This is a genomic window from Exiguobacterium sp. UBA6282 (genome assembly GCF_002440475.1).
Lineage (GTDB): Bacteria > Bacillota > Bacilli > Exiguobacteriales > Exiguobacteriaceae > Exiguobacterium_A.
The window spans coordinates 1-82,518 of record NZ_DJUM01000005.1 but is presented as its reverse complement, the minus strand read 5'-3'; the positions used below and the strand labels follow the sequence as shown (position 1 = coordinate 82,518).

General features: G+C 46.3%; 76 protein-coding genes and 1 other annotated feature. Of the genes, 57 read left to right on the top strand and 19 right to left on the bottom strand.

Annotated features, from left to right (window positions below):
- Window positions 1-2,401: transglycosylase domain-containing protein (locus B2751_RS01060; protein ID WP_290772143.1), on the bottom strand; the 2,401-nt coding region annotated here is incomplete at its 3' end.
- Window positions 2,402-2,549: 148 nt separating this feature from the next.
- Window positions 2,550-2,757: a binding site (T-box leader), on the top strand.
- 55 nt (window positions 2,758-2,812) lie between these two features.
- Here B2751_RS01060 and tyrS point away from each other — a divergent pair.
- Entirely contained in the window at window positions 2,813-4,060 is a 1,248-nt protein-coding gene (gene tyrS, locus B2751_RS01055; RefSeq protein ID WP_035406219.1) for a tyrosine--tRNA ligase, read from the top strand.
- A 44-nt stretch (window positions 4,061-4,104) separates the two neighbouring features.
- Here the strand turns inward: tyrS and B2751_RS01050 are convergent, their stop codons facing one another.
- The 3 genes from B2751_RS01050 to B2751_RS01040 all read right to left on the bottom strand — a co-directional run bounded on the left by B2751_RS01050 (window position 4,105) and on the right by B2751_RS01040 (window position 6,104).
- Window positions 4,105-4,632, bottom strand: coding sequence for a biotin transporter BioY (locus tag B2751_RS01050; protein ID WP_290752056.1), 528 nt, complete (start codon window positions 4,630-4,632; stop codon window positions 4,105-4,107).
- 153 nt (window positions 4,633-4,785) lie between these two features.
- Complete coding sequence (gene rpsD / locus B2751_RS01045) at window positions 4,786-5,385, bottom strand: 30S ribosomal protein S4 (RefSeq protein WP_035406229.1); 600 nt, start codon at window positions 5,383-5,385, stop codon at window positions 4,786-4,788.
- A 233-nt stretch (window positions 5,386-5,618) separates the two neighbouring features.
- Window positions 5,619-6,104 carry a GAF domain-containing protein gene (locus B2751_RS01040; RefSeq protein WP_023469058.1) on the bottom strand — a complete coding sequence of 162 codons (486 nt, stop codon included), beginning with the start codon at window positions 6,102-6,104 and terminating at the stop codon, window positions 5,619-5,621.
- Between the two features lie 222 nt (window positions 6,105-6,326).
- Between B2751_RS01040 and ezrA the strand changes: the two genes are divergently transcribed.
- Window positions 6,327-8,033, top strand: a complete 1,707-nt coding sequence (ezrA, locus tag B2751_RS01035) for a septation ring formation regulator EzrA (RefSeq protein WP_290752050.1) — start codon at window positions 6,327-6,329, stop codon at window positions 8,031-8,033.
- Window positions 8,034-8,100: 67 nt separating this feature from the next.
- The gene (locus tag B2751_RS01030) at window positions 8,101-9,660 is read left to right on the top strand and encodes an amidohydrolase (protein ID WP_290772140.1); all 1,560 of its coding nucleotides are present in this window, start codon (window positions 8,101-8,103) and stop codon (window positions 9,658-9,660) included.
- Here B2751_RS01030 and B2751_RS01025 read toward each other — a convergent pair.
- Both B2751_RS01025 and B2751_RS01020 read right to left on the bottom strand, forming a co-directional pair.
- Complete coding sequence (locus B2751_RS01025) at window positions 9,652-10,422, bottom strand: MerR family transcriptional regulator (protein ID WP_290772137.1); 771 nt, start codon at window positions 10,420-10,422, stop codon at window positions 9,652-9,654. The genes B2751_RS01030 and B2751_RS01025 overlap by 9 nt on opposite strands.
- A gap of 90 nt (window positions 10,423-10,512) precedes the next feature.
- On the bottom strand, window positions 10,513-11,328 hold the full coding sequence (locus B2751_RS01020) for an NAD kinase (RefSeq protein ID WP_023469054.1): 816 nt from the start codon (window positions 11,326-11,328) through the stop codon (window positions 10,513-10,515).
- Window positions 11,329-11,493: 165 nt separating this feature from the next.
- Here B2751_RS01020 and tpx point away from each other — a divergent pair, with 165 nt between their 5' ends.
- The 4 genes from tpx to B2751_RS01000 all read left to right on the top strand — a co-directional run bounded on the left by tpx (window position 11,494) and on the right by B2751_RS01000 (window position 15,241).
- Window positions 11,494-11,991, top strand: coding sequence for a thiol peroxidase (tpx, locus tag B2751_RS01015; RefSeq protein WP_155960139.1), 498 nt, complete (start codon window positions 11,494-11,496; stop codon window positions 11,989-11,991).
- A gap of 100 nt (window positions 11,992-12,091) precedes the next feature.
- A complete protein-coding gene (locus B2751_RS01010) occupies window positions 12,092-13,000 on the top strand; it encodes a class I SAM-dependent methyltransferase (protein ID WP_290772134.1) in 909 nt (302 codons plus the stop codon).
- 120 nt (window positions 13,001-13,120) lie between these two features.
- Window positions 13,121-14,332, top strand: a complete 1,212-nt coding sequence (locus B2751_RS01005) for an acetate kinase (protein ID WP_035406240.1) — start codon at window positions 13,121-13,123, stop codon at window positions 14,330-14,332.
- A gap of 303 nt (window positions 14,333-14,635) precedes the next feature.
- Window positions 14,636-15,241, top strand: coding sequence for a 3D domain-containing protein (locus B2751_RS01000; RefSeq protein ID WP_035406242.1), 606 nt, complete (start codon window positions 14,636-14,638; stop codon window positions 15,239-15,241).
- 111 nt (window positions 15,242-15,352) lie between these two features.
- Here B2751_RS01000 and B2751_RS00995 read toward each other — a convergent pair whose 3' ends face one another.
- Entirely contained in the window at window positions 15,353-15,790 is a 438-nt protein-coding gene (locus tag B2751_RS00995; RefSeq protein WP_029342342.1) for a universal stress protein, read from the bottom strand.
- 154 nt (window positions 15,791-15,944) lie between these two features.
- Here B2751_RS00995 and B2751_RS00990 point away from each other — a divergent pair, with 154 nt between their 5' ends.
- Entirely contained in the window at window positions 15,945-16,670 is a 726-nt protein-coding gene (locus B2751_RS00990; protein ID WP_290772130.1) for an SDR family oxidoreductase, read from the top strand.
- Window positions 16,671-16,716: 46 nt separating this feature from the next.
- Here B2751_RS00990 and B2751_RS00985 read toward each other — a convergent pair whose 3' ends face one another.
- Window positions 16,717-17,820, bottom strand: coding sequence for a M24 family metallopeptidase (locus B2751_RS00985; protein WP_290772128.1), 1,104 nt, complete (start codon window positions 17,818-17,820; stop codon window positions 16,717-16,719).
- A 155-nt stretch (window positions 17,821-17,975) separates the two neighbouring features.
- Between B2751_RS00985 and B2751_RS00980 the strand changes: the two genes are divergently transcribed.
- The gene (locus tag B2751_RS00980) at window positions 17,976-19,286 is read left to right on the top strand and encodes a DRTGG domain-containing protein (RefSeq protein WP_023469046.1); all 1,311 of its coding nucleotides are present in this window, start codon (window positions 17,976-17,978) and stop codon (window positions 19,284-19,286) included.
- Between the two features lie 52 nt (window positions 19,287-19,338).
- Here the strand turns inward: B2751_RS00980 and B2751_RS00975 are convergent, their stop codons facing one another.
- Window positions 19,339-19,647 (bottom strand): YtpI family protein, encoded by a 309-nt coding sequence (locus B2751_RS00975; RefSeq protein ID WP_035406252.1) that lies wholly within the window; start codon window positions 19,645-19,647, stop codon window positions 19,339-19,341.
- A gap of 63 nt (window positions 19,648-19,710) precedes the next feature.
- Here B2751_RS00975 and B2751_RS00970 point away from each other — a divergent pair, with 63 nt between their 5' ends.
- On the top strand, window positions 19,711-20,646 hold the full coding sequence (locus tag B2751_RS00970) for a DHH family phosphoesterase (RefSeq protein ID WP_290772125.1): 936 nt from the start codon (window positions 19,711-19,713) through the stop codon (window positions 20,644-20,646).
- Between the two features lie 65 nt (window positions 20,647-20,711).
- Here B2751_RS00970 and B2751_RS00965 read toward each other — a convergent pair whose 3' ends face one another.
- Entirely contained in the window at window positions 20,712-20,906 is a 195-nt protein-coding gene (locus B2751_RS00965) for a hypothetical protein (RefSeq protein ID WP_035406258.1), read from the bottom strand.
- Between the two features lie 145 nt (window positions 20,907-21,051).
- On the opposite strand from B2751_RS00965, the gene dnaE reads away from it, so the two are divergent.
- The 11 genes from dnaE to B2751_RS00910 all read left to right on the top strand — a co-directional run bounded on the left by dnaE (window position 21,052) and on the right by B2751_RS00910 (window position 35,200).
- A complete protein-coding gene (dnaE, locus tag B2751_RS00960) occupies window positions 21,052-24,213 on the top strand; it encodes a DNA polymerase III subunit alpha (RefSeq protein ID WP_290772122.1) in 3,162 nt (1,053 codons plus the stop codon).
- 102 nt (window positions 24,214-24,315) lie between these two features.
- Window positions 24,316-24,834 (top strand): FadR/GntR family transcriptional regulator, encoded by a 519-nt coding sequence (locus tag B2751_RS00955; RefSeq protein WP_035406263.1) that lies wholly within the window; start codon window positions 24,316-24,318, stop codon window positions 24,832-24,834.
- Between the two features lie 20 nt (window positions 24,835-24,854).
- Window positions 24,855-25,715 (top strand): acetyl-CoA carboxylase, carboxyltransferase subunit beta, encoded by an 861-nt coding sequence (accD, locus tag B2751_RS00950; protein WP_056062672.1) that lies wholly within the window; start codon window positions 24,855-24,857, stop codon window positions 25,713-25,715.
- A complete protein-coding gene (accA, locus tag B2751_RS00945) occupies window positions 25,702-26,637 on the top strand; it encodes an acetyl-CoA carboxylase carboxyl transferase subunit alpha (RefSeq protein ID WP_035406271.1) in 936 nt (311 codons plus the stop codon). The genes accD and accA overlap by 14 nt, the downstream gene beginning before the upstream one ends.
- A 147-nt stretch (window positions 26,638-26,784) precedes the next feature.
- Window positions 26,785-27,753, top strand: coding sequence for a 6-phosphofructokinase (pfkA, locus tag B2751_RS00940; protein WP_035406276.1), 969 nt, complete (start codon window positions 26,785-26,787; stop codon window positions 27,751-27,753).
- A 65-nt stretch (window positions 27,754-27,818) separates the two neighbouring features.
- Window positions 27,819-29,567, top strand: a complete 1,749-nt coding sequence (gene pyk / locus B2751_RS00935) for a pyruvate kinase (protein ID WP_035406280.1) — start codon at window positions 27,819-27,821, stop codon at window positions 29,565-29,567.
- A gap of 58 nt (window positions 29,568-29,625) precedes the next feature.
- The gene (locus B2751_RS00930; protein WP_035406282.1) at window positions 29,626-30,096 is read left to right on the top strand and encodes a DUF441 domain-containing protein; all 471 of its coding nucleotides are present in this window, start codon (window positions 29,626-29,628) and stop codon (window positions 30,094-30,096) included.
- Between the two features lie 218 nt (window positions 30,097-30,314).
- Window positions 30,315-31,427, top strand: a complete 1,113-nt coding sequence (citZ, locus tag B2751_RS00925) for a citrate synthase (RefSeq protein ID WP_035406285.1) — start codon at window positions 30,315-30,317, stop codon at window positions 31,425-31,427.
- A 71-nt stretch (window positions 31,428-31,498) separates the two neighbouring features.
- Complete coding sequence (gene icd / locus B2751_RS00920; RefSeq protein WP_035406288.1) at window positions 31,499-32,773, top strand: NADP-dependent isocitrate dehydrogenase; 1,275 nt, start codon at window positions 31,499-31,501, stop codon at window positions 32,771-32,773.
- Window positions 32,774-32,795: 22 nt separating this feature from the next.
- Window positions 32,796-33,734, top strand: a complete 939-nt coding sequence (gene mdh / locus B2751_RS00915; protein ID WP_056062660.1) for a malate dehydrogenase — start codon at window positions 32,796-32,798, stop codon at window positions 33,732-33,734.
- Window positions 33,735-34,060: 326 nt separating this feature from the next.
- Complete coding sequence (locus B2751_RS00910) at window positions 34,061-35,200, top strand: zinc-dependent alcohol dehydrogenase (RefSeq protein ID WP_035406295.1); 1,140 nt, start codon at window positions 34,061-34,063, stop codon at window positions 35,198-35,200.
- 49 nt (window positions 35,201-35,249) lie between these two features.
- Here the strand turns inward: B2751_RS00910 and B2751_RS00905 are convergent, their stop codons facing one another.
- Entirely contained in the window at window positions 35,250-35,675 is a 426-nt protein-coding gene (locus B2751_RS00905) for a divergent PAP2 family protein (RefSeq protein WP_035406299.1), read from the bottom strand.
- Window positions 35,676-35,886: 211 nt separating this feature from the next.
- Here B2751_RS00905 and B2751_RS00900 point away from each other — a divergent pair, with 211 nt between their 5' ends.
- The 13 genes from B2751_RS00900 (at window position 35,887) to B2751_RS00840 (ending at window position 51,422) form a co-directional block, all read left to right on the top strand.
- Window positions 35,887-36,606, top strand: coding sequence for a response regulator (locus B2751_RS00900; protein WP_369792024.1), 720 nt, complete (start codon window positions 35,887-35,889; stop codon window positions 36,604-36,606).
- Entirely contained in the window at window positions 36,603-38,336 is a 1,734-nt protein-coding gene (gene pnpS / locus B2751_RS00895; protein WP_035406301.1) for a two-component system histidine kinase PnpS, read from the top strand. The genes B2751_RS00900 and pnpS overlap by 4 nt, the downstream gene beginning before the upstream one ends.
- A gap of 212 nt (window positions 38,337-38,548) precedes the next feature.
- Complete coding sequence (gene polA, locus B2751_RS00890) at window positions 38,549-41,146, top strand: DNA polymerase I (protein WP_035406304.1); 2,598 nt, start codon at window positions 38,549-38,551, stop codon at window positions 41,144-41,146.
- Window positions 41,147-41,162: 16 nt separating this feature from the next.
- The gene (gene mutM, locus B2751_RS00885) at window positions 41,163-41,993 is read left to right on the top strand and encodes a DNA-formamidopyrimidine glycosylase (protein ID WP_035406306.1); all 831 of its coding nucleotides are present in this window, start codon (window positions 41,163-41,165) and stop codon (window positions 41,991-41,993) included.
- The gene (gene coaE, locus B2751_RS00880; RefSeq protein WP_214852872.1) at window positions 41,990-42,574 is read left to right on the top strand and encodes a dephospho-CoA kinase; all 585 of its coding nucleotides are present in this window, start codon (window positions 41,990-41,992) and stop codon (window positions 42,572-42,574) included. The genes mutM and coaE overlap by 4 nt, the downstream gene beginning before the upstream one ends.
- Before the next feature lie 154 nt (window positions 42,575-42,728).
- The gene (locus B2751_RS00875) at window positions 42,729-43,772 is read left to right on the top strand and encodes a glyceraldehyde-3-phosphate dehydrogenase (RefSeq protein ID WP_035406310.1); all 1,044 of its coding nucleotides are present in this window, start codon (window positions 42,729-42,731) and stop codon (window positions 43,770-43,772) included.
- Window positions 43,773-44,030: 258 nt separating this feature from the next.
- Window positions 44,031-44,417: an adenosylmethionine decarboxylase gene (speD, locus tag B2751_RS00870; RefSeq protein WP_023469024.1), complete on the top strand. Its 387-nt coding sequence runs from the start codon at window positions 44,031-44,033 to the stop codon at window positions 44,415-44,417.
- A 107-nt stretch (window positions 44,418-44,524) separates the two neighbouring features.
- Window positions 44,525-44,893, top strand: coding sequence for a hypothetical protein (locus B2751_RS00865; protein WP_035406312.1), 369 nt, complete (start codon window positions 44,525-44,527; stop codon window positions 44,891-44,893).
- Between the two features lie 13 nt (window positions 44,894-44,906).
- Complete coding sequence (nrdR, locus tag B2751_RS00860; RefSeq protein WP_035406313.1) at window positions 44,907-45,383, top strand: transcriptional regulator NrdR; 477 nt, start codon at window positions 44,907-44,909, stop codon at window positions 45,381-45,383.
- A gap of 72 nt (window positions 45,384-45,455) precedes the next feature.
- Window positions 45,456-46,817 (top strand): replication initiation and membrane attachment family protein, encoded by a 1,362-nt coding sequence (locus B2751_RS00855; protein ID WP_056062648.1) that lies wholly within the window; start codon window positions 45,456-45,458, stop codon window positions 46,815-46,817.
- A 12-nt stretch (window positions 46,818-46,829) separates the two neighbouring features.
- Window positions 46,830-47,747, top strand: a complete 918-nt coding sequence (gene dnaI, locus B2751_RS00850; RefSeq protein WP_035406319.1) for a primosomal protein DnaI — start codon at window positions 46,830-46,832, stop codon at window positions 47,745-47,747.
- 311 nt (window positions 47,748-48,058) lie between these two features.
- Entirely contained in the window at window positions 48,059-49,999 is a 1,941-nt protein-coding gene (gene thrS / locus B2751_RS00845) for a threonine--tRNA ligase (RefSeq protein WP_035406322.1), read from the top strand.
- Window positions 50,000-50,216: 217 nt separating this feature from the next.
- Window positions 50,217-51,422, top strand: coding sequence for a right-handed parallel beta-helix repeat-containing protein (locus B2751_RS00840; protein ID WP_290772117.1), 1,206 nt, complete (start codon window positions 50,217-50,219; stop codon window positions 51,420-51,422).
- A 47-nt stretch (window positions 51,423-51,469) separates the two neighbouring features.
- On the opposite strand, the gene B2751_RS00835 is transcribed toward B2751_RS00840, so the two are convergent.
- Window positions 51,470-52,939, bottom strand: coding sequence for a catalase (locus B2751_RS00835; RefSeq protein ID WP_035406325.1), 1,470 nt, complete (start codon window positions 52,937-52,939; stop codon window positions 51,470-51,472).
- A gap of 435 nt (window positions 52,940-53,374) precedes the next feature.
- Here B2751_RS00835 and infC point away from each other — a divergent pair, with 435 nt between their 5' ends.
- From infC to pheT, 8 genes are all read left to right on the top strand, one after another.
- Window positions 53,375-53,905 (top strand): translation initiation factor IF-3, encoded by a 531-nt coding sequence (gene infC / locus B2751_RS00830; protein ID WP_035406328.1) that lies wholly within the window; start codon window positions 53,375-53,377, stop codon window positions 53,903-53,905.
- A gap of 27 nt (window positions 53,906-53,932) precedes the next feature.
- The gene (gene rpmI / locus B2751_RS00825) at window positions 53,933-54,127 is read left to right on the top strand and encodes a 50S ribosomal protein L35 (RefSeq protein ID WP_023469015.1); all 195 of its coding nucleotides are present in this window, start codon (window positions 53,933-53,935) and stop codon (window positions 54,125-54,127) included.
- A 37-nt stretch (window positions 54,128-54,164) separates the two neighbouring features.
- Window positions 54,165-54,524, top strand: a complete 360-nt coding sequence (gene rplT / locus B2751_RS00820; RefSeq protein ID WP_012371057.1) for a 50S ribosomal protein L20 — start codon at window positions 54,165-54,167, stop codon at window positions 54,522-54,524.
- Window positions 54,525-54,642: 118 nt separating this feature from the next.
- Entirely contained in the window at window positions 54,643-55,125 is a 483-nt protein-coding gene (locus B2751_RS00815; protein ID WP_035406331.1) for a dUTP diphosphatase, read from the top strand.
- A gap of 12 nt (window positions 55,126-55,137) precedes the next feature.
- Window positions 55,138-56,220 carry a M42 family metallopeptidase gene (locus B2751_RS00810; RefSeq protein WP_029342316.1) on the top strand — a complete coding sequence of 361 codons (1,083 nt, stop codon included), beginning with the start codon at window positions 55,138-55,140 and terminating at the stop codon, window positions 56,218-56,220.
- A 7-nt stretch (window positions 56,221-56,227) separates the two neighbouring features.
- Window positions 56,228-56,980 carry a TrmH family RNA methyltransferase gene (locus B2751_RS00805; RefSeq protein WP_050677644.1) on the top strand — a complete coding sequence of 251 codons (753 nt, stop codon included), beginning with the start codon at window positions 56,228-56,230 and terminating at the stop codon, window positions 56,978-56,980.
- A gap of 308 nt (window positions 56,981-57,288) precedes the next feature.
- Window positions 57,289-58,311 carry a phenylalanine--tRNA ligase subunit alpha gene (gene pheS, locus B2751_RS00800; protein ID WP_290772114.1) on the top strand — a complete coding sequence of 341 codons (1,023 nt, stop codon included), beginning with the start codon at window positions 57,289-57,291 and terminating at the stop codon, window positions 58,309-58,311.
- A gap of 12 nt (window positions 58,312-58,323) precedes the next feature.
- Complete coding sequence (pheT, locus tag B2751_RS00795; protein WP_290772111.1) at window positions 58,324-60,720, top strand: phenylalanine--tRNA ligase subunit beta; 2,397 nt, start codon at window positions 58,324-58,326, stop codon at window positions 60,718-60,720.
- Between the two features lie 67 nt (window positions 60,721-60,787).
- On the opposite strand, the gene B2751_RS00790 is transcribed toward pheT, so the two are convergent.
- Window positions 60,788-61,975 (bottom strand): MFS transporter, encoded by a 1,188-nt coding sequence (locus B2751_RS00790; protein ID WP_035406338.1) that lies wholly within the window; start codon window positions 61,973-61,975, stop codon window positions 60,788-60,790.
- Entirely contained in the window at window positions 61,972-62,400 is a 429-nt protein-coding gene (locus tag B2751_RS00785; protein ID WP_035406341.1) for a MarR family winged helix-turn-helix transcriptional regulator, read from the bottom strand. The genes B2751_RS00790 and B2751_RS00785 overlap by 4 nt, the downstream gene beginning before the upstream one ends.
- Window positions 62,401-62,648: 248 nt before the next feature.
- Between B2751_RS00785 and B2751_RS00780 the strand changes: the two genes are divergently transcribed.
- Window positions 62,649-64,115: a UDP-N-acetylmuramoyl-L-alanyl-D-glutamate--2,6-diaminopimelate ligase gene (locus tag B2751_RS00780; RefSeq protein ID WP_290772108.1), complete on the top strand. Its 1,467-nt coding sequence runs from the start codon at window positions 62,649-62,651 to the stop codon at window positions 64,113-64,115.
- 21 nt (window positions 64,116-64,136) lie between these two features.
- Here the strand turns inward: B2751_RS00780 and rnhC are convergent, their stop codons facing one another.
- The gene (gene rnhC, locus B2751_RS00775; protein WP_290772105.1) at window positions 64,137-65,057 is read right to left on the bottom strand and encodes a ribonuclease HIII; all 921 of its coding nucleotides are present in this window, start codon (window positions 65,055-65,057) and stop codon (window positions 64,137-64,139) included.
- A gap of 120 nt (window positions 65,058-65,177) precedes the next feature.
- Here rnhC and zapA point away from each other — a divergent pair, with 120 nt between their 5' ends.
- From zapA to trxA, 11 genes are all read left to right on the top strand, one after another.
- A complete protein-coding gene (gene zapA / locus B2751_RS00770; RefSeq protein WP_029342308.1) occupies window positions 65,178-65,414 on the top strand; it encodes a cell division protein ZapA in 237 nt (78 codons plus the stop codon).
- Between the two features lie 3 nt (window positions 65,415-65,417).
- Window positions 65,418-65,966, top strand: coding sequence for a CvpA family protein (locus tag B2751_RS00765; protein ID WP_035406349.1), 549 nt, complete (start codon window positions 65,418-65,420; stop codon window positions 65,964-65,966).
- A 45-nt stretch (window positions 65,967-66,011) separates the two neighbouring features.
- Entirely contained in the window at window positions 66,012-67,727 is a 1,716-nt protein-coding gene (polX, locus tag B2751_RS00760; RefSeq protein WP_290772102.1) for a DNA polymerase/3'-5' exonuclease PolX, read from the top strand.
- The gene (locus tag B2751_RS00755; protein WP_290772099.1) at window positions 67,728-70,094 is read left to right on the top strand and encodes an endonuclease MutS2; all 2,367 of its coding nucleotides are present in this window, start codon (window positions 67,728-67,730) and stop codon (window positions 70,092-70,094) included.
- A gap of 10 nt (window positions 70,095-70,104) precedes the next feature.
- A complete protein-coding gene (locus B2751_RS00750) occupies window positions 70,105-70,512 on the top strand; it encodes a DUF350 domain-containing protein (RefSeq protein ID WP_023469001.1) in 408 nt (135 codons plus the stop codon).
- Between the two features lie 183 nt (window positions 70,513-70,695).
- The gene (locus B2751_RS00745; protein ID WP_035406360.1) at window positions 70,696-71,592 is read left to right on the top strand and encodes a YitT family protein; all 897 of its coding nucleotides are present in this window, start codon (window positions 70,696-70,698) and stop codon (window positions 71,590-71,592) included.
- 197 nt (window positions 71,593-71,789) lie between these two features.
- Entirely contained in the window at window positions 71,790-73,463 is a 1,674-nt protein-coding gene (locus tag B2751_RS00740) for an AMP-binding protein (protein ID WP_056062630.1), read from the top strand.
- Between the two features lie 71 nt (window positions 73,464-73,534).
- Window positions 73,535-74,113 (top strand): TetR/AcrR family transcriptional regulator, encoded by a 579-nt coding sequence (locus tag B2751_RS00735; protein WP_052018985.1) that lies wholly within the window; start codon window positions 73,535-73,537, stop codon window positions 74,111-74,113.
- A 74-nt stretch (window positions 74,114-74,187) separates the two neighbouring features.
- Window positions 74,188-74,961: an electron transfer flavoprotein subunit beta/FixA family protein gene (locus tag B2751_RS00730; protein WP_035406369.1), complete on the top strand. Its 774-nt coding sequence runs from the start codon at window positions 74,188-74,190 to the stop codon at window positions 74,959-74,961.
- A gap of 13 nt (window positions 74,962-74,974) precedes the next feature.
- The gene (locus tag B2751_RS00725) at window positions 74,975-75,940 is read left to right on the top strand and encodes an electron transfer flavoprotein subunit alpha/FixB family protein (RefSeq protein ID WP_035406372.1); all 966 of its coding nucleotides are present in this window, start codon (window positions 74,975-74,977) and stop codon (window positions 75,938-75,940) included.
- Window positions 75,941-76,102: 162 nt separating this feature from the next.
- On the top strand, window positions 76,103-76,414 hold the full coding sequence (gene trxA, locus B2751_RS00720; protein ID WP_023468994.1) for a thioredoxin: 312 nt from the start codon (window positions 76,103-76,105) through the stop codon (window positions 76,412-76,414).
- Window positions 76,415-76,474: 60 nt separating this feature from the next.
- Here the strand turns inward: trxA and B2751_RS00715 are convergent, their stop codons facing one another.
- Window positions 76,475-76,855 (bottom strand): VOC family protein, encoded by a 381-nt coding sequence (locus B2751_RS00715; protein WP_035406375.1) that lies wholly within the window; start codon window positions 76,853-76,855, stop codon window positions 76,475-76,477.
- A gap of 11 nt (window positions 76,856-76,866) precedes the next feature.
- Entirely contained in the window at window positions 76,867-78,189 is a 1,323-nt protein-coding gene (locus B2751_RS00710) for a dihydrolipoyl dehydrogenase family protein (RefSeq protein WP_290772092.1), read from the bottom strand.
- Window positions 78,190-78,271: 82 nt separating this feature from the next.
- Here B2751_RS00710 and uvrC point away from each other — a divergent pair, with 82 nt between their 5' ends.
- A complete protein-coding gene (gene uvrC, locus B2751_RS00705; protein WP_056062620.1) occupies window positions 78,272-80,056 on the top strand; it encodes an excinuclease ABC subunit UvrC in 1,785 nt (594 codons plus the stop codon).
- Window positions 80,057-80,098: 42 nt separating this feature from the next.
- Here the strand turns inward: uvrC and B2751_RS00700 are convergent, their stop codons facing one another.
- Both B2751_RS00700 and B2751_RS00695 read right to left on the bottom strand, forming a co-directional pair.
- Window positions 80,099-80,713 (bottom strand): PH domain-containing protein, encoded by a 615-nt coding sequence (locus tag B2751_RS00700; RefSeq protein ID WP_023468990.1) that lies wholly within the window; start codon window positions 80,711-80,713, stop codon window positions 80,099-80,101.
- Window positions 80,714-80,812: 99 nt separating this feature from the next.
- The gene (locus B2751_RS00695) at window positions 80,813-81,250 is read right to left on the bottom strand and encodes a YslB family protein (protein WP_035406382.1); all 438 of its coding nucleotides are present in this window, start codon (window positions 81,248-81,250) and stop codon (window positions 80,813-80,815) included.
- Window positions 81,251-81,463: 213 nt separating this feature from the next.
- On the opposite strand from B2751_RS00695, the gene B2751_RS00690 reads away from it, so the two are divergent.
- Window positions 81,464-82,081 carry a succinate dehydrogenase cytochrome b558 subunit gene (locus B2751_RS00690; RefSeq protein ID WP_035406385.1) on the top strand — a complete coding sequence of 206 codons (618 nt, stop codon included), beginning with the start codon at window positions 81,464-81,466 and terminating at the stop codon, window positions 82,079-82,081.
- Window positions 82,082-82,100: 19 nt separating this feature from the next.
- A partial coding sequence (locus B2751_RS00685) for an FAD-binding protein (protein ID WP_290772089.1) occupies window positions 82,101-82,518 on the top strand: 418 nt, incomplete at its 3' end.

The window sequence follows — 82,518 nt, the reverse complement described above, 5'->3', positions numbered from 1 at the left end:
CATCAGCTTCAGCTTTTGCATCGGCAGCACGTTTTGCGTCATCTGCTGCTTTTTTCTTTGCCTCAGCATCTGCTTTTTCTTTAGCTTGATCTTGTTGTTTTTGTTGATCTTCTTTCTTCTGTGCGTCTGCCTCTTTTTTCTTTTCTTCTACTTCTTTCTGTTTCTTCGCTTCGGCTTTTTTCTTTGCTTCTTCGGCTTTTTTCTTCTTATCTTCTTCTTTGAAGCGACCACTGTTTTGGAAGTCATTTGCTGTTACAGAAGATGGTTGCGTGAAGCGGGCGCCAGATTTGAAGTAACTGCTGTTCGCACCATACGATGCATTCGCCATCTGTGACCAGAGCGTCTGCGTACGTTGGTAGTACGTTGACGGACCGATGAGTGAGTTGTTCTGGTCGTGTCCTGTCCAGACGGCAAGGGTTACACCAGGAGTAGAACCAACAAGATAAGAGTCTTTGACATCGTTGGTCGTACCCGTCTTACCGGCCCAATCTCCCGGTACGTTCAATCTAGCTTTAGCGAACGTCGCTGTACCTTTCGTGAAGACACCACGCATCATATCAAGTGTCAGGTAAGCTGTTCGTGGTTCATAGATCCGTTTTTTCTTCGGTTTTGCTTTATAGATATCTTTTCCGTCTTTCGTGATTTTCGAGATGATGTACGGTTGGACGAATTCACCATAGTTGGCAAGTGTCGCGTAAGCACCTGCGAGTTCGACAGGTGTGATTTCCATCGTTCCGAGTGCCGCAGAAGGGGCATAACGGATCGCATCAGGTACTTCAACTCCCATATCGACGAGTTTTTGAATCGAATTCGACATGTTCATCTTCTCGTAAATCTTAACGGCCGGTACGTTCAATGATAGTTCTAATGCCGTACGAACCGTTACATTACCACGGTAACGTCCACCTTCGTTCTTGATCGGACGGTCGCCAGGTTGACGTGGTACAGTCTGGTAGTAGTACTCTTCATCATTAACGGTAGACCCTGGTGTGATCAAGCGATTTTCAATCCCGTTCGAGTAAACGAGGATTGGTTTTGCCGTTGACCCGATTTGACGTTTGGCTTGGAATGCCCGGTTGAAATCGTCAGCTTTTCCATCCATATACCGTCCGCCGACGAATCCGAGGATACGTCCCGTTTCATTTTGAACCATGACTGCTGCTGTTTCTTCTGGATCCTGTTTCGAAACGCTTTTTTTCGTTTTTGGATCGACGACTTGTTTGTATTGCATGCTTCCTGGGAAGTTCGCACTGTTCTTCGCAGGTTGTTGCATCGCTTCATGAATTTTTTTATCAAGTGTCAAGTGAACTTTGTAGCCGCCTTGGCGCAGTGCAACAAGTGCTTGATCTTGATAGTTGGCACGCACTTCTGCCAGTTCAGACGGTTTCACTTCATCTTCTTTCACGCCATCTTGTTTCATCAGATACTTCGTCATGATTTTCGTCGCTTCACGTTCGGCTAAATCGTAGACATACGGATACGTATCACGAGAACGTTTTGATTGTTTCGCGAAATCTTTCGTAATATCATGCTTGATTGCTTTTTCGTACTGTTCCTTCGTGATGTTTTTCGCGACATACATCCGCTTCAATACTGTTTTCATCCGGTTGACGCTTGGCGTCAAGTCCTTTTTGACGACGCCACCTTGAAGGTAAGGGGTGTAGTAATAAGGGTTTTTAGGAATCCCAGCGAGAAAAGCTGCTTGTGGTAACGTCAGTTTTTTCGCGGATTTGTTGAAAACTCCTTGTGATGCAGCCTCGATCCCCGCGATATTACGACCGAGTGAATTGCGACCGAATGAGACGACATTCAAATACGCTTGTAAAATTTCATCTTTTGACATCGCGTTTTCAAGGCGCAATGCTAAAAGAATTTCTTTCGCTTTCCGTTCGAATGATACTTCGTTCGTCAAGATTTGGTTTTTGATTAATTGTTGTGTTAGCGTACTTCCGCCTGTGCGCGACGCAGAATTCGTTAGTTCTTGTAGAACTGCTCGTAATGTCGCTTTTGGAACGACACCATCGTGTTGATAGAAGTCTACATCTTCCGTTGATAAAAGCGCATCGATCAAGTAAGGAGAAATCTTCTTGATATCGACAGGCTGACGTTCTTCATCTGTTGAGATGTTCGTCAGCTTTTCACCACTTCCCCAATAAATTTGGCTTGTGACGGCATAGCTGTTGACTTGTTGTTTCATCTCAGTCAATGGTGGTGCTTTTGTGTCCTTGACGAGCGAAGCGAAATAGCCGCCCGCTGCACCAACAGAAAAACTACCGACGAGTAAGACAGCTATGATGAGGAACAAAATGATGTTCCATGAAACATCATATGTGATATTTGACCAGTGCCGAACGGCTTTCGTCCGGGGATGATTCCAAAACTTGAACCAGTTCTCGCGCATAAATGATCTCCTTTGCATCTTAAACTTAGGTGTAAATTAATATTAAATCACAGATAGACGTATTATACCATAAATCTACTAATGAAATCGGACTTGACAGCGGATTCGCCTTCGACGTATCATGAAACCATCTTATTTTCGTATATTGCGCTAAACCATGATCGGAATATAGTAGTAAGTCACTCCCTGTGACAGAGACCTAGTGGTGCTGCGAACTAGGACACAGTGAACTTATGAATTACGCTTCCAGGAGTTTCTTGAGAAATCAAGCGGTCCGTCCCGTTATCGACGAACCAAGTGGTCCTTTTACACAAAAGGACAATTAGGGTGGTACCACGGAATATTCCGTCCCTTCGTTTTAGACGAAGGGACGGTTTTTTTTGTTAATAGTGAACTTTAGGAGGAGAAACAATGACGTTATTAGAGGATTTAGAATTTCGCGGGTTAATTAACCAAATGACAGATGAAGAAGGGCTGAAAACATTACTCGAGAATCCGACGACGCTTTACACAGGCTTCGATCCAACAGCAGATTCACTTCACATCGGACACTTGTTGCCGATTTTAGTCTTAAAAAGATTCCAACAAGCGGGTCACCATGTCGTAGGTCTCGTTGGAGGGGCAACTGGGATGATTGGGGATCCGAGTGGTCGTGCAACGGAACGGTCATTGAACACATCGGATATCGTCGAAGAGTTCGCGAATCGGATTAAAGATCAACTGTCACGTTTCTTACCACTTGAAGGTGAAAATCCGGTCACGATCGCCAATAACTTAGACTGGACGAAAGATTTGACAATCATCGATTTCTTACGTGATATCGGAAAACACTTCCCGGTCAGCTACATGCTTGCGAAGGACTCTGTTGATTCACGTCTTCAAAACGGTATCTCATTCACTGAGTTCTCATACATGTTACTTCAATCGTTTGACTTCTTGAAACTTTACGAAGACAAAGGATGCCGTCTTCAAGTAGGAGGTAGTGATCAGTGGGGGAACATCACAGCAGGAATGGAGCTGATTCGTCGTGCTGGTCATGAAGAAAAAGCATTTGGATTGACAGTACCGCTCGTTACGAAAGCGGATGGTCAGAAATTCGGTAAGACAGCTGGCGGTGCGGTCTGGTTAGATGCTGATAAAACGTCACCGTACGAGTTCTACCAGTTCTGGTTCAATGTAGACGATCTCGACGTCATCAAGTTCTTGAAATACTTCACGTTCTTGACGCACGAAGAACTCGATGCACTTGCAGAAGAAGTCAAGGCAGCACCAGAGAAGCGCGTCGCACAACGTCGTCTTGCAGAAGAAATGACGGTTCTCGTTCACGGTGAAGAAGGTCTGACACAAGCACAACGTATTACGACGGCACTCTTTAGCGGAGATATTAAATCGTTGCAAGTCGAAGATATCGAAGATGCCTTCAAAGGCATGCCACGCTTTACACTCGGCGAATCAAACAACCTCGTCGACGTGCTCGTTGAGGCGAAGATTAGTCCGTCAAAACGTCAGGCACGTGAAGACGTCACGAACGGTGCGATCTACCTCAACGGAGAACGCGAGCAAGACTTAACGAAAGAAATCACTGAATCAGATGCAATCGGTCGCTTTACGATCGTACGTCGCGGAAAGAAAAAATACTTCGTCGTCGAGCATGCTTGATGATAAACGAAACGCTCCCTGCACATAGATGCAGAGAGCGTTTTTTAAGCTGTCCGGAATAAGCGAAGTGGCAACAAGCGAACGGCGATCGTCGTGGCAATGACGGCTTTGATCGTATCCCATAAGACGAAAGGATAGTTGATCGCAAAAGCATCTTTGAACGACAGATCGAGTACAGCCATCAGACCGAATGTTCCGAGCAAGTAGACTAAACCAAGTCCGAAGACGATCATCCCGATGAAGAGGGGGACGAAACGACGTGTTTTTTCAGCGATGAGACCGATGAAGAATCCGGCAATCGGAAAGGCGATCAAATACCCAACAGTTGGTCCGACGAATGGAGCAAGTCCACCTTTTCCGCCGAGAACAGGGAGACCAGCAGCTGCGAGCAATAAGAAAATCAAGACAGCAAGTCCACCGCGTTTTCCACCGAGAATGGCACTGACCGTCATGATTGCGAGCATCTGAAGTGTGATCGGAACGGCGCCGACCAGTTGGATCTGCGGCAAAGAGCTAACGGCTGCGATGATGGCAGCACCAAGGGCGATGAACGTTAAATCTCTTGTTTTCATGAATAAAGTCCTCTTTTCTATTTGCGTTAACTATTTATATTTATAGGTTAACACAAATAAATAATTGGCGTCACTCTTTTTTTAAGACCAGGTATACATTTTCATGATATGTACAAAAAAAGCACCCACCGAAGTGAGTGCTGGAACAATCGATTAACGTGAGTAGTACTCGACGACGAGTTGTTCTTGGATTTGATCGTTCAATTCAGAACGCTCAGGAAGACGGACGAACGTTCCTTCGAGCTTCTCAGCATCGAAAGTAACGAAGTCTTTAGTTGCTGGAGCAACTTCGAGTGCTTCTTTGATAACGACAAAGTTCTTCGATTTTTCGCGAACTGAGATCGTTTGACCTGGTTTCACGCGGAACGACGGGATGTCGACGCGAGCGCCATCAACTTGGATGTGACCGTGGTTGACGAGCTGACGAGCAGCACGACGTGTACGAGCCATACCCATACGGTAAACGACGTTATCAAGACGTGTTTCAAGTAAGAACATGAAGTTCTCACCGTGAATACCAGGCATTTTGCCAGCATCGTTGAACATACGGTTGAATTGGCGTTCGTTTACTCCGTACATGTGACGAAGCGTTTGCTTCGCTTGAAGTTGAAGACCGTACTCAGACATTTTACGACGGCTGTTACCGTGTTGTCCTGGAGCGTACGGACGTTTTGCGATTTCTTTTCCTGTTTCAGTAAGTGAGATACCGAGACGACGTGAAAGTTTCCAAGCTGGACCTGTATAGCGAGCCATAATAAGACTCCTCCTTAGTGTTCGTTATTATTTGCATAAAAATAATAACGCCATCAAACCCACGTTACGCCCATTTCATGATGTGGCACCCTCGCTTGATAGCAAAGTTACACGATGCCCCTCCGGTTATTCACCGAGTCATGAAATGTGATACGTAAGCGATTTGACCGCTATCGTTATCATTTCTGCACTTTTACAAGTATACGGTGTGGACAATCGACTGTCAATCAGAATTACAAATGACGAAGTAGTGTCGTACAGAATGCTTCTAAACCAGCTTGGTCGACTTCATCGAAACGGTTGAATTCTGGGCTGTCGATATCGAGGACGCCGATCGTTTGTCCGTCTTTGACGAGTGGAATGACGATTTCAGAATTCGATGCCGCGTCACATGCGATATGACCTGGGAATTGATGAACGTCTTCGATCCGTTGTGTCGTTTGTTCTGCTGCGGACGTTCCGCAAACACCACGACCGAATGGAATACGGACGCATGCTGGAAGTCCTTGGAATGGTCCGAGGACGAGTTGGTTTTGCTCGGTATCCGTCAAATAGAAGCCGACCCAGTTGATACGGTCGAGGAATTGGTTGAGTAACGCGCTCGCATTCGATAAGTTCGCGACTTGATTGTCTTCTCCCATTAATAACGCATCGAGTTGTTTTGACAGCATGTCATATTGTTTCGTCCGGTCACCTTCATATGTCTTTGTTTCGAACATAATAAAATTCCTCCCGTGAAAAGCGTATTTTTTTTAGTTTAACGAGTTTTCGTGTAGCTGACAAACAATTGATTTTTGGACAAAGGATTCAAAACAGCGGAAGAAATCAGGAAAAGCCTCTGTAAATCTATGCAAAACGGTTGCGCTATACTATTATAAGGATAAGATTATTGCGATTTAGAGAAAATCTAAAGTCGTACGACAGAGTGGAGGTCGTGACAAATGTGGGCATGGGTGATCGGAGTCATCGTCATCGTATTACTCGTCATGCTATTCAGCATGATCAGTCGAAAAAAATACTACACGAAAATCGATGAACTTGATATGCGCAAACAAGGCATCGTCAGTGCATCGATTCCAAAGGAGTTGCAGGACTTAAAGCAACTACCGATGGCGGGTGAGACGGAGACGAAGTTCAGCTCCTGGCATCAAGCGTGGGAAGAGTTGTTAACGGTCCACGTCGCCCAAATCGATGAAACCCTTTACCGAGCGGAAGAAGCGCTCGATAAATACCGGTTCATCGCCGTCAAGAATGACCTTGAAGTAACGGAACAATTGATTGCGGAACTCGAAGGATTGATCGATGAGATGCTCGTCGAGATGTCGACGTTCAAAACGAATCAATCGGTTCTAGCAGAGTTGAAAGCGCAAGGGGAAGCTGATTCTGGGCAAGTTCGGAAATCGTTATTGATCCAAGCGAACTCATTCGGTCCGGCGCTCGCGCGTCTGGAAGAACGAAGTGAACAAATCAACGCGCACTGGAATGAGATGTGTCAATACGAAGCTTCGGGTGAAGTGACGAAGGCGTACGAAACAAGCTTGTTGCTTGAGCAAGAAGTAGCGACGACGCGTCAGCTTGTTGAACTCGTGCCGAAACAATGGAAGATTCTCGCACATGAATTGCGTCAACGGATTGATCAGCTCGGAGCGGGTTATAAGGAAATGTCGTTAGATGGGTATCCGCTTGAACCACTCGGTCTTCAATCCGAGATCAAACGGTTCGAGGAACAACGTCTGAGCCTTTCTGAAAAAATCGAGATGCTTGAAGTCGATGGTTTAGAAGAAGCGATTCAACAGTTATCAGCCGACGTTGATCAAATGTATGATACGTTCCGTCGTGAAGTTGATGCACGTCATCAAGTGAAAAAAGAAAATCAATCCTTGAAACAAAAAGCATTACGGATGCGCGAACGGATTCATCAATTGGCACAAGAGTTCAGTATCTTACGTGAAAAGTATGAAATCTCAGCAGATCTTGGAATTCACTACGAAACGATCCAGCGTGACGAAGAGCTACTATTTGAAGCGGCAAAAGATCTCGATGAGTCGATTGCTGGGAAAATCATTCCGTTCAGTATGCTCGAAGATCAAATGCGCGATGCGATTCGCTTAGAGGAACAGTTGATGATTCAGTACGAACGCTTTACGGTCGAACTTCAAGCGCTTCGAAAAGAAGAGACAGAAGTGCGCGAAAGGATCGTCGAATGGCGTCATCAGCTCTCGCAAACACGTCTTCGTCTGAAACGACTTGGATTACCGAACTTACCAACGGAAGTTGAAGAAGCACTACGTAATGCGAATCGTTCGCTACAGACGCTTGAGACACGGCTCGAAGAGTTACCGTTTAATGTCCGATCGATCGTTGCACAAAGCCAAGACGTCCAAGAAACGTTTAAACATGTGCAAGAACGGTTAGATACATTAGTGTTCGAAGTCACGTATGCCGAACGGCTCGTCCAGTATGCGAACCGATACCGTCGCCACGACAATGAGATACATATGTCGCTGACGATCGCGGAAACGAAGTTCTTAGCGGGAGACTATGAACGTACGATCGTCTTAGCGGAACGTGTCCTAAATGAATACGATCCGGACGCGATCGAACGCATTAAACGATCGTGTGCACCAGAGGAAACGTTGCACGTTTAAATCAGGATCGACAATTCAGGGTGACCGTCATGGTCACCCTATTTTTGTAAAAAGAGGAGTGAGTAGAATGGGAACACTATACGTAAACGGATTGATTCGAACGATGGCACATGAAGAGGACGTCCATTCAGCGATGTTCGTCGAGAAGACGCGGATCATCGCAATGGGAGAGGAAGGAAAACTACGTCGACGTTTCGGTAGACGTATTGATCAGATTCAAGACTTGAACGGAAAAGCTGTTTATCCAGCCTTCACAGACGCACATATTCATCTGATTGGCTACGGGGAAGCGATCAACCGTGTCGATGCCTCGCGTTATACGACGCTTGAAGCATTAGGACAAGCTTTCCTCAAGGCAGAACCAATCAATGGGATTCACGTGGCGGAAGGATATGACGAAACGAAACTTGACCGTGCGCCGACAAAAGCATGGCTGAATCAGTTGTTCCCGGACGCTCCTGCCTTATTAAAACGGACAGACCGGCATACCGCACTTGTCAACGATGTTTTATTCCAACAGCTCGGCTATAAAGCATCGACTGTCATCGATGGTGGAAAGATCGGCTTATCGGATAACGGCGAAGCTGACGGATTTTTGTACGATGCGGCGCTTGAACCTTTGTATGCGTTACAAGCTGGAAACTTAGAGCGAAACAAATCGTCACTCCGATCAGCAATCAAGAGTTTGTATCAATACGGCATCATTGCGGCACACACAGAAGATTTATCGTATCACGGAGATGTCGCGGAAATCCTCCAAGCATATAAAGAAGTGACAGAAGAGACAGGCTTCCATACACATCTACTCGTTCATCATCTTGTCATCGATGAGTTCGTGCAACAGCAACCAATTTTGCCATCAACGATGTCAATTGGTGCGATGAAACTATTCGTCGACGGCGCACTCGGAGGACGGACAGCTCTTCTCGGTCGTGGTTATTCGGATGATCCGACGACACGTGGTATCGAAGTGCATACACCAGAACAACTCGAACAACTCGTCAAGCGTGCACGTAGTTACGGGTTTACAGTTGCGGCACATGTCATCGGTGATTTAGCGATTGAACGATTCGTACAGGTGCTCGAGAAATATCCAGCACCAAAAGGCAAGCGGGATCGGATCATTCATGCGACGGTCGTTCGACCAGAAACGCTTGCACGAATTCGGAAGTTACCGGTCTTGATTGACGTTCAACCGGTCTTTTTACTGGATGACGCAGACTTTATCGTCGATCGACTCGGATTGAACCGCTTAGACTGGAGTTATCGTTTACGTTCGTTAGCTGAGACCGGCGCATTATTATGCGGTGGGGCAGATGCGCCGATCTCTGACCCCGATGTCCGGCGTTCCCTGTATGCAGCGACGGAAGGAACAGCGGGACGTGTCAATAAGGCGAATGAGACGTTATCGATGTACGAAGCCTTGTTACTCTTTACGAAAAATCCACATCTCGCGACCGAGACACATGGACGCAAAGGATTACTCTTACCAGGATACGATGCCGATTTCGTCATCTTTGAAGAAGACTTCTATCGCTTACGTGGTGAAGCCATCTTGAATAACCGTTTAGTGGAGACTGTCCAAGCTGGTAAAATCGTCTATCAGGCAGAAGCAGCCTTAGTTTGATGTTGCTTCTGCATAGTGCGAAATAGCTTCTGAATAAAAAGAAGATAGTCCAGGTGCATACGTATCGTAATAAGCGCGAAACCGTTCGTCGGACACGTACATCTGACCGAGTGACTCAAAAATAGATAACTCACATGGGTAATAGTACGTATCGATGAAGTCATGTTGTTCCTTAACGACCTGTTGAACGTCCGGGTCAGATGCCGCACGTCCGTCGCGGTAAAGGATCGTCAAGCGTTGATCGAGTTGTTTGTGCATGGCGCTAAGTCTTTCTTTCTCATTTGGGGTACGTTGTTTTTGTCTTTTTGCACTGATTCGATATGCGTCGGTGTCACCGTAGTGTTCCTCGACTTCCTCTGCATGTTGTTTTTCGTGCATGACGATCTCTTCGTGACGTAAACCGCGGAATAATTGTTCATCTTTCATGGGGAGTCCTCCTATTAAAGTGAGTAATGTTTGTTCAGCGAGTTGAGCGAGCATCTGATAATGCGAAGCTTTTTCTTGAAGTAGTACAATTTGTTTTTTCAATATCGTGTGATGACTGGAGTCAGATTGTGTAAGTAATCTTTGGATTTCTGACAGCGGAAAATCAAGAGAGCGATAGAGAAGGATTTGTTGTAAACGTAAAAGATCCTCACTGCTATAATATCGGTGACCGGCATCGTTGCGCTTTGGCACAAGGAGACCGAACGTCTCATAATGATAAAGCGTTCGTTTTGTGACGCCGGTAAGTTTGGCGATTTCCTGAGTGGAATACATCATCTGTATACCTCCTTTGATTGGAGTATAAGGGGTGACGTAACGGAAGATGCAACAAAAAAATCTGCCCCGAGGAGGCAGATTTTTTTGTTGTCATAAGAATGAGCGTTGAATCTTATGCCAAAATGTATTGTTCGTCAATTTGACGGTTTTAAGTTCTTTTTCAGAGAGCTGGATATCGACTGAATCCGTTCGTGTCAGGCTGAGTGCTTCGTTATCCATCCCGATGATCGGATAATCGTTTCCGTCCTCAATGATGCGTAACGAGAGTTTCCGTCCGCGGTTCAATAGGAAAGCAGAACCGAGTGTCCGGTACCGGTTATTGTTAACGGAAGCGATCTCGCTGACTTGAAGACAGTGGATCAATGGATCGACGATCGCACCAGAAAGTGACTTGTTATAAGCCGTAGATCCCGTCGGTGTTGAGATGACCATTCCATCCCCGCGGAATGTCTCAAACAGGAAGTCATCGATATAGACTTCGATTGCGAGTGATTTGATGATGCTCGACTTTACGGAACATTCGTTCAGACAGAGCATCGGTGGTCCACCGTTGATGGATGCTTCAAGTAGTGGATAACGACGTACTTCGATTTCGCCATCCGAGACACGATTGCCCGTCTCTTTAAAGATTGCTTCGACCGCAGAAAGATCATTGATATCAAAGTCACAGTAGAACGAGTTTGGTCCTTCAGCGAATCCGACATAGATCGCATCATCACGGAAACCTGTGAAGCGTGCCGCTTGCAAGAAAGCCCCATCTCCACCAATCGAGACGATGATGTTTGCTTGTCGATGATCTTGGACGACATTCAGTCCGTATCGTGTACCGACATCAATCAACTTTCGCACCTGCGTCTCGTGTCTTTGTGTATTTCGGTAGTACAGGTAGACATTATTTCGAGCCATGGTCAATTCCCCCTTGAAAGCGTTTCATGAACTCTTTTATTATACCTGTTTTTTAGAAAGACGGGTACTGAAGTCCATCAATTATGGCAGAATACTTGCCATCTTCGCAGATCATTCCTATAGTTAAATAGAAAATACAGTATATCCAATCAGGGGAAAAGGGGAATTCATATGGCAACGTTTAAAGGAAATCCAATCACACTTCAAGGTACAGCGGTTCAAGTCGGACAAACAGCACCGGACTTTCAAGTGTTAGCTAACGACTTATCGCCCGTAACACGTGATACATACCAAGGTGTTCGAATCATCAGTGTCGTCCCATCAATCGATACAGGGGTATGCGATGCGCAGACTCGTAAATTTAACGAAGAAGCAGCTAAAATCGAAGGTGTGACGGTCATGACGATCTCAAACGACCTTCCGTTCGCGCAACGTCGTTGGTGTGCGTCAAGTGGTCTTGATCAAGTCGTGACATTGTCTGATCACCGTGATCTTTCATTCGGTACACAGTACGGCGTGGCAATCGAAGAATTACGTCTGCTTGCTCGCTCTGTCTTCGTCTTAGATTCGAACAACGAAATCACGTATGTCGAATACCTCGAAGAATCAACGGATGAGGTAAATTTCGAAGCAGCACTCGCTGCAGCACGTGAAGCGAAGTAAGAATGGTTTACAAACGACGCTGAAGCGTTACAATGGAACTAATGATAGAAACGGCTCCCGCTCTACGGGGGGCCGTTTCGTTTTGGAGAGGATGACGTACATGGAGCCGTTAGAAAAGTTATATAAGGAATTAACACGTCAAACAAAACAAATCGAACGTGATCTTGATATGCCTTACCTAGAAGCGTTGACGACTGTGATTGACCGGTTGAACGATCGCCATACTGAAAATGTAGACAAAGAGGTCATTCGAAAGGCAGTATCGCTTGCTATTTTAGAAGGGATGAAACAAGCGCAACCTAACCATTTGCCGACGCCAGACAGCGTCGCTTTGTTTGCTGGTTATCTAATCGGGAAATTGGTAGGTAAGGAGGGCATCCGACTACTTGAATTAGGAAGTGGAACAGGTGGTATGTTACACGCTGTCTTGAGTCAGCTTTCGACGGGCACATCTGCTGAAGCAGTTGAGGTAGATGAGACGTTAATTCGTTTATCGGCAGCGGTAACGGAATTACTCGACTACCCTGTTACGTATACGCATCAAGATGCGTTACGACCTTTGTTGCTAGATCCAGTTGATCTTGCGATGGCTGATCTCCCAGTCGGTTATTATCCGGATGAAGAGGCTGCTGCTTCTTACATCTTGAAACGAGATGAGGGTATGAGTTATAGTCATTTCTTATTGATCGAACAAGCGATGCAATACGTCAAACCAGGTGGGTTCGGTGTTTTTGTCATTCCGAACGGTTTGTTCCAGCATGATACGGAAGGCAAGTTGAAACAGTACTTTGAATCAAAAGCGCACGTCATCGGCATTTTACAATTGCCGTTAACCATGTTCAAACAAGAACAGGCAGCAAAAAGTTATTTGATCGTCCGTAATCATTTAGCCGGTATGAAGATGCCAAAACAAGCGTTACTTGCTGAACTACCATCTTTCACTGATGCCCGTGCGTTTGGTGGTATGGTGAAACAGATTGATGAATGGATTAACACAGAATTAAAATGAATTACGCAAAGTGATTGAAATCTGTCGTTAATTTGACTATTCTAGTTGTAGAACAGAAATAGAAGAAAACCTAAACAGATGTGAATGTTCATTGGATTCAAATGGAAAAGGGGAAAAATCATGGCAAAAATTATGGCGGTAAACGCAGGTAGTTCGTCTTTGAAGTTCCAATTGCTCGAAATGCCGAACGAAACGATGATTGCAGTCGGACTCGTTGAACGTGTCGGTAAAGACGATGCAATCTTTACGATTAAATATGGTGAAGGACAAAAGTATACAGATGTCCTCCCGCTTGCAACACATAAAGAAGCAGTCGAGTTATCCCTCGAAAAATTAATGGAGTTCGGAATCATCTCGTCTTACGATGAGATTAAAGGTGTCGGACATCGTGTTCTTCATGGTAAAGAAAAATATGCAGACTCTGTATTGATCACGGATGAAGTCATGCAAGATATCGAGTCGTATACAGAACTCGGACCACTTCACATTCCACCAAACTTGATCGGAATCCGGGCATTCCAAGCATTGCTTCCGGAAGTGCCGCAAGTGGCGGTCTTCGATACGGCGTTCCATCAAACGATGCCAGAAGAAAACTTCCTTTACAGCTTACCGTATGATTACTACACAGAATACGGTATCCGTAAATATGGTTTCCACGGTACGAGCCACAAATATGTTACAGAACGTGCATCTGAATTACTCGGTCGTCCATTAAAAGACCTTCGTTTGATCTCATGTCACTTAGGTAGCGGAGCATCAATCGCAGCAGTTTCGGGTGGCGAATCAATCGATACGACGATGGGCTTCACACCGCTTGAAGGAATCACGATGGGAACACGTTCTGGTTCACTCGACCCAGCTTTGATTCCATTCTTGATGGAGAAAACAGGGAAAACAGCGGAAGAAGTCTTGAACGTCATGAACAAAGAGTCTGGAATCTACGGACTCTCAGGTCTTTCAAGTGACTTGCGTGACGTCCAAACGGCTGCGAAGGAAGGAAACCACCGTTCAGAGATGGCACTCCGTATCTTCGCGAACCGTATCCACGGATACATCGGGCAATATGCTGCTGAGATGAATGGTGTTGACGCCATTATCTTCACAGCTGGTGTTGGGGAAAACTCAGATTCAATCCGTGAGCGTGTCCTACGTGGTCTCGAATTCATGGGCGTTTACTGGGATCCATCACTCAACAATGGAGCTCATGGAGAAGAACTCTTCATTAACTACCCACACTCACCAGTCAAAGTCATTATCATTCCAACGAATGAAGAATTGATGATCGCACGCGATACAGTTCGTGTTGGTGGATTGGTTGCTCAAAACGCATAATTTTTAAAAAGGACTGAATCGTTAATACAACGATTTAGTCCTTTTTTTGATGAAATCCCAGAAAAGTGATACGCGAACGTATGATCTATTGTTACGACGTTTGTCATACAACGAAAAAAGAAGCGTCATCATCGTAAAAATAAACCTAAAAAAGGGTCATTTCTTAAAAAAATGAGTCTTTTGTAACATAACGGTAATAGTACAGACATATTTTTGTGGTCTATATGTAACGGCACTACTTGCTTTTGTCATGTATATTAATCTCAGTTAACAAACACGAAACAATGATGGAGGAGAAAATACATGATGAAACGAATGCTCGCAAGTGTTTTAACGGTCGTGTTAGCACTCAGTTCGTTCGCAGGTCTTCAAGCAGAGGCTGCAACTAAGAAAAGCGTCAAGTCAACAGTCGATAGCCTAGTCATTCGTCAAAAAGCTACTACTTCTTCGAAGAAACTCGGTCTTCTATATAAGAACCAAACGTTATCGTACAAAGCAAAAACAGGGAACTGGTACAAAGTAAGCTACAAAGGTAAGACGGCTTATCTTAGCGCGAGCTACTCGAAGGTCGTGACGTCAAGCGGATCAAAAAAACAATCTACGGGCGGTTGGAAAACAGTCACGAACGTGAGTGCGACAGCTTATACACCGTATGATCCAGGCAGTGGCAACCTGACAGCAATCGGTTGGAACATCAAAAGCTCGAAAAAGAAAGTCGTAGCTGTTGATCCACGTGTCATTCCACTTCGTTCGACAGTCAAAGTGTATTACAAAGGGAAGTTGAAAGGGACATATACAGCTGCTGATACTGGCGGTGCCATCAAAGGTAAGAAGATGGATATCCTTTACTACTCTCGTTCAGAAGCATTCAACTGGGGTCGTCGTACCGTTACAGTAAAATACAAATGATTTCAAACCATCGGACATTGGTTCGATGGTTTTTTGTTTAAGCAGGTCGTCAAAAAGCCTCTCTTCCTTTGAGATGAAGGGAGAGAGGCTTTTGTTTGATAGAAGAGTGGTTCATAAACGAACGATCAAGACGTCACATTTTGCGTAACGCGTAATGCTTTCAGAGACACTACCGATGAAGAAACGCTCAACAGCGTTTAAGCCGGTCGCGCCACAGATGATTAAATCAGCATCGTGATTAGGAGCAAGTTTTTTGGCAATCGTGACTTTTGGAGAACCGTATTCAATTGCAACTTCGACTTCCTGTACACCGCGATCTTGAGCGGTCTTGACATATTCGTCTAGCAATTCCTTCGCGTAAGATTCAGCACGTTCCGTGATGGTACGGTCATATGCTTCTACTGTTGCGAACGTCCGTGTATCAATGACGTGTGCGATGATCAATTTTGCATCATTTCGCAATGAAACATCGATTGCCGTCTCGAAGGCACGTTCTGCCTCTTTTGAGCCATCTACTGCTACAAGTACATTATGATAGACGATTGCCATGATGAATCCATCCCTTCGTAATCGATATGATGAGTACACCCTAATTATACCATTCTCTTACTGGAAGCGGACGAAACATTCAACGAGTTCTAAAAATTGTCCTACCTTTCCATTCCATCGTAAGATGGAGTCAGTGAAAGGGGGCGATGCCAAGATGAGGCACGCGTTAATTACAGCAGGTACAAAAGGATTGGGAGAACGAGTAACACGCCAGTTATTGGAAGAAGGATGGAAAGTAACGGCGTTCCATCGTTCCGAACCCGAGTTTACACATCCGAATCTTGTGACGATTCAAGCAGACGTGACGAACCAAGAAGAAGTGGAACACGCAGCTCAACAAGCAATTAACGAGCAAGGTCGGATTGATGCGTTGATACTTAATGCAGGACCATATATATTCGAGCGGAAAGCATTAGTAGATTATAGCGATCGAGAATGGAATGAAGTCATTACCGGGAATCTGACCGCTAGTTTCTGGTTGTTACGTCAAGTATTACCCATCATGCGTAAGCAAGCCTATGGTCGAATCATCACGTATGGTTTTCCAGAAAGTGCGACAGCGCCAGGATGGGTGTGCCGGGCGGCGTTCGCTGCTGCAAAAAGCGGGATGGTGAGTTTGACGAAGAGTGTGGCGCTTGAAGAGGCAGAGCACGGCATTACGGTCAACATGGTCAATCCGGGGAACATCGTCGGTGATAACAAGACGAAACGGATTTCCGAAGCAGAGCAAGATGAAGAAACACCAGTCGGAAGAACGGGTGTCGGGGAAGATATCGCTCGCGCCATCTCCTTCTTACTCGCAGAAGAATCAAGTATGATCACAGGTGCGATTCTTGATGTGACAGGGGGCGTCAATGTCGTCCATCAATCCCGTAAGTAAATAAAAAACACCTAATCCATCGCTTGGATTAGGTGTTTTTACTGATTTAAGATGATGGAATCGATTGAAGGTGTTTTGGTGTGCGAGTTAACGCAACCGGACCTTCCGCAGTAAGATGGATATCATCTTCGATCCGGACGCCGCCGACTCCGGGAACATAGATACCTGGTTCGAGCGTGTAGACGATACCAGCTTCAGCCGTCAGTAAGTTGTTCGAAGCGAGGGACGGGAATTCGTGAACCTCGATTCCGAGTCCGTGACCGACGCGATGTGTGAAGTACTGCCCGTAACCAGCCTCTGTGATGACGTCGCGGGCTGCTTTATCCAATGAACCGAGTGTCGTACCGATCTGACTCGCTTTTGTCGCGGCTTCAAGTGCTTGGCGGACCGTTTCATAGATTTTAGTTTGTTCTTTGCTTGCCTGACCATAAATGAAGGTCCGTGTAATGTCTGAACAGTAGCCTTTCCAAATGACACCGAGATCGAATAGGACGAAATCGCCTTCTTGGATGACGCGGTCACCTGGGACACCGTGTGGATCAGCACTGTTTGCACCAAATAGGACAAGCGTATCGAACGACATCTCGCGGACGCCTTTTTTCTTCATTTCATATTCGATTTCCGCAATGACTTCGATTTCCGTGATACCTGGACGGATCGCTTGTTTACCGATTTCGATCGCTTCATCCGCAAGTGCTGCTGCTTCTTGAAGGATAGCAATTTCTTCCGGTGTTTTCTTCAAGCGAAGCGCTTGTAAGGACTCACCAATATCAAGAATGGCTGCATTTTCAAGATGTGAGCTCAGTTCTTGATATCGACTAAACGTCATATGTTCACCTTCAATACCGATCCGATTGTTTGAATGTTCAAATGTCTTGAATAATTCAGCTAAACGATCGAATGGATTTTCATGATCCTCATACGTGACGACGTCTCCTTCCCAAGGACTCGCTGCAACGATACTTGCTTCGAGTGCCGGGCAGAATAATACATGTTTGCCGGTTACATCAACGAGGACTGCCATGACACGTTCGTGAGGTTCTGCGTAGACTCCTGAAAAGTAAAAGACATTCGCCTTTGAAGTAATGACGGCTAAATCGATTCCTTGTTCTTTCAAGAAAGCACTAATGTAATTCGTACGTTCGCTCATATGTGATTCCACCTCTCTGCTCATTTTCTACATAAGTATACCATCGTCCGATTCGAAAAACATTTATCGTAAATCAGACTAGTACACGTTTTCATCTTTAGAGTAGTACAGTATAATGACAGGAGAGTAGAAAAAAGGAAAAGAAGGGATACAGTATGCCTACGAAACACGAACAGATCATTCGACATATCGAAGATCTTGATGTCGGAACGAAGATTTCCGTCCGACAAATCGCGAAGGACTTGACCGTATCCGAAGGAACGGCCTATCGCGCCATCAAGGAAGCGGAGAATCTTGGGTTCGTCTCGACGATCGAACGAGTCGGAACGATTCGAATCAAAAAGAAACAAAAAGAAAATATTGAGAAGCTGACATTCGCGGAGGTCGTGAATATTGTCGATGGTCAAGTTCTCGGTGGAAGAAATGGATTACACAAGACATTGACGAAATTCGTCATTGGCGCAATGAAGCTTGAAGCGATGATGCGTTACATCGATGTCGACAGTCTCGTCATAATCGGGAACCGTGAAAAAGCACACGAACTCGTGCTTGAAGCAGGGGCCGCTGTATTGATCACCGGTGGATTTGATACAACGGAGGATGCAAAACGATTGGCGGATGAGATGGAGTTGCCCATCATTTCGACGTCATACGATACATTTACGGTCGCAACGATGATCAACCGAGCGATTTATGATCGATTGATCAAAAAAGAAATCTTACTCGTCTCGGATATCTTGATTCCTTTACATGATACGTTCTATTTACAGACGACGGATCCAATTTCACGTTGGCACGAGTTGAACGAACAGACGAAACACAATCGTTATCCTGTCATCGATGAACAAATGAAGGTCGTCGGTGTCGTGACGGCGAAGGACATCATTGACCGTCCACATGACTGGGCTGTTGAAAAAGTCATGACGCGGCATCCAATTACGGTCGGCATTCGAACGAGTGTCACGAATTCTGCGCATCAGATGGTATGGGAAGGAATCGAAATGTTACCGGTCATTGACCAGTATGGGCGATTGCTTGGGATCATTAGCCGTCAAGATGTCCTCAAGGCGTTGCAACTAGCGAATCGCCAGCCGCAGGTCGGGGAGACATTCGATGATCTGATCACAGGGCAGATTAAAGCGGCAGAGGACGAACGGGGACCGTACTTATCACTTGAGGTTTCTCCACAAATGACGAATTTCATGGGGACTGCTTCAAGTGGTGTATTGACGACGCTTCTCGTCGAAGGGGCGACGCGAATGTTGCGTCACATGAAGAAAGGTGACCTTGTCATTGAAAACGTCAGCATCTATTTCATTAAACCTGTTCAGATTGAGAGCACGGTAACGATCCGGGCCAATGTCTTTGACGTTGGTCGGAAATTCGGGAAAGTCGATGTCGAAATGTATCAAGGTACACAAATCGTTGCGAAAGCACTCGTGACTTCGCAACTCATCGATCGTTAAGTGAATACAAAAAGAACCGAAGTCGATTGACTTCGGTTCCTCTGAATCTCGCTCAGGATTGCTCCATCTCACGGACGACATATGGATAAATCTTTTTGTAACGGATGAATCCAGCGATGAATGAAGCAACACCGACGACGATTAAAATAGAACAGACCACTTTTCCGACGAGTGTCGTTAATCCGTTCCCGGAAACGAACTGGTTGACGGCGAATAGGATGACGAACAGACTCAACCAAATGCTCGCTTGTGTATTGAACAAGTATTTTCGGTTCGTGCTTTTCGTATGGAACGCGCGGCGTTTTGCTAACAAATACCCACCAAGCGAGAAAACGATGAGGGCGATGAGGATGAATTGCATGTTAAAAGGACCTCCTTTTTGTCTTCATCTAGTATCATATCAAGATTAGAGGAGCTGTGCACAGTGAAAGAGCAAATCAAACAAATGATTGAAGCTGCAAATACGATCATCATTCATCGTCACGAACGACCAGACCCCGATGCACTTGGTAGTCAGTTCGGCTTACAATTGACATTGCAACACCAGTTTCCTGAAAAAACAGTCTTGTCGGCAGGTGAGATGGCGACATCATTGTCATTTATGGGGAAGCTCGATCGGGTAGAAGACGAGTTATACAAAGAGGCGTTAGTCGTGATTCTGGATACGGCGAATCAAGCACGGATTGACGGGAAGGTCGCGATGACAGGAAAAGACGTCATTAAAATCGACCATCATCCCGATGAGGATCCATACGCGTCAGTGCAACTCGTCGATACGACGATGAGTTCGACATCGGAACTGCTCGTTCATCTATTGAATGAATGGGGATACGACATTCCGGCATCAGCTGCTATTCAATTCTATGCGGGAATCGTCGGTGACACGGGACGTTTTCAATTCCGTGGTACGACGAAACGAACGTTTGAAGTCGCGGCGCAATTGATTGATGTAGGGATTGATACAGATTGGTTGTATCGTAATATGTACCAAACAGAACTGGCGGCGCTTCATCTACAAGGATATGTTCTTCAACATCTCCAATTGACGGATCAAGGCGTCGGTTATGTCGTTTTGACACAGGATACATTGAAGCAATTTGGAGCAACGGTCGAACAAGCATCGTTACTCGTCAATAGTTTTGCCGGTTTACAAGGAATGAAGTGCTGGGCGCTGTTCCTCGAAACGGATATGGAAGTTCGCGTCCGAATTCGCTCGAAGGGTCCAGTCATCAATGAAGTAGCAAAAGAATTCAATGGCGGTGGACATCCAATGGCGTCTGGTGCGACGATTGAACAGTTAAGTGAAGTCGAACGTGTCGTTAATCGTCTGAATGAGGTCGCTGCGAACTTCCAGTTTTAAATGGAAAAAAGGCTGCTCGGTCTCATTCCTCTCATGAGGAAGCGGAGCGAACAGCCTTTTTATGCTTATTTCGTTTTTGTTTCTTCTTGCGGAATGAACCATACGCCACGATCGGTGTGGTCTTCAATGACATTCAGTTGAAGTTCAGCGACCGACTTGCGAATCTTCTCAGCGATTTCTTCCGTTTCAGTAAAAGCAGTAACACCTAACTTTAGTTGTTCAACCTTTTCACGTGCGATTTGACTACGATTCAAAATCATGAGAAATGCTCCTTCCGTACCCGTCATGATATTTCTATACTTATTGTAGCGAATAATAAATCAGATGGCGAGTACTTGAGTTAGTTAGATATGAATGTTCTGAAAACTTTTTAAGCTTTCATCAGAAGAGAGAGGAGAATAGAAGATGCACTTAAATGTCCGGACACAATATAGTCCCTTACAAAGTTTGATTCGAATCGAGACGTACCTCGATGAGCTTGTTCATCGTCAGCTTGGACGAGCGATCATCTGTGAAACGACATTAACCGGAGTTCCGGCATTCATCGAGGCGTGTCAGCGTCGACAGTTACAACCGGTCATTGGCTGGGAACAGCGAATCGAGGAAGAAGACTGTTGTATCTTGTGGTTTGCTTTTTCTTCTGATGGCTTACGGCAATTGTACCGATTAGCTAGTGAACAACCGGTTATTGAAGCCTCATCGCTCATTGCGGTGCTCGTTCCGCTTCGTCAGGCATCGGAAGATATGACACGTCTACGTCGTTCCGTCGTGCAGTGGATGGGACACGTTCAAGGGGCGCGTACATATATGGGAGTGACTTCGAGTCGCTCGACGGTCGAGCGAGAGAGTCGCATGCGTTATCGGGAAGTAGCCGCATCACTCGGTGTAGAGACAATCCCGGTCGATCCTGTCCGTTATCTTCATCGAGCTGAAGCCCCAGCTTATCAAGCAATACGTGCGATCCGTGAAGCAACGACGTTCCAAGATCAAAAAACAGATCGTTTGATGCATTTAAAGACTCGAGAAGAGTTACTCGAAGACTTTACGGAGCGAGAAATCACGATGGCTGAGCAATTTGCCGCGACATCTGAACGCTTAGAGTTACCGTTCCAGCAACGTCCATTACCGCGCGTCGCAGAAGATTCGAATGCGATGCTACGGACGCATGCTGAAGAAGGATTACTGGCACACGGTCATGAAAGTAAAGAAGCGGCGGAACGTCTCGCCTATGAACTGTCCGTCATCGAACAAACCGGATTTGCTGATTATTTTTTGATCGTCGAGGAACTTATCCGACGAGCAAAGGCGAAAGGCATTCATGTTGGACCTGGTCGTGGGTCGGCAGCAGGCTCTCTCGTTAGTTATGCGCTTGGAATCACGACGGTTGATCCGTTGAAATATGGATTACTCTTTGAGCGGTTTTTGAATCCAGAGCGGATTTCGATGCCGGATATCGATATCGATATCGAAGATGAACGACGCGAAGAGGTATTAGAAGATCTCGTGATGCGTTACGGAAAAGACCATGTCGCTCAAATCGGAACATTATCAACGCTTGGTGCCAAAGCCGCTCTGCGAGACGTCGGACGAACACTGGAGTTTTCAAAAGATGAACTGGATGCTGCAGTCAAACAACTTGGGAAATCGACGACGTTACAAGGAATCGAACAAAATAAACAGACGTATCGCTGGTTCTCTGGAAGTGAAAAACGTCGACAACTCTTACAGCTAGCGCAAGCAGTCGAAGGTCTCCCGCGACAACGTTCGGTTCACGCAGCCGGCGTCGTCATCGGGTCAGAGAATCTCGTCGAGACGACACCCTTAGAGACAGGACCGAACGAGCGATACGTGACGCAGTTCCTGATGCAAGCATTAGAACGTCAAGGATTACTGAAGATTGACTTGCTGGGGCTGCGCAATCTTAGTCGTTTGCGTCGGATGGAAGAATTGATTCGAAGAGAACACCCCTCTTTTACGCTCTCGCAAATTCCAGAAGAAGATCGTGCGACGTTCCAAGTCTTTGCCCGCGCTGAGACGGATGATATCTTCCAATTCGAATCACCAGGCATGAAACAAACATTGCGAGAAGTGAAACCGAATCGATTTGAAGATTTGGTCGCCACGATGTCGCTCTATCGTCCAGGACCGATGAAATTCATTGATCTGTACGCAAAACGAAAAGCCGGTCAACCTTATCAGATGGTACATCCTGTATTAGAAGAGGTGCTGGCGTCGACATATGGCATCATCGTCTACCAAGAGCAAGTCATGGAAATCACACGGCGAGTGGCTGGTTTTACGCTTGCTCAAGCAGATATATTACGACGTGCGATTTCCAAGAAGAGTACGGATTCGCTCGAACAGGAACGTCTCCATTTTTTAGAAGGTGCACGAACGAATGGATTCGATGATACAGTAGCACATTCACTTTATGAACAAATCGAACGTTTTGCCGGATATGGATTTAACCGAAGTCATGCAGTCGCCTACTCAAAGATTAGTTATGCCCTTGGGTATATCAAAGCGCATTTCCCGCAAATTTTCTTTCTCGTTTCGGTGGAACAACCGGAACGCCTCGTCCGGTTGATGCGCGAACGACGTCTCCCTGTCCTATCACCGGACGTCTGGATTTCCGATTATCGTTCTTCACTAGAGGGAAAGGGGATTCGACTTGGAATCCATGTGATTAAAGGTATTTCCGAGCGAGAGTTCGAACGGTTAAAAGAAGCGTCGAAGCACACGGCGACGATCGCCGATCTATTGACTCATGTCGGATGGGGTAAAAAGGAACGAGCAAAAATCGAATTACTACTTTATAGTGGCGCATTAGACCGAGCGACGCACGGCGATCGTGGACTCGCTGAACAAGAGGTGCTCGAGTACTTCACGGAATCATCGAATACCTTATTACCGGACGAACTGGCAATCCTCGGGAAACGCCGGACACAGAAGTCATCGAAACGAAGCGATTCCGACTGGGCACGCCTGGAACGAGATGCACTCGGATTCTGGTTAACGTATTCTCCTTTGACGACAGCGATGAAAGCACCGGTCGAATCTGCTTATTTTCATGATCTTAGTGTCGGAGCAGACACGCATTATTTAATCTGCTATATTGATCAAATCCGAGAATTCAAGACGAAACGCGGTCAAGAGATGGCGGTCATTCAAGCGGTTGATGGGTATTCAAATGAAGAAGTCGTCGTATTCCCAAGTCAGTATGAGCGGTTCCGTCGTTCTCTTTATTTAGGGAATGTCTTATTGATCGAATTGAAGGTTCAAGATCGTGAAGGGGAGCGCCAATTCATTTTGGAACGGCTCCGGCCACTCGGACAAGATGTATTGTTCGTCAAGCTAACATCAAAAAATGAGCTAGCCACACTCGAACAATTGTTAGAAGCTGCGCCAGGCGATATTCCAGTCGTCGTTCGCTACGCTGATTCACGCGAGACGAAATCGTTACCGCCACTTTATGCGGTTCGGCATGATGAGGAATTATTAGCTCGTCTACGTATGCAGTTTGGTGAGGATCATGTCGTCCTGAAAAATGTGCCTCGCTCAAACTAGTAGTAGGTAATAAGATTTGTTATAATAAAGGGTAATTGGTCTGACCAATGCCACCGATTAAAGCAACCGACTGAAGGGTCAGAAAGGTGGTGCCGTATCGATATGGAGAAGAAACGAAATGCGTTTGAAGCCAATATCGCGGCGATTAAATTGATGATCGAACAAGATGGATTAGTTCCAGGAGACCGAATCCCATCGGAACGGGAACTGGCAGAACGACTATCCATCAGCCGACCGTCCGTACGAGAAGCATTACGGACGCTCGCTTATTTAGGCATCGTCGAGACACGACATGGAGGCGGAAGCTTTCTGTTGAACCGTGACGATCATACCTATATTCAAATCATCGCTCAATTCTTAGTGACTGGCGATTCGAAGTTCGAAGACTTGGCAGGAACGCTCCGCTTGCTTGAGCAAGCAGCGCTCGCGCAGCTGGATGACCTTTCGGTGCTTGCACCAGTCGTTGCATCCGATGCAGCGTTTCGTGAGACATTGATTCAGACGGTCGATAACGATCTGTTTGAACGAATCTGGCGACAAGTCAATGCCTTCCATAAAAGCTTCGGTCAAGGGGAACTCTATACGCAAGTGGAACGGGAACAACTCTTGAACCGCCCATAGATGACAAGGGGGAACTGAACGTGCAAGCATTTTTTCGAAAACCTAAAAAGTTCGTCACGTTGACTTCAAAGGAGCAACGTGTCGATGTGCCTGTTGGCTTAATGACAAAATGTCCGAAATGTAAATTGATCCAATATACGAAACAACTAGAAGCGAACCTACGCGTCTGTTCATGTGGATATCATCATCCATTGACTGCACAAGAACGTTTTACGCAATTATTTGATGAAGGTTCGGTAACATATTTTGATCTGCCAGCAGTTCAAGCGGATCCCCTCGGATTTGAGGACTATCCGGAAAAATTAAAAGGAGATCAAGTCAGAACGGGTCTTAAGGAAGCGATCGTCTGTGGCGTCGGGAATGTGAATGGTCACCCACTCGTCGCTTGTGTCATGGATGCGCGATTCCGGATGGGCTCGATGGGAGCTGCCGTTGGTGCTGCAATTTCTGAAGCTGTTCGTTACGCGACGAAACATCGTCTACCTGTCACGATATTCTCTGCTTCAGGTGGGGCACGGATGCAAGAAGGAATGGTCAGTCTCATGCAGATGGCGAAATCGAGTCTCTTTTTAAAACAGCATTCAGATGCAGGGTTACTCTATATTTCTTGTATGACCCATCCGACAACCGGTGGTGTATCAGCAAGTTTTGCGATGCTAGGTGATTTCAACATTGCTGAACCGGGTGCGTTGATTGGATTTGCGGGTCGCCGGATCATCGAACAGACGATTCGTGAAAAACTACCGGAAGATTTCCAAACAGCAGAATTCTTATTGCAAGCAGGTCAACTGGACGATGTCGTATCACGACACGATCTGAAGACGTACTATACGCGAATCTTAAAGCTACATGCGGAGGGAACGAACCATGCAACCATTTGACCAACCAGTCATCGCGTTACGCGAAAAAATTCTTGAACTTCATGACATGGCGGAAACGCAAGGACTTGACTTCAAGGAAGAACTGCAACTTCTTGAAGAACGCCTTCATCGGTTAGAACTCGATATTTACGGGAATATGAAAGCGTGGAATCGTGTTCAGTTGGCACGTCATCCAGAACGTCCAACGACACTCGATTACATTGAATCGATTTGTGAAGATTTCATCGAACTGCACGGTGATCGTCATGGGTATGATGATGCAGCAATCGTCGGTGGAATCGGAACGCTAAATGGTCGTCCCGTGACGATCATCGGTCATCAACGCGGAAAAGATACAAAAGAGAACATTCGTCGTAACTTCGGGATGCCACATCCAGAAGGGTACCGGAAAGCACTGCGTCTCATGCAACAAGCGGAAAAATTCAACCGACCGATCATTACGTTCATTGACACGAAAGGAGCATATCCAGGACGTGCGGCAGAAGAACGCGGTCAAAGTGAAGCCATCGCGAAAAACTTGTTTGAGATGGCTGGGATGACTGTGCCAATCATCTCGATTGTCATTGGTGAAGGCGGTTCAGGTGGTGCTTTAGGAATCGGCGTTTGTGATCAACTCTTGATGCTTGAGAACTCGACGTATTCCGTTATCTCTCCTGAAGGTGCTGCAGCATTATTGTGGAAAGATGCGAGTCTTGCGGAAAAGGCTGCAGAATCGATGAAAATCACAGCACCTGATTTGTTACGCCTTGGAATCGCGGATGCCATCATTCCTGAAGTCATCGGAGGAGCACATCTTGATGTGTCATTACAGGCGGATAAATTAAAATCTGTCTTGGTACAGAAGCTCGAAACTTTGGTTCATCTGACCAAGGAAGAGCTCCTCGATCAACGGACCGAAAAATATCACCAAATTGGCACATAAGCACCATGTAATCGCTATCATGATTGATATTCCTCATTTCCGGAATTGATGATGAAAAAGATAGTGAAAGTTTATGCAATCTGCCCTGTTGTAAAACAAGAAAACAACGTGCTATTTTAGATTCAGATTAATGGAGAGGTGATTAACGTGAGTTTAAAACGGATTGCTGTCTTAACGAGTGGCGGCGATGCACCAGGTATGAACGCCGCGGTGCGTGCTGTCACGCGTAAAGCGATTTTTCATGGCTTAGAAGTATTCGGTGTCTACAACGGGTATCAAGGATTAATCAACGGGGACATCGTCCAGTTGAACCTTGGATCAGTCGGTGACATCATTCAACGAGGTGGAACGTTCCTACGTTCAGCACGTTGCCCTGAGTTCCGTACAGAAGAAGGACGAGCAAAAGCGGTCGTCAATCTTAAGAAATTTGAAATTGATGCACTCGTCGTCGTAGGCGGAGACGGGTCGTATCGTGGTGCCCAAAAATTGACTGGACTTGGCTTCCCGACAATCGGACTTCCAGGTACGATCGATAACGATATTCCTGGAACGGACTATACGATCGGTTTTGATACAGCGCTCAATACTGCGCTTGAAGCGATCGACAAAATCCGTGATACAGCATCGTCGCATGAGCGGACGTATGTCATTGAAGTCATGGGACGCGATGCGGGTGATATCGCATTATATGCAGGACTTGCTGGTGGAGCAGAATCGATTCTTGTTCCAGAGCGTCCTGAAGATTTAAAAGAAGTGCTCGATCGCATTCAAAGTGGTGTCAACCGCGGTAAGAAACACTCGATCGTCATCGTCGCTGAAGGTGCAGGTCGTGCTCAGGACGTGGGAGACGCTATCGCAAAAGAAACAGGTCTCGATACACGCGTCACGGTTCTTGGTCACGTTCAACGTGGTGGAGCACCGACGGCAGCGGACCGTGTACTTGCAAGTCGGATGGGGGCACATGCCATCGAAATCCTACTTCAAGGAAAACAAGGACGTGTCGTAGGTGTACGTGGTGGCAAGATGATTGATCTCGATATCGATGAGGCACTCGACGCAAACAAACATGAGCTGGATCTTGAAATCCTTGAGCTTTCAAAACAGCTTTCGATTTAACGAACATCGATAGGATTGGAATGGGCAAGAGAACTTGGCCAAACACCGTAGGAGGTTTATGGAATATGCGCAGAACTAAAATTGTATGTACGATCGGACCGGCGTCAGAAAAACGTCTCCCAGAAATGATCGAAGCAGGTATGAACGTCGCTCGTTTGAACTTCTCACACGGCGATTATGAAGAACATGGTGCACGAATCACAGATATCCGTCGTGCAGCAAAAGAAGCAAACAAAATCGTTACGATTCTTCTTGATACGAAAGGTCCAGAAATCCGGACTCATACGTTCGAAGATGGAAAAGCACTTCTCGTACGTGGACAAGAAGTCATCGTCGTCAGTGGTGACGCAAACGAAATCGTCGGAACAAAAGATAAGTTCTCTGTTACTTATGAAGGACTTTATGATGACGTCGAAGTTGGTTCGATGATCATGCTTGATGATGGTCTCATCGGTCTTCGTGTCGTTGAAAAACTTCCAAACCGTGAACTTCGTTGCTCTATCGAAAACGAAGGTGTCATCAAAACGAAAAAAGGTGTCAACTTGCCAAACGTGAAGGTTAACCTTCCTGCTTTGACAGATAAAGACGTAGCTGATATCGAATTCGGAATCAAGAGCGATGTCGACTTAATCGCACCATCATTCGTACGCCGTGCGTCTGACGTCGTTGCGATTCGCCAATTGCTTGAGAAAAACAATGCGACTCACATCAAAATCTTCCCGAAAATCGAGAACCAAGAAGGCGTCGATAACATCGAAGAAATTCTCGCGATTTCAGACGGTTTGATGGTAGCGCGTGGCGACCTCGGTATCGAGATCCCAACAGAGGACGTAACACCAACTCAAAAAGACTTGATCAAGCTTTGTAATGACTTTGGTAAACCGGTCATCACAGCAACACAAATGCTTGATTCAATGCAACGTTTCCCACGTCCAACACGTGCTGAAGCATCAGACGTTGCGAACGCGATTCTTGATGGTACGGATGCAATCATGCTTTCAGGTGAGACAGCAGCAGGGGACTACCCGATTGAATCTGTCAAAATGATGCACTCGATCGCAAAACGTACAGAAAAAATGCTCGACTACAAACTCTTGTTGAAAGATCGTCAAACTCGCAGTGAGCACACAGTAACGGATGCGATCGCTCAAGCCGTTACGCACACAGCAATCAACTTGGATGCAAAAGCAATCTTGACACCGACACAATCGGGCTACACAGCATCACGTATCTCGAAATACCGTCCGGAGCCGAACATCGTCGCTGTTACACCAAGCGCACGTGTCGCACGTCAGTTAAACATCGTATGGGGTGTGTATCCAATCGTCGTCGATCATCTCTCAGACAACACGGATGATATGTTGACACTTGCTGCAGATACAGCGAAAGATGCTGGTTTTGTTACAGACGGTGACCTCGTCGTCATCTCGGCTGGTATCCCTGCTTTGACTGCTGGTACAACGAACATGCTAAAAGTTCACATCGTTGGTAAAGAGATCGCAAACGGTCGCGGAATCGGCGAACGTGGTGTTGTTGGTGAAGTCGTCATTGCAAACAATGCTGAAGAAGCAAATGCGAAAGCGAAACCAGGCATGATCCTCGTTACGAACTCAACAGATCGTGACATGATGCCTGCAATCGAATTGGCTGCAGCAATGATCACAGTAGATGGTGGATTGACTAGCCATGCTGGTATCGTTGGACCATCACTCGGTAAACCGGTCATCGTTGGTGTTGAAAATGCATTGACAGTCTTCAAAGACGGTCAAATGATCTCAATCGATCCATTGACAGGTAAACTGTATAACGCATAATTCATTCATGACGGACGTGACTTAGGTCATGTCCGTCTTTTTTTCATGAGGAGGACGTATGGAAGCTTATCTATTTTTGATTGCCCTCGTCTTCATCGGGGTCATCGCACAAAATAAATCATTGATCATCGCTGCTGCTTTCCTGTTGATCGTCAAGGCGATCGGACTAGATGGTCGATTATTTCCATCCTTGCAGGCAAAAGGAATCACGTGGGGTGTCACATTGATTACGGCTGCGATTCTTGTACCGATCGCAGCAGGGGATATCGGATTTAAGGAACTTATTCAAAGTATTCGGGGGCATATCGGCATCATCTCATTTTTATCAGGAATCTTCGTTGCGATCGTAGCGGCACATGGTGTTGGTCTGATGAAAGAAGACCCACTTGTCACGACGGCATTGCTTGCAGGAACGATTCTCGCAGTTGGACTCTTTCGGGGAGTACCCGTTGGTCCGCTAATTGGTGCTGGGATCGCTGCGCTTGTCATCGGAATGTGGGATATCATCGCAAAAACGTTCACGGGATGAGCAGGATCAGCAAAGAATACGAATTAATTTTTTGATAATAGTATGCAAGTTCATTCACTTTTTGGGTAATTTTGTTTATACTAAGAACAGAAACAAGATGGTCTATTCAAGAGTACAGCGGTACAAGCATGGGGAACGACTCTTGAGTGGACGTCTTTTTTTCAATACGGAAATGAAAGCGTTTTAAATTTCTGGGGAAAAAAAGGGGGATTATTGTCATGACGCAAACTAAAGGTTTAGAAGGAATCGTCGCGACGACATCGAAAATCAGTTCGATCATCGATGGTCAATTGACGTACGGCGGTTATACAATTGATGATTTGGCGGAGCACGCCTCATTTGAGGAAGTCGTCTTCTTATTATGGAACGACCGTCTACCAAAAGAAGAGGAATTAAAGCAACTGTCGGAAGCACTCATTTCCGAAGCACCAGTTGCGACTGCCGTTCTCGAGACGATGAAGGCAGCACCAAAGTCGGCGAATGCGATGGCAATGATTCGAACAGCGCTCTCTCAACTCGCGCTTTACGATGAAACATCAGAAGATATGTCGACAGAGGCGAATTACGCTAAAGCCATCAAATTACAAGCGCAAATCGCAACACTTGTTACGGCTTACGCGCGTATCAAAAAAGGCCAGGAACCAATCGCACCTAAAACAGGTCTTTCTTACGCTGCAAACTTCCTGTTCATGTTGACAGGTGAAGAGCCGACAGAAGTGGCTGAAAAAGCGTTCAACCAAGCGCTTGTTCTTCATGCAGACCATGAGTTGAACGCTTCGACATTTACGGCACGTGTTTGTGTTGCGACACTCTCTGACGTCTACTCAGGTGTGACAGCAGCGATGGGTGCATTAAAAGGACCTCTTCACGGTGGAGCGAATGAAGCCGTCATGAAGATGCTGCTTGAAATTGATTCGGTTGAAAAGGTTGACGAGTATGTTCATAATAAACTTGAGAACAAGCAAAAAATCATGGGCTTCGGTCACCGTGTCTACAAGGACGGCGATCCACGTGCGAAGCACCTTCAGGAAATGAGTCGTCAGCTGACTGCTCAAATCGGGGAACCGAAATGGTATGAGATGTCAGTTAAGATTGACGAGATCGTCCAGTCGGAAAAAGGATTGAAACCAAACGTTGATTTCTATTCCGCTTCTACGTACCATGCACTTGGACTTGATACAGAACTTTTCACTCCAATCTTTGCGGTAAGTCGAATGTCAGGTTGGTTGGCGCACATTTTAGAGCAGTATAGCGATAACCGTCTGATTCGTCCACGTGCAGACTACACGGGTGAAACGCACCGGACATATGTGTCCATCGAAGAACGTTAAAAGGACGGAGAGGAGTAATCCTCTCCTGATTTTTGATGTAGATTACAATTACTTAAGGGGGATTTTTAGACATGGCTACACTTCAAGGCGAAAACATCACAGTAACGAACGGTACACTTCAAGTTCCAAATGCTCCAATCATTCCATTCATCATTGGTGACGGAACAGGACCTGACATCTGGAATGCTGCGGTACGCGTATTTGATGCAGCAGTTGAAAAAGCCTATAACGGTGAGAAGAAGATTGAATGGAAAGAAGTCTATGCTGGCGAAAAAGCATTCAACAAAACAGGTAACTGGTTACCAGAAGAGACACTCGATCTCATCCGTGAGCACATCATCGCAATCAAAGGACCACTTACGACACCAGTCGGCGGCGGTATTCGCTCATTGAACGTTGCATTACGTCAAGAGCTTGATTTGTACACATGCCTTCGCCCAGTTCGTTACTTCACAGGTGTTCCTTCACCGGTTAAACGCCCAGAAGATACAGATATGGTCATCTTCCGTGAAAATACTGAAGACATCTACGCAGGAATCGAATATGCAGAAGGTAGCGAAGGCGTTGCAAAACTGCTTGAATTCCTTCAAAACGAAATGGGTGTCAACAAAATTCGCTTCCCTGAGACATCTGGTCTTGGAATCAAACCGATTTCAAAAGAGGGAACAGAACGCCTCGTTCGTGCAGCAATCGAATACGCACTTGAGCACAAGCGCGCTTCGTTGACACTCGTTCACAAAGGAAACATTATGAAGTTCACTGAAGGAGCTTTCAAAAACTGGGGTTATGAGCTTGCTGAGCGTGAATACGCAGAGCACGTCTTCACTTGGAACCAGTACGATCGTATCAAAGAAGAAGAGGGAACTGAGGCTGCGAACAAAGCACAAGCAGACGCTGAAGCTGCTGGTAAGTTAATCGTAAAAGACTCAATCGCTGATATCTTCTTACAACAAATCTTGACTCGTCCAAAAGAGTTCGATGTCGTTGCGACAATGAACTTGAACGGTGACTACATCTCGGATGCACTTGCTGCACAAGTGGGTGGTATCGGAATCGCACCTGGAGCAAACATCAACTACATGACTGGTCACGCGATTTTTGAAGCAACTCACGGTACAGCACCAAAATACGCTGGACTTGATAAAGTAAACCCATCATCTGTCATCTTGTCAGGCGAAATGATGTTCCGTCACCTCGGTTGGAACGAAGCAGCAGATCTCATCATCAAATCGATGGAAACATCGATCGAAGCAAAAGTCGTCACATACGACTTCGCACGTCTCATGGATGGTGCGACTGAAGTGAAGTGTTCTGAATTCGCGGACGAACTCATCAAAAACATGTAATCCGATCAGGAGGAATGAGTCGATGAACAGACGGAAGAAGATCGCAGTCATAGGAAGTGGCTTTACGGGCGCGACGACGGCACTTTACCTTGCCCAGCAAGAGTTAGGTGATATCGTCCTCGTCGACCGACCAGAGCAAGAAAATCCGACGAAAGGAAAGGCGCTTGATATGCAAGAAGCAGCGCCGATCCTCGGATTTGATGTTTCGGTAAAAGGGACATCGGATTATGCAGATATCAAGGACGCAGATATCGTCGTCATCACTGCCGGCATTGCTCGAAAGCCGGGCATGAGCCGCGAAGACCTTGTCAGTACGAATGCTGCCGTCATGACAGCTGTGACGAAGGAAATCGTCGCGCATGCACCAGAATCGATCATCATCGTTTTGACGAACCCGGTCGATGCGATGACGTATACGGTCTATCAAGCATCTGGTTTTCCGAAGGAACGTGTCATCGGTCAGTCCGGAGTCCTCGACACGGCGCGTTTCCGGACATTTCTAGCAGAAGAACTCAATGTTTCTGTGAAGGACGTATCAGGGTTCGTGCTCGGTGGACACGGAGATGATATGGTACCGCTACTGCGCTATTCTCAGGCAGGAGGAATTCCGATTGAGAAGCTCATATCGAAAGAACGACTCGATGCGATCGTTGACCGGACCCGTAAAGGGGGCGGTGAAATCGTTCAGTTACTCGGAAACGGTTCCGCTTATTACGCGCCAGCAGCGGCAATTGCTCAGATGGTCGAAGCGATTTTGAAGGATCAGCGACGTATTCTTCCGGCAATCGCTTATCTCGAAGGCGAATACGGATACAACGATATGTACTTTGGTGTACCGGTCATTCTTGGTGGGAACGGTGTCGAGCACGTCTACGAACTCGAGCTGACTGTCGATGAACAAGAAGCATTGAACCGCTCTGCGTCTACCGTCCGTTCGGTACTCGACTTATTAAAATCCTGAATCTAAAAAAAGACGAACCTGTCACTTTCGACAGGTTCGTCTTTTTCGTCTCGTTACAGTAGGTATTGCGAGTTTTGACAATGCGGACAGGTCAGCCGATCACATCAAACGATAGATTGTTCGAGAAGACCATTTTTGAGACAAACGGTGCATCGGGCCATGATATAAGCTTCTTTTACATATAAATGTGTAAAGTAAAATGGTTAGTTCACACCATATGATCCATGTAGTATAAAAGTTCCAATTTTAAAAAACATGTAGAATAAATGCTTGTATTAGGGTAAGGACAAAGGTACGTCATTTTATTCCACTAAGGGGGATTTTACATGCGCGCCGTAACGTACCAAGGAACAAAAGATGTTCAAGTCAAACAAGTACAGGATCCATCGATTGATAAAAACGATGATATCATCGTAAAGATCACCTCGACTGCAATTTGTGGTTCGGATCTACACATTTATCAAGGGAATATGCCGGCTCACAAAGACTATGTCATTGGTCATGAACCGATGGGCATCGTTGAAGAAGTTGGACCAGGAGTGACGAAGGTCAAACGGGGAGACCGCGTCGTGTTACCGTTTAACGTTGCTTGCGGTCACTGTTTCTTTTGCGAACATGATATGGAAAGTCAATGTGATAACTCAAACGGAAATCCGCATGTCGATACAGGTGGATATTTTGGTTTTACAGAAGAGTTTGGTGGACATCCCGGTGGTCAGGCGGAATATTTAAAAGTACCATTTGGAAATTTCATGCCGCTCGTAATTCCTGAATCGTGTGAACTAGAAGATGAAGCGTTGTTGTTCTTATCTGACGTTTTACCTACAGCATATTGGAGTGTCCTGCATGCTGGTGTGAAAAAAGGGGACACGGTCGTCGTACTCGGATCGGGACCTGTCGGACTGATGACACAAAAATTCGCATGGATGCAAGGTGCGAAACGGGTCATTGCGGTGGATGATCAAGTCTATCGATTAAATCACGCCAAAGTGACGAATAAAGTCGAGACCGTGAATTTTTCAGATCATGCAGAAAGTGGTGCCTACATCAAAGAATTGACGCAAGGTGGGGCAGATGTCGTGATTGATTGCGTCGGTCTTGATGGGAAGATGTCACCTGTTGAAAAAATCGAACAAAAGATTGGTTTGCAAGGGGGAACGTTGAGTGCCATTGATATTGCGAAGGATGCTGTCCGGAAGTTTGGTACCGTACAGTTGACGGGTGTCTATGCGAAAAAATATAATCAATTTCCACTCGGCGACTTTTTCACTCGGAATATCACACTGAAAATGGGACAAGCACCCGTCGTCCATTTGATGCCGGAACTGTTCCAGAAAATCATCAATAAGGAATTTGATCCGACGGACATCGTGACGCATCGAGTGGCACTCGATGATGCTGCTGCAGCCTATCAAACCTTCAATGATCGAACAGATGGATGCATCAAGGTCGTTCTAAAACCATAAGTCACTTCACATGCAAACAACCCATCCAAAATCGGATGGGTTGTTTGCATTAAAAGAAGAAAACTGGCCACAAGATACCGACAGCTAAACCGAGTAAGAGACCAACGAATACTTGAAACTCAGTGTGACCGACGAGTTCATTCAGAAGAGGGGTCTCATGACGAATTCCCTTAAAATAATCATTGAGTAATTTTGCCTGAACACCAACAGCTTGTCTGACACCCGTCGCATCATACATGATGATTGTGGCAAATATGGCAGCTAGTGCGAAGAGCGAAGATGAGAAGCCTTCCTGAAAACCGATGACCACGGCTAACGCGACGACAGTCGAACTATGTGAACTAGGCATACCACCGGAAGCAAACATGATCTCCAGGTCGAACTTTCGGGTCCGTACCAAACTCGTAACAAGCTTCGCTGCTTGAGCGATGAACCATGCCGTGATGGCTGCAAAAAGGGGATGATTCCATTCCATACATTCTACCTCCTACGATTGACGATATGTATTGATTCCCCGTTTTTATCGCTTTTACACGAATGATCAAGAGGGATTCATCGTCTCCTTTAAAGATTATGTAAAGAAACAGCAGAAAGATTTGTGATTTTCCAGTAAAAGTCGGTAAGATGAAGACAGACGAAGCGGATTCCACGGAATTCCTCATTCGAAAGAACGAAACTTGAGGGGGATGCAAGGTTTGAAAGATAAAATTATCGTGGTAGATGATGAATTGTCGATTGCAACACTATTGAAGTTTAATTTAGAGCAGGCTGGTTTTGTCGTCGAAACGGCACATGATGGAATGTCAGGTTTGAAATTAGCGGAAAAACAAGATGCCGCACTGATCGTACTGGATCTTATGTTGCCGGAACTTGATGGTCTGGAAGTATGTAAACGACTACGTCAACAGAAAATCAATACACCGATCTTGATGCTGACGGCAAAGGATGATGAGTTTGATAAGGTGCTCGGTCTAGAACTCGGTGCGGACGATTACCTGACAAAACCGTTTAGCCCACGCGAAGTCGTTGCCCGTGTAAAAGCGATTTTACGACGGATGAGTCATCAGACAGCATCCCCGGATGAGGTCACGGACGGAACGATTCTGATTGGTGACGTCAAAATCGTTCCGGATAACTACGAAGCTTTCAAAGCAGAAGAACGTCTTGAACTTACTCCTAAGGAATTCGAATTGCTCGTATATCTCGCTAAAAATAAAGGACGTGTCTTGACACGAGATCAACTGTTATCCGCGATTTGGAATTACGATTTCGTCGGCGATACGCGTATCGTGGATGTGCATATCAGTCACGTCCGTGAAAAAATCGAACCGAATACGAAAAAACCGATTTATATCAAAACGATTCGCGGTCTCGGGTATAAGATGGAGGAGCCGAAACCAGAATGAGTAAGTATCGGAAACGGTTCATCTTTAAAATGATTTCTTTCATTAGTTTGGTGCTTGTTGCACTCGGTTTTCTACTTGGACAATCATTTAAGGAATTCTATGTTCAAAATGAAAAAGAAAAACTGATGGATGAAACCTCGCTTGTCGAGACGATCCTACAAGGGCGCGAAGTTTCTGATATGGCACAGTACGTGAATCAATTGTATGCCGAATCCAATTTTGACATGATCTTATTTAACGGACGTGGGGAAATCATCGCAGGTACCCCTGTTGATGTCACGAAACTGAAAGTAGCAACGCTCAATTTCTCAGCGATTCCCAAAGATGGCACGTTTGAATCGAAGACGGATGACAGTGTCGTCCAGTTCACGAAGCCTGTTCCAACAGCAGATGGTGGAGAAGTGTACGTCAGTTTCATTCGTTATGCTAAAGATTTGAATATTATCTATTCACGGATTTGGACGGTCATTTTCTTCTCACTCCTTGCTTCGCTCGTAATCATCTTTTTGACAATCTATCGTTCAACGAAACGGTTCCTACGACCAATCGCGGAGGCGACCGATGTGTTGCACGAACTGTCACATGGGAATTACAAGTCACGCGTCTACGAGTTAGCGGCACCAGATGAATCACGTGATTTAGGACGCTCGATCAATCTCCTCGCACGAAATCTAGAGAATGCATCATCCGGTGAAGCGATGCAACGGGCACGACTCGAATCTTTGATCGAATACATGGGAGCCGGTCTCATGCTGATTGATGAAAAGGGTTATGTACTACTTGTTAACCGTACCTATCGGGAGATGTTCCATATTCACGAACCATCTAGTGGAAAATTATATTACCGCGTACTTCCGAACGAAAAGATGAGTCAGGTGATTGAAGATGTCTACCTGACAGAAAAACCGAATCGCAAACAATCGAGTGTCCGTTTCGGCATCAACAGTCGGACGTTTATGGTCAGTGCCGCACCGATTTTTGATAAGAACGGTCGCGTGCAAGGAACGACCGTTGTCTTCAACGATATTACGGAAATTAAAAAGCTGGAACAGATGCGCAAAGACTTCGTTGCGAATGTCAGCCACGAATTAAAAACACCACTGACGTCCATCAAGGGGTTTGCAGAAACGTTACTCGATGGTGCGCAAGATGTTCCGGAAATCCGGGAACAATTTTTGCGGATCATTCATGATGAATCAGAACGAATGCAGACATTGGTCGAAGATTTGCTCGAACTATCGCGACTGGAACAAGACAACTATCAGCTTGAGACAGCAATCGTTGATGTGACGAGTCTCGTTCGCGAAACCGCTGAGCTGTTGCATCGACGAGCAGCGGAAAAAGAGATGATGATTCATATCGAAACGGAAGAGGAAGTCTTCATCCGGGCAGATTTGAATCGGTTGAAACAAGTCGTAGTCAACTTAGTTGCGAATGCGTTGAACTACACACCGAACGGTGGTAACGTCTGGATTCAACTCGAGGATGGAGAAGAGTCTGTCCAACTCATCATCAAAGATGATGGGATTGGTATTCATCCGAAGGAGACGCAGCGTATCTTCGAACGGTTCTATCGTGTCGATAAGGCGCGAAGCCGTAATTCAGGTGGAACGGGTCTCGGGCTGGCCATTGTTAAACACATCGTTGATCTTCACCATGGAGAAATTGATGTCGAATCGGCGGAGCAACAAGGAACGACGTTTACGATTCGTTTACCAAAACATGGCTGAATTTCACAGTGGATTCACAATTCCTTAATAGATGTATCTTATGATGAAAGTACCTTCTTCATCATCTGTATGGCGACTGGATCAGCTCCCATGTCGTCATGCCCTTGGCGGTTGACTCTCCTTGAGTCAATCGTCTTTTTTTGGTCATTTTTAGCGAACAAATGTGTGCAGAGTGATACAATAGGGACAGAAAATCGATTAAAGGGGCGTAGATGATGGAAAATAAATTGTTATTGATTGATGGGAACTCATTGACTTATCGGGCATTTTTCGCTTTACCACCAATGACGGACGCGCAAGGACGAAATACGAACGCAGCCTATGGCTTTACGATGATGTTATTGAAGTTGCTTGAAGAAGAGCAACCGACACATATGCTCGTTGCCTTTGATGCTTCGAGTGAAACATTCCGTCACGATGTCTATCAGGAGTATAAAGGAAGTCGGGAAAAAACACCGTCCGAACTACGAGAACAATTCCCGATCGTCCGAGACATCTGTGAAGCACTCGGTATTCAAATGATGGAACTCCATCGCTATGAGGCAGATGATTTGATCGGTACGCTCGCACGGACAATGCCAACGGATCGGACGCGGATTGTCACAGGAGACAAAGATTTACTTCAACTTGTCACGGATAAGGTCGAAGTCTTGATCACGAAGCGTGGGATCACGGACGTCCAGTGCATGACAGAGGAACTGTTTGCTGAGACGTATGGTGGTCTAAAGCCGATTCAAATGATTGATTTGAAGGGGTTGATGGGTGATAAATCGGATAATATTCCAGGGATTCCTGGGATTGGTGAAAAGACGGCTGTTAAATTGATTTCGGCATACGGTTCTGTTGAAGGACTGTACGAACATGTCGAGGATTTAAAAGGGAAGCAGAAAGAAAAAGTCATCGCGAACGAAGAGCTCGCACGACTGTCGAAAGAACTCGCGACAATCAAGGTGGATGTCCCGCTCGAGACGACGCTAGATGATTTGCAAATTCGCAATGTCGATACCCAAGTTCCTTATTCATTGTTCCAGTCACTTGGCTTCAAGTCATTGACGAATCGATTCGCCCCTGTCGTCAAAGAAGAGGATAAAGAACAATTAAACGTCGTGACGATCACTTCACTTCCTAAAGACGTCACGGATGCCGTATTGATTGCAGAACAGCTTCGAGAAGATTACATGGAAGAAGACATCATTGGATTTGCGATAGCAACGCCTGACACGATCTATGTTGCTGCTCCGACGCTCGTCGAGGATCCAGCATTCCGTCAATGGATCGAGTCGGAACATCAAAAGATTTGTCTCGATGCGAAACAAGTCGCATTTGCATTGCGTAAACACGGTTTGACATTGAACGGGTACGAAGATCTGTTATTAGCAGGCTATTTGTTAAACTTAAGTGGCGGTACAACACTCGCTTCGATCGCTGGTCATTATGCATTAATGGCGCCGAATGAGGAAGCAGTACTCGGTAAGGGGGCGAAACGTCTCGCGCCAGAAGATGAAGCTCTTCATCCTTATTTAGCTGAGAAAGCACGGATGGTTGAATTGCTGTTCCCAAAAGTCCGAGAAGAACTGAAGGCGAATCAACAATACGAGTTATATGAAACGTTAGAGCGTCCACTATCAGGTGTCCTCGCTGAGATGGAATGGACTGGGATTCGCGTAGACGTCGCGACGCTCCAAGAGATGCAAGCGGATCTTGCTGGGCGTTTAACAGAACTTGAGACATTGGTCTTTGAAGCAGCAGGTGAGTCGTTCAATATTAATTCTCCGAAACAACTCGGTGTAATTTTGTTTGAAAAACTCGAACTCCCTGCCTTTAAGAAAACAAAGACGGGCTACTCGACTGCCGCAGATGTCCTTGAAAAACTGCGTCCGCTGCACCCAGTCATCGATCACATCATGCTTTACCGAGAACTGCAAAAGTTGCAGTCGACGTATGTTGAAGGATTGCAAAAAGTCATCAAGGAAGATGGAAAAATCCATACTCGTTTTGCTCAGACAATCGCTCAAACAGGTCGTTTAAGTTCGGTCAATCCGAACCTTCAGAATATCCCGATCCGGATTGAAGAAGGACGGAAGATTCGAAAAGCCTTCGTTCCGAGTCAAACAGGCTGGTCATTGTACGCTGCTGATTATTCACAAATCGAATTACGTGTCATGGCCGATATGTCGCAGGATCAGACGCTTGTCGATGCGTTCCTCCATGATGAGGATATTCATACTCAAACGGCAAGTAGTGTCTTCGGTGTCGAACCGGAAGATGTCACAGGAAACATGCGGCGTCAGGCGAAAGCCGTCAACTTTGGAATCATTTACGGAATCAGCGATTATGGATTGTCTCAAAACTTGAACATCACACGCAAAGAAGCGCAATCATTCATCGATCGTTATTTCGAGTTGTTCCCGCAAATCAAACAGTTCATGGATACAGCAATCGAGACGGCACGAGCAAATGGATTCGTCGAAACGTTGATGAACCGTCGCCGCAATATTCCGGATATCAATTCGAAAAACTTTAACTTACGTGGTTTTGCTGAACGTACTGCGATCAATACACCGATTCAAGGTTCGGCTGCAGATATCATTAAAAAAGCAATGCTTGATGTTCATGCTGCTTTGAAAGCATCTAATCTGAAGGCACGCTTGTTATTACAAGTACACGATGAATTGATTTTTGAAGCACCAGACGAAGAACTCGACGCTTTACAAGCACTTGTCAAACAAGCGATGGAGCAGACCGTCGAACTATCCGTACCGCTACGCGTCGATGGGGGCGCAGGGCATACGTGGTACGAAACGAAGTAAGCAAGGAGGAATAGATGTGCCTGAATTACCTGAAGTCGAGACCGTTCGCCGCAGTTTAGAACGTTCGGTCTCTGGAAAGACAGTCTCTTCCGTCAAAGTCTACCATCCGAAAATGATTCGGGGGATGGAAGTGGCGCCATTTGCAGATGCCTTACATCAAGAAAGGATCGAACGCGTCGAACGTCGCGGAAAGTTCCTGCTCTTTGATTTTGATCGTTTTTATCTCGTCAGCCATTTGCGGATGGAAGGAAAGTACTTCCCATATCCACAACCGGTTGAACGGGATAAACATACGCATGTCGTCTTCCGTTTCACGGATGGTTCGGAACTTCACTATAATGATGTTCGGAAGTTCGGAACGATGGAATTACGTGATAAGCAAACAGCGATGCAGACTGCTCCACTGGCACAACTGGAGCGTGAACCATTTGATCCGGAATTTACAGCAGAAGTGTTAGCGGAGAATTTAATTCGTAAAAAGAGAAGTCCAATCAAAACGGCACTGCTCGACCAGTCCATCTTCCTTGGTCTCGGTAACATCTATGTCGATGAGACCCTTCATGCTGCACGCGTCCACCCGTTGACGAAAGCCGGCGCCTTGACACTCGACGATATCTCACGCATTCATCAAGCCGGTGTCAACGTTTTACGACAAGCGGTGGAAGCAGGAGGAAGTACGATCCGGAGTTATGTCTCGCCGTCAGGAAAAGGTGAATTCCAGCTTCAACTTGCGGTATATGGTCAAAAAGGGGAACCGTGTCCTCGTTGTGGTACAGCCATCGAAAAAATCAAAGTCGGTGGACGGGGAACACATTTCTGTCCGACGTGCCAACAGGTTGCCTTATGAGAGTCGGTCTGACAGGGAGTATCGCAACCGGTAAAAGTACGGTTTCTAGCTATTTAAAACAAAAAGGAATAGCGGTCATCGATGCGGATCTCATTGCGCGAGAAGTCGTTGAGCCGGGAGGGCGAGCATATGATGCAGTCCAACTGGCATTCCCAGAGGCGTTTGAAAAAGGACGTCTTGTCCGTCCAAAGCTCGGACAAATCATTTTTCAAGATAGTGAAAAACGACAACAATTGAATCAGTTGATGCACCCGAGTATTCGACAACAGATGCTCGAAGCAGCAGATGCCTATGAACGTTCAGGACATTCTCTCGTCGTATTTGATATTCCGTTACTGCTAGAAGGGGATTGGCGAAACCTGTTCGAACGCGTCGTTGTCGTCTATTGCCCAGAAGATATGCAGTTAAGAAGATTGATGCAACGTAATGATTTATCAGAAGCAGAAGCGTATGCACGTATCCATGCGCAACTCGGCATCGAACAGAAAAAAGAGCTTGCAGATGATGTATTCTTCAATGACGGCAGTATTGATTCGTTATACCAACAAATCGATGAGTGGTTAAGTCGGTATGGTGATTGATGCAAATGATGACAAGTTATGAAAAACATGAAGTGAGAGAAGTTTCCATCTTCTCTCACTTTTTTTAGAGAACATAATGAAATCGCTTACATTTCATGATATAGTTCTATCTGTAAACGGAGCTACATCCGTCACATTGAAGGGGGATCCGCACATGGGAGTCAAGGTGGCAGTCAATGGTTTTGGTCGAATTGGTCGAATGGTCTTTCGACGTCTGATCGCTGAGGGGAAAAGCGAAGTCGTAGCAATTAATGCGAGTTATCCAGTCGAAACACTCGCGCATTTAATCAAGTATGATACGGTACACGGAAAATTCAATTATCCGGTCGACATCATCGATGGGGCGTTGATGGTTGACGGAAAAGAGATTCAAATCGTCAGTGAACGCAATCCTGAGCTATTGCCGTGGGGGGAACTCGGCATCGATATCGTCGTCGAAGCAACAGGGAAGTTCAATTCGGATACGGGCGCTGCGAAGCATTTAGTGGCAGGAGCAAAAAAGGTCGTCATCACGGCACCTGCTAAAGGGGATGTTCGGACGATTGTCATGGGTGTCAATGATGACATGTATGATCATGAAACGGATGATATCGTTTCGAACGCATCGTGTACGACGAACTGTCTCGCACCTGTCGTACAAGTCATCGACCGTGCATTCGGAATCGAATCTGGTCTCGTCACGACGGTTCATGCGTTTACGAACGATCAAAATAACATTGATAACCCGCATAAGGATTTACGGCGCGCCCGGGCATGCGGCTCATCGATCATTCCGACGTCGACAGGCGCGGCAAAGGCGATTGCGCTCGTCTTGCCACATTTGGAAGGGAAATTAAATGGACTCGCGCTTCGTGTTCCGACACCGAACGTATCACTCGTCGATCTCGTCGTCGAAGTCAGTCGAGATACGACGGTCGCTGAAGTGAACGAAGCCTTCACGAAAGCAGCGGACGGTGCGCTTGATGGCATTCTCGGAATGACGATGGAACCGCTCGTCTCAATCGACTTTAACGGAGAAGAACGTTCGACGGTCGTCGACGGGCTCTCGACGATGGTCATGGGTGGTCGTCAGGTGAAGGTCCTCGCTTGGTACGATAATGAGTGGGGTTACTCATGCCGCGTCGTCGATCTCGTACACCTCGTCTCGGCACACTTAGAGGCGATGGGAACCGTTGAAAAAGAACTTGAATTGAATTAATTATAACGGGCAGATCCCAGCAATGACGGGGGCTGTCCCGTTTTTTTTCTTAAAATATATTAATTTTTGAAATTTATCCTTGTGTATCTTTTTGATACTCGCTATAATTCAAATCGTGAACTTCAATCGGTCTGGCAATCGCAGCTTAAAGGGTTAGGACCTCTCTGGACTAACTTTCCCCCGTGGGTGCGAACGACTCAGGCGCAAAGTAAGTGATCAACTACTTTGAAGACCATTGAATGTAGGGGGGATCCACAAATGGATACTATGGGAAGACACATTATTGCAGAACTTTGGGATTGTAATCCTGAAAAATTGAACGACATGGAATTCGTTGAACGACTTTTCGTTGACGCAGCACTTCAAGCAGGTGCAGAAGTACGAGAAGTAGCATTCCACAAGTTTGCACCACACGGCGTCAGTGGCGTCGTCATTATCTCTGAATCGCACTTAACGATTCACAGTTTCCCAGAGCACGGGTATGCATCGGTTGATGTCTTTACTTGTGGGGATCGGATCGATCCAGCCATCGCAGCGAACTACATTGCTGAAAAGCTCGATGCGAAAATCCGTGAAAATGTCGAAATTCCACGTGGTATGGGACCTGTTCAAGTTCCAGCGGCTACTGTCCAGCACGTCAACTGACAATACACACGAATTCGTCAAGCCCTCGTCGTTCAGACGAGGGCTTTTTAATATGTCTGACGTCTGTTATTCTTAATAGTAGAAGAAACAAAGAAAAGAGGATGACCATGGGACTGAAGGAACGTTTGCAAAAACAGCTAGAGACATCCGATACACATAAAAACGAAAACCTACGCACACACTACTACGCAGCAACTGTGGAAATGTTATTTGCTGGTTTAGAAAATATCTTAAAGCAAGATGGCGGAACGGTTCGTCGTGTTGACGCGGAACGTGGAGAACTCGCTTTTACCTTAAAAGAAGTCGATGGACTTGCGACAGTCATCATGGTGGCAGGCGGACGTACTGCCGTCGATCTCTTCTTACACCGTGAAAGTCTTCTCGGACCTGATCTCGAGAAACAAATTGAGCGAATCTATGCATCACTTGATGCAGGGTATCGATTAAAGATGATTGGAACAAAAGAAATCACGTGAACGGAGGTACGGCATGCGCTGTCCAGCCTGTAATTTTAACGGAACAAAAGTACTGGATTCAAGACCAGTCCAGGATTTCGGTTCGATTCGAAGAAGACGTGAATGTGAGTCTTGTGGCTATCGTTTTACGACATTCGAAATGGTCGAGCAGACCCCTTTAATCATCGTAAAGAAAGACGGAACGCGTGACGAGTTCAATCGCGAGAAAATTCTACGCGGATTAGTGCGTGCCTGTGAAAAACGACCGATTTCGATTGAACAGCTAGAAACAGTCGTCAGTCGGGTCGAAAAGGCATTACGAGCGACAGCTCAGCATGAGATTCCAAGTGAGCAGGTCGGACGTCTCGTATTAAATGAACTAGCATCCGTTGACGAAGTGGCATATGTCCGCTTTGCGAGTGTTTATAAACAATTTAAGGACATCAATGTCTTTTTCCAAGAGCTCTCTGAACTGATGGAGCGACATCAGGAAAATGACCGTGAGAATTGAACGTGATATAAGAGAGGTCGTCTGTCCGGTCAGCGCACCTCTCTTTTTCTCCCTAAGGAAAGGACGAGTCAGATGGTAGAACGTGAACTTTCCGGTACCGACCTTTGCTTAGTGATGAGCAATGGTGTCGTCGACCGTGAAGCTTATCAATCTTTATATTATTTATACCAGCCGATTATCGGTGTTAAAGCGCTTGGGCTCTATCAAACGTTTTGGAGTGAGATGATCCCAGGGAAAACGAAATCCCAGTATATTTCCCATGCGGAACTCGGAACACTACTCGGGTTTTCCGTCGATGAGTTCAAGGAAGAGTTATTTAAGCTAGAAGGGATCGGGTTGATTCGAACGTTCGAAGCGCGCCAAGCCGCTTATCGTTACATTTATCAAATCCGGGTTCCGCTCGCGCCGAACACCTTCTTGAATGACGGGGTGTTATCGAGTCTGCTGTTCTATCGCGTCGGTGAAATCCGGTTCCGGTCGTTACAGCATCGTTTTCGGACGGAGCCGCTTCCGAAGAACATCGTTGATCGGACGGTTCGATTTGATCAAGTGTTCGACGTAAAAGCTGGTCTTGCTTCCGCTCATCAGCCGAAAGCTTATGCGAAACAGGAACGTGCGGTATATGAATTCGACTATTCGTTTGATCTAGAAGAGATGAAGCGACAGACCGATCGTTTCCTGCCACGAACATTTTACTCAAAGGCAATCGATCATCTGCTCGTGAAGCTTGCTTACGTCACGCAGTCGAATGAAGCATTGATGGCGGAACTGTTGAATGCCCGTTTCCGTCACGAAGCGTACTTGCCGATGACCGATGCTGAGAAGCAAGAACGCTGCAAACAGATGATGTTGTCAGCGAAACAAAAACTCAGCCGGGAGAAAAAAGCGAAGGTCGCCTCACTAGACACGATCGAGGTCGGAGACATCGAAGCGACGGAGACGATGGAAAGCACCCATCCGAAGCATTATGTAGCGAAGTTGCGAAAGGTCAAAGCGTTGTCTGAACGGGATGAAGAATTGATCCAACAATTGATCATCGATTATGAGATGTCGTCTGGGATCGTCAATGCTGCGTACTACTATGCGCTCGTCATCAAAAAAGATAATCGCTTCAGCAAGAACTTCCTCTTATCGATCGTTGATGATTGGAAACAGAAGGGATACGTGACGGCATCCGAGGCACTAGCGAAGACGCAGGAGCAGGATGAGTTGATTTCAAAAAAGCAGGAGCAAAAACAAGAACGTGCGCGTCAAACCGTTGGTGGTCGCCGGGGACGGACAAGCAACACGAATGGCGGTCCGAATCCGAAGTGGTTGCAAGAAGAGAAAGCAAAACAGCAGCAGTACGAAGCCTCTAAAAAAGCGAGTTTCGAAGCAGATGTTCCAGATGATGAAGAAATGGAACGAATCTTACGAGAACTGAAGGGGAACTAAAGGAGTCGAGACATGGAACATATCCAATCATCTATCGAAAAAATATTAAGTCGACCGGACGTCGCAGAATCGGTTCGAGCGATTCAACAACGAGTGTTGTCTCATCCAGGTGTCGTCATGTTCTTGCGGACACATCCGGAGATCGATCAACGGATGATCGAGCGGGGCATGCTCAAATTGAATGAATATGCGGAACAGATGGACGGAAATCGACTGATTGAAAGTAAGGCAGTCATCGAAGGGTACCAGCCGATCCTGCACGTCGAAAAAGGACAGATCGTCGTCTCGTATGAGAAGTCGCAAGCGTTAAAAGACCGAGAGGATGAACGTGCGCTTGAGAAGAAATTTAAGAGCCTGTTCCTGCCGGATGAAGTCCGCGATGCGAACTTCAGTGATTTTGACTTGTCGACGACGGACCGTAAGCTTGCCTTACGTGCGGCGTCTCAGTTCCTCAATCATCTCCGCTCGAAGGAGACGGTAAAGGGATTGTACCTTCATGGTAGCTTTGGTGTCGGGAAAACATACCTTTTGGCTGCGATCGGGAATGCTTTGAAAAAAGAACGGATTGCAACGATTCTTGTTCATGCCCCTGGGTTTGTCGCTGAAGCGAAACGGCGGATTCGGTCTGACTCGTTTGATACATTCCTCGAAGGATTTCAAACGATTCCAGTCTTGTTGATTGACGATATCGGTGCTGAATCGATCAGTCCGTGGGTACGGGATGAATTGTTCGGGATCATTTTGCAGTATCGCATGATGCATCGTCTGCCGACATTATTCAGCTCGAACTTATCTTATGATGAACTCGAGCTCCATTTCGGGATCACGAACGATCAAGGCGATAAATTAAAGGCTGCACGACTGATGGAACGAATCCGGACGACGACGCAACCAATCGAGTTCCTTGGTGAAAATCGACGTCGCTACTAATTTTCCTTGTCAAGGAAGTAACGGATTCGTTATACTAATGACACGTCAATAGACGATGCAACGATTGAGGATATGAAGTATGAAATGAACCAAACTAGCGAGAGAAGAACGGTGGAAGCTTCTCATGGCATCATTCATGTCTTTACTCCCTCATAGCACGAACGGGGCTAATCCGTTTGCGCCTCACGCCCGTTAACGCGTGTTCGAGCCGAACCAGTGCATGGTCCGGGAACGAGGGTGGTACCACGAGATTAAGACTCGTCCCTTTTTAGGGATGAGTCTTTTTTATTTTGTAAAAGGGGGAAACAGTCATGTCAAACATCGCACTTACATTTCCAGACGGCGCCGTAAAGGAATTTGCAGCCGGTACGACAGCTGAAGAAGTGGCAGCTTCGATCAGCCCAGGTCTTCGTAAAAAAGCCTTTGCTGCTAAACTGAACGGGCACGCCATCGATTACCGTCGTCCAATCGAAGAGGACGGTACAATTGAATTGATCATGCCGGATTCAGAAGAAGGGCTCGACTTGATTCGTCACTCTTCAGCTCATTTGATGGCACAAGCCATCAAACGTCTGTATCCGGATGAAACGATTCATCTTGGAATTGGACCGACAATCGAGAATGGTTTTTACTATGACATCGATATGGAACGTCGTCTGACAGAAGAGGACCTTCCAGAAATCGAGAAGATGATGAATAAAATCGCCGGTGAAAACTTGCCGATCGAACGAGAAGTCGTCTCGCGTGACGAGGCACTCGCCATCTATAAAGAACTCAATGATCCGTTGAAGATTGAATTGATCGAGTCGATTCCTGCTGATCAGGATTTGACGATTTACCGTCAAGGCGAATTCTTCGATCTCTGCCGTGGACCACACGTTCCGGCGACAGCGAAGCTACAAGTCTTCAAATTGATGAGCATTGCTGGTGCTTACTGGCGTGGTGATTCGAAAAACAAGATGTTACAACGGATTTACGGTACAGCATGGGCAACAAAAGATCAGTTGAAACAACACCTCCACTTCCTCGCTGAAGCAAAAGAACGGGATCACCGGAAACTCGGGAAGGAACTTGGTTTATTCTTCACTTCTCAAGAAGTCGGTCAAGGACTTCCGATGTGGTTACCAAAAGGAGCAGCCATCCGTCGGACAGTCGAGCGTTATATCGTCGATAAAGAACTCGAACTTGGGTATGAGCACGTCTATACACCGGTCCTCGGTTCAGTCGATCTATACAAGACATCGGGGCACTGGGATCACTATCAAGATGACATGTTCCCGAAAATGGAGATGGACAATGAAGAACTTGTTCTTCGCCCGATGAACTGTCCACACCATATGATGGTCTATAAGAACGAACCACGTTCGTACCGTGATTTACCACTTCGTGTCGCGGAGCTTGGTGGCATGCACCGTTACGAAATGTCTGGTGCCTTGACTGGTCTTCAACGTGTTCGTTACATGGTTCTTAACGATGGACATACGTTCGTCCGTCCTGACCAAATGAAAGATGAGTTTAAAGCCATCGTTCATCTCATTCAAGAAGTCTATGCTGATTTTGGGATCACAGATTACAAGTTCCGTCTTTCATACCGTGACCCAGCGGACAAAGAGAAGTACTTCGACAACGATGCGATCTGGGAAATGGCGCAACGTGAGTTGAAAGAAACAATGGATGAGCTCGAACTCGAATACTTCGAAGCAGAAGGCGAAGCCGCATTCTACGGACCAAAGCTTGACGTTCAAGTTCGGACAGCGCTTGGTAAAGATGAGACGCTCTCAACAGTCCAACTCGACTTCCTCTTACCAGAGCGATTCGAATTGACATACAAAGGGAACGACGGACAAGATCACCGTCCAGTCGTCTTACACCGAGGTGTCGTATCAACGATGGAACGATTCGTTGCTTACTTGATCGAAGAATACAAAGGCGCATTCCCAACATGGCTCGCACCCGTTCAGGTGAAATTGATTCCGGTTTCTGGTGTTCATGAAGACTATGCTCGTGAAATCAAAGCGATCCTGTTGAAAAAGGGAATCCGCGTCGAAACAGATTTCCGTGACGAGAAACTCGGTTATCGTATTCGTGAAGCACAAGTCAATAAAGTACCGGTCATGCTCGTTTTAGGTGACAAAGAAGTTGAATCACGCGAAGTCAACATTCGTCGTTACGGTTCAAAAGACTCGAGTAATGCATCACTCGAACAATTCATTGCAGATTTAGAGCAAGAAATCGCAAATCGTTCAAAATAATTCATGTATACAAAAACAATCCGCCCTGCTGATGTAGGGCGGATTGTTTTTGTGATGGGATGCTTGAAAGAAACCAATTTCATACCGATGAAACAGGTAGAACATCCAACTGAATCTATCTAAAATGACCGAATGTCATTTTTCCTTTAATTGGATAAATGCTATAATAAACCTTCATTGGATGAAATGTTTTGAAGAATGGGAAGGAAGTTACAGATTGAAGAAAACAACCCTCGCTGTATTCATCGCTTCTTCACTTTTAATCGGTATTCATCCGAGCGAAGCGAAGGCGACAACGATTAAAAAAACATACCGGATTACACCAAAAACAGAAGCGATTGACCCAGCAATCCGTAAATATACGACCTATAATGCAAAGACACGCAATCATTATACGATGCGTTCTTATTTGGAACGACTTGAAAAAGAAGGGGGAGGCACCCTCGTTCTAACAAAGGGAACGTATCTGTCCCCGTTACGTGTTGGTATTCCGTCCAATACGACGGTGATCCTAGAGGATGGTGTCATCATCAAAAAGACGACAGAGACAGGGACGACAAAGATTAGTTCGACGACGAGTGTCTTTGATTTCGTTGCGCCATCTGTTTTACGTCTGAATAAAAAAGTTGGCAAATATAACGGTTCCCAGAATGTTAAACTCGTCGGTAAGGGGAATGCACAGATCGACTTGAATCAATATGCGCGTGGTTCGGCTTTCGCTATTGCTCATAATCAAAATTTGTACATCGGCGGTATTACGGTACGGAATCAAAAGGGTTCACATGCGATGGAACTTGATGCAACGAAGAAGGCAGTCATCGAAAACATGAAATTCGTCGATGCCGTCATGATACCGAATACAGGTCCGAATGAATCGATTAATCTCGATACCCCAGATCCAATCACGAAGGGTTTCAACTGGAAGTGGTCGAATCAAGATGGCACTCCAAATGAAGATATCACGATTCGTAATAACTTGTTCCGTAACATCAATGTGGCAATCGGCACACATCAATACACGGAAAACAAATTACACACGAATGTCCGGATTGAAAAAAACACGATTGACGGAACGAAGGATTATGCGATTTCGATGATGAACTGGGAGAATCCAACGGTCCGCTACAATACGATCCGAAACGTGCATCGAGCAGATGGAAAAGCGATGACGATTCTCGGTAGAGGAGTTGTCGGAGGGACAATTCGCTACAATCGATTGGAAGACGCGGATCGCGCGATTCAAATGCAACCGTTCCAAAGTAACGGCTATGCTCCAATCTATAATACGTTTACAGCAGATCAAAAACGTTACATGCAACAAAATACAGTCAAGCAGGTTGGACTCGATCAAATCGTCTTATTCAAAAAACTGAACGAGTTCACGTATAAAACGGCAGAGCGTTACGATTTTATTCCATACTAAGACACAAACAAGCACCCAAGACTAGTGTCGAGGGTGCTCGTTTTGCGTTATGAACGCATTTGTTGCAGGAACGGTTCGATATTGACTTGAAGCGCTTCTGATAGCTTCTGACCGAGTGATGCATCAGCACGATAGAAGTTACAGATTGCGAGCAGGACCGTATTTTCATGACGGACTTGCTGAAGGTCGTTGACGAGGTTCTTCAGAAGAGCTGCTTGCTCTTCTTCTGTCAGACGACGGTATACTTCTCCGGCTTGACCAAAGTTATTCGTCTTCTCGATTTCGAGACGACCGTGTTTATCATCAAGCAACGGTTGATTTTCTTCCGTATACTCGGGTGTTTCTTTTGGTTCTTCTTGATAACGGTTCGGTTCGTAGTTGACCGGACTCGTTTGCTGACCGACCGGCATTGCACCGTCACGTTGGTAGTTGTTCACTTGTGCAAACGGACAGTTGATTGGAAGTTGTTGATAATTCGTGCCAATACGGTAGCGTTGTGTATCTGAGTAAGAGAACAAGCGACCTTGTAGTAACTTATCTTCAGATGGCAACATCCCTGGAATCAAGACACCTGGGTTAAAACCAACCGATTCTGTTTCAGCAAAGTAGTTGTCGACATTTTTGTTCAATGTCATTGTACCAACGTGTTGGAACGGAATGACATCCTCAAACCAATCTTTTGTCGCATCGAGCGGATCGAAATCGAACTGATCGACGTCAGCCGGATCAAGTACCTGTACGAACAGATCCCATTCCGGGTAATCGCCATCTTCAATCGCTTGGAACGTATCGTTTGAAGCATGGTTGAAATCTTTTCCTTGAATCTCTGTTGCTTCTTCAGCTGAGAGATTATGAACACCAGCTTTTGGTACCCAGCGTAGTTTCACATAAACCGTATTACCGTGTGCATTCACCCATTTGAACGAGTGAACGGAAGAACCACGCATTTTACGGTAGCTTGCAGGAATACCCTCATCCGTGAAAAGATGCATGAGCATGTTCGTCGATTCCGGACGAAGTGTCATGAAGTCCCAGTAACGGTCAGGATCTTGAATATTCGTGCGTGGATCTGGTTTGAGAGAATGGACCATATCCGGGAATTTCATGGCGTCACGAATGAAGAAGACAGGAAGGTTGTTCCCGACGAAATCCCAGTTTCCTTCTTCTGTATAGAACTTGACAGAGAATCCACGTGGATCGCGGAGCGTCTCTGGAGAATGCGTGCCGTGAATAACAGTCGAGAAGCGGGCGAAAACAGGAACTTCTGTCCCTTCTTCTTGTAAAAACGCAGCTTTCGTGTACTTTTTCATCGAATTTTTGACAGTGAAGACACCGTGAGCACCAAAGCCACGAGCATGTACGACGCGCTCAGGTACACGTTCCCGATCGAAATGGGCCATCTTTTCAATTAATTGATAGTCTTCTAATAAAGTTGGTCCGCGACGTCCAGCCGTACGTGAATTCTGGTTGTCTCCGATTGGTACACCTTGATTGGTCGTTAATCGTTTTTCAGTCATCTGTTATTCTCCCCTTTATGTAAGATTAAATTAATTATAAAACAATAATCATTCTAAATAAACAGTTTTGCTTGCGAATGTTCTGAATCTTTTTTCATGTTATGAATGTACTACCCGTGAAAAACAGGTTAGAAACTTCTTGCTTATCCGTAAAAGGATTGCTATTATAATCAAGTATGTGAGCAACGTTCTGTAAGAACATAGAAAGCGGCTTGACATCACGGGAAAACAAGTGCTATGATAGCAAAGTGAAATGACAACAAAGCAGAAGCATCCCGCTTCTCACCATGTATGATAACTCGTACTGGTTCATCATGAAGATACGCAATGTATAGCAAATGCTGTGCCTTGGCGTTCCTTATGAGTGTGGGCGGGAAAAACTGCCGACGCTTTTTTTATAGCGTTTTCTATCATTCATTTTTCGTGCAATGCACGATGGAGGTGCTAACCATTAGCAAAGATCTGTTAATCAATGAAAGCATCCGTGCCCGGGAAGTTCGTCTTATCGGAGCGGATGGTGCTCAACTAGGTGTCCAATCACGCAACGAAGCGCTACGTCTCGCAGAGGAAGCGGAACTTGACCTCGTCATGGTCGCTCCACAAGCGACACCGCCAGTTTGTAAGATCATGGACTATGGTAAATACCGTTTCGAGATGCAAAAGAAGGACAAAGAAACTCGGAAGAATCAGAAAGTGATTCAGATGAAAGAAGTTCGTCTTAGCCCGACGATCGAGGAGAACGACTTCCAAACGAAATTCCGTAATGCGAAGAAATTCTTGGAGAATGGTAACAAAGTGAAAGCGAGTATTCGTTTCCGCGGTCGTGCCATCACTCACTCGGAAATCGGTAGACGCGTTCTCGAACGCCTCGCAACGGATTTAAGTGAGTTCGGTGTTGTGGAACAGAGACCGAAGATGGAAGGACGCAGCATGTTCCTCGTGCTTGCTCCTAAGAAAGAAGACTAATCGAATCGAAGTAGGAGGGAATCTCTCATGCCTAAAATGAAATCGCACCGCGGTGCTTCTAAACGTTTCAAACGTACTGCTTCTGGCAAATTGAAACGTGGTCGTGCTTACACAAGCCACTTGTTCGGTAACAAATCAACAAAAGCGAAACGTAAATTACGTAAAGCTAGCATGGTATCTACGGGTGACTTCAAACGCATCCGTCACATGATCGCGAAGTAATTTATCCAATCGTATACAGATTTAGGAGGGAATTTATATGCCACGCGTAAAAGGCGGATATACGACTCGTCAACGTCGTAAAAAACAACTCAAATTAGCTAAGGGCTACTACGGCTCGAAACATACACTCTTCAAGGTTGCGAAACAGCAAGTCATGAAATCTCTCATGTACGCTTACCGTGACCGTCGTCAAAAGAAACGTGACTTCCGTCGCCTCTGGATCACTCGGATCAATGCGGCAGCACGTATCAACGGTCTTTCTTACAGCCGCATGATGCATGGTCTTAAATTAGCAGGTATCGACGTTAACCGTAAGATGCTCGCTGACCTCGCAGTTACAGATGCAACTGCATTTGCTTCACTTGCTGACACAGCAAAAGCAAAATTGAACGCTTAAGTTCTACAATTCGTCGGGGAATTTAATTCTCCGACGTTTTTTTCGATTTAATGATAAAATAAGAAGGCACGTCGATGAGACGGTCATATGATTTTTTTAGATAGAAGGAGAATTAAAGATGGATTGGTTGACACTTTTTGAGATGCAAGAACAGTTGGATAAACGGATTCAGTCAGAACATCAATTAACAGGCAATCAATTCGACGAGCGTCTGCTTGCCTTATTGGTCGAACTCGGTGAACTTGCGAACGAGACACGTTGCTTTAAGTTCTGGTCGAACAAGGGACCATCCGCTCAAGTCACAATTCTTGAGGAATATGTCGATGGCGTCCATTTTCTACTCTCACTAGGTCTAGCGCTTGAGTACAAGAAGAGTCATTTTACAGAAGGTGACTTCTATTTGACAGCAACAGATGCTTTTTTAGACGTCTATAACAAAACGAACGTCTTTGCGATTTCGCGGACGGAACAAAGTTATGATGTTCTGATTGGTGCATACCTTGCATTAGGTGCTACACTAGGCTTTACACAGGATATGATTTTCAAGGCTTACATTTCTAAAAATGAAGCAAACCATGTGCGACAAGACAACGGTTACTAAGGAGGAAATCAGATGAACGAACAATTACATATGCTAAAACGTCTCACGGACGCAACAGGTGTACCGGGAAACGAAAAAGAAGTCCGGAGCCTCATGCGTGAATATTTAGAACCTCATGCAGAAGCATTCCACCAGGATGGTCTCGGTAGTCTGTTTGCTGAACATAAAGGCGCAGGCGAAGATGCACCACGTGTATTGATTGCTGGTCACATGGATGAAGTCGGATTCATGGTCACGAAGATCGATGAAAAAGGATTCCTTCGTTTCCAACCACTCGGCGGTTGGTGGGGTCAAGTCCTCTTGGCACAGCGTATGAACATTGTAACGTCATCTGGTGAAGTCATTCCAGGTGTAATCGGTGCAAAACCACCTCATGTTTTACCACCGGAAGCGCGCAATAAGCCGGTCGACATTAAAGATATGTTCATCGATATCGGTGCTTCATCAAAAGAAGAAGTCGACGGTTGGGGAATTCGTCCGGGTGATACGGTCGTTCCACATTGCGAATTTACTGTGATGAAAAATGAGAACTTCTTGATGGCAAAAGCGTGGGACAACCGGATTGGTTGTGCCATCGCAATCGAAGCAATCAAACGCTTAAAAGCAGACGGTCATCCGAACACGATTTTCGCAGGAGCGACTGTTCAGGAAGAAGTCGGGTTACGTGGGGCTCAAACCGTCGCACACCTGCTGAAACCATCAATCGCCTTTGCAGTCGATACAGGTATCCCAGGTGATACGCCAGGAATGACCGATCGTGAAGCATTGTCTAAATTAGGTGAAGGCGTTCAAGTCATCATGTTCGATGCAACGATGATCGCACATCGTGGATTGATCGATTTCGTGACGAAAGTCGCAACAGAAGAAAATATCAAGTATCAACTGGACTTAACGCCAGGTGGCGGAACGGATGCAGCAAAATTCCATTTGTCTAATACAGGTGTTCCATCACTTGCATTGACTGTACCGATCCGTTACTTGCACACGAACGTCTCAATCATGCATAAAGCCGATTTCGAGGCAGCCGTCGATTTAGTCGTTGCTGTCACAAAACGTCTTGATGCGGAGACCGTCCAAGCGATCTACGAGGGGTAATAAAATAATGAAGCACATCGCATCAGCAAAGAACGAAATCGTTAAACAATGGAAAAAACTCTTAACGAAAAAAGGACGTCTGCAGACGAACCGTTTCTTGATCGAAGGAGAACACTTGATTGAAGAGGCGGTTCGCGCTGGAATCGTCAAGGAATTGATCGTGCGTGAATCGTACCAAGTACCAGGTTCTTGGAAAAGAAATGCCGATGTCTTTACGATCGATGAAGCCGTCATCAAAGTACTGGCTGAGACGGAAACGTCGCAAGGCATCTTCGCTGTCTGTGAGATGAAACAAGCTTCGGCACAATTAGAACGAGGACGCTATTTGTTGCTCGATCGTCTACAAGATCCAGGGAACGTCGGGACGATGATTCGGACAGCTGACGCAGCTGGATTCGATGGTGTCGTCGTCGGACCGGGAACAGTTGACGTCTATAACGGAAAAGTCATCCGTGCGACCCAAGGATCGCTGTTCCACCTACCTGTCATCTCCATGCCGCTCGAAGAGGCAGTCAATGCACTGCACGAGCAAGGAATTGCGGTAATCGGCACGGCGTTAGAAGGAGCAACGTCTTATCAAACGATCGCACCGATGGATGCACTCGGTTTGATCATCGGGAACGAAGCACAAGGCGTTGCGCCAGAATTGCTCTCTTATTGTGATGAGCGTGCCTACATCCCGATCCGCGGTAAAGCGGAGTCATTGAATGCGGCAGTAGCTGCTGGCATTTTGCTCTATCATTTTGCAAGCGTGGATTGAAACCGACAAGCGTTCATGCTAAAGTGAACATCAGGAATACATCATGGACGTTGATGGAACAGAGTACGTTAGGGAATGATTCAATCAGGGAGAGGCAGTCATAGACTGAAAACTGCTTCGTGAATCTGCTAACCGAATTCACTCCGGAGTCGCACGAGAGATCGTGACGGGATGCGCCCGTTATCGCGCAATTGGAGGACTTTTCGATTGAAAAGTCAAACAAGGGTGGTACCACGGTGTTTACATCGTCCCTTCGGCATTTGCCGGAGGGACGTTTTTTTATATCTTCAACTAAAGGAGTGGGAAAGATGCGCGAGCAATTAGAAGCATTACGCGATGAAGCGTTGACATTAGTCGATCAGGCAACAACACAAAAAGATCTTAATGACGTCCGAGTCAAGTATCTCGGGAAAAAGGGACCAATCACAGAAGTATTACGAGGAATGGGAAAGTTATCAGCGGAAGAACGACCAGTCGTCGGTGAGATCGCTAATACGGTCCGTCAAGCGATCCAAGAGCAACTCGAACAACGTCTGACAGCTGTCAAACAACAAGAAATGGATGCGAAACTGGCAGCGGAAGCGATTGACGTCACTTTACCAGGTCGTCCGAAAAAGGTCGGTCATGCGCACATCTTGCAACAGGTGACGGATGAGATCGAAGACATCTTTGTCGGACTCGGTTATACGATTGCCGAAGGACCAGAAGTCGAGCAAGATCTTTTCAACTTCGAGATGTTGAATCTGCCGAAGGATCACCCAGCACGTGATATGCAAGATTCATTCTACATCACGGAAGAAATCTTGATGCGAACGCATACGTCGCCGGTCCAAGCACGGACGATGCTCGCTTCTAAAGGTGAACCGATCCGCATTCTTTGCCCAGGTAAAGTCTATCGTCGAGACGAAGATGATGCGACGCACTCGCATCAATTCATGCAAGTCGAAGGACTAGTCGTCGGAGAATCGATTTCGATGGCAGACTTAAAAGGAACGCTTGAAGCCTTCGCGAAGCAGATGTTCGGTGAAGCGCGTGAAGTCCGCTTACGTCCAAGTTTCTTCCCGTTCACGGAGCCGTCCGTCGAAGTCGACGTTTCGTGTTTCAAATGTGGCGGTAAAGGATGCAACATCTGTAAACAGACGGGTTGGATTGAAATTCTAGGTGCTGGAATGGTTCATCCTCACGTTCTCGAAATGGCCGAATATGATAGCACGAAAATGTCAGGTTTTGCATTCGGAATGGGCATCGAACGGATTGCCATGTTGAAATACGGTGTCGATGATATTCGCCACTTCTATACGAATGACGTTCGCTTCAGCGAACAGTTTTAAGGGGGAACGCAGATGTTAGTCTCAAAACAATGGTTGAACGAATATGTGGATGTCAGTCATACATCAGGACAAGACCTGGCTGATTTGATTACTAAGAGTGGAATCGAAGTCGAATGCGTCGATGTTCGGGATGAAGCGTTAAACAACATCGTCGTCGGACGTGTGTTAACGAAAGAAAAACATCCAGAAGCAGATAAATTAAACGTTACGACAGTTGACATCGGACAAGACGAACCAGTTCAAATCGTTTGTGGTGCACCGAACGTCGAAGCAGGACAAGATGTCATCGTCGCGCGTGTCGGAGCTCGCTTGCCAGGGATTAAAATTAAACGTGCCAAATTGCGCGGTGTCGTCTCGGAAGGGATGATCTGTTCACTCGAAGAACTCGGATTCGAAAAGAAATATATCCGAGAAGATGAGCAGGACGGAATCCATACGTTCCGTGAACCAGTCACACCAGGACAAGACGTTTTGGAGTTACTCGGTCTACGTGATGAAATCCTCGAGCTTGGATTAACACCGAACCGTTCGGACTGCCTCAGCATGTATGGTGTCGCACACGAAGTGGCCGCGCTTTATGACACGACACCGACTTTCCCGGTCGTTGAAGTCAACGAAGCAGAGCCAGCGACGACAGTAGAAGTGACGCTTGATTCAGAAGACTGCTCGTTCTACGCGGCTCGAGAAATCCAAGGGGTGACGATTCAAGAATCACCGACTTGGTTAAAAAACCGCTTGATCGCGAACGGCATTCGTCCGATCAACAACGTCGTCGACGTCACGAACTTCGTTTTACTTGAAACAGGTCAGCCGCTTCATTCATTCGATGCTGAAAAACTCGGGAAACAAATCGTCGTGCGTCAAGCGCACGCAGGAGAGTCGTTCACGACGCTCGACGAAGTCGAGCGGACACTTGATTCTTCGATGCTCGTCATCACAGACGGTGAACGCCCGGTCGCGCTTGCTGGAGTCATGGGTGGAGCAAATACCGAAGTGGACGGAAATACGACATCGATCATTTTAGAGTCTGCTTATTTCGCACCGATTTCTGTCCGGAAGACGAGCCGTGTTCTTGGACTCCGTTCTGACTCGAGTGCGCGTTTTGAAAAAGGTGTCGACCCACGTCGTGTCTTGTTAGCACTCGATCGTGCTGCAGCTTTGATTGCTGAACTTTCGGGTGGAACGGTTCAAGCCGGTGTCGCTCAAGCCGGAACGCTCGAGCTTGACGATCATTTGATTGAAGCGAGTGTCTCGTACATCAATCATCGTCTTGGTATGGAAATTGAAGGAACGGTCATGCAAACGTTACTCGAACGTCTTGGTCTCGGTGTTGAATTATCGGGGGATGCCTTGACGGTCAGCGTACCGACTCGCCGCCAAGATTTGAAAATTCCGGCTGATTTAGCGGAAGAGGTCGCACGTCTCTATGGATATGATGCACTGACTTCAAGCTTACCGTCTGAAGCGAGCCGTGGTTTCTTACCAAAACGGAACATCCATCGTCGTCATTTACGCCGGACATTGCAGGGAGCGGGTCTCTCACAAGCAATCACGTATTCATTGACGAGCGAGCAACGCGCGATGCAATTCAATGAACGGGAAGATCTGCATCCAGTCAAACTGGCGATGCCAATCAGTGAAGCACGTTCGACATTGCGGACATCACTCATTCCCGGACTCCTTGAAGTCGCACAACATAACGTCGCTCGACAGCATGCAGATGTCGCGTTCTATGAACTCGGTAGTGTTTATCTACAACGAGATGCTTCACTTGAGACACTTCCAATCGAACAAGAAATGATTGGTGGCGTCGCAGTTGGTGTATCAGAACAACACCGTGCTCATGGTACACTTGTTAAAACAGATTTCTTCGTCATGAAAGGAATCGTCGAGACACTCGCATCTGCGTCTGGTATCACGTTGACGTTTGAGGCAGCGAGCATTCCATCGATGCACCCAGGGCGGACGGCACGTATTCTGCTTGATGGAGAAGCAATCGGATTCGTCGGTCAAGTGCATCCTGGTCTGTCAAAAGAACAGTATGGTCTAAAAGAAGTGTACGTCTTCGAGTTAGAGGCAATGGCATTGCGTTCGAAGGAAGAACAGGTCTACTCGGAAATCTCACGTTTCCCATCGATGACACGTGACTTAGCAATCGTCGTTGAGCGATCAGTGACGGCACAATCAATCGTCGATGTCATGACGGAGGCGGCCGGTCCACTTCTACAGGCAATCGAATTATTCGATGTCTATACGGGAGAGAACGTTGGAGAACATGAAAAATCGTTCGCCTTTTCTCTTCGTTACCAAAACAAAGAACGGACGCTCGTCGACGAAGAGATTACGACAGCGCAACAGCGAGTCGTTGATGCAGTGAAAGAAACTTTCAATGCGGAACTTCGTGCATAATCAGAATGAAAAAAACAGCCGCTTTCCTCTTAGAGGAAGGTGGCTGTTTTCGTTTGACGAGATAGATTTAAGAAGCTAGTTCTTCTGCTTCAGATGATGTAGCTTGTCGTTTCGTAAAGATAAAGTACAGTAGACCACTTACGAGAACGATTAGACTACAGGATAAGAACATATTCGAATAGCCGATACCGCTTGCGACTGTGGCGAGAATCAAGGCACCGATTCCGAAGCCCGTGTCGTAAGCAAGGAAAAAGGTCGAGATGGCTTTCCCTTTCTGTGCGGGAGGTGCGAAATTCAAGAGAACGGTTTGAAGACCCGGGAAGATAGACGCCGAACCGACACCAATGATGACGGCAGCAGTCAATAAACCGGCAAAAGAAGGATACATGCCGAGAATGACAAAGCCAATCATATAAAGAACAAACGATGGCAATAACACGAATGCGGCACCCCGCTGGTCGAACAGTTTTCCGGCAATTGGTCGAATCCCGACCATTCCAAGAGCAACTAACGCATAAAAATAAGAAGCATATGCCACATGTCCGATCGAGTCCGTATACAGTGAAATGAACGCTGAAGTACTAGAAATTGCAACGCCTGCCAAAAGGGTCGCTACTAACAAAAGTGGACGCGATAAAAAGAGAGACTGGCTTAGACGAAATGCGGATGTGCTTGGAATATGTTGGCTTGTTAGTGGCAGACGCATCATTAACAATAAGGCGATGATGGCTAAGGCAGCAACCGTGACGAAATAAAGAGCGAAGGCTTTTTCTTGAATAAAGGTTAGACCGATGACAGGACCAAGAACGGATGCCAAGTTCATCGATAGTACAAAATATCCCATACCTTCGCCTTGACGTGTTTTTGGGATCAATGTCGTGACAGCGAGACTGATTGAAGAAGACAACATCCCAAAACTAAAACCATGAATGATACGGATGATGATCAAATAGAAGAATGATTCCAGAGGTAGGACGAGCAGGTAACAAATGCTCATCATTGTAAAGAGAGTCGCAGAGATCATCAAGACGCGCTTCAAATCGTAACGATCCAACCAGTGACCAATCAATGGACGAGAACAGACCGTTGCCAGGATGAAGCTCGTCACAATCCATCCGAGTGCTGAAGCAGAGACTGGAAACTGCTTAGCAGCCAGTAAAGGCAGTGAGGCATTGAGTAGGTAAAACGTGATGAAGAGCAATAGATTGATGACCAACGTCATGACGTAATGACGTGAAAATAATCGAGTGGTCATGAGGATTCCTCCTGTCGATGTAGAGTGAGTAAGTGTGTCATCCATTCACCGAGTTGTTGCTGATCGGTAAGGGGGAAGGTGGCAAGTAATCGTTGATGTGTCTCTTGGACAGCAGCGTCGATTTGGTCGAACCGTTCGATGGCTAAAGGTGTCAACGAGACGAAGTGTGTTCGTCCTTCTTTCGTTCGAGTGATGAATCCGAGTGTCTCAAGACGTGAAACGGTTTTTGTCACAGCTGGTTTTTCGATGATCAAATAATGTGCCAATTGAACTTGTGAAACAGGTTGTAATAACGCAACTGCTTTCAATAGCGCCCATTGACCCGTATGTAAGGAATATGGAGCTAAGGTAGCATCAACTTCTCGTTTGACGAGACGTGATACTTTGGATAATTGTCCGAGGACATCTTCTTGGGTATAAAGCATTTTTATTTCTCCTTTAGTTAACTAGTTAACCTTAAGAGTGTATCAAAGCTGGGTGAGAGGTGCAAGATGAAAAAACTTCTTGCATGTATTAACAGGAATGAGGTTCTTAAATGAAAAAGATTAAGCAATGCTCGAACGGGGTATGTTCCGTAAAAGGGTATTTGTTCAACTTAAAACATCGAGTGCTTACTCTTACGATAAGTTGACTGTACTATTTGGACATAGAGAGAAGAAAGGAAGAGTACATCATGAATCGACTAGCGAAGCTTCTGACTGAATTATTGCCAATTCCTATAAATGAAGCAATCAATCCATTGATCACGAATATCGCCACCGATTCACGTCAAATCAAACCGAATGGACTGTTTATTTGTATCAACGGTTACACCGTTGATGGTCACGATTATATCAATCAAGCAATCGAAAATGGAGCTGTGGCAATTTTGGCTGAACGGCCGTTTCCCGACTGTCCAGTTCCTATCATCATCGTATCGGATACAAAACGACTTGCGGGTCAAGTCGCGAATCGCTTTTATAATCAACCGAGTCAAAAAATGCGTGTTTATGGTGTAACAGGAACGAACGGAAAAACGACGACAACGAAATTAGCGTACGATCTCTTTCGGGCGACTGGTGTGAAAGCCGGCATGATCAGCACGGTCGGTGCACGGATCGATGAAGAACTCATCGAGACGCCAAATACGACGCCCGAAGCGATCATTCTGCATCGATTATTGTTCGAGATGGTTGAACAAGGCGTGACGGATTGTATTATTGAAGTGTCTTCTCATGCGCTCGCTGAAGGGAGAGTCGAGGGAGTTTCCTTCCATTCGGCAGCCTTTACGAATTTATCGCATGATCATCTTGATTATCATCATTCGATGGAAGAGTACGCCAAGACGAAAGCTTTGTTATTTCAACAAGTTGCTGCGTCAAACGGACAGAACATCGTCTTAAATCGAGAAGACGGTTGGAGTCGTGTCATGCGAGATGCCGCACCTTTGCAACCAGTTATTTGGTATACGACGCAACCACACCGGACGTCACAAATCGCAGTCGAATGGCTGACCGACACCATCAATGTCCGGATCGATGAGACGACGACACGTGTACCGACAGCTTTACTTGGTGAATTCAATGCGGCGAATTTAGCGGCAGCAATGGGATTATTGCGGGCAGGCAATGCCAATCTGTATGCACTGATTCGTCATATTCCAGAACTGGAGTTACCGAAAGGACGACTTGAACGACTGGAATGGACTTCTTGCGAAATCTATCTCGATTATGCGCATACCCCAGATGGTCTAGAAAAATGTTTACAGGCACTTACTTATATAGGCGAGTCGCTATCGATTGTCTTGAGTGCAGCTGGAGAGCGTGACCGATCAAAACGAGCGGAGATGGGACGAATCGCAAGTAAATATTGCGAACATATCATAGCAACTGTTCATGATGCGAGATCAGAGGCTCCGAATCAGATCATCGATGAGTTAATTGTTGATGTTCCGAAAGAGCGGTTAATTGGGTGTCACACGTCTCGTCATGAAGCACTCGTACAAGCCGCGCATCTCGCACATCGAGGGCAACGCGTCGTCATTGTCGGAAAAGGGCATGATGAGGTGGAACGAATCGGAACTAAAACGATTCCATTTAATGAAAAACATATACTGCTTGCGGAACTAGAACGGCTGTCTGAAGGAGAATCCGTCATTTAAAAACCGACCATTCCGCAAGGGTCATGGTCGGTTTCGTTTCGTAGCTAATTGTTGTGCCTTTTTTGTATTCGCAAAATGAGCTTTCGTCCAGTCACGCAGTTTGTCAGAGCCATAACGTAAAATCAGTGAAGCCGCGACTTGGTCAACCTTGGCGCCAGCACCTTTAGGAATGACGACACCTGTTGACTCACTTAACTTGTCCATTTCCTTGAGAAAAATCGCACGAGCGATGATGGATGAAGCAGCGACGGCAACATGAAGTTGTTCCGCTTTAGTCGAGAAGTAGACATTTTCTCGAACAGGATTCACGACACCAGATAGGTGTTTATAATAGACACTTTTTTCGGCGAACTGATCAATTAAAATCGCTTCTGGTTTCGTCTCCAGTTGGTCAAGAAGCCGCTCGATTACATCATTATGCATCAGGGCAGTCATCTTTCCTTGAGTCATCGACCGTTGCATCTGATTGTATTCTGGATTATGTAGAATACGATATGTGTACGGAATGACAGCATGGAGATCGCGAGCAATTCGACGAATCTCGATATCGTTCAAATGTTTGGAGTCTCGGACACCGAGTTCGTGAAGAAGTGCGATCTGCTTTCGATCAACAAAGGAAGCGGCGACGACGAGTGGACCGAAGAAATCGCCTTTCCCGACTTCGTCACTACCAACGACGGACCATTCCGAAAAACCATTCGGTAACGTTGAAACAAGTGGTTCTTTCGACTTAGTCGGCGAAGCCGTACCGAAACGTGTAGCGATAGCTTCGGCTTGCGGTCCTTGAAACATCACTTTTCCAGAATTATAAATCGTGATGACACAACCAGGAATCTTAGCAGCAAAACGGGCATACGGAGGAGACTTCGTCTCGTTCTGTTTGAAGTTCTGTATGACTAAGTCCTGTTTTTCTTTAGATAAGCGTAAAACGGTCGTTCCCATAGGATAACCTCCCTTTCCGGGATTAAGCATACCATCCTTAAGACCGATGGGGGACTTCTTTTCCTAAAACGAAAATGATGGTACTATATGAAAGAAGCAAAGTATGAGGAGGACAGAAAAATGGCTGATTCAGAAGGGTTGAACCGGACGACGATTCATATCGCAGGCAATGATTATACGATTGTCGGAACGGAGTCGCCAGAACACGTACGCGAAGTGGGTCTCCTCGTAGATACGAAGATTCGAGAAATCCGAGAACAAGCACCACAACTCGACGTTCGTCAAATCGCCGTCCTAGCGGCGCTTAATATTGGTAGTGATTATGTAAAAATTAAAAAGAATTTGGGTGAACTATAAACTATGATTTCTCTCGTTATCTTATTACTTCTCGCCTTAGGTGTCATGACAGGGGTCCGAAGGGGAGTTGTGTTGCAGGCCGGTCATTTGCTCAGTCTGATCATTTCCTTCATCGTTGCACTGTCGTTCTATGAGGAACTGGCTACGAAATTCCGATTGTGGGTACCATATCCGTCTACACTGGATGATGCGGGAATCGATTTGACGATGTTCGCCATTCCAAGTTCAGCACGACTCGATGAGGTGTTCTACAAAGCCTTTTGGTTCGTCGTCCTGTTCTTCGGTACAAAAATCATCTTATCGATCTTATTGTCGATGTTTGATTCGTTGACGAATGTCCCGATTCTAAAACAAGTCAAAGGGTTGTTAGGTGGCGTCTTTGGTTTCATCGAGATGTACATCTTCATCTTCCTGCTCTTGTTCTTAGCGGCATTCGTTCCAATCCAATCGATACAGGATGCGATCGCGGACTCGAGTTTAGCAAGCTTCATTATCCAGCACACCCCGCTTCTTGCGAACTGGCTGATGGATCAAGTTGGATTGATAAAATAAACAGGCTCCCACGATTGGGAGCTTTTTTTGAGGGGAGAACTGCACATGCGTACGATTCAAGATGCGATGCGTCATTTGGAACGGATATCGGTCTACCTAGAGGTCAAAGGGGAAAATCCATTTAAGATTAATGCTTTTCGGAAAGCAGCAAGTATTCTCGAAGCATCCGATGCTGACTTCATGGCGATCGAGGATTTCACGGCGATGAAGGGGATCGGAAAAGGAACGGCTGCTGTTCTAGAGGAATATCGGGAAACGGGAACGAGCACGGCACTGACAGAACTCGAACAAGAAGTGCCAGAAGGATTGATCGCCTTATTGAAGATTCCGGGTCTTGGTGGAAAAAAGCTCGCTAAACTGCATGAAGTCGGCGTCATTGATGCAGATTCCTTTGCAGAGAAATTAGCAGATGGTACAGTCGAAGCGATGCCTGGATTCGGCAAGAAGACGGTCGAGAAGTACGTTAAAGCACTTGAAACGTTTGAAACACGACCGGAGCGATTACCATACGGTGTCATGCGAAAGATCGTCGCTGAATTGAATCAGACACTTGCATCGTTTGAGGCAATCATTCGTTTTGAAGTTGGAGGAAGTTTCCGTCGAGCAGAAGAGACGTGTAAGGACCTTGATTTCATTCTCTCAACGGATGAACCGGAACGAATCAAGGAGCAGCTTCTAGAACTGTCGCTCATCGATGAAGTCATCGCAGCTGGCAGTACGAAAGTATCGCTCATCTTAAAACGAGACGTTCATTATATCGCGGTTGATTTCCGAATCGTGGATGATGCGGCGTATGCATCTACATTACATCACTTTACGGGTTCGAAGGATCACAACGTCCGGATGCGCCAACTCGCAAAAGAGCGAGGAGAGAGTATTTCTGAATATGGTGTCGAGACCGAGCAAGGATTAGTGCAACCGAACACAGAAGAAGAATTGTTTGCGCGATATGATTTACCGTTCATCGCGCCTGAATTACGAGCGGGACGTCATGAATTCGAGCAAGATTTATCACGTCTCTTGACGGAACAAGATATTCAAGCCGATGTTCATATGCATACGACATGGTCAGATGGTACGTTGTCTGTTGAAGAACTAGTCGATGCCTGTGCTGCACGCGGATATACATGGATGGCGATCACGGATCATAGTAAATATATGAAATTCGTCAATGGATTAACGGAAGAACGTCTGCGTGCACAACGTATTGAAATCGAAGCGGCACGCGAGAAACATCCCGATATGACAATTTTATGTGGTGTCGAGATGGATATCTTGCCCGATGGATCACTTGATTATGAAGATGAGTTCTTAAAAGAAATGGACTATGTCATCGCCTCGATCCACTCGAAGTTCGATCAGACGGAAGAAGAGATCATGCAGCGGCTCGAGAATGCTTGTCGTAATCTTTATGTTTCCTTGATTGCTCATCCGACGGGACGAATCATTGGAAGACGAGAAGGATACGCCGTCAATGTCGATCGATTGATCGAACTAGCAGCGGAGACAGGAACAGCGCTTGAGATGAACGCGAATCCAGCACGTTTTGATTTAACGGCAAGTTCGCTTTCGAAAGCGAAGGCTGCCGGCGTGAAGATTTTAATTAATACGGATACACACCGACCAGAAATGTTAGAAGATATGAAACTTGGAGTCCTCCATGCTCGTAAAGCTTATTTGGAGGCGTCTGATGTCATCAATACGTGGTCTGCTGAAGAAGCACTCGAATTCTTCGGTCGAAAACGTTTAGGAGTGGATTAAATGAATGCCAACGCATTACGCGTTTTAGAATATGAGAAGTTAAAAGAAAACATGCTCGCCTTCACGGCTAGTTCACTCGGAGCACAGTTCGTCCGGGCAATGCGTCCGGCGGAAGACTTCGAGCAGGTCAAGGAACTGTTAGCTGTCACGACGGAAGCAACGACGGTCTACCGGTTGCGTGACCGTTATCCGTTCGGTGGATTGACGGACGTCCGAAGTGAAGTCAAACGGGCAGAGATTGGCTCTGTCCTCTCGACGAGTGAACTTCTAGCCGTCGCAGACGTCGTCTACTCGGGACGTCAAGTGAAGGCGTTCCAAGAACGGCTACACGAAGACCATGCGGATCTACGATTACCGCGCCTTGATAGTCGAATCGAGCAAATCACGAAGCTCGTCGAGATCGAACAGGGGATTCGCCATGCCATCGACGATCAAGGGACTGTCCAAGACTCAGCGAGTGATAAATTACGAGCGTTACGCAGTCAGTTACGCTCGCTCGAAGGACAAGTTCGTTCAAAAATCGATAACGTCTTACGTAGTAAAGCGAAGATGCTGTCTGACGCCATCGTGACGATGCGAAACGATCGTTATTGTGTACCGGTCAAACAAGAATATCGTCAAGCGTTCGGCGGAATCGTCCACGATCAGTCGGCTTCTGGAGCAACGTTGTTCATCGAACCGCAAGCTGTCGTCTCTGCGAACAACGAAATTCAAGAAGCGCGTTTGAAAGAACGGGCGGAAATCGAACGAATTCTTGCACAACTATCGGCACTTGTCGGTAGCGTTGGTGATTCGCTACGCATCAATCTGGATGTATTAGCAGAACTTGATTTCATCATGGCAAAAGCATTATACGGTCATCAGATTGGAGCGGTCGAGCCACGCTTGAACGAAAACCGCCATATCATTCTGAAGGAAGCACGGCATCCGTTCATCCCGAAAGAGGAAGTCGTACCAATTACCGTATCACTGGGTGGGGATTTTACGTCACTCGTCATCACCGGTCCGAACACCGGCGGTAAAACAGTTACCTTAAAGACGATCGGTCTTTTGCAATTGATGGTGCAATCGGGACTATACGTGCCAGCTGCAGATGAGACGGAGCTCAGTGTCTTTGATGCGATTTATGCCGATATCGGGGATGAACAGTCGATTGAACAAAACTTATCGACGTTTAGTTCACACATGACGAACATCGTCTCAATGATGGAAAAAATCGATTTTATGAGTCTAGTACTGTTCGATGAGTTAGGTGCGGGAACGGATCCGACAGAAGGGGCTGCCCTAGCAATCGCGATTCTTGATGAAGTGAAGCGACGCGGAGCACGTGTGGCAGCGACGACGCACTATTCAGAATTAAAAGCGTACGGCTATAACCGAGAAGGGGTCGTCAATGCGTCGATGGAATTCGATGTCGAATCACTCAGTCCGACCTATCGCTTACTCATCGGTGTACCTGGACGCTCGAATGCGTTCGAGATTTCAAAACGTCTTGGACTCGAGGACCGGATCATCGACGCGGCACGTGGTCAGATCGGTAGCGACGCACAGTCTGTCGAGACGATGATCGAACGATTAGAAGAAGCGAAACAGCGGGCTGAAACGTTAGAGGCACAGTTGTTAGAAGAGAAAAAACGACTTGTCGAAGAGAGAGAGCAGTTCGAGCAAGAACAAGCTGAGATCCAGGAAGAGAAAAACGAAATTCTGGCAAAAGCGGAAGAAAAAGCAACACGTGCGGTCGAACGCGCTCAAAAAGAAGCAGAAGGCGTCATCAAACGTCTGAAGGAATTACGAGACGCTGGTGCCGTCAAAGAGCATGAACTGATCGAGGCGCGGAAGCGACTCGAAGACGCGAAGCCGAGTCTGCAAGAGAAGCGGATAGCTAAAGTAAAAGCAAAATACGACCAAACGCCGCGATTTGATAAAGGCGAAGAAGTTAAAGTCACGACCTTCAATCAAAAAGGCTACATTATCAACCAACAGGCGAACGGGGAGTATACCGTCCAAGTCGGCATCATGAAGGTGAACGTCAAACCGGAAGATCTCGCGAAGGTTGGCAGTACACCAAAACGTCCACAAGCGAAAGGGCGCTCTGGTGGAACGAGTGTGACGAAACAATCGACACCTTCGGCTGAACTGGATTTACGTGGCGTGCGTGTCGAAGAAGGGTTATCGAAGCTCGAACGCTTCATGGACCAAGCCTTGTTATCGAATTACGACCACATCCGTGTCATTCATGGCTTGGGTACGGGAGCGATGCGACAAGGTGTCCAAGAATTCTTGAAAGGTCATCGTCACGTCAAAGGTCACCGGTTAGGTGGTCAAGGTGAAGGCGGACACGGTGTGACGATCATCGAACTGAAATGAGGAAAGCAAGATGAACATTTTTGAGAACGTCTATGTCTATACGACAGCGCTCTATTCGGTCGCGGGATTACTGATCATTTTGGGGCTTGCACTTTTTGAGTTGACAACCCGGTATAAAAACTGGGAACATATCAAGAGTGGCAACATCGCCGTTGCGTTAGCAACAGGTGGAAAAATCATCGGACTCGCCAATATCGTTCATTTCGCTGTTCAAGGGGAAGAACGAGTCGGGTCGATATTTCTTGAAAGTGCCTTTGGCTTCTTATTGTTGATATCGACATATTGGATCTTTGAATTCCTGACACCGAATTTGCCGGTAGACCGTGAAATCGAGAATGGCAACATTGCTGTCGGTATCATTTCATGCGCTTTATCGATCGGCATGTCCTACGTCATCGGATCAGCGTTAGTGGGGTGAATCCGTGTTAGAACGTTTAGCGAAAATCATGTTCGGGGTTTCGATCGCCTTTTTGGTTGTCGGTATCCTCTGGATTGTATTTAATTAAAAGAACCGGTCTTACCGTGTGATCATTCCGTACTGACATCGTTTCAGTACGGAATTTTTATTGAGCCACGCCTAATCAAAAAAGGAGGAACGCATATGAACGTACGAAAAACATCAACAACGACAGAAACGAGACGCCGTGCTTTTGAGGCGATGCAATTGATTTCTTGGAAGGACATCTTCTGGGTTATCATCGGGTCGTCGATTCTCGCATTTGGAATCAACTACTTTACGATTCCAAATGATCTCTCAGAAGGTGGATTGATTGGGATCACGGTCATTTTCTACTATCTTTACGGTTGGGATACGGGACTTGTCTCCTTGCTTGCGAACGCTTTGCTGTTCGTTGTCGGTTATCGATTCCTTAGCCGGAAGACGATGCTTTACTCAGTCATCTCAGTCGCCGTCACATCGTTTGTCCTCTCTTCGACAGCAAACCTTGCGACATCATCGGATAGCCGTTTGATTGGTACGGTCTATGCGGGTATTTTGATTGGTGTCGGAATCGGACTCGTCATTCGTGCGGGAGGAACGACGGGCGGTGGTGTCATTATCGCTCGACTGATGAATAAATACTTGAATCTCAGTATCGCAGTCTCGATGTTCATCATCGATGTCGCCGTTGTCGGTGCGTCAGGTTTTCTATTTGGAGAAGAGACGATGCTGTACACGTTAATTGCGATTATCATCGGTTCGTATTTGATTGATCTCGTCAGTGAAGGATTGAATGTCCGCGAAGCGGTCACGATCATTAGCCATCGCCAAGAAGAAATCGCGACGATTCTGACGGAGACGCTCGGACGTAGCGCAACTGTCATCCACAGTCATGGTCATTTCACGAAACAAAAGAATGACATGTTGTATATGATCGTCGATAAACGACAACTGGCACCGTTGAAACAAATCGTCGAAGCAGCGGATCCCCGCGCCTTCGTCGTCATTCATAAAGTGCGAGAAGTCATCGGGGAAGGATTCACATATCCCTCCCGGTAATATGGATTCAAAAGTAGCACCTCTCTTTTTCGGAAATCGAGAAAGGGAGGTGCTGCTTTTTTAGTATTAAAATTTTGATTGAAATAACCAAAAAAACAAGCAGATTCAATTTCTTTTTTTGGATTTTACTGGCATGTCGAATTCAAATCAACGTATAATGAAAATGAATAGTAATTCATTATCAGGGAGGGAAACGTATGGAATCCGTTTGGTTATCTGATTATCCAAAGCAAGTACCCGTATCGATTGATTACCGAGAAATACCTCTTTATCAGGCACTTGATGAGGCAGCGACTGATTTTCCAGAACAACGTGCCTTAAGTTTCTTAGGGAAACGTATGACGTTTCGTGAAGTGTGCGACGAAGCACATGCACTCGGAAGTTTACTTCAAGAGCATGGCCTCAAAAAAGGAGATCGTGTCGGACTGATGTTACCGAACTGTCCCCAGTATATGATCAGTTATTATGCTGTCCTCTATGCTGGTGGAATCGTCGTGCAGGTGAATCCGCTCTATACGGACCGTGAACTCGAACAGATCCTCATCGATTCAGGTGCACATCTGCTCGTGACCCTCGACCTACTTTATCCGAAAGCATCTCGCGTCAAAGCGGCGACGGCACTCAAAACGGTCGTGACAACAAGCATCGCGGATTATCTTCCCTTCCCTAAAAATAAACTGTATCCCATTAAAGCACGGAAAGATAACAACATCGTCATCGATACGACGGGTTCGATTCCATTTTTATCGCTACGTGGTTATGAACCGATTACACCGGTTGCGATTCAACCGAAAGAAGATGTCGCGGTTCTTCAATATACGGGTGGAACGACAGGTGCTCCAAAAGGTGTCATGCTGACGCACTATAACCTGAGTGCGAATGTCGAGCAAATCGACAAATGGTTTTATAAATATGAGCGGGGAGATGGACGAAAACTGTTAGCTGTCGTTCCGTATTTCCATGTCTATGGCATGACATGTAACCTCAATTTCGGTATTTTTAATGCCTATGAGCAAATCATCGTTCCAAAATTCGACATCGAACAAGTATTGAAAATGATTCATAAGGAAAAACCAAATCTGTTCCCTGGTGCACCGACGATGTATGTCGGTCTGTTGAACCATCCGAAGCTAAAGAAATATGATCTGTCTTCAATCGAAGCTTGTATTTCAGGTTCAGCTCCACTGCCGGTCGAAGTCCAGGAAAAATTCGAAGCATTAACGGGCGGACGAATCGTTGAAGGATATGGTTTGTCTGAGACGAGTCCGGTGACGCATACAAACTGTATCTGGGATCGCCGGATTCCTGGAACGGTTGGTATTCCGGTACCCGATACGCAAGCGAAAATCGTCCAAGCGGATGGAGAGACACCCGCAACTCCTGGTGAGATCGGTGAGATCATCGTCACAGGTCCGCAAGTCATGAAAGGATACTGGAAACGACCAGAAGAGACGCAAGCTGTTCTTCGAAACGGTTGGTTGCACACGGGAGACCTTGGCTATATCGGCGAAGATCATTACTTCCGGATCGTTGATCGGAAAAAGGATTTAATCATTGCTTCCGGATTTAATATTTATCCACGTGAAGTCGAAGAAATCTTGTACGAGCATCCGGCCGTCAAGGAAGCCGTCGTCATCGGTGTTCCGGATGCCTATCGTGGAGAGACCGTCAAGGCGTTCATCGTCGTCAAGGATGAGATGACGGTCACAGAAGAAGAGCTTGATCAATTCTGTCGTAAACAGTTAGCGTCATTTAAAGTGCCAAAGCAGTACGAATTCCGACAAGAGTTACCGAAGACGTTCGTCGGGAAGATTCTCCGTCGTGTTCTTGTTGAAGAAGAACGTGCCAAACAACTCGAAGAAAGCAGTTGACAGGACAAAATGGCATGATAGAATAAATATGAATGAACCATCATTCATTTTATGCGTTAGGAGATAGTGGAATGAAACGAACAATGTCAAAGAGTGACCGCATCATTGATGCCGCCGTAAAAGTCATCGCTAAAAACGGCTACCATGGAGCGAAGGTGACCGCCATCGCAAAGGAAGCCGGTGTTGCGGATGGAACGATCTATCTGTACTTCAAGAATAAAGAACACCTGCTGATTTCGCTATTCCAAGCGAAAATGGGAAGCTTCATCGAATATTCCGAAGGACAAATCGCGAATCACACGTCAGCAACAGAACAATTGGCCGCATTGATCGAGGCACATCTTGAGCAATTATCCGTTGATTATGATTTGGCTGTCGTCACGCAAATCGAGCTACGTCAATCCAATCAAGACATGCGCCAAAACATTGCCGCCGTCTTGAAACCGTACCTGCATCTGATTGACCGTGTCATCAAGCACGGGATGACGACAGGCGAGTTTTCAAACGAACTCGATTATCGATTAGCGCGTCAGATGATCTTCGGAACAATCGATGAGGTCGTGACGAGCTGGATGGCAAGTGGATTCAAATATGAGTTGCTTGAGACACGCGACGGGATCCATCGGATGTTGATCAAAGGGCTGAGTTAAGCCCTTTTCATGACAACAATTATGTAAGCGGATACAAAGAATGATGGTGAATAGACGATAAGGGGGAGCATGAGATGGAAATCTATGTACTGTTGAAACGCACATTCGATACGGAAGAAGCAATCCAACTCGAAAATGGTCAAATCGATGAGGATGGGGCTGAGTTCATCATTAACCCATATGATGAATATGCGGTAGAAGAGGCGATTCGTGTCCGTGATGCACAAGGGGGAACTGTGACGATCGTGACGGTCGGTCCGGAAGACGCGGACAAAGAATTACGAACAGCACTCGCAATGGGAGCGGATCAAGCAGTACGCATCTCGATTGAGGATGACATCGAAGAGGCGGATCATTTCACGATTTCTGAAGTACTTGCTGGTTATTTAAAAGAACAGACAGTCGATCTTATCATCGCTGGAAACGTCGCAGTTGATGGCGGAAGTGGTCAAGTGGCACCACGCGTCGCAGAATTGCTCGATATTCCTTACGTGACGACGATCACAAAACTCGAACTTGACGGCACGAAGGCTGTCGTGACACGTGACGCTGAAGGGGATACAGAAACGATTGAAACAACACTTCCGTTACTCGTGACTGCGCAGCAAGGACTGAATGAGCCACGCTATCCAAGTCTTCCGGGGATCATGAAAGCGAAAAAGAAGCCGCTTGAAGAACTCGAACTCGATGATCTTGAACTCGATGAAGATGAACTCGCACCACGTCTAGAGACGATTGAACGTTTCTTACCACCGAACAAAGCAGCCGGTAAGATTCTCGAAGGTGAACTAAACGAGCAAGTCGCGCAGCTCGCATCATTATTACGTAACGAAGCAAAAGTGGTCTAAGGGGGAGAAACGAATGACAAAAGCATTAGTACTCGCAGAATCACGGGATGGCAGTTTACGGAATGTGTCGTTTGAGGCAATCGCAGCAGCGCGACGTGTCGCGGATGAAGTCATCGCGGTCCTGATTGGACACGATGTCGCAAAGGATGCCGACGCATTAGCATCACGCGGAGCGGACCAAGTCCTCGTCGTCGAGGATGAGCGTCTTCTACACTACACGCCAGACGGTTATGGACAAGTCTTCCTCGAGTTGATGAACCGGACGTCACCCGACGTGCTCGTCTTCGGTCATACGTCGCTCGGTAAGGATTTATCACCGAAGATCGCGGCAAAACTACAAGCCGGTTTGATCAGTGATGTGACGGCGATTGAAGGGGAAGGCGCGGAAGCAACTTTCATCCGACCGATCTACTCAGGGAAAGCATTCGAGAAAGTCAAAGTCGCAGAAGGCAAGACACTCTTTACGGTCCGTCCGAACAACATCGATCCGCTCGAAACGGGGAGTTCACAAGGAACGGTCGAGTCGGTTACGGTTGAACTGAAGGATTTACGGACGATCGTCGCAGACATCGTACGTAAAGCAACAGGTGGTGTTGATTTATCAGAGGCAAAAGTCATCGTCGCAGGTGGACGAGGCGTCAAGAGTTCGGACGGCTTCGCACCGTTACAAGAACTAGCAGATGTCCTCGGAGGAGCAGTGGGTGCTTCGCGTGGTGCTTGTGATGCGGATTACTGCGACTATGCGCTTCAAATCGGTCAGACAGGTAAAGTCGTTACACCGGATCTTTATATCGCGTGTGGGATCTCAGGTGCGATCCAACACTTAGCAGGGATGTCAAATGCCAAAGTGATCGTTGCGATCAATAAGGACCCGGAAGCGAACATCTTCTCTGTCGCGGACTATGGCATCGTCGGAGATTTGTTCGATGTCGTGCCACTATTGACAGCTGAATTCAAAAAAATGCTTGTTCACGGATGAGTGAATGTACCGGTGCCATGCAGATGGTACCGGTTATTTTTTACGAATTCTTCACGTGAGCAGTTTCGTTTGTTGGAAGAGACTGCTATGATATACTCGAATCAATAAAGAGATCACCCATTTTTTTAACGGGTTGATCTACTCATTAGGAGGTTATGATCAATGGCAATCGTACACGCAACTAGCCAATCATTTAAAGAAGAAACACAAGAAGGACTCGTCCTTGTTGATTTTTGGGCAACATGGTGTGGACCATGTCGTATGCTCGCACCAGTTCTTGAAGAACTCGATGCTGACATGCAAGATGTAAAAATCGTTAAAGTTGACGTAGATGCAAACCCAGAAGTAGCTGGAGCATTCCAAGTTCAAAGTATCCCGACACTCGTTCTCTTCAAAGATGGACAACCTGTCAACAAAACAATGGGCTTCATGCCAAAAGACGCACTTAAAGAATTCGTTGAAACATCTAACTAATTCTTTCCTGCATATCAAAACAGACCGTTCTGCACAGGCAGAACGGTCTGTTTTTTTAGATTACATAGGTGTGCAAAGTTCGATGAGGTGACCATCCGGATCAAGCACGTACGCAACGACTTGCCCCCATGGTTTTTCAACAGGCGTGAGTACGGTCTTGTATCCGGCAGCTTCCACCTTTTGAAAAAGCGTAGGGACGTCATCCGTGACGAAACCAATCTCTAACGTCTGCTGCGCTTTTCCGCTTGGGATCGTGTAATCCGGAATCAACCGTTGCACGTCTTCACGAGTATTGAAGGCAAGTGTTGTCTGACCGGTCTCGAACTCAATGTAGCTTCCGTGCTCCGCTTTGACGGATAAGCCAAGAACGTCTCGATAGAATGTCAGCGTCCGTGCAGTGTCTTCAACGTATAAAATCGTATAGCCGTATTGAATCATCAAAAAGCCTCCTATCAATCCTCGAATAACGAAGCAATGTCTGAAGCAGGTGTCGGGTAAGCAAATCCAGTCTGTTGCATCGAAGTACTAGGGATCCGGTGTTGCATCGCAAACGAGAAATAGTTTGCGAGTTCCGCCGCATTGACACCAATGAAGTGTGCGCCTAGTACTTGATCATCTTCCCCCACGTGCACTTTCGCCCGAGCAAAATTATCCTTGATGCGTGCGTTTGTTTGCCAAGAGGACGTATCAATCAAACGACCACGGTACGGAATACCTGCTTTTTTTAAGGAAACTTCCGTTTCACCGACGAGGGCAAGGTTCGGCGCAGTGAATACGACGCTAGGTACAGGGAGCAGTTCCAGTTTCCGGTTATTCCCTTCGAGCATGTTATCGGCAGCGAGTCGTCCTTCGGTTCCAGCAAACGGCGTCAACGCGGGATTCCCGCTGACAGCGACATCTCCTGCGGCATAGATATGTTCGACAGAAGACTGCAGGTACGCATTGACATGGATTCCTTTTTCATTATGGGAAACACCGATTTCTTCGAGTCCGAGTTGGTCGATACTTGCGACACGTCCAGTCGCATTCAAGACGACGTCCGTCTTCAACACGTCACCGTTCGATAAACGAAGTGATTCCTCTTCGTAAGCGACGACCTCTGCTTCTTTGATGATCGAGATGCCAAGTGCTTGCGTAGCATCGAGTAAGACATCGACGAGTTCACTCTCGAATTGTTTTAAGGGGTTAGAACGTAAAACAATCGTGACGTCTGCACCAGCAATCCGAGCAAGATGCGCGAACTCGAACGAGATGTACCCGCCACCAATACAGACGAGTCGACGTGGGAGGTCTTTTAGTTCCAAAAACTCATTACTCGTTATAAAACGTTCACTACCGGGTACAGATAACTCGCGAGGGCGTAAACCAGTTGCGATCAGGAATTGTTTCCCTTCGATTTCTTCTTCACCAATTTGGAGACGGTGTGAAGAGACGAAGCGGGGTTCGCCGTGGAAATAGTCGATGTCCGTCTCCTCGTATCGTTTTCGTGTTTGTTCCGGAATGGCGCGCGTGTATTCATTCTTGCGCTCCATCAACTGGCGCCAATCGATTGAAATTAATCCCTTTACGCCATATCCGAGCAAGCGCTCGACCGCATCCTTCGTCTCACTACCCGTCAGCAGAATTTTTTTAGCGTCACACCCACGTTGGGCACATGTGCCCCCCGGCGTGAAATTTTCAACGATGGCAACACGTAGTCCTTTTTCAGCAAATTTATAAGCCGCTTGATTTCCAGCGGAACCTGTTCCAATCACAATGCAATCATATGTACGCATTTTTCATCCTCCGTATGTCATAATCAATGTATGGTATTTACCCGAACGAATAAAACTAAAAACGGTGAAAGGAGACATTTATTTGGGACATCAAGAACATATCAAAGCGAAATTATCCCTTTTGCCTGATGAGCCGGGATGTTATCTACACAAAAATGAATTTGGTGAAGTCATTTATGTCGGAAAAGCAAAAAATCTCAAGAACCGTGTCCGTTCCTATTTCACAGGAGCACATGATATCAAGACGGAACGCCTCGTTGCGGAAGTTCGTGATTTTGAATACATTATTACAGCGAGTGAACTAGAAGCGTTATTGCTTGAGATGACGCTTATTAAGAAACATGATCCGAAGTACAATATCATGTTGAAGGATGACAAATCCTATCCTTATCTGAAGATTACGAATGAGACATATCCGCGCTTGATTACGACGCGTAAGTTGAAGAAGGATGGCGGACATTATTTTGGTCCTTACCCGAATGCATATGCAGCGAACGAAACGAAACGTCTGTTAGATCGTTTATATCCGCTACGCAAATGCCAGCCGATGCCGAAGAAGCTCTGTCTGTATTACCATATCGGTCAGTGTCTCGGTCCATGCGAAATACCGAATCTCGAGTCGGAACAAAAAGCGCTCGTTTCGGAAATTCGACGTTTTTTGTCCGGAGACACGAAGGAACTCGTCGAAAGCTTGAAGCACAAGATGGCGGAAGCAGCTGAGACGATGGAATTCGAGCGTGCCGGAGAATTACGGGATCAGGTCCGAGCCATTGAGTCGATCATGAACAAGCAAAACATGATTACAGCAGATTTGACATCACGCGATGTATTCGGGATCCACGTTGATAAAGGCTGGATGTGTGTCCAAGTCTTTTTCCTCCGCGGCGGAAAGATGATTGAACGTGATGTCTCGCTCTTCCCAATCTACGGAACACCAGCAGAGGAACTCGAGAGTTTCATCGTCCAGTTCTATGAGAAGAACATCAAACCAAGTGAACTGTATGTACCACCACTCGTTAATCAACTTCTGCTCAAAGAGGCGCTCTCGATCAAAATTCATGTTCCGGTCCGAGGATCAAAACGGAAATTACTTGATTTAGCAACGAAAAATGCTGAAAACGCGATTTCGGAACGTTTCGAACTACTCGCGCGGGATGAGAAACGGACCGTTCAGGCAGTAGAAGAACTCGCTGATGCAATCAATGTTCATCCATTGTCCCGAATCGAGATCATCGATAATGCGAACATCCAAGGAGCGGATGCCGTTTCGGCGCTCGTCGTCTTTGAAGACGGTAAACCACTGAAAAAAGAATACCGGAAGTTCAAGATTCGGACGGTTCAAGGACCGGATGACTATGAATCGATGCGGGAAATCGTTCGTCGGCGTTATCGACGCTTGTTACTTGAGGGAGCGCGCCTTCCGGATCTCGTCCTGATTGATGGAGGAGTCGGACAGTTGAATGCTGCTTTAGAAGTCATTCAAGATGAACTCGGCCTATCCCTGCCGGTCGGCTCATTAAAAAAAGATGACAAACACCGGACGAGTCAGTTGTTGTTTGGAGAAGATGCGCGATTGATCGAACTCAGCCCTCGCTCAAGTGCATTTTATTTACTTCAGCGTATGCAAGATGAGGTCCACCGATTCGCGATCACATTCCACCGCTCGCTTCGTTCGAAAGGGATGACCCGTTCCTTGCTCGATGAGATACCAGGAGTCGGACCAAAACGACGCCAACAGCTGATCCGTCATTTCGGGTCGATGCGTAGTCTAAGACGTGCGACGATCGAACAGTTGGCTGAGGCAGGATTGCCTGTGAAATTAGCGGAAACCGTTGCTGAGTATTTAAGCCAAGCGAATGAAGAATGAAAAAAGGCCGTCCTCGTGAAGAGAGCGGCTTTTTTTATGGCATTAGTTGTTGATGTACTTCTCGTAGTACGAACCGAAATCACGCTGGTTCCACTGATGGTAGTGACCTTGAAGCCACTCGAAGGATTGTTCAGACAACTCCTTGAATGTTTGCGGAACATTCATGTCGCCTTGGCGAAGACCACCGAGAATCGTGACCGAATGATTTAATGAGCTATTCGCGAACTCGAGCATCTTTTGTCCTTCGTATTGTTTTTCAGCGATGGCAAGTAATGTCTTATACAGATCCTTTACATGCTCCAGTTGTTTTTTATCAACGTCGATCGAATAATGTTTGCCACCAATCTCGAACTTGATCTCGACATCGAGGTCGACTGTTCCGGCCGTTTCGAACATGACGTGGCGAATTGGATAATGTGCATATGGATAGCGGTAGAGTACACGTTTTGAACTGACAGCACTTTCTCCATCAAGGTGAATCAAGGCTAAGTTCGTAAAGCAATACTCGTCAGATTTGGACTTGATCAAGAAATAGATTTTTTCGCCGTCTTCATGTAAAACATAATCGTCAGCGGCTGCCTTGTCGAAATCATCAGGATGAATGACTTGTCCGATATCACTGAATCCCGTTAAATCTGCTGCTAGTTTTTTGAACATGTAAAGTTCCTCCTCGCAATTTGTGTACGCATGATTTTACGATCACTTGCTACAAAAAGTTTCATGAATCTATTTCGATGTTGAAAATAAAGATTCCTGTCACATTCTATGTAAAGTTCGACCGATTGGTTCGAGTGGATCTTTTGGATCGATTTGGACCGTGATTTGAACAAACTCTTTACTCGTCTCAGCATATCCTTCCGCAACACATCCGTTAAAACGAGAAAACTGTTCAGCGAGGAAACCGGCTTCGAGTTGAAAGTAGCCTTGTGGCCGTTCATCTCTCGTCGTATCAGGAGGAGACAGTACGAACGAGATGACCGTTCCTTTACGTTTCTTGATTTCGAGCATTCCCCAACCGGCTTGTTCAAAGAATGAGGCCAATTCAGATTCATCCACGACAGGGAATTGACGCGCGAGACGTTTACCTGCCCAGTAGATGACTTGCCGATAATCCGATCCTAGAAGATCGGTTAACACATAATCCCGGATCAGTTCGATTCCGAAAAGTGGTGTTTGGTTTGGTGTAACATCCATCATGATTCACTCCTATCTGCCAACCATTATACCGAGATGATTCTAGCAGGTCATTGTTTTCCTGAAAAAATTTGCAGTTAAATGCAACGGCTCGGGTTGTCTTCTAAAAAGGACAGGAGTAGAATAAGTGATGAAAAGACGAATTTCCTTATGAAAGCGCTTTTCTACCAAAATGCGCCAACGGTTGATTGGCAAACAAAAGGGGGGATTTGGATGGCGAATCATCGTGATTTCGTGAGTCGTAAAATACACTCACTGCTCGGCGTCATTCCAATCGGGTTATTTTTACTTTCGCACTTAACGACGAACTACTTCATCGTACGTGGTGAGGAAGACTTCAATAAGGCCGCGGAATTTGTGGGGAGCGTTCCGTATCGATTGTTCTTAGAGATCTTTGTCATCTTCATTCCAATCATCTTGCATGGTGTCTACGGTGTTTACATCGCATTCACGGGTTCTGCGAACACAGGACGATATACATATTTCCGGAACTGGATGTATGTCTTGCAACGGTTTAGCGGAGTGTTCCTCGTCGTGTTCATCACATGGCACGTTTGGGAGACTCGGATTGCCGCTGCGATGGGAACAGAAGTTGATGCGAGCATGATGCAGAACATCGTCGATAACGGATTCATGTTAGCGTTCTATATCGTCGGGATCTTGGCAACGACATTCCACCTCGCGAACGGACTATGGACGTTCTGTATTACTTGGGGAATCACGCAGTCACCAGCATCTCAACGGGCGATGTCTTACGTGGCAGCACTCGTATTCATCGGTTTATCGTTTGTAGGCGTACGCTCGATCTTAACGTTTGCAGGCGTGTTGTAAGGAAAGGGGAACTGACAACATGGCGAACAAGAATCTTGTCATCATCGGCGGAGGGCTTGCCGGTCTGATGGCTACGATAAAAGCAGCAGAGCAAGGCGTACCAGTTAAGTTATTCTCACTCGTACCCGTCAAACGCTCACACTCTGTTTGTGNNAACGGAGCAGTCAATACGAAAGGGGAAGGGGATTCACCATATCAGCATTTCGATGACACGGTATACGGTGGAGACTTCCTCGCAAATCAACCACCTGTTCAAAAAATGGCGGAAGCAGCACCGAAGATCATCCATATGTTCGACCGCATGGGTGTCATGTTCAACCGGACACCGGAAGGGTTACTCGACTTCCGACGCTTCGGAGGAACGTTGCATCACCGGACGGCATACGCTGGAGCGACGACGGGGCAACAGTTATTGTACGCATTAGATGAACAGGTTC

Coding starts and splice junctions, on each gene's coding strand:
- tyrS (WP_035406219.1), top strand. CDS start 2,813: ATGACGTTATTAGAGGATTTAGAATTTCGCGGGTTAATTAACCAAATG.
- B2751_RS01050 (WP_290752056.1), bottom strand. CDS start 4,632: ATGAAAACAAGAGATTTAACGTTCATCGCCCTTGGTGCTGCCATCATC.
- rpsD (WP_035406229.1), bottom strand. CDS start 5,385: ATGGCTCGCTATACAGGTCCAGCTTGGAAACTTTCACGTCGTCTCGGT.
- B2751_RS01040 (WP_023469058.1), bottom strand. CDS start 6,104: ATGTTCGAAACAAAGACATATGAAGGTGACCGGACGAAACAATATGAC.
- ezrA (WP_290752050.1), top strand. CDS start 6,327: ATGTGGGCATGGGTGATCGGAGTCATCGTCATCGTATTACTCGTCATG.
- B2751_RS01030 (WP_290772140.1), top strand. CDS start 8,101: ATGGGAACACTATACGTAAACGGATTGATTCGAACGATGGCACATGAA.
- B2751_RS01025 (WP_290772137.1), bottom strand. CDS start 10,422: ATGATGTATTCCACTCAGGAAATCGCCAAACTTACCGGCGTCACAAAA.
- B2751_RS01020 (WP_023469054.1), bottom strand. CDS start 11,328: ATGGCTCGAAATAATGTCTACCTGTACTACCGAAATACACAAAGACAC.
- B2751_RS01010 (WP_290772134.1), top strand. CDS start 12,092: ATGGAGCCGTTAGAAAAGTTATATAAGGAATTAACACGTCAAACAAAA.
- B2751_RS01005 (WP_035406240.1), top strand. CDS start 13,121: ATGGCAAAAATTATGGCGGTAAACGCAGGTAGTTCGTCTTTGAAGTTC.
- B2751_RS01000 (WP_035406242.1), top strand. CDS start 14,636: ATGATGAAACGAATGCTCGCAAGTGTTTTAACGGTCGTGTTAGCACTC.
- B2751_RS00995 (WP_029342342.1), bottom strand. CDS start 15,790: ATGGCAATCGTCTATCATAATGTACTTGTAGCAGTAGATGGCTCAAAA.
- B2751_RS00990 (WP_290772130.1), top strand. CDS start 15,945: ATGAGGCACGCGTTAATTACAGCAGGTACAAAAGGATTGGGAGAACGA.
- B2751_RS00985 (WP_290772128.1), bottom strand. CDS start 17,820: ATGAGCGAACGTACGAATTACATTAGTGCTTTCTTGAAAGAACAAGGA.
- B2751_RS00980 (WP_023469046.1), top strand. CDS start 17,976: ATGCCTACGAAACACGAACAGATCATTCGACATATCGAAGATCTTGAT.
- B2751_RS00975 (WP_035406252.1), bottom strand. CDS start 19,647: ATGCAATTCATCCTCATCGCCCTCATCGTTTTCTCGCTTGGTGGGTAT.
- B2751_RS00965 (WP_035406258.1), bottom strand. CDS start 20,906: ATGATTTTGAATCGTAGTCAAATCGCACGTGAAAAGGTTGAACAACTA.
- dnaE (WP_290772122.1), top strand. CDS start 21,052: ATGCACTTAAATGTCCGGACACAATATAGTCCCTTACAAAGTTTGATT.
- B2751_RS00955 (WP_035406263.1), top strand. CDS start 24,316: ATGGAGAAGAAACGAAATGCGTTTGAAGCCAATATCGCGGCGATTAAA.
- accA (WP_035406271.1), top strand. CDS start 25,702: ATGCAACCATTTGACCAACCAGTCATCGCGTTACGCGAAAAAATTCTT.
- pyk (WP_035406280.1), top strand. CDS start 27,819: ATGCGCAGAACTAAAATTGTATGTACGATCGGACCGGCGTCAGAAAAA.
- B2751_RS00930 (WP_035406282.1), top strand. CDS start 29,626: ATGGAAGCTTATCTATTTTTGATTGCCCTCGTCTTCATCGGGGTCATC.
- citZ (WP_035406285.1), top strand. CDS start 30,315: ATGACGCAAACTAAAGGTTTAGAAGGAATCGTCGCGACGACATCGAAA.
- icd (WP_035406288.1), top strand. CDS start 31,499: ATGGCTACACTTCAAGGCGAAAACATCACAGTAACGAACGGTACACTT.
- mdh (WP_056062660.1), top strand. CDS start 32,796: ATGAACAGACGGAAGAAGATCGCAGTCATAGGAAGTGGCTTTACGGGC.
- B2751_RS00910 (WP_035406295.1), top strand. CDS start 34,061: ATGCGCGCCGTAACGTACCAAGGAACAAAAGATGTTCAAGTCAAACAA.
- B2751_RS00905 (WP_035406299.1), bottom strand. CDS start 35,675: ATGGAATGGAATCATCCCCTTTTTGCAGCCATCACGGCATGGTTCATC.
- B2751_RS00900 (WP_369792024.1), top strand. CDS start 35,887: ATGCAAGGTTTGAAAGATAAAATTATCGTGGTAGATGATGAATTGTCG.
- pnpS (WP_035406301.1), top strand. CDS start 36,603: ATGAGTAAGTATCGGAAACGGTTCATCTTTAAAATGATTTCTTTCATT.
- polA (WP_035406304.1), top strand. CDS start 38,549: ATGATGGAAAATAAATTGTTATTGATTGATGGGAACTCATTGACTTAT.
- coaE (WP_214852872.1), top strand. CDS start 41,990: ATGAGAGTCGGTCTGACAGGGAGTATCGCAACCGGTAAAAGTACGGTT.
- B2751_RS00875 (WP_035406310.1), top strand. CDS start 42,729: ATGGGAGTCAAGGTGGCAGTCAATGGTTTTGGTCGAATTGGTCGAATG.
- speD (WP_023469024.1), top strand. CDS start 44,031: ATGGATACTATGGGAAGACACATTATTGCAGAACTTTGGGATTGTAAT.
- B2751_RS00865 (WP_035406312.1), top strand. CDS start 44,525: ATGGGACTGAAGGAACGTTTGCAAAAACAGCTAGAGACATCCGATACA.
- nrdR (WP_035406313.1), top strand. CDS start 44,907: ATGCGCTGTCCAGCCTGTAATTTTAACGGAACAAAAGTACTGGATTCA.
- B2751_RS00855 (WP_056062648.1), top strand. CDS start 45,456: ATGGTAGAACGTGAACTTTCCGGTACCGACCTTTGCTTAGTGATGAGC.
- dnaI (WP_035406319.1), top strand. CDS start 46,830: ATGGAACATATCCAATCATCTATCGAAAAAATATTAAGTCGACCGGAC.
- thrS (WP_035406322.1), top strand. CDS start 48,059: ATGTCAAACATCGCACTTACATTTCCAGACGGCGCCGTAAAGGAATTT.
- B2751_RS00835 (WP_035406325.1), bottom strand. CDS start 52,939: ATGACTGAAAAACGATTAACGACCAATCAAGGTGTACCAATCGGAGAC.
- infC (WP_035406328.1), top strand. CDS start 53,375: ATGGAGGTGCTAACCATTAGCAAAGATCTGTTAATCAATGAAAGCATC.
- rpmI (WP_023469015.1), top strand. CDS start 53,933: ATGCCTAAAATGAAATCGCACCGCGGTGCTTCTAAACGTTTCAAACGT.
- rplT (WP_012371057.1), top strand. CDS start 54,165: ATGCCACGCGTAAAAGGCGGATATACGACTCGTCAACGTCGTAAAAAA.
- B2751_RS00815 (WP_035406331.1), top strand. CDS start 54,643: ATGGATTGGTTGACACTTTTTGAGATGCAAGAACAGTTGGATAAACGG.
- B2751_RS00810 (WP_029342316.1), top strand. CDS start 55,138: ATGAACGAACAATTACATATGCTAAAACGTCTCACGGACGCAACAGGT.
- B2751_RS00805 (WP_050677644.1), top strand. CDS start 56,228: ATGAAGCACATCGCATCAGCAAAGAACGAAATCGTTAAACAATGGAAA.
- pheS (WP_290772114.1), top strand. CDS start 57,289: ATGCGCGAGCAATTAGAAGCATTACGCGATGAAGCGTTGACATTAGTC.
- pheT (WP_290772111.1), top strand. CDS start 58,324: ATGTTAGTCTCAAAACAATGGTTGAACGAATATGTGGATGTCAGTCAT.
- B2751_RS00790 (WP_035406338.1), bottom strand. CDS start 61,975: ATGACCACTCGATTATTTTCACGTCATTACGTCATGACGTTGGTCATC.
- B2751_RS00785 (WP_035406341.1), bottom strand. CDS start 62,400: ATGCTTTATACCCAAGAAGATGTCCTCGGACAATTATCCAAAGTATCA.
- B2751_RS00780 (WP_290772108.1), top strand. CDS start 62,649: ATGAATCGACTAGCGAAGCTTCTGACTGAATTATTGCCAATTCCTATA.
- rnhC (WP_290772105.1), bottom strand. CDS start 65,057: ATGGGAACGACCGTTTTACGCTTATCTAAAGAAAAACAGGACTTAGTC.
- zapA (WP_029342308.1), top strand. CDS start 65,178: ATGGCTGATTCAGAAGGGTTGAACCGGACGACGATTCATATCGCAGGC.
- B2751_RS00765 (WP_035406349.1), top strand. CDS start 65,418: ATGATTTCTCTCGTTATCTTATTACTTCTCGCCTTAGGTGTCATGACA.
- polX (WP_290772102.1), top strand. CDS start 66,012: ATGCGTACGATTCAAGATGCGATGCGTCATTTGGAACGGATATCGGTC.
- B2751_RS00755 (WP_290772099.1), top strand. CDS start 67,728: ATGAATGCCAACGCATTACGCGTTTTAGAATATGAGAAGTTAAAAGAA.
- B2751_RS00750 (WP_023469001.1), top strand. CDS start 70,105: ATGAACATTTTTGAGAACGTCTATGTCTATACGACAGCGCTCTATTCG.
- B2751_RS00745 (WP_035406360.1), top strand. CDS start 70,696: ATGAACGTACGAAAAACATCAACAACGACAGAAACGAGACGCCGTGCT.
- B2751_RS00740 (WP_056062630.1), top strand. CDS start 71,790: ATGGAATCCGTTTGGTTATCTGATTATCCAAAGCAAGTACCCGTATCG.
- B2751_RS00735 (WP_052018985.1), top strand. CDS start 73,535: ATGAAACGAACAATGTCAAAGAGTGACCGCATCATTGATGCCGCCGTA.
- B2751_RS00730 (WP_035406369.1), top strand. CDS start 74,188: ATGGAAATCTATGTACTGTTGAAACGCACATTCGATACGGAAGAAGCA.
- B2751_RS00725 (WP_035406372.1), top strand. CDS start 74,975: ATGACAAAAGCATTAGTACTCGCAGAATCACGGGATGGCAGTTTACGG.
- trxA (WP_023468994.1), top strand. CDS start 76,103: ATGGCAATCGTACACGCAACTAGCCAATCATTTAAAGAAGAAACACAA.
- B2751_RS00710 (WP_290772092.1), bottom strand. CDS start 78,189: ATGCGTACATATGATTGCATTGTGATTGGAACAGGTTCCGCTGGAAAT.
- B2751_RS00700 (WP_023468990.1), bottom strand. CDS start 80,713: ATGTTCAAAAAACTAGCAGCAGATTTAACGGGATTCAGTGATATCGGA.
- B2751_RS00695 (WP_035406382.1), bottom strand. CDS start 81,250: ATGGATGTTACACCAAACCAAACACCACTTTTCGGAATCGAACTGATC.
- B2751_RS00690 (WP_035406385.1), top strand. CDS start 81,464: ATGGCGAATCATCGTGATTTCGTGAGTCGTAAAATACACTCACTGCTC.